At 72.5% G+C, this 84155-nt stretch carries 74 protein-coding genes and 4 pseudogenes; 30 read left to right on the top strand and 48 right to left on the bottom strand.

Going from position 1 to position 84155, the window contains the following annotated elements; translation table 11 throughout:
* From IEZ01_RS34580 to IEZ01_RS01130, 5 genes are all read right to left on the bottom strand, one after another.
* Positions 1 to 454 (bottom strand): tyrosinase family protein (locus IEZ01_RS34580; protein ID WP_229832566.1); only part of this gene is annotated, 454 nt, incomplete at its 3' end.
* Between the two features lie 18 nt (positions 455 to 472).
* Positions 473 to 865 carry an apotyrosinase chaperone MelC1 gene (gene melC1 / locus IEZ01_RS01145; RefSeq protein ID WP_019890875.1) on the bottom strand — a complete coding sequence of 131 codons (393 nt, stop codon included), beginning with the start codon at positions 863 to 865 and terminating at the stop codon, positions 473 to 475.
* Between the two features lie 315 nt (positions 866 to 1180).
* Positions 1181 to 1927, bottom strand: coding sequence for a succinate dehydrogenase/fumarate reductase iron-sulfur subunit (locus IEZ01_RS01140; RefSeq protein ID WP_019890873.1), 747 nt, complete (start codon positions 1925 to 1927; stop codon positions 1181 to 1183).
* Complete coding sequence (locus tag IEZ01_RS01135; protein ID WP_189199339.1) at positions 1924 to 3906, bottom strand: fumarate reductase/succinate dehydrogenase flavoprotein subunit; 1983 nt, start codon at positions 3904 to 3906, stop codon at positions 1924 to 1926. Before IEZ01_RS01135 ends, IEZ01_RS01140 begins: the two co-directional genes overlap by 4 nt.
* 1 nt (position 3907) lies before the next feature.
* Positions 3908 to 4627, bottom strand: a complete 720-nt coding sequence (locus IEZ01_RS01130) for a succinate dehydrogenase (protein WP_078513457.1) — start codon at positions 4625 to 4627, stop codon at positions 3908 to 3910.
* Between the two features lie 95 nt (positions 4628 to 4722).
* Between IEZ01_RS01130 and IEZ01_RS01125 the strand changes: the two genes are divergently transcribed.
* Positions 4723 to 5601 carry a LysR family transcriptional regulator gene (locus IEZ01_RS01125; RefSeq protein ID WP_019890869.1) on the top strand — a complete coding sequence of 293 codons (879 nt, stop codon included), beginning with the start codon at positions 4723 to 4725 and terminating at the stop codon, positions 5599 to 5601.
* Positions 5602 to 5613: 12 nt separating this feature from the next.
* On the opposite strand, the gene IEZ01_RS01120 is transcribed toward IEZ01_RS01125, so the two are convergent.
* From IEZ01_RS01120 to IEZ01_RS01110, 3 genes are all read right to left on the bottom strand, one after another.
* On the bottom strand, positions 5614 to 7782 hold the full coding sequence (locus IEZ01_RS01120; RefSeq protein WP_019890868.1) for a putative bifunctional diguanylate cyclase/phosphodiesterase: 2169 nt from the start codon (positions 7780 to 7782) through the stop codon (positions 5614 to 5616).
* Positions 7779 to 8591 carry an SAM-dependent methyltransferase gene (locus IEZ01_RS01115; protein WP_019890867.1) on the bottom strand — a complete coding sequence of 271 codons (813 nt, stop codon included), beginning with the start codon at positions 8589 to 8591 and terminating at the stop codon, positions 7779 to 7781. The genes IEZ01_RS01120 and IEZ01_RS01115 overlap by 4 nt, the downstream gene beginning before the upstream one ends.
* Before the next feature lie 277 nt (positions 8592 to 8868).
* Positions 8869 to 9843, bottom strand: a complete 975-nt coding sequence (locus IEZ01_RS01110) for an SCO0930 family lipoprotein (RefSeq protein ID WP_019890866.1) — start codon at positions 9841 to 9843, stop codon at positions 8869 to 8871.
* 180 nt (positions 9844 to 10023) lie between these two features.
* Here IEZ01_RS01110 and IEZ01_RS01105 point away from each other — a divergent pair, with 180 nt between their 5' ends.
* The 3 genes from IEZ01_RS01105 (at position 10024) to IEZ01_RS01095 (ending at position 12099) form a co-directional block, all read left to right on the top strand.
* Positions 10024 to 10602, top strand: a complete 579-nt coding sequence (locus IEZ01_RS01105; protein ID WP_078513456.1) for a hypothetical protein — start codon at positions 10024 to 10026, stop codon at positions 10600 to 10602.
* 15 nt (positions 10603 to 10617) lie between these two features.
* Positions 10618 to 11394, top strand: coding sequence for a bestrophin-like domain (locus tag IEZ01_RS01100; RefSeq protein WP_019890862.1), 777 nt, complete (start codon positions 10618 to 10620; stop codon positions 11392 to 11394).
* Positions 11395 to 11571: 177 nt separating this feature from the next.
* Positions 11572 to 12099, top strand: coding sequence for a hypothetical protein (locus IEZ01_RS01095; protein ID WP_019890860.1), 528 nt, complete (start codon positions 11572 to 11574; stop codon positions 12097 to 12099).
* Between the two features lie 103 nt (positions 12100 to 12202).
* Here the strand turns inward: IEZ01_RS01095 and IEZ01_RS01090 are convergent, their stop codons facing one another.
* A complete protein-coding gene (locus tag IEZ01_RS01090) occupies positions 12203 to 12841 on the bottom strand; it encodes a hypothetical protein (RefSeq protein ID WP_028798186.1) in 639 nt (212 codons plus the stop codon).
* 355 nt (positions 12842 to 13196) lie between these two features.
* Between IEZ01_RS01090 and IEZ01_RS01085 the strand changes: the two genes are divergently transcribed.
* The gene (locus tag IEZ01_RS01085; protein ID WP_019890858.1) at positions 13197 to 13871 is read left to right on the top strand and encodes a class F sortase; all 675 of its coding nucleotides are present in this window, start codon (positions 13197 to 13199) and stop codon (positions 13869 to 13871) included.
* 46 nt (positions 13872 to 13917) lie between these two features.
* On the opposite strand, the gene IEZ01_RS01080 is transcribed toward IEZ01_RS01085, so the two are convergent.
* From IEZ01_RS01080 to IEZ01_RS01070, 3 genes are all read right to left on the bottom strand, one after another.
* The gene (locus IEZ01_RS01080) at positions 13918 to 14742 is read right to left on the bottom strand and encodes a polysaccharide deacetylase family protein (RefSeq protein WP_019890857.1); all 825 of its coding nucleotides are present in this window, start codon (positions 14740 to 14742) and stop codon (positions 13918 to 13920) included.
* 108 nt (positions 14743 to 14850) lie between these two features.
* Positions 14851 to 18165 carry a bifunctional lysylphosphatidylglycerol synthetase/lysine--tRNA ligase LysX gene (gene lysX, locus IEZ01_RS01075; protein WP_189199337.1) on the bottom strand — a complete coding sequence of 1105 codons (3315 nt, stop codon included), beginning with the start codon at positions 18163 to 18165 and terminating at the stop codon, positions 14851 to 14853.
* Positions 18166 to 18238: 73 nt separating this feature from the next.
* On the bottom strand, positions 18239 to 19429 hold the full coding sequence (locus IEZ01_RS01070; RefSeq protein WP_189199335.1) for a CapA family protein: 1191 nt from the start codon (positions 19427 to 19429) through the stop codon (positions 18239 to 18241).
* A 269-nt stretch (positions 19430 to 19698) separates the two neighbouring features.
* On the opposite strand from IEZ01_RS01070, the gene IEZ01_RS01065 reads away from it, so the two are divergent.
* The 3 genes from IEZ01_RS01065 to IEZ01_RS01055 all read left to right on the top strand — a co-directional run bounded on the left by IEZ01_RS01065 (position 19699) and on the right by IEZ01_RS01055 (position 21383).
* Positions 19699 to 20268 (top strand): sigma-70 family RNA polymerase sigma factor, encoded by a 570-nt coding sequence (locus tag IEZ01_RS01065; RefSeq protein WP_019890853.1) that lies wholly within the window; start codon positions 19699 to 19701, stop codon positions 20266 to 20268.
* Positions 20265 to 20675: a PaaI family thioesterase gene (locus tag IEZ01_RS01060; protein ID WP_189199333.1), complete on the top strand. Its 411-nt coding sequence runs from the start codon at positions 20265 to 20267 to the stop codon at positions 20673 to 20675. Before IEZ01_RS01065 ends, IEZ01_RS01060 begins: the two co-directional genes overlap by 4 nt.
* 216 nt (positions 20676 to 20891) lie before the next feature.
* On the top strand, positions 20892 to 21383 hold the full coding sequence (locus IEZ01_RS01055; RefSeq protein ID WP_019890850.1) for a hypothetical protein: 492 nt from the start codon (positions 20892 to 20894) through the stop codon (positions 21381 to 21383).
* A 27-nt stretch (positions 21384 to 21410) separates the two neighbouring features.
* Here the strand turns inward: IEZ01_RS01055 and IEZ01_RS01050 are convergent, their stop codons facing one another.
* From IEZ01_RS01050 to IEZ01_RS01030, 5 genes are all read right to left on the bottom strand, one after another.
* Positions 21411 to 22634, bottom strand: a complete 1224-nt coding sequence (locus tag IEZ01_RS01050) for a histidine kinase (protein WP_019890849.1) — start codon at positions 22632 to 22634, stop codon at positions 21411 to 21413.
* A complete protein-coding gene (locus IEZ01_RS01045) occupies positions 22631 to 24382 on the bottom strand; it encodes a sodium/solute symporter (RefSeq protein WP_019890848.1) in 1752 nt (583 codons plus the stop codon). The genes IEZ01_RS01050 and IEZ01_RS01045 overlap by 4 nt, the downstream gene beginning before the upstream one ends.
* Entirely contained in the window at positions 24379 to 24771 is a 393-nt protein-coding gene (locus IEZ01_RS01040) for a hypothetical protein (RefSeq protein ID WP_019890846.1), read from the bottom strand. The genes IEZ01_RS01045 and IEZ01_RS01040 overlap by 4 nt, the downstream gene beginning before the upstream one ends.
* 45 nt (positions 24772 to 24816) lie before the next feature.
* Positions 24817 to 25134 (bottom strand): hypothetical protein, encoded by a 318-nt coding sequence (locus IEZ01_RS01035; RefSeq protein ID WP_019890845.1) that lies wholly within the window; start codon positions 25132 to 25134, stop codon positions 24817 to 24819.
* A gap of 127 nt (positions 25135 to 25261) precedes the next feature.
* Positions 25262 to 26176, bottom strand: coding sequence for a LytR/AlgR family response regulator transcription factor (locus IEZ01_RS01030; protein WP_506417154.1), 915 nt, complete (start codon positions 26174 to 26176; stop codon positions 25262 to 25264).
* On the opposite strand from IEZ01_RS01030, the gene IEZ01_RS01025 reads away from it, so the two are divergent.
* Complete coding sequence (locus IEZ01_RS01025; RefSeq protein ID WP_189199331.1) at positions 26090 to 26704, top strand: zf-HC2 domain-containing protein; 615 nt, start codon at positions 26090 to 26092, stop codon at positions 26702 to 26704. The two genes, IEZ01_RS01030 and IEZ01_RS01025, sit on opposite strands and share 87 nt — an antisense overlap.
* 15 nt (positions 26705 to 26719) lie before the next feature.
* Here the strand turns inward: IEZ01_RS01025 and IEZ01_RS01020 are convergent, their stop codons facing one another.
* The 4 genes from IEZ01_RS01020 to IEZ01_RS01005 all read right to left on the bottom strand — a co-directional run bounded on the left by IEZ01_RS01020 (position 26720) and on the right by IEZ01_RS01005 (position 32371).
* A complete protein-coding gene (locus IEZ01_RS01020; protein ID WP_019890841.1) occupies positions 26720 to 27604 on the bottom strand; it encodes an Fpg/Nei family DNA glycosylase in 885 nt (294 codons plus the stop codon).
* Positions 27605 to 27655: 51 nt separating this feature from the next.
* Positions 27656 to 29044: a wax ester/triacylglycerol synthase family O-acyltransferase gene (locus tag IEZ01_RS01015; protein WP_189199329.1), complete on the bottom strand. Its 1389-nt coding sequence runs from the start codon at positions 29042 to 29044 to the stop codon at positions 27656 to 27658.
* Between the two features lie 83 nt (positions 29045 to 29127).
* Positions 29128 to 31119 carry a SpoIIE family protein phosphatase gene (locus tag IEZ01_RS01010; protein ID WP_229832652.1) on the bottom strand — a complete coding sequence of 664 codons (1992 nt, stop codon included), beginning with the start codon at positions 31117 to 31119 and terminating at the stop codon, positions 29128 to 29130.
* A 154-nt stretch (positions 31120 to 31273) separates the two neighbouring features.
* The gene (locus IEZ01_RS01005) at positions 31274 to 32371 is read right to left on the bottom strand and encodes a DUF6777 domain-containing protein (protein ID WP_019890837.1); all 1098 of its coding nucleotides are present in this window, start codon (positions 32369 to 32371) and stop codon (positions 31274 to 31276) included.
* 164 nt (positions 32372 to 32535) lie between these two features.
* Between IEZ01_RS01005 and IEZ01_RS01000 the strand changes: the two genes are divergently transcribed.
* The 4 genes from IEZ01_RS01000 (at position 32536) to IEZ01_RS00985 (ending at position 35917) form a co-directional block, all read left to right on the top strand.
* The gene (locus IEZ01_RS01000; RefSeq protein WP_189199325.1) at positions 32536 to 33372 is read left to right on the top strand and encodes a YndJ family protein; all 837 of its coding nucleotides are present in this window, start codon (positions 32536 to 32538) and stop codon (positions 33370 to 33372) included.
* The gene (locus tag IEZ01_RS00995; protein ID WP_189199323.1) at positions 33369 to 33914 is read left to right on the top strand and encodes a DUF1990 domain-containing protein; all 546 of its coding nucleotides are present in this window, start codon (positions 33369 to 33371) and stop codon (positions 33912 to 33914) included. The genes IEZ01_RS01000 and IEZ01_RS00995 overlap by 4 nt, the downstream gene beginning before the upstream one ends.
* Before the next feature lie 55 nt (positions 33915 to 33969).
* Positions 33970 to 35391 carry a lipase maturation factor family protein gene (locus tag IEZ01_RS00990; RefSeq protein ID WP_019890834.1) on the top strand — a complete coding sequence of 474 codons (1422 nt, stop codon included), beginning with the start codon at positions 33970 to 33972 and terminating at the stop codon, positions 35389 to 35391.
* A 355-nt stretch (positions 35392 to 35746) separates the two neighbouring features.
* Positions 35747 to 35917: a hypothetical protein gene (locus IEZ01_RS00985; RefSeq protein ID WP_019890833.1), complete on the top strand. Its 171-nt coding sequence runs from the start codon at positions 35747 to 35749 to the stop codon at positions 35915 to 35917.
* 75 nt (positions 35918 to 35992) lie between these two features.
* Here the strand turns inward: IEZ01_RS00985 and IEZ01_RS00980 are convergent, their stop codons facing one another.
* Both IEZ01_RS00980 and IEZ01_RS00975 read right to left on the bottom strand, forming a co-directional pair.
* Positions 35993 to 37468, bottom strand: a complete 1476-nt coding sequence (locus tag IEZ01_RS00980; RefSeq protein ID WP_189199321.1) for an SDR family NAD(P)-dependent oxidoreductase — start codon at positions 37466 to 37468, stop codon at positions 35993 to 35995.
* 88 nt (positions 37469 to 37556) lie between these two features.
* On the bottom strand, positions 37557 to 38258 hold the full coding sequence (locus IEZ01_RS00975) for an IucA/IucC family C-terminal-domain containing protein (protein WP_189199820.1): 702 nt from the start codon (positions 38256 to 38258) through the stop codon (positions 37557 to 37559).
* Positions 38259 to 38363: 105 nt separating this feature from the next.
* Here IEZ01_RS00975 and IEZ01_RS00970 point away from each other — a divergent pair, with 105 nt between their 5' ends.
* Both IEZ01_RS00970 and IEZ01_RS00965 read left to right on the top strand, forming a co-directional pair.
* Positions 38364 to 39110, top strand: a complete 747-nt coding sequence (locus IEZ01_RS00970) for a carbonic anhydrase (protein WP_229832564.1) — start codon at positions 38364 to 38366, stop codon at positions 39108 to 39110.
* 81 nt (positions 39111 to 39191) lie between these two features.
* Entirely contained in the window at positions 39192 to 40208 is a 1017-nt protein-coding gene (locus IEZ01_RS00965; protein ID WP_019890828.1) for a DMT family transporter, read from the top strand.
* Here IEZ01_RS00965 and IEZ01_RS00960 read toward each other — a convergent pair.
* The gene (locus tag IEZ01_RS00960) at positions 40089 to 41381 is read right to left on the bottom strand and encodes a transglycosylase family protein (protein WP_189199319.1); all 1293 of its coding nucleotides are present in this window, start codon (positions 41379 to 41381) and stop codon (positions 40089 to 40091) included. The genes IEZ01_RS00965 and IEZ01_RS00960 overlap by 120 nt on opposite strands.
* A gap of 214 nt (positions 41382 to 41595) precedes the next feature.
* On the opposite strand from IEZ01_RS00960, the gene IEZ01_RS00955 reads away from it, so the two are divergent.
* On the top strand, positions 41596 to 41952 hold the full coding sequence (locus IEZ01_RS00955) for a DUF6479 family protein (protein ID WP_019890826.1): 357 nt from the start codon (positions 41596 to 41598) through the stop codon (positions 41950 to 41952).
* 63 nt (positions 41953 to 42015) lie between these two features.
* On the opposite strand, the gene IEZ01_RS00950 is transcribed toward IEZ01_RS00955, so the two are convergent.
* Together IEZ01_RS00950 and panD are read right to left on the bottom strand one after the other, a co-directional pair.
* Positions 42016 to 42474: a rho GDP-dissociation inhibitor gene (locus IEZ01_RS00950; RefSeq protein WP_019890825.1), complete on the bottom strand. Its 459-nt coding sequence runs from the start codon at positions 42472 to 42474 to the stop codon at positions 42016 to 42018.
* Positions 42475 to 42901: 427 nt separating this feature from the next.
* On the bottom strand, positions 42902 to 43330 hold the full coding sequence (gene panD / locus IEZ01_RS00945; protein ID WP_189199317.1) for an aspartate 1-decarboxylase: 429 nt from the start codon (positions 43328 to 43330) through the stop codon (positions 42902 to 42904).
* A gap of 435 nt (positions 43331 to 43765) precedes the next feature.
* On the opposite strand from panD, the gene IEZ01_RS00940 reads away from it, so the two are divergent.
* A complete protein-coding gene (locus IEZ01_RS00940; protein ID WP_189199315.1) occupies positions 43766 to 44719 on the top strand; it encodes a hypothetical protein in 954 nt (317 codons plus the stop codon).
* Between the two features lie 852 nt (positions 44720 to 45571).
* Here the strand turns inward: IEZ01_RS00940 and IEZ01_RS00930 are convergent.
* The 4 genes and pseudogenes from IEZ01_RS00930 to IEZ01_RS00915 form a co-directional block, all read right to left on the bottom strand.
* Positions 45572 to 46231, bottom strand: coding sequence for a nucleotidyl transferase AbiEii/AbiGii toxin family protein (locus IEZ01_RS00930; RefSeq protein WP_019890820.1), 660 nt, complete (start codon positions 46229 to 46231; stop codon positions 45572 to 45574).
* On the bottom strand, positions 46228 to 46590 hold the full coding sequence (locus IEZ01_RS00925; protein WP_019890819.1) for a hypothetical protein: 363 nt from the start codon (positions 46588 to 46590) through the stop codon (positions 46228 to 46230). The genes IEZ01_RS00930 and IEZ01_RS00925 overlap by 4 nt, the downstream gene beginning before the upstream one ends.
* Before the next feature lie 362 nt (positions 46591 to 46952).
* Positions 46953 to 47030: pseudogene (locus IEZ01_RS34575) on the bottom strand (aquaporin); the annotation flags it as partial.
* Positions 47031 to 47096: 66 nt separating this feature from the next.
* Positions 47097 to 47375, bottom strand: a pseudogene (locus IEZ01_RS00915) (ArsR/SmtB family transcription factor); the annotation flags it as partial.
* Between the two features lie 116 nt (positions 47376 to 47491).
* Between IEZ01_RS00915 and arsM the strand changes: the two are divergent.
* The 3 genes and pseudogenes from arsM (at position 47492) to IEZ01_RS00900 (ending at position 49302) form a co-directional block, all read left to right on the top strand.
* On the top strand, positions 47492 to 48373 hold the full coding sequence (arsM, locus tag IEZ01_RS00910) for an arsenite methyltransferase (RefSeq protein ID WP_189199314.1): 882 nt from the start codon (positions 47492 to 47494) through the stop codon (positions 48371 to 48373).
* Positions 48374 to 48499: 126 nt separating this feature from the next.
* Positions 48500 to 48961 (top strand): annotated as a pseudogene (locus IEZ01_RS00905) (DJ-1/PfpI family protein); the annotation flags it as partial.
* Between the two features lie 17 nt (positions 48962 to 48978).
* Entirely contained in the window at positions 48979 to 49302 is a 324-nt protein-coding gene (locus tag IEZ01_RS00900) for an MBL fold metallo-hydrolase (RefSeq protein ID WP_229832562.1), read from the top strand.
* A gap of 243 nt (positions 49303 to 49545) precedes the next feature.
* Here the strand turns inward: IEZ01_RS00900 and IEZ01_RS00895 are convergent, their stop codons facing one another.
* From IEZ01_RS00895 to IEZ01_RS00840, 12 genes are all read right to left on the bottom strand, one after another.
* Positions 49546 to 51606 carry an iron ABC transporter permease gene (locus IEZ01_RS00895; RefSeq protein ID WP_019890812.1) on the bottom strand — a complete coding sequence of 687 codons (2061 nt, stop codon included), beginning with the start codon at positions 51604 to 51606 and terminating at the stop codon, positions 49546 to 49548.
* 7 nt (positions 51607 to 51613) lie between these two features.
* A complete protein-coding gene (locus IEZ01_RS00890) occupies positions 51614 to 52594 on the bottom strand; it encodes an iron-siderophore ABC transporter substrate-binding protein (RefSeq protein ID WP_189199312.1) in 981 nt (326 codons plus the stop codon).
* Complete coding sequence (locus IEZ01_RS00885; protein ID WP_189199310.1) at positions 52591 to 53451, bottom strand: ABC transporter ATP-binding protein; 861 nt, start codon at positions 53449 to 53451, stop codon at positions 52591 to 52593. The genes IEZ01_RS00890 and IEZ01_RS00885 overlap by 4 nt, the downstream gene beginning before the upstream one ends.
* 176 nt (positions 53452 to 53627) lie before the next feature.
* A complete protein-coding gene (locus IEZ01_RS00880) occupies positions 53628 to 54455 on the bottom strand; it encodes a PaaX family transcriptional regulator (protein ID WP_189199308.1) in 828 nt (275 codons plus the stop codon).
* Positions 54456 to 54537: 82 nt separating this feature from the next.
* Positions 54538 to 55335 carry a maleate cis-trans isomerase family protein gene (locus tag IEZ01_RS00875; RefSeq protein WP_308427120.1) on the bottom strand — a complete coding sequence of 266 codons (798 nt, stop codon included), beginning with the start codon at positions 55333 to 55335 and terminating at the stop codon, positions 54538 to 54540.
* Between the two features lie 46 nt (positions 55336 to 55381).
* A complete protein-coding gene (locus IEZ01_RS00870) occupies positions 55382 to 56287 on the bottom strand; it encodes a fumarylacetoacetate hydrolase family protein (protein WP_189199307.1) in 906 nt (301 codons plus the stop codon).
* An 83-nt stretch (positions 56288 to 56370) separates the two neighbouring features.
* A complete protein-coding gene (locus tag IEZ01_RS00865; protein WP_189199305.1) occupies positions 56371 to 57486 on the bottom strand; it encodes a cupin domain-containing protein in 1116 nt (371 codons plus the stop codon).
* Positions 57483 to 58535: a carbon-nitrogen hydrolase family protein gene (locus tag IEZ01_RS00860; RefSeq protein ID WP_229832559.1), complete on the bottom strand. Its 1053-nt coding sequence runs from the start codon at positions 58533 to 58535 to the stop codon at positions 57483 to 57485. The genes IEZ01_RS00865 and IEZ01_RS00860 overlap by 4 nt, the downstream gene beginning before the upstream one ends.
* Positions 58536 to 58548: 13 nt before the next feature.
* A complete protein-coding gene (locus IEZ01_RS00855) occupies positions 58549 to 60930 on the bottom strand; it encodes a bifunctional salicylyl-CoA 5-hydroxylase/oxidoreductase (protein ID WP_189199302.1) in 2382 nt (793 codons plus the stop codon).
* Positions 60931 to 61027: 97 nt separating this feature from the next.
* Positions 61028 to 61522: an acyl-CoA thioesterase gene (locus IEZ01_RS00850; protein WP_189199300.1), complete on the bottom strand. Its 495-nt coding sequence runs from the start codon at positions 61520 to 61522 to the stop codon at positions 61028 to 61030.
* Between the two features lie 13 nt (positions 61523 to 61535).
* Positions 61536 to 63164: an AMP-binding protein gene (locus tag IEZ01_RS00845; RefSeq protein ID WP_189199298.1), complete on the bottom strand. Its 1629-nt coding sequence runs from the start codon at positions 63162 to 63164 to the stop codon at positions 61536 to 61538.
* Positions 63165 to 63268: 104 nt separating this feature from the next.
* Positions 63269 to 63718 (bottom strand): ATP-binding protein, encoded by a 450-nt coding sequence (locus IEZ01_RS00840; RefSeq protein WP_189199296.1) that lies wholly within the window; start codon positions 63716 to 63718, stop codon positions 63269 to 63271.
* A gap of 216 nt (positions 63719 to 63934) precedes the next feature.
* Between IEZ01_RS00840 and IEZ01_RS00835 the strand changes: the two genes are divergently transcribed.
* A complete protein-coding gene (locus IEZ01_RS00835; protein WP_229832558.1) occupies positions 63935 to 64906 on the top strand; it encodes an alpha/beta hydrolase in 972 nt (323 codons plus the stop codon).
* Positions 64907 to 65236: 330 nt separating this feature from the next.
* Positions 65237 to 65977, top strand: a complete 741-nt coding sequence (locus IEZ01_RS00830) for a phosphatase PAP2 family protein (protein ID WP_189199294.1) — start codon at positions 65237 to 65239, stop codon at positions 65975 to 65977.
* Positions 65978 to 65981: 4 nt separating this feature from the next.
* Here the strand turns inward: IEZ01_RS00830 and IEZ01_RS00825 are convergent, their stop codons facing one another.
* The 3 genes from IEZ01_RS00825 to IEZ01_RS00815 form a co-directional block, all read right to left on the bottom strand.
* Entirely contained in the window at positions 65982 to 66989 is a 1008-nt protein-coding gene (locus IEZ01_RS00825; protein ID WP_189199293.1) for a LacI family DNA-binding transcriptional regulator, read from the bottom strand.
* A 228-nt stretch (positions 66990 to 67217) separates the two neighbouring features.
* Positions 67218 to 68804, bottom strand: a complete 1587-nt coding sequence (locus IEZ01_RS00820; protein WP_189199291.1) for a carboxylesterase/lipase family protein — start codon at positions 68802 to 68804, stop codon at positions 67218 to 67220.
* A gap of 157 nt (positions 68805 to 68961) precedes the next feature.
* Positions 68962 to 69681 (bottom strand): phosphatase PAP2 family protein, encoded by a 720-nt coding sequence (locus IEZ01_RS00815; RefSeq protein WP_189199289.1) that lies wholly within the window; start codon positions 69679 to 69681, stop codon positions 68962 to 68964.
* 619 nt (positions 69682 to 70300) lie between these two features.
* Between IEZ01_RS00815 and IEZ01_RS00810 the strand changes: the two genes are divergently transcribed.
* The 3 genes from IEZ01_RS00810 (at position 70301) to IEZ01_RS00800 (ending at position 74358) form a co-directional block, all read left to right on the top strand.
* Positions 70301 to 71542 carry an MFS transporter gene (locus IEZ01_RS00810; protein ID WP_189199287.1) on the top strand — a complete coding sequence of 414 codons (1242 nt, stop codon included), beginning with the start codon at positions 70301 to 70303 and terminating at the stop codon, positions 71540 to 71542.
* A gap of 176 nt (positions 71543 to 71718) precedes the next feature.
* Positions 71719 to 72624, top strand: a complete 906-nt coding sequence (gene surE / locus IEZ01_RS00805; RefSeq protein WP_019890781.1) for a 5'/3'-nucleotidase SurE — start codon at positions 71719 to 71721, stop codon at positions 72622 to 72624.
* A 126-nt stretch (positions 72625 to 72750) separates the two neighbouring features.
* The gene (locus tag IEZ01_RS00800; protein WP_189199285.1) at positions 72751 to 74358 is read left to right on the top strand and encodes a carboxylesterase/lipase family protein; all 1608 of its coding nucleotides are present in this window, start codon (positions 72751 to 72753) and stop codon (positions 74356 to 74358) included.
* 52 nt (positions 74359 to 74410) lie between these two features.
* Here the strand turns inward: IEZ01_RS00800 and IEZ01_RS00795 are convergent.
* Together IEZ01_RS00795 and IEZ01_RS00790 are read right to left on the bottom strand one after the other, a co-directional pair.
* A pseudogene (locus IEZ01_RS00795) lies at positions 74411 to 74707 on the bottom strand (ferredoxin reductase domain-containing protein); the annotation flags it as partial.
* A gap of 150 nt (positions 74708 to 74857) precedes the next feature.
* Entirely contained in the window at positions 74858 to 75301 is a 444-nt protein-coding gene (locus IEZ01_RS00790) for an RrF2 family transcriptional regulator (RefSeq protein WP_189199281.1), read from the bottom strand.
* A gap of 341 nt (positions 75302 to 75642) precedes the next feature.
* On the opposite strand from IEZ01_RS00790, the gene IEZ01_RS00785 reads away from it, so the two are divergent.
* From IEZ01_RS00785 to IEZ01_RS00770, 4 genes are all read left to right on the top strand, one after another.
* A complete protein-coding gene (locus IEZ01_RS00785) occupies positions 75643 to 76890 on the top strand; it encodes a globin domain-containing protein (protein ID WP_189199279.1) in 1248 nt (415 codons plus the stop codon).
* Between the two features lie 36 nt (positions 76891 to 76926).
* Positions 76927 to 77562, top strand: a complete 636-nt coding sequence (locus IEZ01_RS00780) for a pyridoxamine 5'-phosphate oxidase family protein (protein WP_019890777.1) — start codon at positions 76927 to 76929, stop codon at positions 77560 to 77562.
* A gap of 361 nt (positions 77563 to 77923) precedes the next feature.
* The gene (locus tag IEZ01_RS00775; RefSeq protein WP_019890776.1) at positions 77924 to 80020 is read left to right on the top strand and encodes a SpoIIE family protein phosphatase; all 2097 of its coding nucleotides are present in this window, start codon (positions 77924 to 77926) and stop codon (positions 80018 to 80020) included.
* Positions 80017 to 82785 (top strand): SpoIIE family protein phosphatase, encoded by a 2769-nt coding sequence (locus tag IEZ01_RS00770; RefSeq protein ID WP_019890775.1) that lies wholly within the window; start codon positions 80017 to 80019, stop codon positions 82783 to 82785. Before IEZ01_RS00775 ends, IEZ01_RS00770 begins: the two co-directional genes overlap by 4 nt.
* 53 nt (positions 82786 to 82838) lie before the next feature.
* Here IEZ01_RS00770 and IEZ01_RS00765 read toward each other — a convergent pair whose 3' ends face one another.
* A complete protein-coding gene (locus tag IEZ01_RS00765; protein ID WP_019890774.1) occupies positions 82839 to 83384 on the bottom strand; it encodes a DoxX family membrane protein in 546 nt (181 codons plus the stop codon).
* Between the two features lie 380 nt (positions 83385 to 83764).
* Here IEZ01_RS00765 and IEZ01_RS00760 point away from each other — a divergent pair.
* The coding region (locus tag IEZ01_RS00760; protein ID WP_229832557.1) for a DUF350 domain-containing protein at positions 83765 to 84155 on the top strand (391 nt) is incomplete at its 3' end.

Below are 84155 nucleotides of genomic sequence, written 5' to 3'. Positions count from 1 at the left end.
TGGGCAGCTGGCGGCCGCCGGCGCCGAGGTCGCGGCGGAGGAAGTCACGGCCGTCCACGCGGACGGTGACGGCCCAGCGGTTGGCGGAGCGGGCGAAGGGGCCGTCCATGACCTGTCCGTCGCGGGTGCGGCCGGTACCGCCGAGGAAGTCGGGCGCCCACAGGGAGGAGCGGGCGGTGCGGTCGGCGGTCCAGTCCCAGTAGGGCAGGGCGACGGCCGGGTCGACGGCCTGGAGGGCCTGTTCGAACTGTATGAGGAACCTGCGGTGCCAGGGCAGGAAGGAGGGCGAGCGGTGGCCGACCCGGTCACCGGTGTCGGTGTCCCCCATGATGAAGGCGTTGTGCGTGGTGACGAAGGTGTCGTACTGGCCGTTGCGCTTCAGCTCGAGAACGGCGTCGACGAAACGCTTCTTCTCGGCGGCGGTGAGCAGGGCCTGGTTCTTGCGTACGGTCATGGTGCGGAGGGCTCCGGATCAGACGAGGGTGAGGGGGACGAGCGGGGCGCCCTTGAGTTCACGTACGGCGGCACGGGCCACGGCGCGCGGCGTGGCGAGCGGCTCGTAGTGGTTGATCACGCTGATCCAGGTGCCGTCGGCGTTCCGCATGACGTGCAGTTCCTCGCCGTCGATGTGGACGGCGTAGCCGCCGCCGTGGTGCCCCCCGTGGTGGGCGCCGCCGTGCGACGGCCCCCCCTTGATGCGGCGCCCCTCGAAGACCTCGTCGAAGGCGGCCGGTCCGGCGGCCGCCGCGGCCGGGGCGGCGTCGGGTGTGCGCACGGCGCGTGCGGCGGCCGGCGCCGCGGCGGCGATGCCCGCGGCGGCCACCGCGGCGACGCCGAGCGCCTGACGACGGGTGATGGTGGACATGGAGAACCCCCCAGAGAAACACGGTGGTTGTGGTCGTGCCGGGGGCTGGTCATGTCCCCCGGCGGAGCCATACCTACCTGGCCCGCGGTGAGCTGCGGAAATCTCCGGGGAGTGGTTGGCCGCGATGCGGACATGTCCCCATACGTAGTGCAGAGTTGAACGGAGTTGATCTTGCTGTCGGCGCCCCGCCGCACGCCCCGGAGCGAAAACCTTGCGGAGAATGTGACGGTCTCGTGAAGGATTTACCGCTCCGGGGCGCCGGACGTGGTCCGGGTCACGCCGGGAACCTGTCCGGAAACAGGCGCCGCGGCGGGGTCAGCGGCGGGACTTGCGGGTGGCCCGCAGCCACTCCTTGTTCATCGCCGCGATCGACGGCAGCGGGATGCCCTTGGGGCAGGCGGTGGCGCACTCGCCGGTCAGGGTGCAGCCGCCGAAACCCTCCTCGTCCATGGTGGCGACCATGTCGAGGACCCGTGTCTCGCGCTCCGGGGCGCCCTGCGGCAGCACATTGAGGTGGTTGATCTTCGCCGAGGTGAAGAGCATCGCCGAGCCGTTGGGGCAGGCCGCCACGCACGCGCCGCAGCCGATGCACTCGGCGTGCTCGAAGGCGAAGTCGGCGTCGGCCTTGGGTACGGGCGTGGCGTGCGCCTCGGGCGCCGAGCCGGTCGGGGCGCTGATGTAGCCGCCGGCCTGGATGATCCGGTCGAAGGCGCTGCGGTCCACCACGAGGTCCTTGACGACGGGGAAGGCCGCGGCGCGCCAGGGCTCGACGTCGATGGTGTCGCCGTCCTGGAAGGAGCGCATGTGGAGCTGGCAGGTGGTGGTGCGCTCGGGGCCGTGCGCGTCGCCGTTGATGACGAGGCTGCACGCGCCGCAGATGCCCTCGCGGCAGTCGTGGTCGAAGGCGACGGGGTCCTCACCGCGGAGGATGAGCTCCTCGTTGAGCGTGTCGAGCATCTCCAGGAACGACATGTCGGAGGAGATGCCGTCCACCTCGTAGGTGGCCATGTCGCCGGGGGCGTCGGCGTTCTTCTGGCGCCAGACGCGCAGGTTGAGCTTCATGCGTAGCTCCGCTGGGTGGGGTGGACGTAATCGAAGACGAGGTCTTCCTTGTGCAGGACGGGTGCGTCGCCGGTCCCGGTGCCGTGTTCTCCCTGGGTACGGCCCCCGGCCCCCCGGAATTCCCAGGCGGCGACGTAGGAGAACTCCTCGTCCTTGCGGGCCGCCTCACCGTCGGCGGTCTGGGACTCCTCGCGGAAGTGGCCGCCGCAGGACTCCGAGCGGTGAAGCGCGTCCAGGCACATGAGCTCGGCGAGCTCCAGGTAGTCGACGATCCGGTTCGCCTTCTCCAGCGACTGGTTGAACTCCTCGCCGGTGCCCGGCACCTTGATGCGCCGCCAGAACTCCTCGCGGATCTGCGGGATCCGCTCCAGGGCCTTGCGCAGTCCCTCCTCGCTGCGGGCCATGCCGCAGAACTCCCACATCAGCTCGCCCAGTTCACGGTGGAAGGAGTCGGGGGTGCGGTCGCCGTCGACGGCGAGCAGCAGACTGATGCGGTCCTCGGTCTCGGCGAGCGCCTCGGCGACCACCGGGTGCGTGTCGTCGAGCGGCTCGCTGGAGGGGTGGCGGGCGAGGTAGTCGTTGATGGTGGACGGCAGGACGAAGTAGCCGTCGGCGAGGCCCTGCATCAGGGCCGAGGCGCCCAGCCGGTTGGCTCCGTGGTCGGAGAAGTTGGCCTCACCGATCGCGAACAGGCCCGGCACAGTGGTCTGGAGGTCGTAGTCGACCCAGAGTCCGCCCATCGTGTAGTGCACGGCCGGGTAGATCCGCATCGGGGTCTCGTACGGGTCCTCGGCGGTGATCCGGGCGTACATGTCGAAGAGGTTGCCGTACTTCTCCTCGACGGCCCTGCGGCCCATCCGCCGGATGGCGTCGGCGAAGTCGAGGTAGACGCCTTGGCCGCCGGGTCCGACCCCGCGCCCCTCGTCGCAGACGTTCTTCGCGGCCCGCGAGGCGATGTCGCGGGGGACGAGGTTGCCGAAGGAGGGGTAGATGCGCTCCAGGTAGTAGTCGCGCTCGTCCTCGGGGATCTCGGCCGCGGGACGCCGGTCGCCCTTCGCCTTGGGCACCCAGATCCGGCCGTCGTTGCGCAGCGACTCGCTCATCAGCGTCAGCTTGGACTGGTGGTCGCCGGTGCGCGGGATGCAGGTGGGGTGGATCTGGGTGAAGCAGGGGTTGGCGAAGTACGCGCCGCGCCGGTGCGCCCGCCAGACGGCGGTCGCGTTGGAGTTCATCGCGTTGGTCGAGAGGTAGAAGACGTTGCCGTAGCCGCCGGTGGCGAGCACGACCGCGTCCGCGAAGTGGGTGGAGATCCGGCCGGTGATCAGGTCACGGGCGACGATGCCCCGGGCCCGCCCGTCGACGACGATCAGGTCGAGCATCTCGGTGCGCGGGTGCATCTCCACATTCCCGGCGGCGATCTGCCGGGACAGCGCCTGGTACGCGCCGAGCAGCAGCTGCTGACCCGTCTGGCCGCGGGCGTAGAACGTACGGGAGACCTGCACGCCGCCGAAGGAGCGGGTGTCGAGCAAGCCGCCGTACTCACGGGCGAAGGGCACGCCCTGGGCGACGCACTGGTCGATGATCTCCACGGAGATCTGGGCGAGCCGGTGGACGTTGGACTCCCGGGCCCGGAAGTCGCCGCCCTTGACCGTGTCGTAGAAGAGGCGGTGCACCGAGTCGCCGTCGTTGCGGTAGTTCTTCGCCGCGTTGATACCGCCCTGCGCGGCGATGGAGTGGGCGCGGCGCGGCGAGTCCTGGTAGCAGAACTGGACGACGCGGTAGCCCTGTTCGGCGAGCGTGGCGCCGGCCGAGCCGCCGGCAAGACCCGTGCCGACGACGATCACGGTGTGCTTGCGGCGGTTGGCCGGGTTGACCAGCTTGGCCTCGAACCGGCGCCGGTCCCAGCGCTCGGCGACCGGGCCGTCGGGGGCCTTGGTGTCCTTGACCGGCTCACCGGTCGTGTACGCGAAATAGCTCATGTCAGCTCACGACTCCGGTCATGACGGCGACGGGTACGGAGATGAAGCCCACGGTCAGCACCAGCGCCAGGCCGTTGGCGATCAGCTTCAGGGCCCGGTCGCGCCGGGCGCTGCCCACGCCGAGGGTCTGGGCGGCGCTCCAGAAGCCGTGCCGGACGTGCAGGCCCACGGCGAGCATCGCGACGATGTAGATGACGTTGCCGTACCACGTGGAGAAGGTGTCGACGACGTTCTGGTAGGGCTTGCCCTCCTCGAATCCGCCGGTGTGGACGGTGCCGGTGGTCAGGTCGAGGATGTGCCAGACGATGAAGAGGGCGAGGATGATCCCGCCCCAGCGCATGGTGCGGGTGGCGTAGCTCGCGCCCCTGCGGCGGTGGACGTAGGCGGTGGGGCGGGCCTTGATGTCCCGGCGGCTGAGCTGGTACGCGCTGACGGCGTGCGCGGCGACGGCCGCGAGCAGCACGATCCGTACGAGCCACAGCGCCCAGGAGTAGTGCAGGACGGGGTCGCCCATGGTGCGCAGCCAGTGCCCGTAGGCGTTGAACTCGCCTGGCCCGAAGAAGACCTTCAGATTGCCCATCACATGGGCGACCAGATAGCCGAGCATGATCAGACCGCTGACGGCCATGACCGTCTTCTTGCCGACGGTCGATCCCCAGAAGCCGCGTGTGGGGGACGGTTGTCGGTCGGGGCGCCGAGCCGTCCGCGTTGCCAGAGCCATGCACAAGACGCTAGGGCCGCAGGTGCCGAGTGGTCCAAGACATGGTCCGGCTCATGTCGATAGGCACAGGCTATGGAGGCGGCTAGGCTGGGCGGATGCAGTTCCAGCAACTTCTGTACTTCGTCGCGGTGGCCGAGACCCGGCACTTCACCCGGGCCGCCGAGCAGGTGCACGTCTCCCAGCCGTCCCTGTCGCAGCAGATCAGGGCGCTGGAGCAGGAGCTCGGCGCCGAGCTGTTCAGCCGGGCGCGGGGCAACATCGCGCTCACCGAGGCGGGCGAGGCGCTGCTGCCGCTGGCCCGGCGGATCCTCGCGGACGCCGACACAGCCCGCCATGAGGTCCAGGAGCTGGCCCAGCTGCGGCGCGGCCGGGTCCGGCTGGGCGCGACCCCCAGTCTGTGCACCGGGCTGCTGCCCGATGTGCTGCGCGCCTTCCACGATCTCCATCCGGGGATCCGGCTGCTGATCGAGGAGGGCGGCTCGCACGACCTCGTACGGGAGCTGGCGCGCGGGGCGCTCGACCTGGCGCTGGTGGTGCTGCCGCTGCCGACGCCGTCACCCGCGCTGACCACGGTGGAGCTGCTGCGTGAGGATCTGGTGGTGGTCTCCTCGGCGGCCGGGCCCGCGCCGGGGCGGCCGGTGCGGATCTCCGATCTGCGCGACCAGCCGCTGGTGATGTTCCGGCACGGCTACGACCTGCGCGAGCTGACCGTGGCGGCGTGCCGGGCCGAGGGGTTCGAGCCGTCGTTCACGGTGGAGGGCGGCGAGATGGACGCCGTGCTCGGCTTCGTACGGGCCGGGCTCGGGGTGGCCGTGGTCCCCGCGATGGTCGCGGCGCGGGCGGGACGCGACCTGCGCGTCACCGCCCTCGCCCGGCCGGGGCTGCGCCGGACCATCGCGCTGGCCCACCGCAGCGACGTGGCGCCGCCGCGGGCCGCCCGGGAGCTCCAGCGCATGCTGCTGCACTCCACCTGACCCCGTACGGGACTACTGCACGGCGTCCGCCATGACAAGTGAGTGGATACGGTCCGGGGCGCCGGGGCGTGCGTAGTACCAGCCCTGGGCCGTGTCGCAGCCCAGCTCGCGCAGCTGCTCCGCCTGGGCGCCGGTCTCCACGCCCTCCACGGTCACCGCCAGCTCCAGGCTGTGCGCCAGCGACACGATCCCCTCGACGATCTTCAGATCGACCGGGTCCGCCGGGTGCCGCTGCATGCCCTGGGTGAAGGAGCGGTCCAGTTTCAGGACGCTCACGGGCAGCCGGCGCAGGTTCGCCAGGTTCGAGTAGCCGGTGCCGAAGTCGTCGAGCGCTATGTCCACACCCATGTCGGCGAGCTGCCGCAGCGGTTTGAGGAGGTCCTCGTCGGCGCCGATCAGCGCCGACTCGGTGACCTCCAGGCACAGCGCGCCCGGTTCGAGGCCGGAGCGCTCCAGGACGTCGACGGTGTCGGCGACCAGGCCGGGGTGGTGCAGCTGGGTCGGGGAGAGGTTGACGTTGATGCGCAGCGGTCCGCCGTCGGCGTGCCGGGTCTGCCAATAGCGGGCCTGCCGTACGGCCTCCTGGAGCACCCAGCGGCCCAACGGCACGATCAGGCCGGTGTGTTCGGCGAGCGGGATGAACCGGTCGGGGCCGAGCACGCCGTGCTGCGGATGGCACCAGCGCACCAGCGCCTCAGCGCCGTGGACGCTGCCGTCGCCCAGGTGCACCAGCGGCTGGTACTCGATGAAGAACTCGCCGCGCTCCAGGGCGGCGGGCAGCGCGGTGGTGAGCCCGTGCCGGGTGATCGCGCGGGCGTCGGCCTCCGGGTCGGCGTACTCGTAGCGGTTGCCGCCGGCCGACTTGGCCCGGTACATCGTGATGTCGGCGCTGCGCAGCACCTCCGCCGAGGTACGTTCACCGGCCGGGCCCTCGACCACGCCGACGCTGCCGCGCACGGTGAGCTCGCGGCCGTCGAGCCGGACGGGGGTGGCGAGCGCGCCCAGGATGCGGTGGGCGAGTTCGGCGACCTCGGTCTGGGTGTCGGGGCCGGTGGTGAGTGCGACGAACTCGTCGCCGCCGAGCCGGGCGACCATCTCGCCGGGGCGGGTGGCGACGCTCTGCAGCCGGTCGGCGACCTCGACCAGGAGACGGTCGCCGGAGGAGTGGCCGAGGCTGTCGTTGATGGCCTTGAACCCGTCGAGGTCGAGGTAGCACAGGCCGAAGCGGCTGCCGTCGGTGGCGGAGACGGCCTTGTCCAGGCGCTCGAAGAAGAGGGTCCGGTTGGGCAGTCCGGTCAGCGCGTCGTGGGTGGCCTCGTAGCGCAGCCGCAGATTGAGCAGCCGGCGTTCGGTGGTGTCCTCCATCAGCGCCAGCTGGTACTGCGGGCGGCCTTCGGCGTCGCGCAGCAGGGAGACGGTGAGGTTGGTCCACAGGACGGTGCCGTCGCCGCGGTAGTACGGCTTCTCCACGCGGTAGTGGTCGCGTTCGCCGCGGACCAGTTCGCCGTAGAGCTTCCACACGTGGGGCGCGTCCTCGGGGTGCACCCACTCGCTGACGTTGCGGCGGCGCACACTGGACTCCAGGCCGCCGAACATCCGGGTGAGGGCCTCGTTGACCTCCACCACGTTGCCGTCGAGGTCGGCGATCCCGATCCCGATGGCGGCGCCCTCGAAGACGGCCCGGAACCGCGTCTCGGTGGCGTGCAGGGCCTCCTGGGCGTCGCTGCGGGCCGCGAGCGCCGAGCGGGCGATGGCCTCCTGCTCGACGAGCGTGCGCTCGCGCAGGGCCTGGGCGAACCCGCCGGCCAGCGCGTGCTGGAGCCGGGCGCAGCGGGCCCGCAGTTCCTCGGCCGGGGTGTCTCCGTGGGCGCCGCAGTAGAGCACGAGGTAGGACTCGATGACGCCGAGGGTGCGCGTGAGCGCGTCGGTGTCGGTGCAGTGGGCGGCCACCAGGGCGGCGCCCGCGTGCTGCGCGGGCGCCGCGTCGAACGGCCGCCGGTGCAGCGCGTCGCGGAGCGAGCGGGCGAGCGGCAGGAGGTGCTCTTCGAATTCGGGGCGGGTCAGCGACGTCGCGGTGACGGGGAAGATCGCCCGGCTCCAGATCGTCGCGAACCGTCTGAGTCTGTCCTCCAGGCCGTCCGGTTCCGCCGCGGTCCTGGACGCCTGAGCCGGCATCATCACGCCTTGCGCCCCACCCCTGCGAAGCCCGAGAAGGCATACGGATCCTCCTGGTCGGCCGGCCCCTCGGGCCGCCAGTGCGGCATGGACACCAGGCCGGGCTCGACGATGTCGAAACCGTCGAAGAACGCGGTGACCTCCGCGCGTGAGCGCATCACCAGAGGGTTGCGGATGGAGCGGTAGACCCCGACGGTGCCGCCGGCCTGCTCCTCGGGCAGCGGGATGCCCTCGAAGGAGGCGTGGCTGAGGATGAGCAGGCTGCCGGGGGCGAGGGCGTCGCGCAGTTCGGCGACGGCGCGCCCGGGCTCGTCCGCGTCCTCCAGGAAGTGCAGGACGGCGACGAGGAGCAGCGCCACGGGCCGGTCGAAGTCGAGGAGCCCGGTGGTCTTGGGGTCGGTGAGGATGTCCAGCGGCTTGCGCAGGTCGGCGGCGACGACGGTGGCCCGGTCGTTGCCGGCCAGGACGGCCTGGCTGTGGGCGACGGCGACCGGGTCGTGGTCGACGTACACCACGCGCGCGTCGGGGCTGGCGGCCTGGGCGACCTCGTGGACGTTGCCGAAGGTCGGTATGCCGGAGCCGATGTCGAGGAACTGGGTGATGCCCTCGTCGACGGCGTGGCGGACGGCGCGCCGCATGAACGCGCGGTTGGCCTGCATGATTTTGGGGAGTCCCGGCATGAACTCCATAGCCCTGCGGGCGGCTTCCCGGTCGACCTCGAAGTTGTGCGAACCGCCCAGGTAGTAGTCGTACATGCGGGACACGCTCGGCACCGAAAGGTCGATGCCCGGCGGGGCCCAGGCGGGACGCTCCATCGAAGTCTCCAACAAGTCGCCACGGACGGTACGGACGGTACGGCCATGCGCGTGGCCGGGTGTTCGAGCCGAGGCTACTGATCGCCCGCCGGGAGGGCGAGCAGAAACGGAAATTCGCGATCCGTTCTTGGTCACACGCCATTGTCATGTGCGGTGAGGACGGGGCCTCACGGCCGCCTGGCGAACCGGGCCCTGAAAGGCATACAGCCGGCCCGCCGTCGGCCGGGAGGGGCAGGACGGCGGGCCGGTTCAGGCCGGAGTCGCGGGGTGGGGGAATCTACTTGGGCGCTCCGACCAGCTTTCCGTCGGGCGAGACGGCGTACCAGGAGCCGCCCACGCCCTGACCGTTGGTGTCACCGGGCTTCTTGTCGGCCGCGAAGGTGTACAGCGGCCAGCAGTCGATGGTCTGCTGCTTGACTCCGTCGGGGCGGGAGAAGGTGACGTAGCCCTTCTTCGTGATGCCCTCGGTGTCGTTCTTGTCGACGGGGGCGACGACGGGCCACTTCTCAAGGCACTCGCCGGTGCAGGCGGTCTTCATCGGCCAGGCGGAGTCCTTGGTGAAGCGGTAGACGGTCATGCCCTTGGAGTCGACGACGATGTCACCGAGCTTGGGGTCCTTGCGGACGGAGAGGCCGGCGAGCTCCGTCCGCTGGGCTCCCTCGTCCTCGGCGCCTTCCTCGGCCCCCGCGTCCGCCCCGGCCGCGGCCTTCTTGCCGTCGGGGGCTGCGGCGAACCAGGTGCCGCCCACGCCCTGCCCGTTGGTGTCACCGGGCTTGGTGTCCTTGGCGAAGCGGTAGAGCGGCCAGCCGGCCAGGGTCAGTTGCTTGCTGCCGTCGGCGCGGGTGACCTCGCCGAGCAGGGAGGCGTCCATTCCGGCGGCCGCCTTGACGTCGGTGGCGGCCACCACCGGCCAGGCCTTGGCGCATTCGCCCTCGCAGGTCGTCTTCGGGGGGCTCGCGCTGTCCTTGTCGAAGCGGTAGAGGGTGTAGCCCTCGCTGTCGGTGACGACCTTGCCGAGTTTCTTGGTGTCCGAGAGGGCGAGCTGACCGGCCGGCTTGGCGGCCTGCGCGGCGCCTCCGGAGCCGTAACCGCCGTCGGAGCCGTAGCCGTTCTCCGATCCCGCGGCGGCGGGGTTGGCCGCTCCGACGGACTGTCCTCCGAGGTTGTTGCCGTTGTCCTGACCACACGCCGTCGTCAGCGCGAGAACGGCCGCGGCGGTCAGCGCGAGCGAGGCGTTGCGCCAGGTGTTCATGTCATCTCCCGTTGGGTCGAGTCCCGTTGCGGCGCTTCCGTGTGCCGCTCATGGCCCTATGTACGGGCGGTGGTGTCGGCCGTGTTCAACGCCGCGGAAAAAATTTTCGGACGCCCCACACACATGTGCCAGCGCACCCCTCCATCCGGGGAATCCGCGCGGCATACCGAGTAGCGGCCGATGTCGTTGACCATGCTGATCGGCGTGTACGGATCCCACGTCGCCCGGTCCCTGGCGGCGGCCGCGTTCCTGTGGCTGCCGGCCGGTCCGGCGCCCGCGTTCGCGGTCGTCCCCGCGGACAGCTGCGCCATCGCCACGATCGGGGAGGGTGAGGCGACGGCGGTCGCCGTGGCGGGCTCCACGGTCTGCAGGACCGGTCCCTCGCCGGTGCCGAAGCCGCCGCCCCCTCCCCCGCCGGAGCCGCCCCCGCCGCCTGCGCCCCCGCCGCCTCCCCCGCCACCGCCGGTACGGGAGGTTCCCCCACCGCCCCCGCCGCCACCACCGCCACAGCCCGCACCCGAGCCGCCGAAACCGGCCCCCGAGCCGGAGCCGAGGCGTGTGCCGAAGCCTGAGCCGAAGCCTGAGCCGAAGCCGACCGTGCGCCCCCGGCCTCCGGCCCCGGCCCGGGTCGCGCTGCCCACCTACCGGCGGATCCAGCGCCCCGAACCCCGCGGCGGCCCCACCCTGGTCCACCTGATGCTCCTGGTCACCGCCCCCGCGGTGCTCGCGACCGCCGCCCTGCGCCCCCGATCCCGCTGAGCCGGAGGATTTTCCTTGTCGGAATGGCTTGTTCTGACCATCGCGATGGCCGCCGCCTGCGCCGTCGTGCTCACGATCGTCGTCATCAACCACCGGCGGGTCGACCGCCGGCTCGGCGAGGACGACGACCCCACCCAGACCCCGGACGTCATGGAGTACATGACGATGATGATCGGCGTGATCTACGCGATCGTCCTGGGCCTGGCCATCGCCGGGGTGTGGGAGGCCCGTGGCGGCGCGCAGGACACCGTGCGCCACGAGGCACAGGCGCTGCACGAGATCTCCGAGCGGGTGGAGGTCTATCCGCCGGCGGTGCGCGAGAGGATCCGGGAGGACGCCGAGGCGTACGCCCGCCATGTGGTCACCGAGGAGTGGGCCCACATGGCGGAGCACGGGGAGCTGACGGACCGGGGGACGGAGCTGCTGGCGAAGCTGCGGCGCTCGGTGACCGACTACCGGCCGGCCGATGACCACGAGGGGCAGGCGTACCAGCCGCTGGTGGACCAGGTGGCGGTGGTCGACGACGCCCGGGGGGCGCGCGGCGAGAGCGCGGAGGCGACGATGCCGGGGGTGGTGTGGTTCGGTCTGATCACCGGCGCCCTGGTGACCGTTGGCCTTATCTTCACGCTCCAGATCCGGCGTACGTTCCGTGAACTGCTGCTGGCGGGTCTCTTCAGCGCCCTGATCGCGTTCCTGCTCTTCCTGATCTGGGTGTTCGACGCGCCGTTCGGGCGGGGCATCTCCGCGACGGCGTCACCGTTCACGGATCTGTTCCCGCAGATCGGCGGCTGAGCCGACGTCCGGGTGGGCGGCAGGACGCGGCCGTTCGGGTGAGTGGGATGACCCGTTCGCCCGTCTGGGATCGCGGGTGTGGTAAGGCGCTCCTAGCGTGTCCGGCATCGAGGTGCATATCCCGTCCTATGTGGAAATCGCTTCCGCAGCTGCCCCTCGGGACCCGGAGGATTCACCATGCGCGCGATACGTGCCGCAACAGCCGCTCTGCTGGGGGCGGCCGCTCTCGCCCTCACCGCTCCCGTCCCGGCCGCCGTGGCGGCCGACACCGCCAAGGCCCCGGGCGACTTCGCCCTGTCGCCGTCGACCGTCGCCCCCGGCGGCCGGGTCACGCTCAGCGCGCCCGGCTGCCGCAGCACCGCGACGGCGGCCTCGGGTGTCTTCGACACCGCCACGATCCCGCCGGGCTCCTCGACGACCGCCACGGTCGACTGGGACGCCCGGCGCGGCGCCGTGTACACGGTCTCGTTCGTCTGCAGCGGTGGCCCGACCGGCACCCTGGATCTGAGGATCGCCGGCGGCGCCAACGTCACGCCCACCATCAGCTCCACCGCCCTCACCTCGCCGCGTGGTGTCCAGGGCGGTCTGGGCGGCTCGTCCTCCGGCATGGCCGCCGGCACCATCGCCGCCGGCAGCGCTCTGGTCGTGGCGGCCGCCGGGGGGCTGTTCTGGACGCTGCGCCGGCGCGCGGCACGCCGTCATTGAGCCGGCGTCAGGAACACGGCCGAGTACGCCCGTCGCCCCCGAGTCCTGGCGTGGACTCGGGGGCGACGGGCGTACTCGGCCGACCGGGAGGTTCGTCGGCCGGTCAGGCCTTCGAGTCGTGCATGCGACGGCGACGGAGCACGAAGATCCCGCCGCCCAGGGCGGCCGCCGCGAACAGTCCGCCGCCGACGGCCATCTCGGTGGAGCTGGGGCCGAGCGAGCCGCCGAGGCCGCCCTGGGCGCCCCGGCCGGACAGGACCCGGAACTGCGCCGTGGCCACGCGGTTGCCGTCGTTGCAGCGGACGGCGAGGTTGTAGTCGCCCGGGGTGGCGTGGTCGTGGATACGGGCCACCGCGGTGGACACACCGCTTCGCTGCTGCGACAGGTTGATGGTCGGGAAGGCGTTGGACGAGACCGTGCCGCCGCGGTCGCAGCCGCGCACGGTGATGGTGAGCGTCGCCCCCTGGTGGACCGAGAAGGGGTTGACGGTGACATCGGTGGGCCCTCTGTTGTCGCCGTTTCCGCCGGCGTTGGGGCCCCTGCCGTCGCCCCCGCCGACGTTGTGCCCCCTGCCGTCGCCCCCGCCGGCGTTCTGCCTGCCATCGCCTCCGCCGGTGAAGGGGCCTCTGTTGTCACCCCCTCCGGTGATGGGGCCGCCGCTGGTGGCGGTGGCGGCCGGGGCCATGAGCCCTAGAGCGGCGATGGCGGTGGCGGCCACCGCCAGAGCGCGTGCAGCTCGCATTGTGGAACCTCCTGTGAAAGGCGCCCCAAAGCGGTGCTCCGGGAAGTTCGACGAGTACGCCTCTCATGACGCACCCTCACAAGACGGGATGAAGCTCGCATGTCGACGCTCGGCCACCCCGGTGAGGCGACACGCCGGGGCCGGACTCCCGAACCTGACGGACCCGCAGGTCACACCCCATCAGAACGCTTATATGGTGATGACTCGGATGGATCATCCGGCCGTCACCCGCCCGCGCCCGTGTGCCCGGCCGGAGCGCGGGCGTCCCCTTCCCCGCCACCCGTTCGCCCCTCCCTGATCGCCGTCCCGGCGGCTCGCCCTTACCGTGCGAAACAGATGCCACGAAGGGAGAACCATGGGCCCGCACCCCGGCGGCTCGGCGTTCAGCTCGGTCTCTTTCAGCTCTGTCCTCAAAAGGCGCTCCCCCTGGGGCGTCCTCGCCCTCGCCATGCTCTCGGGCCTGGCCATGATGAGAAACGGCGTGGATCCGAACGCGGGGCCGCCGCAGCCCGCCGCGGCGGCCGCGCCCGACGGCCGCCTCGTCGGCCCTACCGGGGCTTCGGTGCGCACGCTTCCGTACGCGCCGGCGTCCCGGATCAGGATCGACGCGATCAACGTCAACGCGCCGATCATCGACGTGGGTCTGGACGCCTCCGGCTGGATCGAGGCGCCACCGGCCCATGACCCCAACATGGCGGGCTGGTACCAGAACGGCGTGGCGCCCGGCCAGCGCGGCACGGCGGTGGTCGTCGGCCATGTCGACAACCTCTCGGGACCGGCCGTCTTCTACGGCCTGGGGGCGCTCGGGAAGGGCCGGCTCGTCGAGGTGGAGCGGTACGACGGCCGGGTCGCCGTCTTCGAGGTGTACGGCGTGGAGGTGTACTCCAAGGAGGAGTTCCCCGGCGCGCAGGTCTACGGCGACACCGGGCACGCCGAGCTCAGGGTCATCACCTGCGGCGGCGGCTATTCGCGGACCGACGGCTACTCGGGCAACGTCGTGGTCTTCGCCCGGATGGTCGCCACCCGCTGAACGGCCTGGGCGCGGCCGCCCAGCGGGGCGGGTGCGGCGGGCCGGTTCAGCGGCGGGGGACCATCATCCGGTAACCCGCGCGCAGCAGTTCGGGCAGGTACCGGCGGAGCGCCGCGACGCTCTGGGAGCGGTCGCCGCCCGCGTCGTGGGAGAGGACCACGACGCCGGGCCCCGCGCCGTCGAGGACGCGGCGCACGATGTAGCCGGTGCCGGGTTCCTTCCAGTCGAGGCTGTCGCAGGTCCAGGCGAGCGGCTCCATGCCGAGTTCGGCGCCGATCTCGAAGGAGTGACGGTTCCAGGCGCCGAACGGGGCGCGGTACCACAGCGGCGGGCTGCCGAGGGTCTTCTCCACGATGTCGCTGGTGCTGCCCAGTTCGTCGCGGATCCGGGAGGGCGGCAGGGTGGGGATCAGCGGATGGGACCAGGAGTGGTTGCCGACCACATGGCCGTCGTCGGCCATCTCGCGCAGCAGGTCGGGGTGGGCCACGGCCATCTCGCCGCAGACGAAGAACATGGCGCGCACCTCGTACTCGCGCAGGGTGCGCAGGATCGCCGGGGTGTAGCGGGGGTCGGGCCCGTCGTCGAAGGTGAGCACCATCGCGTTGCCCACCCCGGACATCCGCAGGAAGGGGCGCCGGCGGGCCGGTGGCAGTGCCCGGCGGTGGCGTGGGGGCGCGTAGGCGGTCATGGGCTGGAGCCGGTACGCCGACGGTTTCGGCCGGCCCGCCACCTTCGGGGCGCCCGCGGCGGGTGCGGTGGCGCCGGACGGCCGGCCGGGCGTGGCGGCGCGTTCGCTGCCGAAGACGCCGACCGTGGCGGTGGCGCCGAGCGCGCAGGCGAGGCGCAGCACCGCCCGGCGGCGTGTGGGCATCTCATCGTTCCTCATGGTTCATGGCACGCACGGCCCGGGTCCGCGGGCCGCAGCAACACGGGGCCCGCCGCCGAAAACACCCGATGAGCCGATCGGCGGATGAACGGATCAGGTGCGCCGGACGAGGGGGAAGGGCAAGGTCTCGCGGATGGTGAGGCCGGTGAGGAACATGACGAGCCGGTCGACCCCGATGCCGAGGCCGCCGGTGGGCGGCATCGCGTACTCCAGGGCGTCGAGGAAGTCCTCGTCGAGCTCCATGGCCTCCGGGTCGCCGCCGGCGGCGAGCAGGGACTGTGCGGTCAGGCGCCGGCGCTGCTCCACCGGGTCGGTCAGCTCCGAGTAGGCGGTGCCGAGTTCGGTACCGAAGGCGACCAGGTCCCAGCGTTCGGCCAGGCGCGGGTCGTGGCGGTGCTGACGGGTCAGCGGTGAGACGTCGGTGGGGAAGTCCTTGTAGAAGGTGGGGAGCGTGGTGCGTTCCTCGACGAGGCGTTCGTACATTTCGAGGACGATGTCGCCGCGGGTGTCGTCGGGGGTGTGCGGAACTCCGGCGCGCTCGCAGAGCCGGCGCAGCGTCTCCTGGCCGGTGTCGGCGTCGACCTGTTCGCCGAGCGCCTCGGACACCGCGCCGTACACGGTCCTGACCGGCCAGGGGCCCGAGATGTCATGGACGACGAGGGAGCCGTCGGGGCCGGCCTTGTGGGCGACGGGCTCGCCGAAGGCGGCGGTGGCCGCGCCCTGGATCAGTTCCCGGGTGAGGTCGAGCATCACGTCGTAGTCGGCGTAGGCCTGGTAGGCCTCCAGCATCGTGAACTCGGGGTTGTGTTTGTAGGAGACGCCTTCGTTGCGGAAGGTGCGGCCCATTTCGAAGACCTTCTCCAGGCCGCCGACGCAGAGCCGTTTGAGGTAGAGCTCGGGCGCGATCCGCAGGTACAGGTCGAGGTCGTAGGCGTTGATGTGGGTGGTGAAGGGGCGGGCGTTGGCTCCGCCGTGGATCTGCTGGAGCATCGGTGTCTCGACCTCCAGGTAGCCGCGGTCGAGGAGGCCCTGGCGCAGCGCCTGGACGGCGGTGGAGCGGGCGCGGACGATCCGGCGGGCGTCGGGGCGGGCGACCAGGTCGAGGTAGCGGCGGCGTACGCGTGCCTCGGGGTCGGCCAGGCCGCGGCGCTTGTCGGGCAGCGGGCGCAGGCATTTGGCCGTGAGCTGCCAGGCGGTGACGAAGACCGAGAGCTCGCCGCGGTCGCTGCTGCCGATGGTGCCGGTGGCGGTGACATGGTCCCCGAGGTCGATGTCACGGGTGAACGTACGCAGGACCTCGGCGCCCGAGCCGCCGCGGGTGAGGACGAGCTGGCGGTCGCCCGTCCAGTCGCGCAGTACGGCGAAGACGACGCCGCCGAGGTCCCGTACGGTCATGACGCGGCCCGCGACGGTGACCTGTTCGCCGGTCCGCTCCGGTGTGATGGCGGCGAGGGTGGCGGTGCGCCGGGCGACGACGACGGGGTAGGGGTCGACGCCCTCGGCGCGCAGCCGCTCCAGGGTGCGGTGGCGGATCCGTACCTGCTCGGGCAGCCGCCGCTCGGCGGGGGCGCCGGGGTCGCCGGCGCCGGGCAGGCCGAGCTCCTCGATGGAGGGCAGGCCCTCGGTGGTGACGGGCGTGGTGACGCCGCCGCGGGGCCGGGCGTGTCCCTTGCCCCAGAGCTTGCGCAGGCTCGGTACGGAGACGAACCCTTCGGCGATCCCGGAGGCGAGGCCGATCCGGGCGAGGGAGCCGGCGTCGCCGTAGCAGAGGAAGCGCGGATACCACTCGGGCTGGTATTTCACGTTGGAGCGGTACAGCGCCTCCAGCTGCCACCACTTGGAGAAGAAGAGCAGCAGCCGGCGCCAGACGCGCAGCACGGGCCCGGCGCCGATCCGGGCGCCCTCCTCGAAGGCGGAGCGGAAGACGGCGAAGTTGAGGGAGATCCGCCGGACGCCGAGTCTCCGGGCGTGCGCGCACAGCTCGGCGACCATGAACTCCATGACGCCGTTGGGCGCGCCGCGGTCGCGGCGCATCAGGTCGAGCGAGATGCCGTCGCGGCCCCATGGCACGAAGGAGAGCAGGGCGATGAGTTCGCCCTGCGCGTCGAAGGCCTCGACGAGCAGGCAGTTGCCGTCGGCGGGGTCGCCGAGCCGGTCCAGTGCCATGGAGAAGCCGCGTTCGGTCTCGGTGTCGCGCCAGGTGTCGGCCTTGTCGACAATGCGGCTCATCTCGTCCTCGGTGAGGGCCGAGTGGCGGCGGATGACGGTGGTGGCGCCGGTGCGGGCGACCCGGTTGACGGCCTGCCGGGTGACCCGCATGTCCCGGCCGTTCAGGTCGAAGCGGGCCACATCGAGGATCGCCTCGTCGCCAAGCTGGATGGCGCCGAGGCCGCAGCGGGCGTAGGCGGTGGCGCCCTCCTCGGAGGCGCCCATGACGGCGGGGGCCCAGGCGTAGCGGCGGGCGACGTCCAGCCAGGCCTCGATGGCCGGGGTCCAGGCCTCCCGGTCACCGACCGGGTCGCCGCTGGCGAGGCACACGCCCGCCTCGACGCGGTAGGTGACGGCGGCCTTGCCGCTGGGTGAGAAGACGACGGCCTTGTCCCGGCGGGTGGCGAAGTAGCCCAGCGAGTCCTGGGCGCCGTACGCGCCGAGCAGGGCCCGGATCCGCGGCTCCTCGTCGCCGTGCAGGGCCGCTTCCATCCGCTGGGACCGCAGGAGGGTGGCGGCGGCGGCGAGCAGGGCGAGCGCGCCGAAGAGGCCGAGGACGAAGGGGAGCGGGCGGGGCGGGGCGCCGTCGAACCGGGCGCCGGAGACCAGCCCGCCGAAGACCCGGGCGGCGGCCCAGCCGAGCCGCTGGCCGCGCGGCAGCGTCCCGGGGAAGAGCTCGACCAGCCCCCAGCCGGCCAGGACGCCGGCGGCGAGCCCGAGGACGAGGACGAGCAGCGCCCGGCGCAGGGCGCCTCGGCGGGTCTCGGCGTAGAACTCGTGCCGGGCCAGGACCAGCACCCCGAGCACGGCCAGCGACAGGACGAGGTTGGGGATCCAGCTGAGGTCGCCGTCGACGGCGATCATCAGGACGTCGGCGAGGATCAGCAGGGCCAGGTAGGCGACAAACAGCCACCAGGCGGTCTTCTTGCGGGCGCCGATGGCGGCGGCGAGCAGCAGCAGGAAGACGGCGTAGGCCAGGTTGGCGCTGACGGGGATGGTGACCCGGTCGACGAACCAGGCGACCGGCCGCAGGACCGGCCTGAGGAACGGCAGCAGGGAGAGGACCACGCAGAACAGGCCGAGTACGACGAAGAAGGTCGCGAACACGTTCGGGACCGCGCCGGTCCAGCGCCGGGAGGGGCCGCCCGGGCCGGCGGGGGAAGGTGCAGGAGAGGCCTGCCGCTCCGCGCGGACACTCATGACCCGACTCTAAGGAGGCGCTCCACGGCCCGCACCCGGACGGCAGGGCCTCGGCAGCGGCTCCTCGCCGTGGCTATTCCCCCATCACCAGACCGTCCTTGGCGGCGCCCCGGCCGAGGACGACGTCGCGGATGGTGTCGCGGACGGAGGCGAGGGCGGCACCGTCCTTCACCGCGCCGAGGTTGACCACCCGTCCGGCACCGGTGTCGTACCACTGCGGGACGAACTCGGCCCGGGTCACCTCCCAGCGTCCGCCCGGGGTACGGGGCGGGGTGAAGGTGAAGCGGCCGACGGAGCTCTGGTTGCCCCGCGCGTCGAAGGCGCCCGAGTAGTTGACCATGGGTCCGGCGATCTGGTCGCCCATGCCGTAGATGATCCAGACGCCGTTGACCTTCTCGTACGCCTGGGGGACATGGGCGTGGGTGCCGAGGATGAGGTCGATGTCCGGGCGGCCGCCGGTCCGGGCGGCGGTCAGGGAGCGGCCGAGGCTCAGCTGCTGGGCTTCGGGGGCGGTCTGCCACTCGGTGCCCCAGTGCAGGCTCACCACGACGACGTCGGCGCCCGCCTTCCGGGCGGCCTTGGCGTCGGCGAGGATCTTCTGCTCGTCGATGAGGTTGACCGCCCAGGGCTGTCCTTCGGGGAGCGGGTAGCCGTTGGTGCCGTAGGTGTAGGCGAGCTGGGCGACCGTGGCGCCGCCGGCCTTCAGCAGGGTGGGCCGCGCCGCCTCGGCGGCGGTGCGGGCGGATCCGGCGTGCCGGACGCCCGCCCTGTCGAGGGCGTCCAGGGTGCGGGCAAGGCCCGCGGCGCCGTCGTCGAGGGTGTGGTTGGAGGCGGTGGAGCAGGCGTCGTAGCCGGTGGCGGCGAGGGCGTCGGCGACCTGGGGCGGTGACTTGAAGGCGGGGTAGCCGGTGAAGGGGCCGCCGTCCGTGCCGTAGATGGTCTCCATGTGACAGATGGCCAGGTCGGCGCCGGAGATGAGCGGGCGTACCCCGGCGAGCATGGGGCGGAAGTCATGGCCCGCGCCGCCCGCGTCGTCGGCGGCCTGGCGGATGACCGAGTTGTGCGGCAGGACGTCGCCGGAGGCAACCAGGGTGAAGCCGGCCGGTGCCGAGGTGGGCGCGGGGGCGTCGCCGGCGGCGGGCTCCTGCGAGGGTGAGGCGGGCGGGACGGACCGCGGGCCGTGCGGGGCGCCGGAGCAGCCGGCCGCCGCCGCGAGCAGGGCCACGGCGAGGGCCACCACCCCCTGGCGCGTGCGCTGGGTCATCTCCCGGACTCCCTCGCCTGATTAATATGACAATCCGTTTTTATGACCCCACAGGGTGGATGACTCCGCGTCAAGGGGCGAGACGGGTGAAGCACGCGAATCCCCCGGACCGGACCCGCCGCGCGCACCGGCCCCGACCGACCGTTCGCCGCACCACTCGCCGCTCGGTGCGACCGCTCGTCGCACACCGCGGTACGCGACCTGTTCCTCGCCGACCGAATGCGTTCGGATACGCCACGGACGACGAGCGGGCGGAAGAGGTGTGGCACATGACGACGGCGACGACGGCGACGACCGACGAGCGGGCCCTGGAGGAGCTCCAGCGCGAGCACGGTCCGGCGCTGCTGAACTTCCTGCTCGGCCTGACCTACGGGGACCGGCAGCGGGCCGAGGACCTGCTGCAGGAAACGCTGGTACGGGCCTGGCAGCACCCCGAGGCGTTCGAGGGCCCGTACGAGTCGATGCGGCCCTGGCTCTTCACCGTCGGGCGGCGCCTGGCAATCGACGCCCGCCGCTCCCGGATGGCCCGCCCCACCGAGATCGGGGACGGGGCGCTCGCGGCGGCCGCCGACCCGTCGGACCCCACCGAGTCGGCCGCGGTCGCCCTGGACGTCCGCGCGGCGGTACGGGGCCTGAGCGCCGAGCACCGCGCCGTGCTCGTACGGCTCTACTTCGACGGCCTGACCGTCAACGAAGCCGCCCGCGAACTGGGCATCCCGGCGGGGACCGTGAAGTCCCGCTCGTTCTACGCGCTGCGCGCGCTCGGCCCCCGGCTGCCCGGATACAGCCGCATGCGCTCTTCCCACGCGGCGCGCTCCCCCCGCACAATGACCGCGTGACGCTGACGACCGCCGCCGAGAAGGTCCTCGCCGACAACTTCGCCCCCTGGGTCCTGGATCTCGGACTGACGGTGATGACGGTCGGCGACCAGGAGGCCGTGCTGCGGCTGCCCTGGTCGGACCGGCTGGCCCGGGAGGGCGGCGGGCTGTCCGGACAGGCCATGATGGCCGCGGCCGACACCGCGACCGTGGTCGCGGTGGCCGCCGCGCGCGGCGGGTTCGTCCCGATGACCACCGTCCAGCAGTCGATCAGCTTCCAGCGCGCGGTCACCGGAGCGGATGTGCTGGTGCACGCCCGGCTGACGAAGACCGGACGGCGCATGGCGTTCGCGGACATCACCCTGCGCGCCGACGGCTCCGGCGAGACCGCCGCACACGCGACCGCCGTGTACGCCCTCCTTGGCTGACGCTCCGTCAGAAAGACTCTCTGGTACGCCACTCGACACCACCCGAGTCACCCTTGCCGCACCGGCTTCCTGACGCCACGCGGTGGACGGGATACGTATCGGAAACCACACCGGTCAGTTGGGTAAAGACCCGCCCACACCCGTGTCCCACGGGTAAGGCTCGTCGTCTAGGTCCGTGAGGCCCTGTCCCATGACGTCCGGAAGAAGGTGGGAACCTTGCTGCCCGAGAGCACGAACGGCACCGGCGGAGGCGGCGAGCAGGTCGTACCGATGGCCTGGTGGAGCGCCGAGTCGATGGCCGACGAACTGCTGCGCACCGGTCGGCTCGTCGCCCCCGGCTCGCTCGAGTACCTGGCCGGCAGACAGACGCTGGCGCTCACGATCTACCTCTGCGACGAGACCGGCGCGCTGGCCGGGGCCCGCGCCGTCGCCCGGATCGACGAGTGGCTCTCGCGCACCTCGCACGGCCACCCCTGGCCGCAGTGGGTACGCGAGCGGCTCGCCGCGCGTGAGGCGCGCGAGCCGCGCGGCGGGCCCGGGCCCGATCTCTTACTGGCTCGGCGGACCTGGCGCCGCCTGGAGTCGACCGAGGTGCTGGCCGCCGACCTCACCGCCGCGGGCCGGCCCGTCGAGGAGTCGGCCCAGGTGTGGACCCCCGCCTGGCAGCTGGGGCTGCCGCTCGGGCATCTCGCGATCCATCTGTACTGACCCCGGGGCGCAGCCGCGGAGCACCGGCTAAGGAGCACCGGCCGGGCCGTGCGGAGCCCGGTGGACACCCGCGCGGTACTTGGGGATCCGTACCGTGATCTTCATCCCCGCGCCGACGCCGGTCTCGACGACCAGGCCGTGGTCGTCGCCGTACACCTGGCGCAGCCGTTCGTCGACGTTGGAGAGCCCGATCCCCGAGGACGGGGGCCGCTCCCCCGACAGGATCGCGCGCAGCACCTCCGGCTCCATGCCGACGCCGTCGTCCTCGATGACGACCACGGCCTCGGAGCCCGCGTCCCGGGCCGCGATCGTGACCGTGCGGGCGCCGCGGGAGTCCTCCAGGCCGTGCTTGACGGCGTTCTCCACCAGCGGCTGGAGGCAGAGGAACGGCAGGGTCACCGGCAGCACCTCGGGGGCGATCTGCAGGGTCACCTTGAGCCGGTCGCCGAACCGGGCCCCGGCGAGCGCCAGGTACTGCTCGATCGAGCGCAGCTCGTCGGCGAGCTGGGTGAAGTCGCCGTGCCGGCGGAAGGAGTAGCGCGTGAAGTCGGCGAATTCCAGGAGGAGTTCGCGGGCTCGCTCGGGGTCGGTGCGGACGAAGGAGGCGATCGCGGCGAGCGAGTTGAAGATGAAGTGCGGGGATATCTGGGCGCGCAGGGCGCGGATCTCGGCCTCGATCAGCCGGGTGCGGGAGCGGTCGAGCTCGGCCAGTTCCAGCTGTACGGAGACCCAGCGGGCGACCTCGGTCGCCGCCCTGACCAGCACCGCGGACTCCCGCGAGCCGTAGGCGACGAGCGCGCCGAGCACACCCTCCTCGCCGGTCAGCGGCGCGATGACGGCCCAGCGCAGCGGGCACTCCAGGTCGGCGCAGCCGGTGTGGACGCTGCGGCTGCGGCCGGAGTCGAGGACCTCGGCGACCAGCTGGGTGACCTGGTCGCGGTGGTGGTCGCCGCCGGGTCCGTCCCAGGCGAGCACGGACTTGCGGTCGGTGAGGCAGAGGGCTTCGGTGCCGAGGAGTGAGCGCAGCCGGCGGGCGGCCTTGCGGGCGGTGTCGCCGGTGAGCCCGGCGCGCAGCGGGGGCGCGGCGAGCGAGGCGGTGTGCAGGGTCTGGAACGTGGCCCGCTCCACGGGCGTGCCGAGGTCCAGGTCGCCTCCGCTCCCCCGGCGGCCGGTGAGCCGCCCGGCGGCGAACCCCCCGGCGAGCAGCACGGCAGCGGCGGCGGCCAGCACCGCCAGGTCGGTCCCGCTCAACGTCTGCCTCCTTCCGGTGCGAGAGCTTCAGGGGCGAGAGCTTCGGGGGCGAGGTCTTCGGGGAGGTGGAGGCGGGCCAGGGTGGCCTGGGTGCCGGGTGGGACATGGCGGGGGGTGAGCCAGGAGACCACCACCATGGTGAGGAAGCCGAGCGGCACCGACCAGACCGCGGGCCAGGCCATGAGGGTGTGCGGCCAGCCGGCGGGGGCGAGCCCGGCCCGGGTGGCCATGACGGCGGTGAGCGCGCTGCCGCCGCCGATGAGCAGGCCCGCCGCCGCGCCGGGCGGGGTGAGTCCGCGCCACCAGATGCCGAGGACGAGCAGCGGGCAGAAGGAGGAGGCGGAGACGGCGAAGGCAAGCCCGACGGCGTCGGCGACGGGCACGTTGGCGGTGACGACGCTGACGGCGAGCGGGACGGCCATGGCCAGGACGGTGGCCAGCCTGAAGTGCCGTACGCCGCGCGCGGGCAGCATGTCCTGGGTGAGCGTGCCGGCGACCGACATGGTCAGCCCGGACGCGGTGGACAGGAACGCGGCGAACGCGCCGCCCGCGAGCAGGGCGCCGAGCAGGTCTCCGGCGAGGCCGCCGACGATCCGGTCGGGCAGGACGAGCACGGCGGCGTCCGCGGCTCCGGTGAGGGCCAGTTCGGGCGCGTAGATCCTGCCGAGGGCGCCGTAGACGGGCGGCAGCAGGTAGAAGGCGCCGACGAGGCCGAGGACGACGAGGGTGGTGCGGCGGGCGGCGCGGCCGTTGGGGCTGGTGTAGAAGCGGACGGCGACGTGCGGCAGGCCCATGGTGCCGAGGAAGGTGGCGAGGATCAGGCCGTAGGTGGCGTAGAGCTGGTAGCCGTCGCGGCCCCCGGCGAGCGGCTGGGACCAGCCGAGGGGGTCGGTGTCGCTGGCGGCCCGCTCGGGGACGGGCGCGCCGGCCGGGAAGCCGAGGGTGGTGCCGGCCTCGATCCGGTGGGTGCCCTCGGTGAGGGTGAGCCGCCCCTTGTCGTACGGGACGTGGTCGACGCGGCCGGTGGCGGTGAGCGTCAGGGGCGCGTCGACGTCGATCCGTACGGTGTCGTCGATGCGTACCTCGGTGTGCGAGCGGAAGACGGCGGGGGCGTCGAAGCGGGCGCGGGGCGCGTCGTCGCCGAGCCAGGCGGTGACCAGGAAGAGGGCGGGCACGAGCAGGGCGGTGAGCTTGAGCCAGTACTGGAAGGCCTGGACGAAGGTGATGGAGCGCATGCCGCCGGCGGCCACGGCGCCGGTGACGACCACCGCGACGACGACTCCGCCGAGCCAGTCGGGGGCGCCGGTGAGGATCTGGAGGGTGAGCCCGGCGCCCTGGAGCTGCGGCAGCAGATAGAGCCAGCCGATCCCGACGACGAAGAGGCTGGCGAGCCTGCGGACGGGCGGGGATTCGAGGCGGGCCTCGGCGAAGTCGGAGAGCGTGTACGCCCCCGAGCGGCGCAGCGGGGCCGCGACGAGGACGAGCAGGACGAGGTATCCGGCGGTGTAGCCGACCGGGTACCAGAGCATGTCCGGGCCTTGGAGGAGGACCAGGCCTGCGATGCCGAGGAAGGAGGCGGCGGAGAGGTACTCGCCGCTGATGGCGGCGGCGTTCAGCCCCGGTTTGACGGTGCGGGAGGCGACGAGGAAGTCGGAGGTGGTACGGGATATCCGCAGGCCGAGGGCGCCGAGGAGCACGGTGGCGAGGACGACGGCGGTGACGGCGGCCACCGCGTGGGTGTGGTTCACCGGCCTTCCACAAGGCCGGTGAAGTCGCGTTCGTTGCGCTCGGCCCGGCGTACGTACCAGCGGGCGGTCACCCACATGACGGGGTAGACGCCCGCGCCGAGTGCGGCCCAGACGAAGGGGGCGGGGGCGAGCGCGGCGCCGTCCACGGCGGCGGGCAGCGCGAAGAGCAGCGGCAGGGAGCCGACCAGCAGGGCGAGGGCGCCGAGTGCGGTGAGCGCGGCGCGCAGCTGGCTGCGCATCAGGGACCGGACGTAGGTGTGCCCGAGGGTGGTCTGCTCGCTGATCTCAAAGCGGGCCGGCGGGTGGCCGGGCGGCCGGCGGGCGGAGCGCGGCACTCCGGTGACGGTCTCGCGCCGGGGGCGGCGCGCGGGGCCGTGACCGGCGGACATCGGGTCGTGCTCTGCTGACATCGCCCGGAGTCTACGCAGAAGGCGTTACGCGGGGTAGGCCCTGTGGCGGGGTGGGGCGGCGGAGGCCGGGGTGGCGGCGCCGAGGGCGATCTCCAGCTCGACGTAGGACTCCTCGGCACGGCGGAAGGCCAGCTCCAGGGCGGCGGCGGTGCCCGGTCCCGCCAGGCCCTGCGCGGACTCGCGGAGCTCGTCCAGGACGTCGGCCCAGTGGCCGGCCGCGCTGCGGACCCGGGCGAGGACGGGTTCCAGCTCCGCCGGTGCCCTCGGCGCGAGGCCGGGCAGGGCGCTGAGCGCGCCGAGTTCGGCGAGGAGCGCGTGCAGCGGCGGGTCGGTCTCCGGCATCGGTCACGGCCCCCTTTCCCGGTGCGGCGGACGCCTGGTTTCTGGATCAAGGGTAGGCAGGGCGTGGGCGGCGGCCGGGCGAACGCCGCCCGCCGTCGGTGAGCGGCGCGCCGGGTGCGGCGAACGGTCAGCCGCGGGCGTGGCGCATGAGCAGTTCCCGCAGCTGACGGGCGTGGCGGCGGCTGACGGCGAGCTCGGCCCGGCCGACCCGTACGGTCGTCGCGCCGCCGTCCAGGCGCAGTTCGTCGATACGGCCGAGGGCGACGAGGTGGCTGCGGTGGATCCGGACGAAGCCGCGCGCCGCCCACCGCTCCTCCAGGGTGGAGAGCGGGATACGGACCAGGTGGCTGCCTTCGTCGGTGTGGAGGCGGGCGTAGTCGCCCTGCGCCTCGACGTAGGCGATGTCGCCTATCGGGACGAAACGGGTCACGCCGCCGAGTTCGACGGGGATCTGGTCGGCGGTGGTGCTGGGCGGGGCGTGAGTGGCGAGGACCTGGTCGCCGGCGCGGCGGACGGCTTCGGCGAGACGTTCGCGGCGGACGGGTTTGAGGACGTAGTCGACGGCCTTGAGGTCGAACGCCTGGACGGCGAAGCCCTCGTGGGCGGTGACGAAGACGATCGCGGGCGGACGGGCGAACCCGGCGAGGAGCTTGGCGACGTCGAGGCCGGTGAGTCCGGCCATGTGGATGTCGAGGAAGACGACGTCGATGGCGTCGTCGCCGTCGGGCCCGGCGTCGAGGGCGCGGCCGATGCGGCGCAGCGCCTCGGTGGCGTCGGTGGCTCCTTCCGCACTGCGCACCCGGGGGTCGGAGCGCAGGAGGTAGAGCAGTTCCCCGAGGGCCGGCTCTTCGTCGTCGACGGCCAGTACGCGCAGCATGCTGCGGAGTGTAGGCGCAGGCGCGTTGAGTACGCCGGGGGTGGCGTGCGTATGTGAGTGCGGGAGGAAAGGGAGACGATGAGCCTGCGGGAACGACACCGGGATGTGGCGGCGTATGCGCTGGGGGTGCTGGAGCCCGGCGACGCGTTCCGCTGCGAGGAGCATCTGGAGGGCTGTCCGCGCTGTGCGCGGTGGCTGACGGAGTTCGCCCGGCTGGAGCGGTGTCTCGCGGAGCTGAGGGAGCCGGTGCGGCCGCTCGCGCCGCCGCCTCTCACCCGGCGGGCGCGGCCGCGGCCGCGGTCACGGGCACGGCTGGTCGCGGTGGCGGCGGCGCTGATCCTCGCGATGCCTGCGGCCGGTCTCGCGCTGCGCGAGGGGGACGCCCCGACGGCCGCGTCCCGGGCGTCGGTGACCGACCCGGTCACGGGCGTCGCGGTGGCGGCCTCCTGGAGCGAGCGTCCCTGGGGCACGGATGTGGCCATGCGGGTCTCGGGTGTCGACGGGCCGCGCGTGTGCGATCTGGTGGTGGTGGGCCGCGACGGGCGGGAGCATCCCGTCATGAGCTGGTGGGTTCCGGCGCGCGGCCAGGACTCGCCGGTGGTGGAGGGCGCGACCGCGCTGCCGGCCGGGGAGATCGACCGCCTGGTGGTCCGTGAACGGGGCGGCGGGGCTCTGGTGTCGCTCACCCCGTGAGCGGGGCCCCGGGGGCTACTTCAGCAGGCGCGAGAGGCGGCGGTCGGCCAGCGGTTTGCCGCCCGTCTGGCAGGTGGGGCAGTACTGGAGCGAGGAGTCGCTGAAGGACACCTCCCGGATGGTGTCGCCGCAGACCGGGCAGGGTTCGCCGGTGCGGCCGTGGACCCGCAGGCCGCTCTTCTTCTCCGCCTTGAGGCGGCCGGCCGCCAGGCCGTGCGAGCGTTCCACCGCCTCGCGCAGGGTGGCGCGCAGGGCCTCGTACAGCGCCGTGATCTCGTCCTCGTCGAGGTTCTGCACGGGCTTGAAGGGCGACATCCGGGCGGCGTGCAGGATCTCGTCGCTGTAGGCGTTGCCGATACCCGCGATCAGGCTCTGGTCGCGCAACGCGCCCTTGAGCTGGCGCCGTTCGCCGGTCAGCAGCGCGGCGAAGGCGTCCCGGTCGAAGCCGGCGGCGAGCGGGTCGGGGCCGAGACCGGCGATGGCGGGGACCTCGGCGGGGTCGTGGACGAGATGGACGGCGAGCCGTTTGGTGGTGCCCGCCTCGGTCAGGTCGAAGCCGTCGCCGCCGGTGAGGGCCGTCCGCAGGGCGAGGGGGCCCTTGCCGGGGCGCGGCGGCCCCGACGGCAGGACGTCCTTCCACTGGAGCCAGCCCGCGCGGGCGAGATGGACGACGAGATGCAGCGGCGGGCCCTCGGCCTCCGGCCCGCCGCCCGCCGTGATGGCCAGCCACTTCCCGTACCGCGCCACGCCGGTGACCGTGCGGCCCTCGATCGCGGAGAGCGGCGGGTCGTACGTCTTGAGCACGCTGATCGCGACGGGCAGGACGCGGGCGATCTCCTTGCCGACCAGATGCTCGGCCAGGAACTCCCGCAGCGCTTCGACTTCCGGCAGTTCGGGCATGCCTCCACCCTGCCGCAGCCGCGCGGCGGCCGCGCGTTCACCGGCCTCCGTTCACCGGCCCTTGTCCACCGTCCCCTCAGCGCCGGTCGAGCCGGTCGCCCGGACGAGGGTGTCCAGCTCCTCGGCGAGCGCCGCGGCGAGGAGGTCCAGGTCGGGCACGGCCGCGCCGTCGGCGACCAGTCCGATGTGCACGTCGCCGCCGTACGGTGACATGGCGACGGCCAGGGACTGGCCGCGGGCCAGCGGCGCCATCGGGAAGAGGGCGCGCAGCGGCCTGCCGCCGAGGGAGAGGGCCGAGCGGGGCAGCGGCACGTTGGTGACCAGCAGGTCGAAGAGCATCCGGGCCGCGCCGCCCGCCAGGGGGGCGCCGAACCGGTGGGCGAGCGGCGGCAGCTGGTCGGCGAGCACGGCGAGCGCCCCGGCTCCGCGCAGCGGCCCGGCGGCCTTGTTGCGGTCCATGGCGGTGCGGACGGCCCGCAGGCGGGCCGCCGGGTCGGCCGTGGAAAGCGGCAGGTCGAGCAGGTAGGCCGAGAAGCGGTTGCCGGAGCCGGGCGGTGCGCCGGGCCGGCGGCGGGAGACGGGGACCAGGGCGCGCGGGTCGGCGGCCGGCGGACTCTCGCCGCGCTCGGCCAGCCAGCGGCGCAGTCCGCCGGCGACGGTGGCGAGGAGGACGTCGTTGGCGGTGCCTCCGGCGACGCGGCGGACGTCCCGGACGCGCTCCAGGTCGACGGTGACGGTGGCGACCGTGCGCGTACCGCTGGAGTGCGCGGCGAGCGCGGTGGCGCCCCGCTGGTCGAGGCGGCTGGCGAGGACCACGGACGCGCCGACCCCGACGGCCCGGCCGAGCTCCTCGAGCCGGGCCCGGGCGAGGTCCATCAGCCCGCGGGCGCCGGGCAGGGCGGGCGGTGCGGGGCGGGTGCGGGGGCGCCGGGGGCGGGCGGGAGGGGTACGGGCGGCGGCGATCTCGTCGAAGATCCCGGCGCCGATGGCGACGGCGCGCATCCCGTCGGCGAGGGCGTGGTGGAGTTTGACGAGGACGGCGAAGGAGCCGTCGTCGGGGCCGGTGAGGAGGTACATCTCCCAGGGCGGCCGCCCTCGTTCGAGCGGCTGTTCCATCAGCTCTCCGGCGACCCGAGCGGTCTCGGCGTCGAAGTCGCCGCCGGGCAGCCGCAGTTCCCGGACGTGGCGGTGGACGTCGAAGTCCGGGTCGGGGAACCAGGCGGCGCCGCCGACCGGCAGCAGGACGTCCCGGACGCGCATCCGCAGCCGGGGGATCGCCGCCGCCCGGGTGGCGAGCAGCTCCAGAAGGTCCACGGGCGGGGCCGCCGCGTCCGCCGGGGCGGGGGCGAAGTGGACGAGGGCGCCCAGATGCATCGGGTGGTCGGCGGATTCGAGGTGCCAGAATGCCAGGTCAAGCGGTGCGAGAAGCTCGCTGCTCAAGGGTTCCTCATGTTCTGGAGAGCGCTGGGGGACCGCAGTCAATCGGTTCCGGTCGGTTACGGTCAAGCATGGTCCATTTACGCTCAGTTAACAGATTGATTCGGGACCATGAACTCACACCACACGCATTTGCCGCTGCCGCGCGAGTCCACGCCCCATACATCGGCCAGCCGGTCGACCAGCAACAGCCCCCGCCCGGAGACCCCGGAATCGCCCGCCTCACGGCGGCGTGGCAGCGCGCTCGAGCGGTCCTCGACCTCGACGCGCAGCCGCCGCTCGGGCCCGGCGAGCATCCGCAGGGTGACGATCGCCCCGCCGTCGGTGTGCATCAGCGCGTTGGTGATCAGCTCGTCGGCGACGAGCTCGATCTCGTCGGCGCGTTCCCTGGCGCCCCAGGCCCGTACGGCCGCCCGGACCATGTGGCGCGCCGAGCTCAGCGCCTCCGGGTCGTTCTGGGCGACGTGCTGCTGGAGCCGTCCGCCGGTCTGCGGGAAGTAGGCGCCCTTGCGGCGCAGCAGCAGGATGGCCACGTCGTCGTCGCCGCCCCGGTCGTCGACCTCCTCGCACAGATGGTCGGCGAGCTCCTGGAGGTCGCGCGGGCCGCGCCGGACCAGCGCGGAGAGCCACATGGCCCCCTCGTCGAGGTCGACGCCGGGCCGTTCGACCAGTCCGTCGGTGTAGAGCAGCAGCGTCTGGCCGGGATCCATCTCGCGTGTGGTGACGGGGTAGTCGAGCCGCCCGAACTCGGCGGAGAGCCCGAGCGGCAGCCCGCCCTCGACGGGCAGCCGGCGGCAGCTGCCGTCGGTGTCCTGGAGCAGCGGCTCCACATGGCCGGCCCGGACGGCCTGCACCACCCCGGTCGTGGGGTCCGCCTCGACGTAGGTGCAGGTGGCGAAGCGGTCGGTGTCCAGTTCGTGGAGGAAGACGGAGGCGCGGGCCATGACGGTGGCCGGGGTGTGCCCCTCGGCCGCGTAGGCCCGCAGCACGATCCTCAGCTGTCCCATGACGGCGGCGGCATGGGTGTCATGGCCCTGGACGTCGCCGATGACCGCGCCGACCCGGCCGCCGGGGAGCGGGATGATGTCGTACCAGTCGCCGCCGATGTCCTGGCCGAGCCGGGCCGAGCGGTAGCGGACGGCGATGTGGGCGCCGGGCACGTCGGGGATGCGGCGCGGCAGCATCGCCTGCTGGAGCCCTTCGGCGAGGTCGTGCTCCTGCTCGAAGAGCATGGCGCGCTGGAGGCTCTGCGCGATGCTGCTGCCGAGGGCGACGAGGACGTTGCGCTCGTCGTCGGTGAAGCCGTTCTTGTCGCTGTAGAGGAGCCCGAGCGCGCCGATGGGGCGGGCCTGGGCGATCAGCGGCAGGTAGGCGGCGGCGGTGATGCCGAGCCCGCTGATGTGCGGCCACAGCACCGGATAGGACTCGGCGAACTCCTCGGCGGACTCGATGAAGCGGGGCGTGAGGGTCCTGACGACCTCGCTCATCGGGTACTCCTCGTCCACCCGGGTGAAGCGGGTGCCCGGGACGAACGCCCCTTGGGGGCCCTCGGCGACCAGATGGATCCGGCCGGACTCCATGAGCCCCATGACCAGGCTCGTGGCGCCGAAGTGGGCGAGACCGTGCGAGTCGTTCAGCAGGTCGATGATGTCCTGGACGGTACGGGCGTGGGCGAGGGCGGCCGTGGTCGACTCGACGACGCTGGTCCGGCGGCGGCGCTCCTCGTCGAGCCCGAGCCGGGCGGCCGAGTCGGCCAGCTCGCGGGCCGCGTCCCGGACGATGCCGATGATCCGCCGCGGGCGGCCGGTCTCGTCGCGCCGGATGATCCCCTGCGTGTGGGTCCAGCGCAGCTGCCCGTCCCTGCGGCGCACCCGGAAGTACGCCCCGTAGTGGGTGCTGCCGTCCTTGAGCGCCTGCGTGACCATCGCGTCCAGGCGTCTGCCCTCGTCGGGGGTGACGCGGGGGCCGAGGCTGGTGGGACGGCCGTCGAAGTCGGCGGGGTCCATGTCGAAGACCGCGAGGGCGCCCGCGTCCACGTCGAGCAGTCCGGTGTCCAGGTCCCAGTCGAAGGTGCCCATGCGGAACTCGGCCGCGTACCGCGCGAGGAAGCAGCAGTCCGCGGCCCCAGGCGTGTCGCAGCGGCACAGCCCGGCCGGCCCGGCGCCCGCTCTGCCCGCGTCCATGGCCCCACGCTAGGCCGAGGCAGGCCCCTTCGCCTCACGGGCCGCGGCGTCAGCCCTCGAAGGTCGAGGGTCCTTCCGGGATCTCACCGGGGACCTGAGGGATGTCGTACGGCGGCTCCTCCGGCTCGGAGGGCAGCAGGTCCTCGGGCAGCGGCTCGACGGGCGGCTGCGGCGGGACGTCCGGACCGTCCGGCGAGCGGCCCGGGGAACGGTCCGGAGTGCGCCCCGGGGACGAGTCTGCGTCGGCGGACCGGCCCGGGGCGGTGGGGCTGGCGGACCTACGGGGGCTCTCGGGGGTGCGCGGGGCGTCAGGGGTCGGTGAGGCGGCCGGGGAGCGGGGGCCGGTCAGATGGCATTCGTCGGGACCGCACGGCGGGTCCTCGGCCGGTCGGGTGTCCGCCTCCCCCCCGGTGCCGGTCTTGCGCTCCATCCAGCTGTTGTCGGCCGTGTTCACGATCACCAGCCGGTTGACGATCGCCCGGGTGGGCGTGATCACCACGACCTGGCCGGGCTGGTAGCCGGGCCACGGCCGCCCCTGGGCCGCGCCCGGGACGGCGACCGGGCTGCGCAGCGGGTTGCCGCAGGCGCACCGGACGCGGGGCGTTCCGTACTGGTCGACCAGGACGGCCGTACCTGCCTGGAGCACCGCCTGATAGGAGGTGGCGGCCCCGTCGCGGTAGCCGTGGCCGGTGACGCGGGTGTCGACGCGCAGGGTGACGGGGGTGAGCCCGCGCAGCCAGTCGGCGACGGCGGCGTCGCCGATCCCGGCGCTCCGGGCGAACGCGCCGGCCTTGGCGGTGTCCCCCGCGAGCAGACGCACCTGCTTCTCGATATCGCAGCTGCCCCGGGCGCGCGTACCGCCGTAGATGCCGGGCGTGGCGCCGCTGACGGCCCGCATCGCGGGGGCGGCGTCCGGGCGCGCGGCGCCGGTCGCCGGGGGCGGTGTCTTCGGCGGCGGGGCGGGGACGCCGACCGTGGAGGCGGTGAAGGGGTCGGGACCAGGGACCGTGGCGGGCTGGAGGGTGACGGCGTCGGGGTCGGCGGCCGTCCCGGCGTCGCTGCCGCCGTCGCCGCAGCCGGCCAGGAGGGTTCCGGCGGCTGCCAGGGCCGCGAGCACGGTGCGCCGACGGTGCGTCGATGAGGCCACCAGAATCTCCCGCCTTCCGCCCCGAGTGGTCCCTCCCATCTGTGCCGGATCGCCCTTGAGCGCGCAAACGGAACGCTCCCCGAACCGCCACTTGAACACGTTCAAGAAACCCTCTACGCTCGCCGTGACGCGAATTGAACGCGTTCAAGGAGGGGGGGTGTGCGGTGACCGTGCTGGTCGGCCTCATCGTGATGACCGGGATGCTGGTGATCGTCCCGGCGGGGCTCGCCCTGATGGAGGTGCGCGGGCTCTGCGCCATCCGGAGGCTCTGGCCGCTCGGCGCCGTGCCGGGAGCCGTCGCCCTGTGGCTGCCGCGCGGCCCCCTCGCCACCACGCTCGCCGTGCTCTACGCGCTGGCCACCCTGGCCCTCGCGCTGTACGCACCGGTCCACCTGGCCCGTACGCTGCGCGGGCCCGGTGCGCTCGGGCGCGCCTCGGCCGAGACCGCGCTGCTCACTGCCCTGGTCACACCGTCCGTCGCCGCCCTGGCGCTGGTCGCGGAGCGCTCGGGGCAACAGCTGCTCGGCTTCGACCTGGAGATCCTGGCGCTGACCGTGCCGCACTTCCACTTCGCCGGCTTCGCCGCCGCGCTGGTGGCGGGGCTCGTCTGCCGGGCCGCCGACGGCCCCGCCGCCCGGTTCGCCGCGCTCAGCGTGCCGCTCGGCACCCTCCTCGTCCTCGTCGGCTACTTCGTCGACGACTGGACCGAACTGGCCGGCGCGCTCGTGCTGACCGCCGGGATGTGGGCCGTCGCACGGGTGACCTGGCGCGACATCCGTACCCCGGAGGCCGGGCGGCTCACCGGCGGCCTGCTCGCCGTCTCGTCCGTCGTGCTGGTGGCGACCATGCTGCTCGCCCTGAGCTGGGCGCTCGGCGAGGCCACCGGACTGCCCCACCCCACCCTGACCTGGATGGCCGCCACCCACGGCCTCGGCAACGCCCTCGGCTTCGCGCTCTGTTCGGTGCTGGCCTGGCGACGACTCAAGGAGACAGCGCAATGACCCGACTCCTGCGCGACTCGGCGACCACACCCGCCCCGCGCGTACTCAGCTACCCCGAGGTCGGCGCCACCGCCACCGCCCCGCTCCCCGGCAGCTACCACCACCTGCACCACATGGTCCGCGTCGGCCACGGACGGGACGTCTTCGAGGCCGCCGGCGGGGCTGTCCTGACCTGGCAGATGCACCGCCGCTCGGGAGTCCGGATAGACACCGGCGTGGAGCGCGCCGAACCGGGCGCCACGCTTGAGGTCTCGCTCGGCCTCGGCCCTCTGCGCGTCGCCGCCCCCTGCGAGGTGGTGTGGATCGCGTACGAGGGCAACCGCATCGGGTTCGCGTACGGGACGAGGACCGGGCACCCGGAGTGCGGCGAGGAGTCGTTCGTCGTGGACCTGATGGAGGACGGCTCGGTCTGGTTCACGGTGACCGCGTTCAGCAGGCCCGCCGCCTGGTACACGCGCCTCGCCGGACCGCTGGTGCCGGTGTTCCAGCACGCCTACGCCCGGCATCTGGGCCGGACCCTCACCCGGATCGCCACGCGCTGACCGGTGAGGCCGCGACGCCGGGACGGGGCGGGAGCCGCCCGCGATACTGGAGCTGATGGAGTGGTTCACCGCCCCCGAGTACTGGCTGAGCCGGATCGTCTTCCAGCGGGCTCTCGCCGGCCTCTACCTCGTCGCCTTCATCGGCGCCGCGCTCCAGTTCCGGGCCCTGATCGGTGAGCGCGGCATGCTGCCGGTGCCGCGGTACCTGCGCCTGGTCCCCGCCCGGCGGGCGCCGACGCTCTTCCAATGGCACTACTCGGACCGCTTCTTCGCGCTCTGCGCCTGGGGCGGCGCGGCCGTGGCGCTCGCCCTGGTCGCGGGCGCCGGTGACGCGGTGCCACTGCCGGTGGCGATGCTGCTGTGGGCCGTGCTGTGGGGGCTCTATCTCTCGATCGTCAACGTCGGCCAGACCTGGTACGGCTTCGGCTGGGAGTCACTGCTCCTGGAGACCGGTTTCCTGGCGATCTTCCTCGGCAACGAGCGGGTGGGGCCGCCGGTCCTGGTGCTCTGGCTGCTGCGCTGGCTGCTGTTCCGGGTGGAGTTCGGCGCCGGACTGATCAAGCTGCGCGGCGATCCCTGCTGGCGCGACCTCACCTGCCTCTACTACCACCACGAGACCCAGCCGATGCCGGGGCCGCTGAGCTGGTTCTTCCACCATCTGCCGCGCCCCCTGCACCGCGTGGAGACGGCCGCCAACCACATGGTCCAGATCCTCGTCCCGGTCCTGCTCTTCACCCCGCAGCCGGTGGCGAGCGTCGCGGCCGGCGTGATCGTGGTGACCCAGCTGTGGCTGGTCCTCTCCGGCAACTTCTCCTGGCTGAACTGGCTCACGATCGTGCTCGCCCTGTCCGCCGTCGACGCCTCCTTCCTGGTCACCGCCCCCGCCCTCGCCGGCCCACCGCTCTGGTACGTGGTCCTGGTCTGCGCCCTCACCGCGCTGATCCTCACCCTGAGCTACCGCCCGGCGCGCAATCTGGTCTCCCGGCGGCAGGCGATGAACCGCTCCTTCGACCCGCTCCACCTCGTCAACACCTACGGCGCCTTCGGCACCGTCGGCCGGATCCGCGACGAGATCGTCATCGAGGGCTCGGCGGACGCGGCGCCCGGCCCCGACACGGTCTGGCGGGAGTACGAGTTCAAGGGCAAACCGGGCGATGTACGGCGTATGCCGCGCCAGTTCGCCCCGTACCACCTACGACTCGACTGGATGATGTGGTTCGCCGCCCTCTCCCCCGGCTACGCCCGCGACTGGTTCGGGCCGTTCGTCGAGCGGCTGCTCGACGGGGACCGGGACACCCTGAAGCTACTGCGGCACAACCCCTTCCCGGACGCCCCGCCCGTGCTGATCCGGGCGCGGCTCTACCGCTACCGCTACACGACTTGGCGTGAGCTGCGCGCCACCGGAGCCTGGTGGCACCGGACGTATCTGCGGGACTACCTGCCCACCACCCGGCTGCGGACCCCGGCCGACCGCTGACCGGCCGCCACCCCGCTCCCGCGTCACCGGCGATTCTCACTCCAACGGCCGAGCCGTCCGGCGTGTCGCGACGGGCCGGTCGGGGCCCCGGAAAACCCCCGTCCGGCCCCGTTTCGGCGGCCACCCCGTACTTCCGGAAGTGTGTCCGGATTGCACCCCAGACGTGGGCCCCATCGAGCGGGTGCATGCTCATTTGGTTACTCTGGGGCGTACGGTCGGCCAACGGGGATCCACAAAAACCCCAGATCCGACCCGGGGACAGGCCTTCAACCGGGCCGCGGTCCCGCCCGAAGAACGGCGCCACCGCGACCGAACGGCCCTGTCCACTTAGGTACGCGACACAAAGGAGTGCGCGGTGACACCAGAACTGACCCAGCAGGAGCAGCCGGCGGAACGCCGGGACCGGAACAAGAAGCCTTCCGGTGAACTCGGCAGCCTCGAAGTGTGGGCCAGGTCCGCCCCGATCCGGCTGGCCGGCTACGAGGAGGACCTCGCCGAGCCGCACATCCTGCCCGGCATCGACTGAGTCGCTCGCTTCACCCACGTGCCCCCGGCCGTCGTCACGGCCGGGGGCACGGGTGTGTCCGGGGAGCCCTGGGGGCTACCAGTTGGCGGGGGCGTAGTCCTTGAGGAAGCAGCCGTAGAGGTCCTCGCCCGCCTCGCCGCGCACCACGGGGTCGTAGACGCGGGCGGCGCCGTCGACCAGGTCGAGCGGGGCGTGGAAGCCCTCCTCGGCCAGGCGGAGCTTGTCGAAGTGGGGACGCTCGTCGGTGATCCAGCCGGTGTCGACGGAGGTCATGAGGATGCCGTCGGTCTGGAACATCTCCTGGGCGCTGGTCCGCGTCACCATGTTCATGGCGGCCTTCGCGGCGTTGGTGTTCGGGTGCCCCGCGCCCTTGTAGCCGCGGCCGAAGACACCCTCCATCGCCGAGACGTTGACGACGTAGGCGCGCCCGCTGGCCGCCTTCTTCGCGGCGTCGGCCATGACCGGCCGCAACATGCTGATCAGGATGAACGGCGCCGTGTAGTTGCACAGCTGGGTTTCGAGCAGCTCGACGGGCGAGATCTGCTCGATGGTCTGCACCCAGGTGTTGGACTCGACGACGTCCGGCACGAGGCCGCCCGCGTCGATGGCGCTGCCGTCGCGGTGCCGCTCGACGCTCGCGTTGCCGGCGACCAGGGCGAGATCGGCGACCTTCTGCGCGTCCAGACCGCTGGCCCCGAGGGGCAGCGCGGCCAGGCCGTCGACCGCGCCGGAGTTGAAGGCGCCGATGACGTGGTGGGCGGGCAGCTCGCCGACGGGCAGCGGGGCGCTCTCGCCCTCGACCAGGGCGGCGTAGGCGGAGGGCAGGCGGCGCACGGTCTGCGTCGCGTTGTTGATGAGGATGTCCAGCGGGCCCTGCTCGGTGACCTGCTCGGCCAGGGCGACCGCCTGCGCCGGGTCGCGCAGGTCGATGCCGACGACCTCCAGGCGGTGCATCCAGTCCGCCGAGTCCTCCATGGCCTTGAAGCGGCGGATGGCGTCCTTGGGGAAGCGGGTCGTGATCGTGGTGTGGGCGCCGTCGCGCAGCAGCCGCAGCGCGATGTACATGCCGATCTTCGCGCGGCCGCCGGTGAGCAGCGCGCGCTTGCCGGTGAGGTCGGTGCGGGCGTCGCGCCGGGCCCGGTTCTCGGCGGCGCAGCCCTGGCAGAGCTGGTGGTAGAAGTAGTCGACCTCGACGTACCGCGTCTTGCAGATGTAGCAGGACCGGGGGCGCTGGAGTATCCCCGCGATCTGGCCGGCCTCGGTGACCGAGGAGGGCAGCAGGCCCTCGGTCTCGTCGTCGATGCGCTGGGCGGAGCCGGTGGCGGTGGACTCGGTGACGGCCTTGTCGTGGGCGGTCTTGGCGGCCCGGCGCTCCTGGCGGCGGCGCTGCTTCACGGTCCGGTAGATGCCGGCGGTGGCACGCCGGACGGTGATCGCGTCGGGGTGGTCCACGTCCAGCTCGTCGAGCTCCGCGAGCACGCTCAGGCAGACGGCCAGGCGCTCGGGGTCGATACCCGGCCCGTACACCTGGTTGTCTTCAGTCACCGTCATGCCGTCGCCGTTCCTCGGTCACTCGAATGGTCACGTTTCAAAAGTGAAACTGTACGGAGCCGAGGGCGTCTGTCCAAACCCGTGCTGGTCAGGCGGGTGCTGCGGGCCGGGTGGGCGGCCGGTCGAACACGCAGTCGCCGCAGAGCGAACCGCCGGGGCAGCGGTAGTAGAGGCAGCAGCTGGTACGGCGCAGCGCGGGGCCCCGGACCGTACCGGCGAGGTCCGGGTGGGCGAAGAGCTCGCGGGCGAGGTCCGCGGCGCGGCGGGCCACCTCGGGGCGGCCCTGGGCCTGGGACCAGCGGGCCAGTTCGCGTACGGCTCCGGCGAGGGCGGAGCCCACGTTGCCCCACAGCAGGCGGGCGGAGACGGCGCCGTCGCGGCGCAGGGCCTCGGCGAGCGGGGCGAGGTGGCCGTCCCGCACGGCCGCGCGGAGTTCGTCGGCGGTGCCGGGCCGGGCGGCGGAGCCGGACCACCACAGGTCGTCGGGGGAGGTGTGCCGGCCGTCCCAGTGCAGGGTGTCGGGGGTGATGTCGGGGAAGGAGCCGTGCAGCGCGGCCGAGCCGAGGCAGACCGACCAGAGGCGGGCGGTGAGGCCGAGCTGGGCGACGGAGGCGCCCACCCGGCGTTCGGCGGCGCCGAGGCGGGCGGCGACCCGGTCCACGCGGGCGCCGAGCGCGGCCGGTGGCCGCTGGGCGTAGACCTCGGCGAGGGGCAGGTGCGCCCCGCCTTCGGGCTGCTCGGTCCGCAGGGCGAAGAACCCTCCCACGGACCCCGTCTCCGCCAGCTCCACCTCGCGCACCCGCGCCCCTTCCGGAAGTCAACAGTCCCCAATGGTCCGGCAATTGCCGAACAAAAACCATCTGATCGAACGCGCGATCCACCAGAGGCTTGCCGGGTGAATAGTCGCAGCCGACGCTCCGTGCTGACCATGACCGCCGCGGCCCTCACGGCCGCCGTACCCGCCGCCCGCGCCGCCACCCCCGCGCAGCCGGCACCGCCATCCCCGGCCTCGGCCGCTGGTGCCGGGACCTTGTCCTCCACTCCCACCACTCCTGTGAGCCCCGGCCGGGCGCTCACCCTGCTGCAGGCCGGAAACGCCCGCTACGCGGCTCTGCGCCAGGCGCATCCGCACCTGGACGCGGCCCGCCGCAAGGAGGTCGCGACGGCGCAGCATCCGTTCGCCGTCGTCCTCGGCTGCCTCGACTCCCGCGTCCCGCCCGAGCTCGTCTTCGACCAGGGGCTCGGGGACCTGATGACCGTACGGACCGCGGGCCAGGCCCTCGACGACGCCGTGCTCGGCAGCATCCAGTACGCCGTACAGGTCAAGCACATCAAGCTCGTCGTCGTCCTCGGCCACGAGCGCTGCGGGGCGGCCGAGGCGGCGGTCGAGTACGTCCGCACCGGCATACCCGCCGAGGGCCCTCTCGCCGAGATCGTCGAGCAGATGGCCCCGGCCGCGCGCGAGGCCCGGCACCTGCCGGGCGACTGGGTGGAGAACACCGTGCGGGCCAACGTGGCCCGCGTCCAGGAGGAGCTGGCCTCCGACTCCACCTTCGACGGCGCGCTGGTGGTAGGGGCCCGGTTCGACCTGGACACCGGCCATGTGACCTTCGAACCGTCGTCGCACCACCGCCGGGCGTAGTCCCGTAGTCCTATGGCAGTACGCCCCGACGCCACCTCAGGGACGACGACGCGGGAGCGCCCCACGCGTCACAGTTGACGCATGAGCCCCCTCGCGCTGTCCGTACTCCTGTCACTGGTCTCCGCGGTCGCCTATGCGGCCGCGGCGATCGTGCAGGAGCGCGTGGCGGCCTCCGCCGCCAGTGCCTACGCGCCCGTGCGCAGCGGCGCCTGGTGGGTGTCGGTGCTGCTCAACGGGGTGGGCGCGGTGCTGCATGTGGCCGCGCTCGCGTATGGACCGCTGAGTCTCGTCCAGCCGCTCGGCGCCCTGACAATCGTGTTCGCGCTGCCGATGGCGGCGCTGTTCGCCGGGCGCCGGGCGGGCTCCACCGCCTGGCGCGGCGCCGTGACGGCCACGGTCGGCCTGGCCGGTCTGCTCGCCCTCACCGGCGGCTCGCAGGCGCTCTCCCTGCCCGGCGGGGACCGGCTGACGCTGGCCGCCTGCGCCTTCGGCGCGGTGGCCGCCCTCTTCCTGACCGCGGCCCGGATCAGCAGGCCGGTGGTCCGGGGCATGGTCCTGGCCGCGGCGGCGGGCATCTCCTTCGGTCTCGCCTCGGTCTTCACCAAGATCGTGGCGACGGACTTCACGTTGGACGCCCCGCTGGGCGAGTGGCCGGCCATGCTCGCGACCGCCGGGTTCGCCGTGGGCGGTCTGCTGCTCTCGCAGGCCTCCTACCGGGGCGCGGGGCTGGCGGCCCCGCTGGCCACGGTCACGGTGGTCAACCCCGTCGTGGCGGCCACGATCGGGCTGACGCTCTTCGGCGAGGACTTCCGGTTCGGGGCCGCGGGCACCGCGATCGCCGTGTGCTTCGGTGTCGTCGCCGCGGGCGGACTGGTCCTGCTCACCACCCAGCGCCCGGTCCCGGTCGCCGCACCGCCGCGGCCGGACAGCGGTCAGGACGCCGCCCGGCCGGCCGGGCCCGCGCGGCCGCTGGCCGCGTCAGAGGGAGACGCCCCCCGACCGGAGGTAGGAGAGCGGGTCGATGTCGGACCCGTATCCGGGTCCCGTGCGCACCTCGAAGTGCAGGTGCGGTCCCGAGCTGTTGCCGGTGGATCCTGACCGGGCGATCCGCTGCCCGCTGCCCACGGTCTGACCCTCCCGCACGTTCATCGCGGACAGGTGGGCGTACTGGCTGTAGCGGCCGTCGTCGTGGCGGATGATGATCTGGTACCCGTAGGCGCCGCCCCAGCCCGCCGAGACGACCCGGCCCGCGGCCACGGCCATGACGGAGGTGCCGGTGGGCACGGGGAAGTCGACACCCGTGTGGTAGCCGCTCGACCAGGACGAACCCGCCTTGCGGTACGGCGTGCCGATGCTCGCGGACACCGGGGCGCTGAAGCCGGCCTGCTGGGTGTCGCGCGGCTTGGAGACGGGCTTGGTGACGGGTTTGGCGGGCCTGGCCGGCGGTTTGGCGGCCGGCTTGGTCACCGGCTTCGCCGCGGGACGGACGGCCGGGCGGGCGGCGGGCCGGGCCTGGGTGGGCGGCTTCGCTGTCGTCTTCGGGCGTTCCTTCGACGCGGTGACCGGCGGACGGGGGGCGGAGATTCGCAGGGTCAGCTTCTGGCCGGGGTGGATCAGGTCCGGGTCGTCCCCGACGACGGTGCGGTTCGCCTCGTACAGCGCCTTCCAGCCGCCGCCGACCCGCTTGGCCTGCGCGATGCCGGAGAGGGAGTCGCCCGGCGCGACGGTGTAGCTCTCGCGGACGGTCGGCACAGTGGTCGGGGTCGCCGGCGGGGTCTTGGCGACGGGCCTGGTGGGCGCCTTGGGGGCGGGCTTGGACGGCGCCTTGGGCGCGCCGCCGCGCTGCGACTGCTTGCCCACGCCGTCGCGCTGGTGCGGGGCGATGTCGGGCGAGTCCCCGCCCCGGGTGAGTCCCGCCCGTACCGAACACGTCGGCCAGGCGCGCGGCCCCTGCCCCTTGAGCACCTTCTCGGCGATCGCGATCTGCTGGTCCTTGGAGGCGAGATCGGCGCGCGGCGCGTAGTGCGTACCGCCGTACTGCTCCCAGGTCGACTGGCTGAACTGAAGGCCGCCGTAGTAGCCGTTGCCGGTGTTGATCTGCCAGTTGTTGGTGGATTCGCAGGCGGCGACCTTCTCCCACACGTCGACCGACGCGGCGTGCGCGGTACCGGCCCCGATCAGCGGCAGCGCCATACCCGCGCCGCCCGCCGTGACGGTGAGCGAAGCCCGGTTGATGCGGCTCGGCTGGTACCGGCGGTGTCGTCCGGCCATGGGCCCCCCTTGGTGCGGTTCCACATTCAGCAGCCGCCAAAAATATTGGCTGGGAACCGGCGACGACAAGAGGGCGGACAGCCACTCAAACCCCTATGGATTTCGGCCAGTTGACGGAATTGGGAATTCCGTCGAGCCGATTTCCCGGATAAATGAGCGATAAACATTTATACGGGTGAAACATAGGTTCCGACATGTCGGGTATGGGTTTTGTATGACTACACCGAGCGCACTCCAGGACCTGGCCGTAGAGCTCGCGGCCAGGGAGCTTCTGCACGGCCTCGGCCAGTTCATCGCGGGTGTCGCCATCACGGCCATGCTGATCGGCGCGGTCTGGCTCGGCATGCGCAAACGGCGCCAGGAGCTGCCGGTGCCGCGCCCCGAGGAGCAACCGCATCCCCCCGATCACCAGACCCATATCGAGGAGTCCGGCAGCCACGCCGAGACGGAGTTCCCGCACGACGGCCGGCGGCTGATGCCCTACGAGCTACGTGGCCACGGCAACGAAGTACCCCACGAGACGCACCCCGACCACCCGGACAGCCCGGGGAACAAGCAGCAGTCGGCGTAAGGCGCGCCTGTACGGGCGGACCGGCCCCGGTGCCCGGGGCCGGTCCGGCGTACTCGCGGCAGGTCAGCCCCAATCCCTGTCGACCTCGAAGCAGTAGTCGCGTACGTCGAGGACGCGGTCGTCCGCGTCCAGGAGCGAGGCGTGGACGTCGTACCGCCCCTGCGCCCGGCGCCCGCTCGGGATCCGCTCCGGCGGCAGGGCGAGCTCGTAAGGGCCGCCCTGGCGGAAGTCACCGAGGTGCACCTCGCGGCGGCTGATCTCGGCCCCTTCCATCTCCCGTACGTCCAGGACGCGCAGCCCGGTGACCGACGGGCCGGTCACCTCGAATCTGATCACCACACGGCACTCCACGCCTTCCTTGAGCACGAACGGCTTCTCGACGGCGGCGGCGCCCGGCGAGGGCAGCGGCACCGAGATCTCCTCATGGATGGTGAACTGCAGATCCAAGCCGAGGAGCTGGACGGTCCGGCCGTCCGCGACCTGTTCCGGCGCGGTCGGCGCGCCGGCTCCGGCATTGCTCATGACAAGTCCTCTCAGGCCTGCGCAGCTCGGTCGCTCACGGGCTCGCGGGAGGCGGGGAGGGCTGCGGCTGGGGCTCCGGGCCGCCCGGGTCGGGGGTGGGCAGCGGCGGGGGTTCCGGCGGCTGCGGAATCGGGTCCGGCGGGGTCGGCGGGGGCCCCGGCTTCGGTCCGGGCGCCGGGCTGGGCGGGGGCGGCTCCGGCACCGGCGGCGGGGTCGGCGGCACCGGCCCCGGCGTCGGCGGCGGCGGCACAGGGCCGGGCCCGGGCGGCGGGACCGGTGGAGGTGTGGGATCGGGGTGCGGCTGGGTCATGACAGGCCCCTCGGGTGATGGGCGCCGGCTGGCGGCGGTCCTGAGTCCAGGTTCTCCCACTGCGGCTTCCCCCGCCCGGCCCGGCCACTCATCCGGCCCCGCGACGCCGCCGGGGAATCAGCCCCGGGCGGCCGGCACGGAGTGCGGAGCGCGCGCGGTGTCGCTGCCGGGCACCGGCTGCGAGGCGTCGGAACCGAGCTCCACGATCTTGTTCTCGGCGTCGACGTGCACGACCTTCGGCACCATCGCCCGCGCCTCGGCGTCGTCGACCTGCGCGTAACTGATCAGAATGACCAGGTCACCGGGGTGCACAAGGTGCGCGGCGGCGCCGTTGATCCCGATGACACCGGATCCGCGCTCACCCTCGATGACATACGTCTCCAGCCGGGAGCCGTTGTCGATGTCGACGATGTGCACCAGCTCACCGGGCAGCAGATCGGCGGCTTCCATCAGCTCGGCGTCGACGGTGACCGATCCGACGTAGTGCAGGTCGGCCTGGGTCACGGTGGCGCGATGGATCTTGGACTTGAACATGGTGCGCAGCATGTTGAACTCCTAGGAGACGGCTCCCTGCCTGCTTTGTGCAGGTCAAGGGCGTTCTCGACTGTACACCGGCACGAGCCGAACGATGTTTGAGAGGAACATCGCTCCGGTCGGGCTGGACGGCTTCCCACCTGGGCTTTCGCGCCGCACCGGCGCCTGCTGGGACAACCGCCCCGGGAGGCGCGGGGACTCATGCTGACCGGCTGCTGACTTACCTGATGAACCATCAGGCATGCGGGGGCCCCGCGGCAGCGTGGCACTCGTGAGCGAGACGGGGCCAAGGCATCGACGCCGATCCGACCGAGCCGAGGTCCAGGTAACGCGCCCCTGCGCACGTGCGTGCGCCGCTCCTCCCTTCCGTACGGTCCAGCCCGATGGCGAACCGCCCGCGCACACCGTGAGCTCGGCATCGGTTTCGCGCTCACGCTCGCCAAGCACATGCTGGGCAGCCGCTTCCCCGACCACACGGTGACGATCGTCCCCGCCGACACGGTGTTGCGTGCGGGCTGGGCCCTCACGAGCAGGGACAAGGGCGAGAAGGTGAAGTACCGCTACCGCCCTCAGTACTTCGTCGAGGTCTGGCAGCCGGAAGAGCCGTCCCTCGTCACCCCCCTCTCCGGCAAGGGCAATCACAGCGACTTCGCCACCTCCGCCGAGCAGCTGGCCTCCGCCTCGGCCCACGCCGAAGCGGTCCACATCGGACCGTGGAACGAGACTCCCGGCTTGTTGTTCAGCACACAGCTCCCGACGGACGGCGGCACGATGACCGTCCACGCCCTCCAGGCACCCGGCAGCGGCGGCTGGCTGTTCCCGGCGGAGGTCCGTGAGCCGAACCTGAACGCCCCACCGTTCCAGGCGAACGTGACGCCGGACATCCACCCGCCGACCGAGGGCCTGGTGGCACCGGAGCCCGTACGGGGTTGCCACGTGCAGGCGAAGGACTACGCCTGGTTCCAGGAGTCCCTGGCCCACACGACGGCAGCAGGCCTCATGGCCTTTACCGGCTCCGGCCACGCTACCGCCCGCCACCTGACCGACCGGCAGGGCCGCAAACGCTTCACCGGCCTCGAACACGCGGCCAGTACGAGCGTCCAGGACGTCGCCCACACCCTCCTCGGCAACGAGTACGTCGGCACCGACCACGTCTTCCGTCTCAACGGCCCCCGCGTCGAGGCGTTCTCCGGCGTGGACGAGGAGCTCTTCCGGCTTCTCGCCAGGGGCGACGTCAAGGAGTACCGCGCCCTCGTCCACGCGAGCCGCCACGTCCACCCCCGCCTCACCTTCGACAAGGACTGGGGCGGCCCCGTCTCCGTCCACGCCGACGGCTCGGTCCTCGCCCTGCGGCTGCTGCCGGGACAGGGCGAGGAGCCTCGTCCGGGCTCCACCCGCTGACACCGGAAGGTCACCAGGGTCGGCTCTTCTGAGAGCTGGCCCCGGCGGCTGGGTGATCTACGCGCAGGCTCAGAGCGATGCCTCGGCTCCGAGGGTTCCGGCGCTGATGGCTCCCCGCAGGACGTTGGCGATCTCCTCGGGCTTGAGGTCGATGCCGTCAAGGCCCTCCAGGGTCAACGGGATTGCCCAACAGAATCTCGCCGACGTCGAGTCCAGGCTTCTGTCCGTAGATGCTCCTGACTGGCTTCACCTGGGCCAGCCGGATCGGGAAGCTACGTCCCTGGCCCCGCGCCCGTCGTTCATCAAGCTGGATTGAGCAGACGCCGGGCCCGACGCGCTGGATGGACACGCCGAGTAATCCACTCGTTGGTGTCGTGGAGTCCGTCCTAGAGCCGGGCGATCGAGGACCACGTGGCCCATGGGGCTGGGGGCGAGCAGGCGGGTGCCGTCGCCAATGCGGGCGGTGGTAACCAGGAAGCGGGCGGCGTGCTACAGGGCCTGGATGCGCTCCTGGCTGACCGGCTGTCCGCCGGTCCACCTGCGCACCTGGCGTGAGTACAGCCAGGCCGCGCTCCTTACCGTAGATGCAGGCGGGCTCGCAGCGTCCCGGCTCCTCTCCACGGTTCGGCGGAACCCGGGGCTCTGACTCCCGCGTACGGCCGCTGCCCGGGGTGTGCCATACCGCAGCCCGGTTTCACCGTGAGTCCACTGCGGGGTATCGCTCGGCTGCCCTGCACCTCCGCCGTGCAGGGCAGCCACCCGCCGTGGACGGCTCCGGGTTGGGACCTACTGGCTGCACCGCATGCTCTCGCTGCAACGGCGGTAGAGGGGGTCGTACGCGCTGACCGCCTTTCAGGCGTTCTCGTCATGGATCCGCGCGCCCAGATCCTCCGCCCACTCCAGGGCCCACGCCTTGAGTTCTTCGATCTGCCGGGAGGCGAGCCCGTACGCGGTGTAGTCCTCGTCCTCGTACCAGTCCGCGCCGATCAGCCGGTCCCGGAGGTCTTCGAGGCTGAACTCGTCGTGGGCGCGACGGCGGCCCAGGGATTCGAGGTCGGCGGTGGAGCGGTGGCGGGAGGCAGCCTGGACGTCGATGAGGTCGCGGACGGTGCCGCGGTCGGCGAGGGCACGGACCTTGGTGCCGATCACGTCGTCGAGGGAAAGAACGGGGCCGTAGGGGGTCTGGGCGGGCGGAGCCCAGAACGCCTCCTTGAGGACGTCGACCTCACACTCCTCGCCGGTGTCCGGATCGGTGACGAGAAACCGGCCGCTGAGCGGATCGGTCTGGACGTGCGTGGTCCGCCATCCGCGCCCGCTGAGGCCGGCTGTGAGTGAGGCGACGATCTCCTGCATCGGAGCGGGGTTCTCGGTGGCGACGTCGAGGTCACGACTGAAGCGTTCGACCAGGCCGTGGGCCTGCACGGCGTATCCGCCGGTGAGGACCAGAGGGTAGGGGGAGCCGAGGTCGAGGATGTCGGCGAGGAGACGCTCGTGGAGCGGAGTGAGCTTCACGCGGCGGTCGTGTCGGCCGGAGCGGTGCGGAGCAGCTCGGGGAAGGCGTCCTCCCAGACCTCGCGGATGTAGGGACTGATCAAGCGCCGCAGCACGGGCCACTGCTCGGCGAGCAGCCGGTAGTGCAGGAGGGTCACGAGGTCCTCGCGCAGTCCTTCGGCGAGGACAGTCCGGTAGAGCGTCATGCGGGACTTCGGACGGTCCAGGCTGTAGCTCGTCCGCCCGGACCAGACGATGTGGAGCGGCAGGTCCACGACGCCCTCGATGGGGCCGGTCAGCTCCTGCAAGCGCTCGGGCAGACGGCTGCGATAGCGGTCCCGCAGCACCTCGGCGCGGGGCGCGGTGGTCGTCGTGTCCATGCGTCCAGTATCACTGCTGGGAGGCGGCGGCATGGCGGATACGGGGGTCCCCTGTCGCACGTACGTCGGGCGGGCGCCCGCCCTTCCCTCGGACATCTCACCCAGTGGGCGCCTAGCGCATCATCGCCTACCCGTGCAGGGCCCCAGGTGGCGCGGCAACCGGCTGCCCGGCAGACCCGGGGCCAGCCCCGCTCGCGGGCGCGGGTGATCATGACGCAGCAGGTTACGCGGTCGTGCAGCTGACCAGGGCAGTCGCTCACGGCTCGGCGAGAAACGCCTTCCGGGACGCGGAACCCGGGCACTCGACGACGTGCTCGTCGGACGCCGGCCCTTCGACGAAGCCATGCGGGCCTGCCAGGAGACCCGCTCAGCCAGGCCGCGAGGGTGACCGCGGGATTGAAGTGGGCGCCGGAGACCGGGCCGAACCCCGCGATCAGCACCTAGCCCGCCTTCAGCACGGCGGCGAGGCGTTCCAGGGCGGCGGGCAGGCCCCAGTAGTAGACCTAGGTGCCGCGGCGTTCGCGGTCGACGAGGCCGGCCTGGCGCAGCAGCTGAGATGGTGGGAGGTCGTCGGCTGGGACAGCTCGAAGGCCGGGGTCAGCTCGCACACGCAGACCTCACCCCCGTCCCGGGAGGCGATCATCGACAGCAGCCGCAGCCGGACCGGGTCACCCAGGGCCTTGAACACCTTCGCCAGGTCGGCGGCCTGGTTCTTGTCCAGCGGCGAGCCGGCCGCAGCAGCCTTCAGCGTCCTGCCCGAGGATTTCGAGCTCCTGTTTCGACATTCCTCTATGTTGACATCCTTCGATTCAAGGCGCAGCGTTACATCGAAGGACATCGAAGCAGCCTGTTCCTGTCCTCGCCGCCGGGCAGGGCCATTCACCCGATGGGAGTCATCGTCATGAGCGAGCAGCCCACCGACCTGCGCGAAACCGTCCGCCGCCGCTACGCCGCTGCAGCCATCCAGGTCACCGAGGGCGCCACCGCCTGCTGCGGACCGGAGCCCGACGAGATCGACGAGAACTTCGGCTCCACCCTCTACGCCGCCGACGAGCGCGAGACCCTGCCCGCCGAGGCCGTCGCCGCCTCACTGGGCTGTGGCAACCCCATCGCCGTCGCGAACCTGAACGAAGGCGAGCGGGTCCTGGACCTCGGGTCCGGCGGCGGCATCGACGTCCTCCTCTCCGCCCGCCGCGTCGGCCCCACCGGCAAGGCGTACGGCCTGGACATGACCGAGGAAATGCTCTCCTTGGCCCTGGCCAACGCCGCCAGGGCGGGCGTCACGAACGTCGAGTTCCTCAAGGGCACCATCGAGGCCATCCCGCTGCCGGCGAACACCATCGACGTCGTGATCTCGAACTGCGTGATCAACCTGTCCACCGACAAGCCGGCCGTCTTCGCCGAGACCTTCCGCGTTCTCAAGCCCGGCGGCCGGATCGGCGTCTCCGACGTCGTCGCCGACGACACCCTCACCCCCGACCTGCGCGCCGAGCGCGGAGACTACGTCGGCTGCATCGCCGGCGCCCTCTCCTTCACCGAGTACAGCCACGGGCTCGAGGCCGCCGGGTTCACCGACATCGAGATCACGGCGACGCACGCCGTGGCCGACGGCATGCACTCGGCCATCGTCCGGGCCGTGAAGCCGGCCGGCGTGGCCACCGCGCCCTCCTCCGGCACCTGCTGCGGGGTCAACGCCTGCTGCACCCCCGCGGAGGAAGCCACCGCGACGGACAACACCGCCAGCCAGGCCAAGGCAGCAGCAGGGTGCCCCTGCGCGAGCTGAATACCACTGCGCGGACGCCGCGGTCAGTACCGGATCAGCCCGGTCCTGGCCCTGATCGCCGCCTGTGTCCGGATCTGACAGAACATGGTCATTGCGGCCCTGGTGACCGGGCGACATGATCGGGACATGCTCCAACCGCACAGGGTCGTCATCGCCGCCTTCCCCGGCGTCGAACTGCTCAACGTCACCGGCCCGGCCGAGGTGTTCTCGGTCGCCACCCGGGTCGCCGGAACCGGCCGGCCTGGGTACACCGTCCGCATCGCGACCGCCGGGGGTGAGCCGGTGGTCACCGCGAGCGGGATCCGGCTCATGGCCGACCTGACGCTGGACGAGGTGCACGGGAAGGTGGACACCCTCCTCGTGTCGGGTGCGGTCCGGGTGGACGACCACGGGGTGGAGCCGGTGCTCGACGGTGGGATCATCGACTGGCTACGGCAAGCGGCACCCGGTAGCCACCGGATGGCCTCCGTCTGCGCGGGCGCGCACCTGCTGGCCGCGGCGGGCCTCCTGGACGGGCTTTCCGCCACCACTCACTGGCGCACGGCCGCCCGGCTGGCCGCCGACCACCCGCATGTCACCGTCGACCCGGGATCACGGCACGCACCATGCCAACCCCCGGACACACCGCCGGATCGATCTCCGTCCTCACCGACCAGGGCGACCTCGTCGCCGGCGACCTGATCGCCAACTCCTTCTTCGGCCTCGTACCCGGCCGACCGGCCAACCCGCCCTTCCATGACGACCCGCGCCTCAACCTCGCCAGCCTGCGGAAGATGCTCGCCCTGAACCCCACCAGCCTCCACGTCGGACACGGCACCCCCCTCGACCCCGACCGCGTGCGACGCTGGGCCTCCCGGGAACACGAGCGACTGTCCCGGCTCGAAGCAGCCGGCCGAATCCGCGCCCGTACGGCAGACGAAACAGCCTGACCGTCAGGCACAGCCCGAGGGCGCCGCGGCACTGGGGGGCGTCCGGGTTGCTCCGGGGCCCCGCCGGATGCCCGCTTCGGCATCGACCTGAACCGCTCAGCAGAGCCGCATGAAAGCCAACCGCTCCGCCTCGACCCGTGAGCGGCTGACGCATTCGGCCACGTGGTCGTTGACCAGCCCCATGGCTTGCATGAACCTGAACCTCACGCCGACCGGACGCGTACCGCGGGCCGACGTTCCGCGCTACCGGCTGCGCACCAGCAGGTAGAGGAAGTACGGCGTACCGATCACGGCGGTCATGATGCCGGCGCCGAGCTGGGCGGGTGCGATGGCGGTGCGGCCCACCAGGTCCGCGGTGCAGACGAGGACGGCGCCGAGGAGGACTGCGACCGGCACCACACGGGCGTGTTGCCGGCCCACGAGGGCACGGGCCGCGTGGGGGGCGACGAGTCCGACGAAGCCGATGGTGCCGGCGGCGGCCACGGCGGTGGCGGCCAGCAGCACGCTGAGGACGAGGAAGCCGAGCCGACCGCGGCCGAGGTCCAGTCCGAGGAGCCTTGGGGTGTCCTCGTCGAGGGAGACGAGGTCGAGTTCGGTACGACGGGCGACCGCGACTGCCAGGCCGACGGCCAGGGCGACCGCGAGCGGGACCACGTCGGTCAGCGTCCGGCCGTAGGTGGAACCGGACAGCCAGGTGAGCGCCTTGGTCGCGTTGAACGGGTCGGTCAGGATGATGAGCAGGCTGACGAGTGCGGCGGCGCCGGAGTGGATCGCGAAGCCGACAAGGACGAGTCTGGTCTGCTGGAATCCGCCTCGTGCGGCGAGGCCGAAGAGGAGCAGGGAGGCGGCCGCGGCGCCCGCGAACGCGGCACCGGCCACGGCCCACCCGCCGGCCATGGGCACGGTCGTGACGAGGAGTACGGCGCCGAGCGCGGCGCCGCCGGAGACGCCCATGATGCCGGGTTCGGCGAGCGGGTTGCGGGTCACGGCCTGGACGAGGGTGCCGGCCAGGGCGAGTGCCCCGCCCGCGCAGAGCGCCGCGAGGACCCGGGGCACGCGGGTGTCGAGGACGAAGCCGACGGTCTGACCGGCGCGGCCCGTGGCCCAGTTGGCCACGTCACCAAGAAGCAGCTTGGCGTCGCCGAGCAGGACGGCGGCGATGACGACGCCGACGACGGCGGCGGCCAGGGCGGCCGTGACCGAGAGGAAGACCGTCCGGCTGCGGATGCTGAGCCGGTCGGCGGCGACTCCGGCCGTGTCCCGCAGCCGCGCCGCCATGACGATCACGAAGGCGGCTCCGACGAGGCTGGTGACGACGCCGGTCGGCACGGCGACCGCCGTTTCCGCCGGCACGAGTGTGCGCAGCAGCACGTCCGCACCGAGCACCAGCCCGGCGCCGACCAGACCTGCGACCGGGATGCCGACCCGCGACCGGGCGAAGCCACGGAACCTGCGGGCCAGGGGGCGGACGAGGGCCGGTGCGCACAGGCCGACGAAGCCGACCGGCCCGGCCAGGGTGACGGCGGCCGTGGAGAGCAGGGCCGCGAGCACGACGGCGGTCATGCGGGTGGCACGGACGGGAACGCCGAGGCCGCGGGCGGCGTCGTCGCCGAGTGCCAGGGCGTCGACCCGGCGGGCGAGCAGCAGCAGTCCGGCGAGCCCGACGACGCCGATGGGCGCCATCTGCACGACACCGTCGAAGCCGTTCTGGGAGATGCTGCCCTGGTTCCAGTGGTAGACGCCCTCGGCCTCCTGGGGAAAGAGCAGGACCAGCCCCTCCGTCATGGCGGTCAGGCCGAGGGTGAGGGCGCTGCCGGCGAGGACGAGGCGGACGGTGCCGGTCCCCAGGCCGGACAGGCCCAGCACGACAGCCGCGGCGGTGAGGCCGCCGGCGAAGGCGATGCCGGAGGAGGCGAGCAGCGGGAGCGAAAGGCCCGTGGCGGCGGTCAGTCCGAGCGCGAAGTAGGAACCGGCGTTGACGGCGAGGGTGTCGGGCGCGGCCAGCACGTTGCGGCTGACCGCCTGCAGGGCGGCGCCGGCCATGCCGAGCACGATCCCGACGAGCAGCCCGGCGGCCATCCTCGGCAGGCGCGAGGCGATGACGACGGAGGCGTCGGCGGGGTCGGCCCGTCCGGTGAGCGCCTTCCACACCTCGGCCGCGCCGACGGATGAGGTGCCCTGGGTGAGGTCGACGAGCGCGAGGCCCGTGACGAGGAGGAGCAGTGCGGCCGTCACCGCGGCCGCGCCCGTGCGGGACGGGGTGGCCGACGGACGGGTGGCGGGAGTGGTTGCGGTGACGGCCATGGTCCTACTACTTCGTCAGGGCGATGATCGAGTCGATGTACTTGTTCATCGACTCGGGACCGCCGAACATCCAGATGCCGTCGGGCAGACGGTGGACGTTGCCCTTCTTCACGAACGGCAGCGAGGTCCACACCTTGTCCTTGGCGAGGGCGCCGGTGAAGGGGGTGCTGTTCTTGTCGCCGTCATTGCCGATGTAGGCGAAGTGCACGTCGGCGCTGAGCTTGGTCAGGCCCTCGACGTCGGTGGTACCGAGGCCGTACGCCGGGTCACCCTTGACGGTCCAGTCGTTCTTCAGACCGAGCTTCTCGTTGACGGCGCCGATGAGCGAACCGCTGGTGAAGGGGCGGATCGAGACCTGGTTGGAGACCACGTAGCCGTCGGCGAACGCGACCTTGGCCCCGCCCAGACCGCCGCCGGCGAGGGCCTTCTTGCCCTCCTCGACCTTCGCCTCGAACGTCTTCTTGAGCTCGGAGGCCTTCTCCGTGGTGCCGGTGGCCTGGGCGAGCAGGTCGAGGTTCTTCGTCATCTGCCCGATCGGGTCGGCAGCGTTGGCGGACTTGACCTCCACCACCGGGGCGACCTTGCGCAGCTGCTTGACGGCAGTCGGCGGGAGGTCGGTGCTGGCGACGATGAGGTCCGGCTTCAGGGCGGCGATGGTGTCCATGCTCGGCTCGCCGCGGGTGCCGATGTCCTTCGGCGCGTTCTTCAGCGGGACGGCGGAGTCCCAGGTCTTGTAGCCCTTGACGTCGGCGACGCCGACCGGGTCCACGCCCAGCGAGACCAGCAGCTCGACCTCGTGCCATTCGGTGCCGACGACCTTCTTGGCGGGGCCGTTCAGCACGACCTTCTGGCCGGAGGCGTCGGTGAGGGTGATCTTCTCGGCGGCCTTCTTCGCCTTGTCGTCGGCGGCGGGCTCGGTGGTGCCGCAGGCGGTCAGGGTGAGGGCCGCCGTGGTCAGGACCACGGCGGTGAGGAGGTGTCGTCTCATGAGAGGGTGCTGAGCCTTTCGCTTCGGGTGTGGTGGCGGCCGATGGCACGGGTGCGCAGCCGTCCGGTGAGGGGGTCGGGTTCGACGTCGATACGGATGCCGTACGTCTCGGTCAACCGCTCCCCCGTCAGGACGTCTTCGGGAAGGCCGTCGGCGACGATCCGTCCGGCGTGGAGCAGGACGATCCGGTCGCCGACCGCCGCGGCCTGGTCGAGGTCGTGGAGGACCGCGCCGACGGCGATGCCGTGGTCGTCCGCCAGGTCGCGCATGAGGTCGAGGAGTTCGACCTGGTAGCGCAGGTCGAGGTAGGTGGTCGGCTCGTCGAGGAGCAGCACGCCGGTCTCCTGGGCGAGGCAGCCGGCGAGCCACACCCGCTGGAGCTGCCCGCCGGACAGGTGCTCGACTCCCCGGTCGGCGAACTCCTGGACGCCGGTCAGCGCGAGGGCCCGGTCGACCGCGGTCCGGCCCTCCGGGTCGGCCTTGCCCCAGCGGCCCCGGTACGGGTAGCGGCCGAACTCGACGACGTCTCGCACCGTGAGTCCGCCCGGCGTGGGCCGCCCTTGGGTCAGCAGGGCCACGTGTCGCGAGAACTCACGCGGGCTCAGGGCGAGCCCGTCGGTGTCTTTGTCGATGACCAGCGCGGCGGTTCGGGGCCGCTGCAGCCGCGCTACCGTCCGCAGCAGCGTCGACTTCCCACTGCCGTTCGGCCCGACCAGAACGGTCACCTCCCCCGGCCGCAGCGTCAACGACGCCTCGTGGACGACGTCGACGCCGTCGTACGCGACGGTGACACCCGTGGCCGAAAGCTCATGCCCTCGAGGACGGGGGTCCGCGGAGATCTCTTCACCAACATGCACGTGACAGAGGTTAGCCTAACCTAATAACCCCTTGGGGGGTACGCCGGAACGCGCAAGGCGGTATCCCGCCAGATTCACGCCAGCTCGCAGGACCGGCGGTTCGCCAGCGGGCGGCACCATGAGGACTGAGCCTGAATTCGCCCGTCACGGGCTGATGTGACCGGGATTCGGGGGCTCTATGCCGCCTGAAGGCCGGTCACCGTCCGCACGTACCGCAGGCTGGGCTCCGCCAGGACGGCGTGCAGTTGCTGGAAGAGCCGGCGGGCCGCGACCGCGTTCCAGTCCTCGGGCAGGAGTTCCTCCGGCAGGCCCGGGTCCAGATAGGGGAGGCGCCGCCACTGCGTCAGCATGGGGACGTAGTGGCGGAACGCCTCCTGGGGGGCGATGTCGGACTCGGCCGTCAATTGGGTCGCCACCGGGGCATAGGTGTCGGTGAACGCGGCGTACTGCGCCTGGATCGCGGGGAAGTCCCACCAGGTGCCGACCGAGGCGCGCAGGTCGCTGAACGCCACGTACTGCGAGGCGAAGAGGTGCACGTACTCGCTCAGACCGAGGCGGTCGAGGGTGGTCCGGGCGTCGTCGAGGAGGCGGGCGGGGGCCAGCCATACCCCGGAGGTGATGTTGCCGAAGCCGAGCCAGGTCAGGCGGGTGCGGAGCTGGTAGCGGTGGGACCGTTCGGACTCCGGCACGGAAAAGACCGCCATAGCCCAGCCGTCGGCCAGGTCCGCCGGCTCCAGGCTGCCGAAGATCCGGCGGTCGCCCTCGTCGAACACGGGGTGGACGGCCGGGCTGAGGCGGTAGCCGTTGGCGCCGCGCCGCTCGGGTTCCAGGATGCCCCGCTTCTTCAGGCGGGAGATCGCCGAGCGCACCGCCGGTCCGTCCACGTCCAGTTCGTTCATCAGGACGATCAGGTCGGCGATGGAGATCCATCCCCCGAGCGGCCGGAGGAAGGCTCCGTAGACCGTGTTGATCAACGAGCTGGGCCTGAGGGGACTGTCCGCCATGATCGCCTTCCGTGGTGTGCGGGGGCGATCCTATCCAGCGTCCGGGAGGGGCGGGCCGGTGGGCGGTGGCTCGGGCGAGGGGTCATTCCGCGGTCGTCTCCGGCCGGGGCGGCGGCGTTTCGGCGTACGCGCCGGACAGGAGGTGCCCCGCTCCGGGCGCGACGGCCGGCAGGCCCAGGGTGCGCAGCATCTGGTGCGCGGTGCACACCGCCGCGGAGACGACGGGCTTGCCGAGGAGTTGTTCCGCCTCCTCGATGGCCTTGAGGGAGGGCATCTGGACGCATGCGGACAGGACGACGGCGTCCGCGTCGGTGTACTGGAGGGCGCGGGCGATCCCGGGGAGCCTGGCGGGGTCGTGTGCGGCGACGTCCAGGTTGTCGGGGATTTCGAGCGCCGTGTAGTCGAGTACCTCGATGCCCTCGTGGGTCAGGTAGTCGACCACCGTCCGGGTCAGCGGGCGCATGTACGGGGCCACGAGCGCGATCTTCTTGGCACCGAGGGTGTGCAGGCCGTGTACGAGGGCGCCGGCGCTGGTGACGACCGGGGCGGCGGCGCCGTTCTCGGCCGTGCGGGTGTGCAGGCGTTCCTCGGAGGTGCGGTGGTAGCCGAGTCCCATGCTCATGATGGCGACGAGGCAGGCGTAGCCGAGGACGTCGACGCGGGCGTCGGAGAGTTCGGTGGCGCAGCGGTCGGAGTCGGCGTCCATCGCCTTGAGTTGCTCGGGCGTGACATGGGTCATGCGCATGCGGCTGGAGTGGAAGGTGAAGCGTTCCGGTGCGACGCTCTCGCGGGCGCGCAGGATGGCCGGGATCTCGGTCTCCATCGTGACGTTGGAGCTCGGCACGATCTGGCCGATGCGGTAGGTGCGGTGGGTGGTCATGGCTGCTCCGGGGCTGGGTGTCGGCGGGTGTCGACGAGGCTGGGTGTCAGCGGGCGTCGATGACGGGGTTGGCGAGGGTGCCGATGTGCTCGACGGTGGCTTCGACCGTGTCGCCCGGGACGAGGAACTCCGGCGGCACCATGCCCGCGCCCACTCCGGAGGGCGAGCCGGTGGCGATGACGTCGCCCGGCTCCAGGGTCACGCCGGAGGAGATGTCCGCGATCAGGCGGGCTATGGGGAAGAGCATGTGGCGGGTGTTCGACTTCTGCTTGGTGACGCCGTTGACGCGCAGTTCGAGGTCGAGCGCCATGGGGTCGGCGATCTCGTCGGCGGTGACGACGGCGGGGCCGAAGGGCGCGTAGGAGTCCTGGCCCTTGGAGAAGAACCACTGGCCGGAGCGGCGCTGGTCGCGTGCGCTGATGTCGTTGACGATGCTGTAGCCGAAGACGTGGTCGTAGGCGTCCTCCTCGCTGACGCGGAAGGCGGTGCGGCCGATGACGACGGCGAGTTCGCACTCCCAGTCGAGCTGCCGGGTGAGGTCTGCGTTGTGCAGGATCGGCTGCCCGGGGCCGGTGACCGCGGTGGCGGGCTTGCTGAAAAGGACGGGGCGCGGAGGCAGGCCCTTGTCGGTGTCCAGGCTGCGGCTGGACTCCTCGACGTGCTCGACGTAGTTGAGGCCGACTCCGATGATCTTGCCGGGGCGTAGGGGGGCGTGCAGTACGACCCGTTCGACGGCGTGGACGGCGTCGGCGGGCCAGTCGGACGGGCCGCCGGCGAGCAGGCGCCGTGCGGTGTCGTGGACGCCGGCGTCCGCGCGGACGAACGAAAGCAGGTCCTGGGGCAGCGCGGTGTCGTGGTGGGCGGCCAGGGCGGCGAGGTCGACCACCTGGTCGCCGACCTGGGCGCCGAGACGGGCGGGGGCTTCATCACATGTGTAGGTCACGAGTCGCATGGCGGTTCCTTGCGTGGTGGGAGAGGTGGGGGCCGCCGCGCCGGCTCCGGTGTCAGGGCCGGCGGTTCCGGCGCGGCGGCGGCTCATGCGGCGGTCTGGTGCCCGCCGTTGTCGGGATACGCCTCTTCGCGGTGGAAGCCGAGGGAGCGCATCACGGGGAAGTCGTTGAAGGAGAAGAGGCAGGCGTCGTCGTTCCGGTCGAGGTTCGCGTGCTCGTGCCAGGCCCAGGACGGGACGCAGAAGATGTCGCCCTGCTGCCAGTCGTAGCGCTTGCCCGCGATGACCGAGTAGCCCCGGCCCTTGGCCACCGTGTAGATCACCGACCCGGTGTGGCGGTGGGCCAAGGTGCCCTGGCCGGGCCGCAGCAGCTGCATGTGGGCGCCCATGGTGGGCATCACGGAACCGCCGGTGACGGGGTTGGTGTACTCGGCGATGACGCCGTCGTACGGAGAGCCTTCCGTGGCCTTGGCGAGGTTCAGCAGCGACTCGTAGGTCGGCTCCCACGGGTAGGCGAGCAGCGGCGAGTAGGGGCGGGTCCACTTCTCCACTCCGTACGGCAGCAGGTTGGCGCCGTAGGTGAGGACCGAGGAGTTGATGACCTTCCCAGGCCGCTGGTACAGGTCGGGGTGGACCTCGTAGAAGCCGGCGTCCAGGGCGTTGACAAGGGGGATGTCCAGTCCGTCCTGCCAGATGACGGGGGCGTCGTCGGCTTCGTTGCCGTGTTCGTGCCAGGTGCCGTTGGGGGTGATGGCGAAGTCGCCGGGGCCGACCTTCAGCTTCTGGCCGTCGACGATCGTCCAGGCACCGGTGCCCTCGTGGACGAAGCGCAGGGCGGCGGCCTGGTGGCGGTGGGCGGTCATCGCCTCCCCCGGGCCCATGATCTGCAGGCCGGTGTAGAGGAGGCCGACGGCGGCGCTCACGTCCTTGCGGCCGGGGTTGACGAGCATGACGACGCGGCGTCCGGCGTCGTCGGCCCTGACCAGGTCGAGCGCCTTGCGGACCAGGGGGCGCAGGGCGTCGTAGCGCCACAGGACGGGGACGGACTTCGGGTGCGGGTACCAGGGCTCGATGTCGTTGGCGACCGTCCAGAGGGCGCCGGCCTCCAGATCGGCCAGTTCGCCGTAGAAGGCGGTGAGTTCGGGGGTGTCGGACACGCGGGCCCGGCCCAGCCTGTCGTCGTCGTACTCGGTGGTGGTCATGAGTCCTCCTTCGGGGTCCCGGCGAGAGGGATGTCGTCGGCCGGGAGCGTCGGGGCGGTGGCCTGGTGGGCGGGATCGGCCGTGAAGACGACCGGGCTGCGCGGGGTGTTGTCGACGTGCAGGCGGAAGACGTCGAAGCGGTTGTAGTGGCCGACGATGTCGTGCATCTGCTTGGGCTGGACGCACTTGGCCAGGTCGATCTCGCCGTACACGATGCCTTCGTCGTCGACGAGCGACTCGGTCACGGGGCGGCCGTCGGGCCCGAAGATCCCCGAGAGGGCGCTGCGGGGGCGGGCGAGCATGCGGCGTACGTCCTCGTCGTCGCCGGCGACGGTGTCCACGATCTCCGGGGAGATCGTGGAGCAGGCGACGACGGAGAAGAGCTTGCCCTCGAAGCTGTGGGCCGCCGTGCGGACGGCGATGGCGTCCGCCATGTCGTAGTCCTCCGGTGCCACCGGCAGCGCGATGTAGCTCGCCGCGTGCACCAACTCCCCCTGGGCGAGGAGGGTGAAGCGGGCGAGGGTGTTGGTGTTCTCGCCGCAGGCGAGCACACCGAGCGGGCCGACGGGCGTGGCGTGGACCTTGAGGGAGCTGCCGTCGCCACCGGTCCAGGTCAGCTTCTCCGCCCAGGTCGGGACGAGCTTGCGGTGCACTCCGAGAAGCCCGCCGTCCGGCCCGATGGTGAGCAGGGTGTTGTAGAGGACGCCGAGGCTGTGGGGGCTTCGTTCGTTGACGCCGATGACGAGGACGACGCCGTGGCGGCGGGCTGCCGCCCGTAGCGTGTCCACGTGCGGGCCGGGGATGTCGACGGACGCCCGCCACAGGCGCTCGAACCACGGGGAACCCTGGACGGGGTTCATGGTCCAGTTCCAGTACGGGTAACCCGGGACGAACACCTCGGGGAAGACGATCAGTTCGGCGCCGTGGGAGGCGGCCTCCGCCATGAGGGACACGGCCTTCTCGACCGTGGCGGCCGGATCCAGGAAGACCGGCGAGGACTGCACGGCCGCCGCCGTGAAGCGCGGCAGCCTCTCCATCTGTTCCACCATTCGTTCCTCCCTCTCAGCCCGCTGCCGTGACGTGCTCGGGAAGCCACCGCTGGTGTACGGGCGCGGGTTCGTCCCGGAGCAGCTGGAGGCGGGGTGGTATGCGGTCGGTGCGGGCGCCCGGCGGTCTGCCGCTGCCCGCCTTCCAGTACGCCGGCCAGGGCGCGGCCGGGCCGCTGTACCCCTGGGCGGCAGCGGCGTGGAGCGTCCACAGCGGGTCGTGGAGCTGGGCGCGGCCGACGGCGCACAGGTCTGCCCGGCCGGCCAGGATGAGGGAGTTGACGTCGTCGTAGGTGGAGATGGCGCCCACGGTGATGACGGGGACGCCGACGGTGTTGCGGATCAGATCGGCGTACGGCGTCTGGTAGCTGCGGCCGAAGCGCGGCCGCTCGTGTGCGACGACCTCTCCGGTGGATACGTCGACGGCGTCCGCGCCCGCGTCGGCCAGAGCCCGGCACAGCTCGACCACGTCGGCTTCGCCGATGCCGCCGTCGGCCCAGTCGGTGGCCGAGATCCGGACGATCAGGGCTTTGGAGGCGGGCCATACCGCGCGGACCTCACGCAGTACTTCCAGGGGGAAGCGCATCCGGTTCGCGAGGCCGCCACCGTGGTCGTCGGTCCGGGTGTTGGTCAGCGGTGACAGGAAACCCGACATCAAGTGCCCGTGGCCGTATTGGAGTTCCAGTACGTCGAAGCTGGCCCGGTCGGCGCGGCGGGCCGCGGCGACGAAGTCCCGGGCGATGCCGTCCATGTCCTCGCGTGTTGCCTCGCGGGGTGTCGCGCTCGCCGCGTCCCAGGGCAGGGCGGACGCGGCGACGAGCGGCCACCCGTCCTCGCCGAGGGGGTGGCACCGGCCTTCGGCCCGCGGTGTGCCGGTCGCGGCGCGCCGTCCGGCGTGGGTGAGCTGGATGCCGAGGCGGGTGTCGGACTGCCCGCGGACGAAGTCGGTGATCCGGCGCCAGGCCGCTTCCTGCTCGTCGGTGTACAGGCCCGGGCAGCCGGGCGTGGCGCGCCCGTCGGCGCTGACGGCCGTCATACCGGCGATGACGAGCCCCGACCCGCCCACGGCCTGCGTGCTGAGGTGGACGAGCTCGGCGTCCCCGGGCACACCGTCCCGCGCGGAGTGGAGCGCGGTGGGCGGTACGACGACACGGTTGCGCAGGCGGAGCCCGCCGAGCCGGAACGGCCGGAACATCGGGGGCGCCGCGTCGGCCCGGCCGCCGGTCGCCGTACGGTCCTGGTGCTGCGCGTGCCAGGTGTCCACCGCGCCGATGAACGCCTCGTCGCGGACGCGCAGGTTGTCGTAGGTGACCCGCCGGCTGCGCGTGAGCAGGTTGAACGCGAACTGGAGCGGTTCCTGCCCGGTGTAGCGGCCGACGTTCTCGAACCATTCGAGGCTGGCCTGGGCGGCCCGCTGCGTGGACTCGACGACCGGCTTGCGCTCGGCCTCGTACGCGGCGAGGGCGCGGGGCACGTCGGGGTGTTCGTGGAGGCAGGCGGCCAGGGCGAGGGCGTCCTCCATGGCGAGCTTGGTGCCCGAGCCGATGGAGAAGTGCGCCGTATGGGCGGCGTCCCCGAGCAGAACGATGTTCTCGTGGTGCCAGTTCGTGTTCCGCACGGTGGTGAAGCGGATCCACCGGGAGCCGTTGGGTATCAGCCGGTGGCCGTCGAGGTGTTCGGCGAGGATCTCCTCGCACAGCCGGATGCTGTCCTCGTCGTCCGCCCCGGGCGGGAGGTCGCGCGCCGCGAAGGCGTCGAATCCGGCCCGCCGCCAGGAGTCCTCGTCGATCTCGACGATGAAGGTGCTGCGCGTGTCGTCGAACGGGTACGCGTGGACCTGCATGGTGCCGAAGTCCCGTTCGGCGACGATGAAGGTGAAGGCCTCGAAGACCTTGTCGGTGGCGAGCCACATGTAGCGGCAGTGCCGTTCGTCCAGGTCCGGCCCGAAGGCGTCGGCGTACGCCCCGCGGGTCTGCGACCGTACTCCGTCGCTCGCCACCACGAGGTCGTGGTCCGCGGCGAGTTCGGCCGCGGACGGGGCGGGCGTGCGGTATCGCACGTCCACTCCCAGTGCCGCACACCGCTCCTGGAGGATCCGCAGCAGGCGCTTGCGGCCGAGAGCGGCGAAGCCGTGGCCGCCCGAGGTGAGCACCTGCCCCTGGTGACGGACGTCGATGTCGCTCCAGCGGGCGAACTCCGCGGACATGGCCGCGTAGACCTCCGGGTCGGCCTGGGCGATGCCGTCGAGCGTCTCGTCGGAGAAGACCACTCCGAAGCCGAAGGTGTCGTCGGCCGCGTTCCGTTCCCAGACGGTGATCTCCCAGTGCGGAGAGAGCTGCTTGGTCAGGGCCGCGAAGTACAGCCCGCCGGGCCCTCCGCCGATGACTGCTACGCGCACGGCGTCCTCCTGGTGGTTCGAGGCACCACATATAGTGCAGTTCCTGCGATCGTCAAGAAAGTTATACACATCGAGCTTGACCTGCCTGAACGGCGTCTCAGCCGAAGGTTTCGGGGGCCTGTCGGCCCGCCTTGGTGAAGAGTTCTCGCACGTCGTCCGGCCATGGCGTGGAGCCCGAGGCGCGTGAGGAGGAGTGCGCGATCGACATCCGGCCGGTGGCCGCCGTCTCGTCGCCCTGGGTGCGGACGGTGAAGGCGTAGTGCAGTGAGGTGGCGCCGACCTTGGTGACGCGCAGTTCGACGCGTACGAGGTCGCCGAACCACAGTCGTGCCCGGTAGTCGGCCTCGAAGTGCACGCGTGGCGTGCTGCCGAAGAGATGGGCGAGGCCCAGGCGGCGCAGCAGGGCGGCCTCGGCCGCCTCCACCCAGCGCACGACGGTGGAGTGGTGGTAGTGGCCGGCGGCATCGGTGTCGGGCCATTCGACGCGGCGCTCGATGACGATGCCGGCCGGGTTCGCCGGTCCGGCTTCGGCGGCCCCCTCGGCACAGCTGCCGATCGGCGGGGCCGCGTGGTGGGTGTGGGGAGTGTCCATGAGGAGCCTTCTCTCAGCTGCCGGGTACGTGCGCGGCACGCCGGCGCAGTACGTTGCGCCGCAGCTTTCCGTTGCTGGTGCGCGGCAGGTCGGTCACGAACTCGACCGCGCGCGGGTACTTGTAGGGCGCGATGGTCCGCTTGACGTGATCCTGGAGCTCCTTGACGGTGCCTTCGCCGGCGACGACGCCGTCGACCAGGACCACGTACGCCTTGACGACCATGCCGCGCCGCTCGTCGGGGACACCGACGACGCCGCAGTCCGCCACGTGGGGGTGGTCGAGAAGCGCCTTCTCGACCTCCGGACCGGCGATGTTGTAGCCGGAGGAGACGATCATGTCGTCGCTGCGCGCCACGTACCAGAAGTAGCCGTCCGCGTCCCGGCGGTAGGTGTCGCCGGTGATGTTCCAGCCGTTCCTGACGTATGTCGTCTGGCGCGGGTCGTCGAGGTAGCGGCAGCCCGTCGGGCCGGTGACGGCGAGCAGTCCGGGCTCCCCGTCGGCGACCGGCGCACCGGCGTCGTCGACGATCGTGGCGCGGTAGCCGGGGACGGGCTTCCCCGTCGCCCCGGGCCGGATGTCGTCGTCGGCGGCGGAGATGAACACGTGCAGCATCTCGGTGGCGCCGATGCCGTCGATGATGCGCAGCCCGGTCGCCGCGTGGAAGTCCTCCCACACCTGGGCGGGCAGGGCCTCACCGGCGGAGACGCATCTGCGCAGGCCGGTCAGGCGGTCCGCGGCGCCGGCGGCCATGATCGCCCGGTATGCGGTGGGGGCGGTGAACAGGACCGTGACGCCGTGCTCGGCGACGAGGTCGGCCAGTTGCCGTGGCGAGGCCTGCTCGACGAGGAGCGTCGCCGCCCCGGCGTGGAGCGGGAAGACGACCAGGCCGCCGAGTCCGAAAGTGAAGGCCAGCGGCGGCGTGCCGGTGAAGACGTCGTCGGGGCGGGGCTTGAGGATGTGCCGGGAGAACGTGTCGGCGTTGGCGAGCACGTCCCGGTGGAAGTGCATCGTCGCCTTGGGCTTGCCGGTCGTGCCGGAGGTGAAGGCGATGAGGGCCACGTCGTCGGCTGCGGTCGGGACGTTGTCGAACGTGCCGTCCTTGGCCGTGCACCGGCGTATCAGGTCCGCCTCGCCGTCACCGCCGTAGGTGAGCACGGTCAGCCCGGGCGTGTCGGCGGCTTCGAGCTCGTCGGCGCACCCGTGGTCGCACAGGGCGATCAGCGGCCGGCTGATCCCGTGGAGTTGCGCGAGTTCCGCGGCCCGCAGCATCGGCATGGTGGTGACCGCGACACCGCCCGCCTTCAGCACGCCGAACCAGGCGGCGACGAGCCAGGGGTTGTTGGGACCGCGCAGCAGGACGCGGTTCCCGGGGACGAGCTCGAGGTCCTCGGTCAGGACCCGGGCCACCTGGTTGGCGCGGCGCAGCAGGTCGCCGTACGTCCAGCGGTCGCTCGGGGTGAGGAGACAGGGCCGGTCGGGACCCCACCGCACGACGGCGTCGTCCAGCAGCCTGGCGGCGCAGTTGAGGCGATCCGGATACATCAACTCCGGCAGGTCGAAGTGGAGTTGGGGCCAGAGCGAGGAGGGGGGAAGCCGGTCGCGGCAGAAGGGATCCACATGGGCGGACGGGGAGAGCTCCATGGGGCGCACACCTCGGTTTCGGGGGCAGCGGAGGGAGTGCGGCAAGTATTTCGCTAAATTGACGAGCGTCAAGTTTTCACGACATTGATTTTTATGACGACCCGTCAGGTGACCGGGATGCGGATCCTCACGACCTTGCCGGCGGCCGCGCGGAACGCCGCCAGTTCACCGCCGGCCTCGTTGACCAGGAAGCTCACGATCGCGAGCCCACGACCGCTCTCCGCATCCACATCGGCGCCCGGGGAGAAGCGCGGCAGGCGAGGGTCGCCGTCGGCGACGTCGAGCTGCAGCCGACCGCCGCCGAGGGTGACCGTGACCCGCAGCCGGCCTCCGGCGCCGCCTGCGTGCCGGACGGCGTTGGACAGGAGCTCCGTGCCGGCCAGCAGCAGCAGCTCGACGCACGGACAGACGACGCCCCAGCCTTCGAGCGTGCGGCGCAGACGCGCCCGCACCCTGGGGACCTCGAACGCCACCCCCCTCGCGGACCAGCAGGCGATACGGCGCCCCGGAGGGCGAGCGGGAGGGGCGATCACGGACGACACGGAACCGGACATGGGGACTCCCTGACGAGAAGGGCGACGCACCGCCGCGTTGCCTCGTGTAACCTCCCGGGATCACACACCGTCCGACTTGCTCGGCACCGAGGCGTTTACTGCGCCGCACATATTGTGTTACACGTGTAACAACGTACGGCGGACCCCATCTAGATCACAAGGCATTTCGGACATTCGATGGGAAATTTCGCCACAGACCCGCAGAAAGAGGCGGACATGACGCAGTCACCTCCCATGGCCCCGGCCGTACAACCGCCCGCCGGAATCGACTCCGGATGGCCGCCGCCGCCCTACCGCGCCCCCGCTCCGCCGCTGGTCGGCCAGGACGGCGTGCGCCACTTCGACGGACTGACCTACGCGGCCACGCTGGGGTACCGGCCGTGCCTGCTCGACGTGCACGTGCCGGCGTCCGGGCAGCCGGTCCCCGCCGTCGTGTGGATCCACGGAGGCGGCTGGCTGGAGGGCGACCGGCGCTACCCGCCGCCGACCGTGCCGGTCGAGCTGCTCCACGGCGCCGTCCTGGGCGCCGGCCTCGCCCTGATCGCCATCGACTACCGGCACGGCCTCGAGGCGCCGTTCCCGGCACAGCTGCACGACACGAAGGCGGCCATCCGCTACGTCCGTCACTTCGCCGCCGAGCTCGGCATCGACAAGGACCGGATCGCGGTCATGGGCGAGTCGGCGGGCGGACATCTGGCCGCCCTCGCCGGACTCGTACGGCCGGAGGGTACCGGGGCCACCTCCGCGCTGGAGGGCGGCGTCGGCGTCCAGCGCGAGGACAGCGCCGTGCAGGCCGTGGTCGCCTGGTACCCGGCCACGGACATCGGCGTCCTGCTCTCGCACCCGCTGCCGATGCCGCCCGCGCCCGACGGCTCCGCGTACCCGAACCCGTTCGACGCCCTGCTGGGCGGCACCCCCGAGCAGCTGCCGGAGCTCGCCCGCGTCGCCAGCCCGCTCACCTACGCGGGCGCCGCCACCCCGCCCCCGTTCCTCCTGATCCACGGGACGGCAGACCGCCTCCTGCCGTACGGCCAGAGCGAGGCCCTCGCCGCGGCGCTCCGCGACGCCGGCGGGGACGTCACCCTGCGGCCGGTGGAAGGCGCCGACCACATCTTCATCGGCGTCCCCGACGTGACGCCGATCGTCACCGAGAGCGTCGACTTCATCGCCCGCCGACTGGGCGCCTGAGCACCGCTGCCGCACACCCTGCGCGGGGCGCCGTCACGACGGCGCCCCGCGGTTCATCCGCCCGCGGCCCATACGGCGCGGTCCATATCCCCGCGGTCCGTGCCGCGCGGCTCGTGCGCCCGCGGTCCACACCCGTGCGGTTCATACGCCGCGGTCCATACCGCACGGTCCATACCGCACGGTCCATGCCGCGCGGCTCGTGCGCCCGCGGTCCACACCCGTGCGGTTCATACGCCGCGATCCACGCCCCGCGTTCCATACGCCCGCGGTCCGCAACCCCGCACCCGCACCCGCACCCGCACCCGCACCCGCACCCGCGAGAGGTATCCCATGACCGGCACTCCGACCCACCCCCCGGTGGCGTCCGCTCCGGCGCCTTCCCGGCGTCGCCGCCCCTCCCCCACCGCCCCATGCTCCGGCCCGCTCGTCCTCGGAGTCGTCTTCCTGCTGGTCACCGCCGTGCTCGCGGCCACGGTGGTGGCCCGCCCCGAGCGCCCCCTCCCCCAGCCCCTCGACGACATCTGGCTGCGGTGGATGGGAGGCCCGCACGACGGCCCGTACGCCGTGGTCGCCACCCTGCTCGACTGGCTCGGCGGGCCGCTGGGAGTGGTGGTCCCACTGGGGCTGCTGGTCTTCCTGACGGTCCGCAGACGCTGGCCGTCGCTGCTCACTCTGCTGACCACCTACCTGGTGGGGAACTTCCTGGTCCAGGCCCTGAAGCTCGGGGTGGACCGGCCCCGCCCCGCCGACCCGCTGGTCCGGGTGGACCACGGTTCGTTCCCGTCGGGACACGTCGCCGGAACCGCGCTGCTCGTGGTGATCGCCGTCGCCCTGCTCGTGCCCTCGGGCCGACGGCGCGGCTGGTGGGCGGCCGGCGCGCTCCTCGCACTGGCGATGATGTGGAGCCGCACCTGGCTGCACGCGCACTGGCTGAGCGACACCGTGGCCGGCGCCGCGACCGGAGCCGGAACGGCCCTCGTGCTGTGGTGGGCCTTCACTCCGCTGCTGAGCCGGGAAGCGCCCGCACGCGGCAGGGAGCCTCAGGCGGACCGACGGCTCGGAAACGGCTGACAGCTCACGAGGACCGGCGGTGCACCAGGACGGGCTCCATGCCCCGTACCTGCGGCGATGCGCCACGGTCCACCAGTTCGTGCAGGGCGTCGGCGAACTGCGCGGGCGTGGGCAGGTCCAGCCGTACGGACGTCAGCGGCGGCTGCTGCAAGGCCGACAGGACCAGGTCGTCACAGCCGACGACGGCGACGTCCTCCGGGACGGACACGCCTTCCTCGCGCAAGGCGTGCAGCAGCAGCGCGGCGTACTCGTCGTTGTAGGCGAACACCCCGTCCAGGTCCAGCTCGCGCCAGCGCCCGGCGAGTTCGGCGGCGGATTCGTGGGTGTAGGACAGGTCCACCGGGGTGACGGTCGCGGTGCTGCGGGCGGCGACGCCCTCGGCGCCGGCCAGGCGCGGCCGGGCGAAGGTTGCCAGGCCGCGCTCCCGCGGCATGACCACGCCGATCCTCCGCCGCCCCTGGGCCACCAGGTGCTCGACGGCGAGTGCGCCGATACGCGACTGGTCGAAGTCGACGGTGTGGGCGCCGGTCACCTCCCGGGACGCGAACGCCATCACCCCGCGCACCCCTGCCCGGCTCAGCACGTCCACGGCCGGCCCGGACAGGCTGTCGCCCTCCAGTGCCACGACGGCCGCCGGGCGCAGTTCCGCCCAGGCCCGGGCGGCGCTCACCGGGTCGGGGAACCGCCCGGCGTGCAGGACGAGGACGTACCCGTGGCGTTCGAGCTCGCTCTCCAGATCGTCGACCCATTCGCTGACCAGGCGTCCGGCCGCCGAGACCGACGCGGGCATGAGCACGAGATTACTGCGCCCGGCCCGGAGCGACCGGGCGGCGGCGTGCGGTACGTAGCCCAGCTGCTCGGCCGCCGCCAGTACCCGGGAGCGGGTGGTGTCGCTGACCCGGTGCGCCTGGGTGTTGTTGAGGACGAAGGACACCGTCGCCCGGGACACGCCGGCCAGTCGCGCCACATCGGCGCTCGTGACGGCGGCTGCCGCGGTCGGCTTCTTGTCCATGACGTCCCTGCCTCGTCTCGCCCCTCGACCGATCAGCCACGGTCACGGTCCAGGTTACACGCGTCATGCGGCTCCGGTCGCGGGGATCGCGTGCGGGCGGGGCCGGTCCCGAGCCGTCAGGAGCTCGGGACCGGCTGGACCGTCCCCCTGAGACGGCCCGGGACAGTGAAGTTACACGTGTAATAGATCCCTGTGCAGACCCCACGTGAAACCTTTCGACAACGGTGGCTACGCGGCGGCCGTCGTCCGCCGGCCGTGCAGGCGACGCGCGTGCCCGGCGAGGTCGTCCACGGGCAGGGTCACGGAGTCGAACCGCATGGTGGTGCGGGCGTCCGGCCGGTACGGCTCCCAGGTCGGCAGGTCGGCGTGGTTCGGGTCGCCGGTCCGGGCGAAGGCGATCCACGCCCGGTGCATACTCCGCGCCAGCCCCTGCCCCACCGCCGGGTCGAGCCCCTCGACGAGCGGAGCGTGCGCCCAGCTGTCGAAGTTGTCGAAGACGAAGGGGAGTTCCAGACAGTGGGCGGCGGCGAGCCTCCCTCGGTGGGCGGGTGCCGGAAGGTCGAACTGGTACGCCCACACCGGGCGCCCCGATGCGGCCCTCGCCTCGGCCAGTTCCAGACAGGGCACGCGGAACAGCTCGTCCGTGATCAGGTCCATGAGCACATCGACGGGCCGGGCGCCGGGGCGGGTCCGCGCGTATGCGTCATACACCTCGGCCGCCTGCCCCGCGCCGAAGGTCTCCGCGATGCGGTCGACGACCTGCTCGCGGGTGGCCTGGTCGTACCCCGGGTCCAGGGCGAAGCCGAAGTTGGCCTCCTCCCGGGTCCAGCCGACGAGGACGTCGATGTCCGCCGCCGGTCCGTCGAGGAGGGCGCGTGCGGGATGACGGAAGAGCGTGACGTCGTCCCGTACGGGAAGGAAGGGGGTCGGCCAGTACCCCCAGCGCATGGTGTGTGCGAAGAGCCCTCCGGCGGCCTCGATCAACTGCGGCCACGGCAGGCCACGGAGTTCGTCGGCGTCCTCGACTCCGGCGCACCGCAGGTAGGCGTCGACGCGCTCGCGATACTCGGCGGGGGTGGGGATGTGCAGCCCGAGGGGCGGACTCTGGAGGATGGCCCGCTTGAACAGCTTCTGCGCCTCGGGGTGTCCGGCCAGGGCGGCCGTCGAGAGGGCACCGCCCGACTGGCCGGCGACCGTGACGGTGTCGGGGTCCCCGCCGAAGCGGTCGATGTTGTCGCGCACCCACCGCAGCGCGGCCAGCTGGTCGGTGAGCCAGAAGTTGGCGGGCCGCGCGTCCGCCTCGGTCCCGCCGGCGAGATCGTCGGCGATGTCGTCGGCGGTGTCGTCGGCGAAGGAGAGGTAACCGAGCGGGCCGACACGGTAGTTGAGGGTGACGACCACCAGGTCGCCGTCGCGGGCGAAGGTCTCACCCGAGTAGATGGGCAGCGATCCGGAGCCGGAGACGAATCCTCCGCCGTGGATCCAGACCAGCACCGGCCGCCGGGCGTCGTCGAGGGCCGGCGTCCACACGTTGAGCGTGAGGCAGTCGTCGTCGAACGGCGGGTGTCCATGACCGCCCATGACAGGATCGCCGCCCTCCATGAACATCTGCGGCGAACTCGGGCCGTACGCCGTCGCGTCCCGCGTGCCGCTCCAGCCGGGGTGCGGCCGCGCGGCGCGCCAGCGCAGGTCGCCCACCGGTGGCGCGGCGTACGGCACGCCTTTGAACACCGCGACGCCGCCCTCGGTCCGGCCGCGCAGCCGACCGGCCGGCAGCTGGACGACGAGGGGAGTCGCGTCTTGCGTCTCAGCCATGGGTGTCCTCCTTGGTCAATGGTTCGCCGGGCGCATCGGCGCCGCCACCGCACGGACACAGGGCCGAGCGGGGCCGACGGGAATGACCGGCATCGAGCGGAGCAGGGAGACTATGCAGCAATTGTGACGACCGTCAACGAGACGCCACCTGCGGCACTCAGTCCCAGAGGCGGCCGGACGCCGCACGGCAGGCCTCCTCCCCCAGGAGGCGGGCGAACGCGGACCACAGCAGCAGGACCACTCCCGCCCCCATGGCGGCACCCGCCACGGCGTCACTCAGCCACTGGGTGTGCAGCCAAGTGCGGCTCCACACCGTCGCGGCCACCAGGACGGTGGCGAACGGCCACCACCAGCGCCGCACGGCCGGCGGGAAGAGCACCACGCCGGCCACCATCACAAGCGTCGTCACCGTGAAGACCTGGCCGGAGGGGAAGGAGCCGCCGCCCACCAGGACCCACGGCTCCGGCGGGCGCGGACGGTCGATGAGCTGCTTCACGGGGAGAACGACGACGATGTTGGCCAGGACGCAGGCGGCGAACACGAACGCCCCGGATCTCCAGCGCCCGTAGACGGCCAGACACCCCGTCAGCACCAGCGGGACGACCATGCCGAGGGGTCCGCCGAGGACGTCGAGGGCGTGCGCGACCCCCGTCACCGCGTCGTCCGGCGTGCCGCGCATCGAGCTCATCCAGAGATCGTCGATGCCCTGGAACGCCGACGCCCCCTCGCCGAGGGTGGCGATGCCGGCCGCCAGGGCGGCGACCACCAGCAACGATCCGGCCAGCACGGCGAGCCGGGGCGGGGCGGCCGGGACCGGGTGCCGCGCCGGCTCACGGGGATACGGCGGCGGGACGGGAACAGCGCGCGAAACGGGCATGGCTGACCTCCGGGGACTGCGGGGAACCGCGACGCCGACGAGGCGGCGGTGACGGAGACACGAGCGGGAGCAAGACGGGCGGAGACGCGAACAGGAGCGGGTGCGAGCGGAGAAACAGGAGCGGATGCCCGAGCGGGAGCGCGAGCAGAAGCGGGCGGAGATGCGAGCGGGAGCGGGCGGGGACGCGGCCGCCGCGAGAGCAGGGGCCGTACACGGCGGCATCCATGGCGCGAGCGTGCGGCGACCGCCACGCACGGCACCTTCCGGCCAAGGTTGAGCCTTCGCGCCAGTCGGCACAAGAGCGACGCATGAGTAGCTACACGTGTTAGTGGCCAATTCCGGCCCTCGGTCACGGTCGCCATTCAAATGGCGCTGCCCTCTATTCACGGGGCTTCACGAGTGCTACACAGTGCAGCAAGCCCGGGCTAACACGTGTAACCAAACCGTCGCGTCAAGGTGCTCATCCACGTCGCCGTGGCCCGAAACACGTTCTCCCGGCGGTCATCCCCTCATCGCTCCAGCTCGCAGCTCCGCGCTCAGCTCCGTCCCCGAGGAGTCGCCATGCACGCCCCGATCCCCCGCCGCGCGTACCCCGCGCCCGCATCCCCCGGTGGTCACCGTGACAGCCGATGAACTGATCCAGCCGGAGGCGCCGGCCAAGGCGCCCGCACCGCGCCAGCGCGGCCTCATGCTGCTCCTCCTGCTGGCGAACTCCTCGATGCTCGCCGTGTACATGGGCGTCGGCTCGGTGCTGCTGCCCACGCAGATCGCCCAGATCGATCCGGCGAACAAGGTCGCGATCCTCGGCATCGTCGGCGGTGTGAGCTCGATCTTCGCCACCGCGTTCAATCCGATCGCCGGCGCCCTGTCGGACCGCACCGGCCGGCGTAACCCGTGGGTCGTCGGCGGCGCGCTCGCCTCCCTCGCCGGGCTGGCGTTCCTCGGCAGTGTCCGGACCGCGCTGCTGGTGGGCATCGGATGGTGCCTGGTGCAGGCGACCATGAACGTCTACCAGGCCGCCGTCACCGCCATCGTGCCCGACCGTGTCCCGGCCGCCCGCCGGGGCACCGCCTCCGCCGTGGTCGGACTGGCCCTGCCCGTCGGCGGCACCGTCGGCGTGATGATCGCCTCGCAGACGGTGGAGCGGCTGACGACCGGGTATCTCGTGCTCGGCGCCGTGGCGGCCGGCGCGGCCCTGCTGCTCGCCGCCTTCTGCCGTGACGTGCGCCGCGAACCCGCGCCCTCCGTCCCGAAGCGCGAACGGATGGCAGCCTTCCTGTCCGCCCTGGGCCATCACGACTTCCGGTGGGCGTTCATCGGGCGCGCGCTGATGGTGCTCGGCTACTTCTCCGTCGTGGGATACCAGCTGTACATCCTCGACGACCACATCAAACTGCCCGAAGGAATGGCGCCGGCCGAGGCGATCGCGCTGCTGACGCCGGTGTCGATGGCCGCGATGGCCCTGTCCACGATCGTCGGCGGTCTGCTCTCCGACCGCTGGGACCGGCGGAAGATCTTCGTCGGTGTGTCCGCGGCGCTCGCCGGGGTCGTGATGGTGATCCCCGTGATCAGTCCGACCTGGACCGGCATGCTGATCTTCAGCGCCCTCAACGGCCTCGGCTTCGGCTGCTTCATGGCGGTGGACACGGCGGTGGTCACACTCGTCCTGCCCAAGGCGGAGGACGCCGCACGCGACATGGGCGTGCTGAACATCGCCAACGCCGGGCCACAGATCGTCGCCCCGTTCGTCGCCTCCGCCATCGTGACCGCGTTCGGCGGCTATACCCCGCTGTTCATCGTCGGCGGCGCCCTGTCGTTGCTGGGCGCGCTGTCCGTCATCCTCATCCGCGGCGTGCGCTGACGGCCCGTACCGCCGTACGGGGACCTGCCGCACGGGGACCTGCCGTACGGGGACCTGCCGCACGAAGACCCGCCGCACGAAGACCCGCCGGGCGCATGTCGAGGGGGAGCGCGCCCGGCGATCCCCCCCTCTCCCCCTCCTCCCGCCTTCTTCTCCCTCATCGAAGGAGCAACTCCGTGAGACGCAAGCGCGTTCTGCCCCTGGCCGCTCTGCTGCTCTGTACGCCGGCCCTGGCCGGCACGGCGCCGGCGAGCGCGGCCGCGGAGACCGGCCCGGCCGGCCCGCTACGCATCCTGCTGACCAACGACGACGGCTACAACGCCCCCGGTATCCGCATGCTGTTCCAACGGCTGACCGCCGCGGGGCACGACGTCACCATCGTCGCCCCGCTCACCAACCAGAGCGGCGCCGGGACGAAGCTGATGAGCGCCAGCACCATCAGGGTCGAGCACCCCGAGCCCCGGGTGTGGGCCGTGGACGGCACGCCCGGCGACTCGGTGTCCTTCGGTCTCGGCGCGGTGTTCGCCGACCGCGCCCCGGACCTGGTGGTCTCCGGCACCAACTTCGGGCCCAATGTGGCTGCCCTGGCGACCCATTCGGGAACCGTCGGCGGCGCGATCGCCGCTCTGGAGCGGGGCGTGCCCGCGATCGCGGTGAGCACCGGGGAGATGGCGGTACCGGTTCCCGAGCAGATCCTCAACGCCATGCGGCCCACCAACGACTTCACCGTCAAGCTCATCGAGCGGCTGCGGACGCAGGCGAGGAACGGCCGGCTGCTGCCGGAGGGCGTGGGCCTGAACGTGAACCATCCCGTGGTGGGCGCGGACGGTACGGGCACCGCACGCGGCGCGTCCGTCACCACCCAGGATCCGCAGGTGGGGCTGAAGGCGGAGTACACCGATGCCGGTGACGGGACCTGGAAGGTCGGCGTCAGCGTGGTCCCGGCGCCCGACCAGAAGGGCGGCGACGTGGAGGCGGTCGGCGCGGACAAGGTGTCCGTCGCTCCCATCTCCCCCGACTGGAACACCGGCACGGCGGACTTCGCCAAGGTCGCGAAGCTTCTGGGCGGCCTGCGCCCGTAGGCGGACCCCCGCACGCTCCCTCCCCGTCCCGGCGGCGCCACGTCCGCCGGAACGGGGAGGCGTCCGCGTGCGGGCGTGACATGACGTGACGTGACACCGATCGACTTCGGAGAAGAGTTGACAAGGATGACGCGCTCGATCGTTCCCTCGATGGCGGTGGCTCTGGCTCTCGCCGTCGCAGCCCTGTTCACGCACCCGGCGGTCGCCGCCCCTGCGCCGCAGGGCGTCGGCACCGCGCGCCCGGTCGTCACCACCGACCAGGGCCGACTCGCCGGCCAGGTCAACGGCCGGGCCGAGGAGTTCCTGGGCGTCCCGTACGCCGCCCCGCCCGTGGCCGACCTCCGGTTCCGTCCGCCGCGGCAGCCCGCACGGTGGACCGGGACACGGGAGGCCACCCGGCAGGCCCCGGCGTGCGTACAGTTCCTGCCTGTCGGGCTGAGCGACCCGGACCATGTCAGCGAGGACTGCCTGTACCTGGACGTGTACCGGCCTCGCCACGCCCGCCCCGGTGACCGTCTGCCCGTACTGTTCTGGATGCACGGCGGCGCCTTCGTCATGGGCACCGGAACACAGTTCGGCGGCCGGACCATGGCGGACCTCACCAACAGCGTGGTCGTGAGCGTCAACTACCGGCTCGGACAGCTCGGTTACCTCGCCGCGCCCGAACTCACCCGGGAGAACGCCCTCGGCTCGGGATCGTACGGGCTGATGGACCAGCTCGCGGCCCTGAACTGGACCCGCGACAACATCGCCGCCTTCGGCGGGAACCCCGCCAACATCACCCTCTGGGGACAGTCCGCCGGCAGCGCCTCGGTCTGCGCGCTGCTGAGCTCCCCCCGCGCCGCCGGGCTGTTCACCCGCGCCGTCCTCCAGAGCGGACCGTGCGGCCTGATCCGCGCGCCCGGCTCCGCCGAAGCCGCCGAGGCCGCGCGGGACTTCGCGACCGCGGTCGGCTGTCCCGACCCCGCCACCCGGGCCGTCTGCCTGCGTACGGCGCCGTCGGCCGGCCTGGTCGCCGCGGCCCGCACGCGTCCCGCCCCAGGGCCCGCCTTCGGTGACAGCCTGCTCCCCACCCAGCCGTCCGAGGCGATCGCCTCCGGCAGATGGAACAAGGTCCCGGTCCTCATCGGCAGCACCCGGGCCGAAGCGAAGCTCTTCGTGGGCGGTACCCATCCGTACCTCACGGCGCAGGAGTACACCGACCAGATCAACGCCACGTACGGACCGGCGGCGCAGCAGGTGCTGGCGCGCTACCCCGTGGCGGGCCACCCCACCCCCTTCGACGCGCTGTCGGCGGTCGTCACCGACTCCACCTTCGCCTGCCACACGCTCAGCACGGCCCGGACGTTCGCCTCGCAGGTGCCCACGTATGTCTACGAGTTCGACGACCCCCGGTCCCCCGCGCTCCTCGGAGCCCAGCCGCCCGGTGTGGACATGGCCAACGCACACAGCGCCGAACTCGCCTACGTGCACGACTTCACCCTGACCGACCGTCCGCTCACCGCCGACCAGCTCGCCTTCGCCGACGACATGAAGCGCCGCTGGGGCGCGTTCGCACGCACCGGCGACCCCAACATCGCCGGTGAGACGCGCTGGCCCCCGGCCCTCGGCCGGCACACGGTCCTGACCCTCGACCCCGAGCGCACGCGCACCTCCACCACCTTCGCGGCCGACCACCAGTGCGGCTTCTGGGCCGGAGTGGCCTCCCCCGGCGGCATCGAGAAGAGGAACTGAGCCAGGTCGAACGCCCGGCGGACTCACCCCGCCTCGCCCTCGTTCCGGCGGTTCAGTCCTGGCCGAGCCACAGGTCGGGGCCGAAGACCTCGTAGTGGATGTCCTGCGCCCGCACACCCCGGCCGAGCAGGTCGCCGCGTACCGCGCGCATGAACGGCAGCGGCCCGCAGACGTAGGCGGTCAGGCCCTCCTGGAGCTCCAGGGCGGTGACGTCGGCCTGGCCGCGTGCCGCCTCCGAGGCGTGGTCGCCGGGCTCTTCGTACCAGAGGTGCAGCGTCGCGCCGGGGAGCGCGCGCACCAGCCGGCGCAGCTCGTCGCGGTGGGCGTGGTCGGTGCGGGTGCGGTCCGCTGGGTGATCTCGCCGATGGCCGCGCCGACGGCGGGCAGGGTGGCGCGGACGACCGGCGCGGACTGCTCGGAGAGCACGACGACTCCTCAAACCGGTAAGTGATCTACGTGTTTTCGGGTGTGGGGGCGCACGCGCGTCAGGCCGGGCGGCTCAGTCGGGCCGGCGCGTGGCAAGACCGAGGAGGACCGGGCCCGTCGGCGAGCCGACCAGGTCGGCGACGGTCAGCGGGTCGAGGGTGGCGCAGAAGGCTTCCTGTGCGTCGCGCAGTGCGCGTCGCAGCCGGCACGCCCCGCGCAGCGGGCAGGGCTGTTCGCCTTCGCAGGCGACGACTTCACCCTCCCCTTCCAACTCCCTGACCAGCCAGCCGACCGACGCCTGCCGCCCGAGGCCGGTGAGCGAGAGCCCGCCACCGCGGCCGCGCCGGGCTTCCAGCACCCCGAGGTGCTGCAGGCGGGTGACCGCCTTCGCCATGTGGGTGGCGGGTACGCCCATGGCCTCCGCCACCTCCTGGGTGGTGAGAGGACCGTCCTGTTCGCAGACCGCCAGGCGCATGACAGCACGCAGCGCCAGGTCGGTGAACTTCGTCAACCGCACGCCGGGACGCCAACAATCCAGAGCCTGGACACCGTCGCGGACGCCGTTGTCGACCACGCCGAGCGGTCCGCCCCCCGCAACGACGACATCGCGCCGCTCCTGATCCGGACAGCCCTCTGACCTCGCGGAGCGAGACTCCTCACCGCCGTAGCTACTTCTGAGTACTCACACCGTCATGTAGCGTCCGGAGCCGCTTGATCCGTTTTTCCTGACGCTGCTCGATGAGGACTCATGCTCGCCAACGCCGACGTGCCGATCGCCGCTCCCCCGGGACAGGGGTTCCGTGAGGGGCCCACCGACGCATCGTCACGCCGAATAGCAGGCAGAGACGGGCTGGTCCCATGAGATTCCGGATCAATCGCGCGGGCCGCGCCTCCGCGCACCCGTCCGCCGCGGACCCGGCTCCCGTACACGCCCCGGCGCCGCACACCGCCGAGCCGCAGGCCGCCGAGCCGCCCCTGTCGGCCCGCGAGATGGAGCTGATACGGGCCTCCGTCTCGGTGGTCGCGCCCGTCGCCGCGGAGATGACGGTCTACTTCTACGCGATCCTCTTCGCCCGCTACCCCGCCGTCCGGTCGATGTTCCCGCCGGGCATGGACGCCCAGCGCGACCGCCTGCTGCGCGCGCTGCTGCGCATCGTGGACCTGGTCGACGATCCGGAGAACCTGGTCCGCTTCTGCGGACATCTCGGGCGCGACCACCGCAAGTTCGGCACCCTCCCGGAGCACTTCCCGGCCGTGGGCGAGTGTCTCCTGGCTTCTCTGGCCCGCTACGCCGGCCCCGCGTGGACCGCCGAGATCGCCGCCGCCTGGACCAAGGCGTACGGCACGGTCGCCCAGGTCATGATCAGCGCCGCCGAGGAGGACCAGGCCGTACGGCCCGCCGTCTGGCACGCCACGATCGTGCACCGCGCCTCGCGCGGCAACGGCATCGCCGAGATCACCGTCCGCCCGCACACGCCGTACGAGTACGCCGCCGGGCAGTACGTGAGCATCGAAACGCCCTGGTGGCCCAAGCAGTGGCGCTACTACTCCCCGGCCAACGCCCCCCGCCAGGACGGTACCCTCACCTTTCACGTGCGGGCCGTGCCCGGCGGCGCCGTCAGCGGCGTGCTCGTGCACCAGGCGGCCGTGGGCGACGTGGTCCAGCTCGGGCCGCCGATGGGGGACATGGTCCTGGACGCCGCAGTCCACCGCGACCTGCTCTGCGTGGCCGGCGGCACCGGCCTCGCCCCCATCCGTGCGCTGGTCGAGGAGGTCGCCCGCCGCGGCGAGCGCCACCAGGTCGACCTCTTCCTCGGCGCCCGGACCGGCGCGGAGCTGTACGGCGTCGAGGACATGCTCCGGATGGCCCAGCGGTATCACTGGCTGACCATCAGGGGCGCGGTCTCCGACGAGTACATCCCCGGCATCAGGGGATCCCTGCCGGAGGTGCTGACCGAGTACGGGCCGTGGTACCAACACGACGTCTACCTCAGCGGTCCGGTGCCGATGGTCGTCTCCGCCAAGGAAACGCTGACGCGGGGCGGTACTTTGCCCGATCGTATCCACCACGACCCGTACGAGACCCCCGTCCTGTCCATGCCCTGAGCCCAGCGCTTGTCCGTCCTGCCAGGAGAACGCCCCGTGCCCCTGCCTCCGCCACCCTTCGGATCCGCCGGCGAGCACCAGCTGCAGCAGCAACTGGGGACCGCCGATCGCGCCGCCCGGTTCTACGACCAACAGGTACGCCCGTACCTCACGCCCGACATGCGGGACTTCATCGGCCGTCAGGCGATGGTCTTCCTGGCCACCGCCGACTCCCACGGGGAGTGCGACGCCAGCTTCCGCGCCGGGCCGCCGGGGTTCGTCCACGTCATCGACGACCGCACGCTCGCCTACCCCGAGTTCCGCGGGAACGGTGTGCTCGCCAGCGCGGGCAACATGATGGAGAACCCCCATCTGGGCATGCTGTTCGTGGACTTCACCCACCACCACGTGGGCCTGCACGTCAACGGTGTCGCCCGGCTCTACACCGACGCGAGCCTGCGCTCCTTCCATCCCGCGCTGCCCACGGGCGTCGCGCCCGGGCGCGGCCCGGAGATGTGGGTGCATGTGAGCGTCGAAGAGGCGTACATCCACTGCTCCAAGTACATACCCCACCTGGAACCGGCCCCCCGTCCCGCCGGTCATGACCCCGCGCGCCCCAAGGACGCGGAGTACTTCACCGGGCTCGACCGGGGCCCGGCCCCCGCACGGAGCGCCGCGCACCGGCCCGGATGAGCGGCGGCGCGCTCGCCGCCGCCACGCCTCGGCGCAGCCGGAGGAGCCGGAGCACGTTGACGGTGCGGGTGCCCCGGATGCCGTGGGGGGCGGGCACCGCAGCAGCACGTCGTCCGTCACGGTGCGCCACCGGTGCGGCGGCAGGGCGAGCGCGGCGGGGACGTCGGCCGTGGGGCTACGAGTGGCTCTACGTGCTGACCGCGCCCCCCGCCGCGAACAAGGCGGACGGTCGCGCCTGACGGCCGCGGCGGGGCCACACGCTGCGGTGGCGGCCCGATCGGGGGCAGCATGGAAGGACCGGGCGCCACGGCTCGTACGCGGTGCGGCCGGGCGTCGTGGCGCCGACCGGAGGGAGTGCACGGTGACGGCCGGTTCTTTCCGGGGCGAGGAGGGCGGGCCCCTTGCGGCGTCCGGGCCGAGCGGCCTGCTGGACGTGCTGGGCGTCGCGGCCGCGGTGGTCGACGCCCACGGCCGGATCGTGTTCTGGAGCCCTCAGGCCGAGGAGCTGTTCGGCTACACCGCCGCGGAGGCCCTCGGCCGGTACGCGGCCCGTCTGCTGGTCCAGGAGGAGCACCGGGATCTGGTGGTGCGGCTGTTCGCCGAGGTGATGCTGAGCGGCGAGAGCTGGGCCGGGGCCTTCCCCATCCGGCCCAAGGAGGGCGGCGTCCGGCTGGTGGAGTTCCGCAACATGCGGCTGCTCGACAGCTTCGGGGACGTGTACGCGCTCGGCATCGCCGCCGACCACGGCACCGTACGCCGCGTGGAGCGGGACATCGCGCTCTCCGAGCGGCTCGTCTCGCAGTCCCCGATCGGGCTCGCCGTCCTCGACACCGACCTGCGGTTCCTGCTGGTCAACCCGGCGCTGGAGCGTATCGACGGGATCCGGGCCGGCGACCACACCGGCCGGCGGATCAGGGACACCCTGCCCTTCCAGGACATCGACGCCCTCGAAACGGCGCTGCGCGGGGTGCTCACCACCGGCACCCCGGTCCTCGACCGGTACACGGTCGGCCGTACCCCTTCCGACCCGGTCGGCGAGCACGCCTGGTCGGTCTCCTTCTACCGGCTGGAAGGCGCCCACGAGCGGGTGCTGGGGGCCGCCGCCTCCATCGTCGACGTCACCGAGCGCCACCGCGCGACCACCGAGGCGGACCGGGCCCGGCGGCGCCTCGCCCTGATCGCGGACGCCTCCGCCCGGGTCGGCACCACCCTGGAGGTGGACCGCACCGCCCATGAGCTGGCGGAGGTGACGGTGCCCGAGCTCGCCGACGTCGCCGCGGTCGACGTCCTCGACTCCGTCCTGTCCTGCCGCCGCCCCGGCGCCCCGGTCAGCGGCCCCGAACTCTTCCGGGCTCTGGCGGTGCGGGCCGTCCGGCCCACCGAGGCGCTGGACGCCGCCGATCCCGCCGGTGAGCCCGCGATGTACGGCGGCGACCGGCTGATCACCCGCTGTGTGCACACCGGCCGGCCGGTGCTGGTGCCCGAGGTCGGCAAGGCGGACCTGCTCCGCATCGCCCGGAACGCCGACGCCGCCGCCCAGCTGGCCCGGGCGGGCGTCCACTCGTACCTCGCCGTGCCGCTGATCGCCCGCGGGGAGGTCCTCGGCGCGCTGGATCTCAAGCGCACCCGCAATCCTCTGCCGTTCGACGAGGACGACACCCTGCTCGCCAGCGAGCTGGCCGCCCGGGCCGCCGTCGCCATCGACAACGCCCGCTGGTACCAGAGCGTGCGCAACTCCGCGATCACCCTCCAGCGCAGCCTCCTGCCAGGGCGGCCGCCGCCCCGGGCCGGTCTGGAGATCGCCTCCCGCTACCAGCCGGCCCAGGCCTCCAGCGAGGTCGGGGGCGACTGGTACGACGTGATCCCGCTCGCCGACGACAAGACCGCGCTGGTCGTGGGCGATGTGATGGGCAGCGGTATCGACGCCGCCGCCACCATGGGCCGGCTGCGCACCGCCACCTGCGCGTTCGCCGACCTCGATCTCGATCCGGCGGAGGTCCTCCGGCATCTCGACAAGATCACCGCCGGCCTGGAGCACTACATCGCCACCTGCCTGTTCGCCGTGCACGACCCGCGGCAGGGGCGGTGCCGGATCGCCAACGCGGGCCACCTGCCGCCCGTACTTCTGCCGACCGGCGGATCCGCGCGACTGGTCGACCTGCCCAGCGGAGCGCCTCTTGGCGTCGGCGGCATCCCCTTCGAGACGATCGGCATCGACTTCTCCGTCGGGGACCAGCTGATCCTCTACACCGACGGTCTGGTCGAGACCCGCGACGATCCCATCGACGAACGGCTGGAGGCTCTGCTGCACCTCCTCGACGACCCGGGACGGCCGCTGGAGGACACCTGCGACCTGCTGCTCCGGTCGCTGCGCCGCCCCGACGACCCCGACGACGTCGCGCTCCTGATCGCCCGGAGCGGACCTCGCGCCCCCGACAGTGCGGGAAGCCCCTCATGACCGACCGCCCCGACCGCCCCGCGCCGACCCCGCCCCGGCAGCAGCCGCAGCCGTCCGGGCGGCGGCCATGGCTGCTGCACGGCGTGCGCAGCGTCGCCGGTCAGGTGTTCGCCCTCCAGGCGCTGATCGCCCTCCTGCTGATCGCCGCGGCCGCCGCGGCCCTCGTCCTGCAGGCGCGGTACGACAGCGAGCGGGAGGCGCGCCACCGCTCGCTGGCCGCCGCCGAGGCGTTCGCGCACGCCCCCGGCCTCGTCGACGCGCTGAACGCACCGGATCCGACGGCCGTCCTCCAGGCGCGGACCGAGGCCGCCCGCCGCGCCTCCGGGGTCGACTTCATCGCCGTGATGACCCCCGACGGCATCCGGCACACCGACTCCGACCTGGCGCTGATCGGCCAGCGCGCCACGGGTGACATCGCCCGGGCGGCGGCCGGGGAGTCCTTCACCGAGATCTTCGAGGGGGAGCCGAGCGACGCGGTCCGGGCCGTCGTGCCCGTACGGGACGACGGCGGCCGGATCGTCGGCCTGGTCGGCACCGGCATCGAGATCCAGAACGTCTCCGACGTGGTGGAGGGTCAGCTGCCGCTGCTGCTGGGCGCCGCGGCGGGCGCGCTCGTGCTGGCCACGGTCGGCGCCGCGCTGGTGAGCCGGCGGCTGCGGCGCCAGACCCACGGTCTGGGACCGGCCGAGATGACCCGGATGAAGGAGCATCACGAGGCGGTGCTGCACGCCGTGCGGGAGGGCGTGCTCATCGTCGGGTCCGACGGGCGGCTGCTGCTCGCCAACGACGAGGCCCGCCGCCTGCTCGACCTGCCGGCGGACGCCGAACAGCTCCCCGTCGACGGCCTCGGCCTCGACCCGCACACCACCGAGCTGCTCGCCTCGGGCCGGGAGGCGACCGACGAGGTGTACCTGGCCGGGGAGCGGCTGCTCGCCGTCAACGTCCGGCCCACCAAGCCGTACGCCGGGCACCCCTCGGGCCTCGTCATGACGCTGCGCGACTCGACCGAGCTCGCCGCCCTGGCGGGGCGGGCCGAACTGGCCAGGGGCCGACTGGACCTGCTGTACGACGCGGGCGTACGGATCGGCACCACCCTGGACGTGGTGCGCACCGCCGAGGAGCTGTCGGAGGTCGCGGTCCCCCGCTTCGCGGACTTCGTGACCGTGGAACTGCTCGACCCCGTCCTGCGCGGCGAGGAGCCGTCCGGCGCGGACACGGAGATGCGGCGTACGGCGCTCAGCGGCATCCGCACCGACCAGCCCCTGCAACCGGTGGGCGACATCATCCGGTTCGTCGTCCCCAGCACCCCGATGGCGGCGGCGCTGGATACCGGTCACGCGGTGCTGGAGGCGGATCTGACAACGGCCACGGGCTGGCATGTGCAGGATCCGGAGGGGGCCGAGCAGGCGCTGGAGTACGGCTTCCACTCGCTCGTCGCCGTGCCGTTGCAGGCCCGTGGGGTGGTGCTGGGGATGGCGAACTTCTGGCGGGCCGACAGTCCCGAGCCGTTCGGCGAGGAGGACGTCGCCTTCGCCGAGGAGCTCGCGGCGCGCGCCGCCGTCTCCATCGACAACGCCCGGCGATTCACCCGGGAGCACACCATGGCGGTGACGCTCCAGCGGAGCCTGCTCCCCCGGGTCCTGCCGGAGCAGAACGCCGTCGAGGTCGCCCACCGCTACCTGCCCGCGAAGGCGGGTGTGGGCGGGGACTGGTTCGACGTGATCCCGCTGCCCGGCGCCCGGGTCGCGCTGGTCGTCGGGGACGTCGTGGGCCACGGGCTGCACGCGGCGGCCACCATGGGCCGGCTGCGGACCGCGGTGCACAACTTCTCCACGCTGGACCTGCCGCCCGACGAACTCCTCGCCCACCTCGACGAGTTGATTGCCCGCATCGACCAGAACGAGGCCGGGGACGGCGACGGCTCCCGGGAGGCGATCGCGGGCGCCACGCTGCTGTACGCCATCTACGACCCGACGTCGGGGCGGTGCACCATGGCCAGCGCCGGGCATCCCGGCCCCGCGCTGGTGCACGAGGACGGCCGGGTGGTGTTCCCCGAGGTGCCCCCCTGCCTGCCGCTCGGGGTGGGGGGCATGCCCTTCGAGTCCGTGGAGCTGCGGCTGCCCGAGGAGAGCCGGCTCGTGCTGTTCACCGACGGTCTGCTGGAGGACCGCGACCGCGACTTCGACACCGGTCTGGGGCTGCTGCGCGAGTCGCTGGCCCGGCCGGGCCGCAGCCCGGAGCAGATCTGCGCGGACGTGCTGGCCGCGCTGCTCTTCCCGGCGCCCAGCGACGACATCGCGCTGCTGGTCGCCGGTCCGCGTCTGCTGCCGGGGGACCGGATCGCACAGTGGGACGTCCCCGCGGAGCCGGCCGCCGTGTCGCGGGTACGCAACGCCGCCGCGGAGCAGCTCGAAGCCTGGGACCTCGACGCCATCGCCTACACCACCGAACTCATCCTCAGCGAGCTGGTCACCAACGCGATCCGCTACGGCGGCGAGCCCATCCGGGTCCGGCTGCTCCGCGACAGCGCCCTGATCTGCGAGATCTCCGACAGCAGCAGCACCGCGCCGCATCTGCGGTACGCGGCCAGCACCGACGAGGGCGGCCGCGGTCTGTTCCTCGTCGCCCAGCTGGCCGAACGGTGGGGCACGCGCTACACCGAGCGCGGCAAGGTCATCTGGGCCGAACTCCCGCTCACCGACGGCGTGGGGGCGCTGGCGGGGCCGGTGGCGGACCTGGACGCGCTGGAGGACCTGGCCTGGTGAGGGCCTGCCGGGGCGAGGGGAGCAGGGTGCGGAGGTGCGGAGTTGCGGCGGGGTCAGGCGCCGGCTTCCTCGGCGGCCTTGGCCTCCTCGGCCTGGGCCTGGCGCATGGCGCGGGCGCCGACGACGACGGACGCCGCCACCGCGCTGCCGAGGAAGGCCGCGGCCACCGTCCAGGGCCGGTCGAAGAGGTGGCCGGTGACATGGTCGAGGGAGTAGTCACCGGGGCCCGTGAGGCCGATGGCGGCCGCGGTGAAGCCGAGGAAGGCGGGGTACTCGAAGCCGCCGGCCTGGGCGAAGAATCCGGCCGGGGCGTGGACGGAGACCGCGCCCGCCATCGCTCCCGCGGCGGCGGCGCCCGCGGCGGGGGTGGCGAGGCCGAGAGCGAGGAGCAGACCGCCGCCGGCCTCGCCGAGCCCGGCGGCCATCGCACTCTGCCTGCCGGGACGGAACCCCATGGCCTCCATGGCCTTGGTGGTGCCGTCCAGGCCGCCCCCGCCGAACCAGCCGAAGAGTTTCTGTGCTCCGTGCGCGACGAGGACCACGCCGGTTCCGGTCCGTAGGGCAAGCAGTCCGAGGTCGTGTCGCTTGAGGGCGGTCATGGGGTCTCCCGGGCAGCGGTGGGTCAGGGGTCGTGCCACCACTCTCGTGCGGCGGGCGGGCCGGGGCGCTGCCGGACTGGGCCGTACGGGGCAGGACCCGCACGGGCCCGACGGGCGGGCGGAACCGGCGGACCGGGCGGGGGCGCGTCCGAAACGGCTCCCGGCGAGGGTGTGAGCGGGGATGCGGGACCTGCGCCCGGCACGAACCGTCCTGAGCCGGGCACGAACCGCCCCTCAGCCGGCACGAACCGCCCTGAGCCGGGCATACGAGTGCCGCCCCGGCCGGGTCACTTGACCCGTGCGCTAGATTTTGCCTCTCCCTGACCACGATCGTTTCGGTCAACGATCGATCTCTTTACTGACACGGAGCCGGCAACTTCATGAGCGACATCGTCAACGGACTCGGCCGGGCCACCGCCTACGGTGCCCTCGGCGTGGTTCTGCTGATCCTCGGCATCTTCCTCATCGATGCGCTGACTCCCGGCAAGCTCGGCCGCCAGATCTGGCAGGAGCGCAACCGCAACGCCGCGACGCTGCTCAGCTCGGCGCTGCTCGGCATAGGCGGCATCGTCTTCACCTCCATCTGGACGACGTACCACGACTTCGGCAAGGGCCTGGTGTCCACCGCCGCGTTCGGTCTGCTGGGCCTGGTGATGATGGCGGTGGCCTTCCTCGTCGTCGACCTCGTCACCCCCGGCAAGCTGGGCGCCACCCTGGTCGATCCGCAGCCGCACCCGGCGGTCTGGGTGACCGCCTCGTGCAACCTCGCGG

Source organism: Streptomyces purpureus (genome assembly GCF_014648195.1).
Taxonomy (GTDB): domain Bacteria; phylum Actinomycetota; class Actinomycetes; order Streptomycetales; family Streptomycetaceae; genus Streptomyces; species Streptomyces purpureus.
Note: the sequence above shows the minus strand (reverse complement) of the source record. Positions and strands in the feature narration are given on the sequence as shown.

Bases quoted from the DNA above. Each gene is read 5' to 3' on its own strand.
- melC1 (WP_019890875.1), bottom strand. From the start codon at position 865: ATGTCCACCATCACCCGTCGTCAGGCGCTCGGCGTCGCCGCGGTGGCC.
- IEZ01_RS01140 (WP_019890873.1), bottom strand. From the start codon at position 1,927: ATGAAGCTCAACCTGCGCGTCTGGCGCCAGAAGAACGCCGACGCCCCC.
- IEZ01_RS01135 (WP_189199339.1), bottom strand. From the start codon at position 3,906: ATGAGCTATTTCGCGTACACGACCGGTGAGCCGGTCAAGGACACCAAG.
- IEZ01_RS01130 (WP_078513457.1), bottom strand. From the start codon at position 4,627: ATGGCTCTGGCAACGCGGACGGCTCGGCGCCCCGACCGACAACCGTCC.
- IEZ01_RS01125 (WP_019890869.1), top strand. From the start codon at position 4,723: ATGCAGTTCCAGCAACTTCTGTACTTCGTCGCGGTGGCCGAGACCCGG.
- IEZ01_RS01115 (WP_019890867.1), bottom strand. From the start codon at position 8,591: ATGGAGCGTCCCGCCTGGGCCCCGCCGGGCATCGACCTTTCGGTGCCG.
- IEZ01_RS01110 (WP_019890866.1), bottom strand. From the start codon at position 9,843: ATGAACACCTGGCGCAACGCCTCGCTCGCGCTGACCGCCGCGGCCGTT.
- IEZ01_RS01105 (WP_078513456.1), top strand. From the start codon at position 10,024: ATGTCGTTGACCATGCTGATCGGCGTGTACGGATCCCACGTCGCCCGG.
- IEZ01_RS01095 (WP_019890860.1), top strand. From the start codon at position 11,572: ATGCGCGCGATACGTGCCGCAACAGCCGCTCTGCTGGGGGCGGCCGCT.
- IEZ01_RS01090 (WP_028798186.1), bottom strand. From the start codon at position 12,841: ATGCGAGCTGCACGCGCTCTGGCGGTGGCCGCCACCGCCATCGCCGCT.
- IEZ01_RS01085 (WP_019890858.1), top strand. From the start codon at position 13,197: ATGGGCCCGCACCCCGGCGGCTCGGCGTTCAGCTCGGTCTCTTTCAGC.
- IEZ01_RS01080 (WP_019890857.1), bottom strand. From the start codon at position 14,742: ATGCCCACACGCCGCCGGGCGGTGCTGCGCCTCGCCTGCGCGCTCGGC.
- lysX (WP_189199337.1), bottom strand. From the start codon at position 18,165: ATGAGTGTCCGCGCGGAGCGGCAGGCCTCTCCTGCACCTTCCCCCGCC.
- IEZ01_RS01070 (WP_189199335.1), bottom strand. From the start codon at position 19,429: ATGACCCAGCGCACGCGCCAGGGGGTGGTGGCCCTCGCCGTGGCCCTG.
- IEZ01_RS01065 (WP_019890853.1), top strand. From the start codon at position 19,699: ATGACGACGGCGACGACGGCGACGACCGACGAGCGGGCCCTGGAGGAG.
- IEZ01_RS01040 (WP_019890846.1), bottom strand. From the start codon at position 24,771: ATGTCCGCCGGTCACGGCCCCGCGCGCCGCCCCCGGCGCGAGACCGTC.
- IEZ01_RS01035 (WP_019890845.1), bottom strand. From the start codon at position 25,134: ATGCCGGAGACCGACCCGCCGCTGCACGCGCTCCTCGCCGAACTCGGC.
- IEZ01_RS01025 (WP_189199331.1), top strand. From the start codon at position 26,090: ATGAGCCTGCGGGAACGACACCGGGATGTGGCGGCGTATGCGCTGGGG.
- IEZ01_RS01030 (WP_506417154.1), bottom strand. From the start codon at position 26,176: ATGCTCCTCGCAGCGGAACGCGTCGCCGGGCTCCAGCACCCCCAGCGC.
- IEZ01_RS01020 (WP_019890841.1), bottom strand. From the start codon at position 27,604: ATGCCCGAACTGCCGGAAGTCGAAGCGCTGCGGGAGTTCCTGGCCGAG.
- IEZ01_RS01010 (WP_229832652.1), bottom strand. From the start codon at position 31,119: ATGGGCACCTTCGACTGGGACCTGGACACCGGACTGCTCGACGTGGAC.
- IEZ01_RS00995 (WP_189199323.1), top strand. From the start codon at position 33,369: ATGACCCGACTCCTGCGCGACTCGGCGACCACACCCGCCCCGCGCGTA.
- IEZ01_RS00990 (WP_019890834.1), top strand. From the start codon at position 33,970: ATGGAGTGGTTCACCGCCCCCGAGTACTGGCTGAGCCGGATCGTCTTC.
- IEZ01_RS00980 (WP_189199321.1), bottom strand. From the start codon at position 37,468: ATGACGGTGACTGAAGACAACCAGGTGTACGGGCCGGGTATCGACCCC.
- IEZ01_RS00965 (WP_019890828.1), top strand. From the start codon at position 39,192: ATGAGCCCCCTCGCGCTGTCCGTACTCCTGTCACTGGTCTCCGCGGTC.
- IEZ01_RS00960 (WP_189199319.1), bottom strand. From the start codon at position 41,381: ATGGCCGGACGACACCGCCGGTACCAGCCGAGCCGCATCAACCGGGCT.
- IEZ01_RS00955 (WP_019890826.1), top strand. From the start codon at position 41,596: ATGACTACACCGAGCGCACTCCAGGACCTGGCCGTAGAGCTCGCGGCC.
- IEZ01_RS00950 (WP_019890825.1), bottom strand. From the start codon at position 42,474: ATGAGCAATGCCGGAGCCGGCGCGCCGACCGCGCCGGAACAGGTCGCG.
- panD (WP_189199317.1), bottom strand. From the start codon at position 43,330: ATGCTGCGCACCATGTTCAAGTCCAAGATCCATCGCGCCACCGTGACC.
- IEZ01_RS00940 (WP_189199315.1), top strand. From the start codon at position 43,766: ATGCTGGGCAGCCGCTTCCCCGACCACACGGTGACGATCGTCCCCGCC.
- IEZ01_RS00925 (WP_019890819.1), bottom strand. From the start codon at position 46,590: ATGGACACGACGACCACCGCGCCCCGCGCCGAGGTGCTGCGGGACCGC.
- arsM (WP_189199314.1), top strand. From the start codon at position 47,492: ATGAGCGAGCAGCCCACCGACCTGCGCGAAACCGTCCGCCGCCGCTAC.
- IEZ01_RS00900 (WP_229832562.1), top strand. From the start codon at position 48,979: ATGCCAACCCCCGGACACACCGCCGGATCGATCTCCGTCCTCACCGAC.
- IEZ01_RS00895 (WP_019890812.1), bottom strand. From the start codon at position 51,606: ATGGCCGTCACCGCAACCACTCCCGCCACCCGTCCGTCGGCCACCCCG.
- IEZ01_RS00890 (WP_189199312.1), bottom strand. From the start codon at position 52,594: ATGAGACGACACCTCCTCACCGCCGTGGTCCTGACCACGGCGGCCCTC.
- IEZ01_RS00880 (WP_189199308.1), bottom strand. From the start codon at position 54,455: ATGGCGGACAGTCCCCTCAGGCCCAGCTCGTTGATCAACACGGTCTAC.
- IEZ01_RS00875 (WP_308427120.1), bottom strand. From the start codon at position 55,335: ATGACCACCCACCGCACCTACCGCATCGGCCAGATCGTGCCGAGCTCC.
- IEZ01_RS00870 (WP_189199307.1), bottom strand. From the start codon at position 56,287: ATGCGACTCGTGACCTACACATGTGATGAAGCCCCCGCCCGTCTCGGC.
- IEZ01_RS00865 (WP_189199305.1), bottom strand. From the start codon at position 57,486: ATGACCACCACCGAGTACGACGACGACAGGCTGGGCCGGGCCCGCGTG.
- IEZ01_RS00860 (WP_229832559.1), bottom strand. From the start codon at position 58,535: ATGGTGGAACAGATGGAGAGGCTGCCGCGCTTCACGGCGGCGGCCGTG.
- IEZ01_RS00850 (WP_189199300.1), bottom strand. From the start codon at position 61,522: ATGGACACTCCCCACACCCACCACGCGGCCCCGCCGATCGGCAGCTGT.
- IEZ01_RS00845 (WP_189199298.1), bottom strand. From the start codon at position 63,164: ATGGAGCTCTCCCCGTCCGCCCATGTGGATCCCTTCTGCCGCGACCGG.
- IEZ01_RS00840 (WP_189199296.1), bottom strand. From the start codon at position 63,718: ATGTCCGGTTCCGTGTCGTCCGTGATCGCCCCTCCCGCTCGCCCTCCG.
- IEZ01_RS00835 (WP_229832558.1), top strand. From the start codon at position 63,935: ATGACGCAGTCACCTCCCATGGCCCCGGCCGTACAACCGCCCGCCGGA.
- IEZ01_RS00830 (WP_189199294.1), top strand. From the start codon at position 65,237: ATGACCGGCACTCCGACCCACCCCCCGGTGGCGTCCGCTCCGGCGCCT.
- IEZ01_RS00825 (WP_189199293.1), bottom strand. From the start codon at position 66,989: ATGGACAAGAAGCCGACCGCGGCAGCCGCCGTCACGAGCGCCGATGTG.
- IEZ01_RS00820 (WP_189199291.1), bottom strand. From the start codon at position 68,804: ATGGCTGAGACGCAAGACGCGACTCCCCTCGTCGTCCAGCTGCCGGCC.
- IEZ01_RS00815 (WP_189199289.1), bottom strand. From the start codon at position 69,681: ATGCCCGTTTCGCGCGCTGTTCCCGTCCCGCCGCCGTATCCCCGTGAG.
- IEZ01_RS00800 (WP_189199285.1), top strand. From the start codon at position 72,751: ATGACGCGCTCGATCGTTCCCTCGATGGCGGTGGCTCTGGCTCTCGCC.
- IEZ01_RS00785 (WP_189199279.1), top strand. From the start codon at position 75,643: ATGAGATTCCGGATCAATCGCGCGGGCCGCGCCTCCGCGCACCCGTCC.
- IEZ01_RS00770 (WP_019890775.1), top strand. From the start codon at position 80,017: ATGACCGACCGCCCCGACCGCCCCGCGCCGACCCCGCCCCGGCAGCAG.
- IEZ01_RS00765 (WP_019890774.1), bottom strand. From the start codon at position 83,384: ATGACCGCCCTCAAGCGACACGACCTCGGACTGCTTGCCCTACGGACC.